This window comes from Psychrobacter sp. NC44 (assembly GCF_904846655.1).
Lineage (GTDB): Bacteria > Pseudomonadota > Gammaproteobacteria > Pseudomonadales > Moraxellaceae > Psychrobacter.
The window spans coordinates 1-106,808 of record NZ_CAJHBN010000011.1 but is presented as its reverse complement, the minus strand read 5'-3'; the positions used below and the strand labels follow the sequence as shown (position 1 = coordinate 106,808).

The following is a 106,808-nucleotide window of genomic DNA, read 5'->3' as shown; positions in this document are numbered from 1 at the left end:
GAGGCATCATGGGCTAAATGAGAGGCGTAAGTTACGGTTTATTAAAGACTTTCTACTATCAAAGTCACTCAAATAGCATGAATTTTGTCCATTACACCGACGAATATTAAAAGGCACTCTAAAATCTTTGCCAGAAGAGCACTTGATTGCCCCCATTACGCAAAATACTAAGTGCGAGAAGCCAAATAATACCAGTGCTAGCATTGGAATCATCGCTAAAGGCGCAAATATAAAGGCTAGAATAAAGCCAAGTATCATTGCCACAATCCATAAGCCAATATAGCCGATAACGAAAGTGATCGACCAGTTCAGCGCCTCTTTAGCTTGTGTTTGCACATAAGCATCATCTTTTTTGACTAGCATAATAATGAGTGGTGGAATAAATCCAAAGAACAAACAGCCTAACCAGTTTAGGAGAGCTATGTTTGTAGAGTCCTGCTTGGTACTAGCAGCTTGCATATCTGTTCTATGGCTACTTGCTTGAACATTATTAATATCGTTATTGCTAGCGTCTTTATTGATATTTACGTGGGATTGTTGGGTACTATTAGGCATATCTGGATATATTCCTTTATAAAATTATTTAAATATTAAGTTTTGGTTCTAATTACCTAATACCCATTCATCGTTCACTTGATAAACCTTGAAATTGGTCTTGTTAGTGCGGCTCTCCCCCGCGATTGTCTGAGTGATATCAGCGGTACACATATAAGTATTGTCACCCTCGACAGTATCACAGTTGATATTTTCGACGCGTTCAAGCTTTGGCATCATACCCTCCATCATGCCGCTCATCGCCTTTGCCATCTCATCATTGCCTGCGTTCGCCATCGCATCGTCCATCATACTATTGGCTTGCTCGTATTGTGCCTCGATTAACGCTTCAACTGTGCTTTCAGAAGGTGCATTAGAGCATGCGACAAATAGCGGTGTTAGTAATGCTATGACTGCCAATTTTTTCAGATTAGTCATCTCAATCTCAATGTATCTATAATGTTACTTCACTATACAGAATTACTTCTAGATACCCAACTTAATTTTAGAATACAAGTTTGGATTTATGATAAATACCTTTAATAATCTAATGAGATGAAGGAATTAACGTGCGGTGTATACTGACAGTGCATTCACGATACTGCTATGATGTGGTATTCAAAACCGTTGCGAGATAACTGTGTGGCAGGTGTACTTTTTTATATTACCGATTGGTCTGGGAATTATGACCTTGGCAGCAAGTTTGTTATTTTTGTTTGCCTATCTGATGTCTGATGACAATGCCACGCGCTTGCCAGCTTTTAACTGGTTCAAGCGCTTAATCATCGTGGCATTTATATTACTAAGTGTTGGGCTATTTATGACCTTTGGTCATTTTTGGGGTTAATAAAATCAGCCTTTAAACATTCAATATTCTTTAATGAACCATTTTTTCTAACTCCAATAATTCTAAATCTTCACGCTTTGGCTCACCATTATTGCCGTCATTTGGAAATGGCATTTTATTACCATTTAGCTCATAACCTCGGCGCTGATAGTAAGCCAACAGCTCAGGACGATGACTCAAAATAGACATGGTCAAACGTGCAGTTTTTCTATCTGCTGCTTGCTCATCTGATTGTAGATGATGAGTAGCAAAGGTTTCTGCTGCTTGCAATATCACGTTGCCAATGCCATACCCCTGCAACTCTGGATCTACCGCAAACATACCGATGTAGGCTTTGTTGTTTGAGTCAGCATCGGTTTTGATATCGACAGCGATACAACCGAGTATCTCACCCGTTTCCTCTCCATCACGGTCGCCCGTTGTCGTTTTTGGATAGACAAAGTAATAGTGATTAGGGTCATTAATCACAGCAGCGAGCTCGGCTGACGTGGTTCGAATACCACCAATCAAATCCGCCTCATTGGTCCAACCTGCGGTCTCGCGATAACAGCGATTTAACAATTGCTCAAGTGCATTAATATCATCGGCTTGCGCTTGTCGCAAAAACACGGACTCTCTATCCAAGTAATTTTTATCTATAGTGTTTTTATTCATATTATAATTTTTCCTTTCCTTGTTTGTATTAAAAAAACTGACCCAAATCGATAGGTCAGCCTTAATAGTAATATGTATCCATCTTGAGTACTAGGGCGATAACGCCAGTGCTTGGTCGATAATATTAAATCCTGCCTTAAGCTGTGCACGCGTTGGCGCATAACCACGTCGGAGCAGTTCAGAAAAGGCAACCAATTCTTTATCATGCCCTAAAGTGCTAGCCGCACTAGCACGTGTGTCTTCCCCATCATCATTAAAGTAGTATTCGATATAATCTAACGTATCTGGTGAACCAAACAAGATGTTATGATCGGGTGTCGCGGCATGTCCACTATAGCGTAGGCTTTTGCCATATTGCATCGTCCAAAAGAAAGGGATACGCGCGGCGAGCGAGCTGACACTATCATCATTTAATATCGCAGCCGCAGTCACTAAGCCATGTTGCAAGGCCACGCGCCAATGTTCGATGCGCATGCGCCCCATTTGTCCAGAAGCTTTTGCAATATCACCCAATGCATAAACCCCATCACGCAGCTGTAAATGCTCATCCACTTGCAAGCCATCTGGCGCGTTTACTTCTTCGAATAGATCTATACGTGGTGCTACGCCAGTCCCTAAAATCACGATGTCTGCATCAACTTGCTCACCGTTCACCAGCGTGACACCGCCCACTTGTGACAAGGTTTGGTTTTCTTCTTCATTCTCAGACTGATTAACAACCCTTTTGACCTCAGTGATTTCATTGACCGTGGCATCAAAGACAAACTGAATGCCATTTTCTTCATGCAGCTTGATCAGCGCATTACTGACGGTTTCGGAGACAATATTTCCCATGACGCGATGGTCTTGTCCGATGACGGTAATAGAAGCCGTCGTGCCTGCTTGTGCCAATGCGGAAGCAACCTCCATACCGATAAAGCCAGTACCGATAATAACCACACGCTGGTCATGACTGGCCGCTTTTATCAATTTGGCATCATCCATACTGCGCAGCGTATAAACGCCATCAAGCTCAGCGCCTTTAAAAGGCGGTATCTTTGGCTCAGCGCCTGTTGCAACCACTAAAAAATCAGCGGTTTGTCTGTCACTATGACCATTTTTATCTTTAATGATAATGGTACGTTCATTGGGCGATACTTCGCTGACAGTTTGATTCAAGCGCAAATTAATATCGTGCTTGCTCGCCCAATCTGCACCGCCTAGTAGAAGCTTTTCTTCAGGCATATTGCCCGCTAAAAATGCTTTGGACAATAATGGACGGTTATAAGGGGCTTTATCATCAGCACTAATTAAGGTAATTTTGCCACCATAGCCAGTGTTACGCAGCTGATGCGCTGTCATAAAACCTGCTGCGCCACCACCCACGATGAGCGTATGCGTATCAATAAGCTTATCATTTGCAATCTTTTTGTCTATCTTCGCTGAGGTATTCACCGTTAAGCTGTCGCCGTTATCGGTCACTTCATATTGAGTCAAGCCTGCTGTCGCGACTGGCTCTAACAGAGTACCATCGCGGCTATCAAAAGTCGCATGATGCCAAGGACAGACCACGCGATTGCCACAACGTAAGCCTGTGCCTAAATCTGCGCCTGCGTGCGGGCATTTGCCATCGAACGCCTGAAACTCATCGTCGTCGCGGGTAATCAAAATGATACTATCATCATCTTGCTTGTAAGATTTCATGCCGCCACTAGCAATATCGGCCTTATTAACAGTCACTGTGTCAATCGTTGCATTGGTCATAAGTCTTCCTTAACAGTTATAATGGTTCCCTGAATCAAACGTGTTGAAAATAACTCTATCGCATCAGCCAATTTCAACGAAAAACACCATTCTCGATACGTTTATTTAAATGCTTTTTTAAAACGATATCCATTGATAGTAACAAGACACTTTCGCACACGCTGTTTTTTTGTATGTTTCCTGCGTTGCAAAACGTAATCGTTAACTGTTAATCCCTATGCTTACCTATTCTTTTTAAATTTTATCCTCAACATAAAAGACGACTTTATGACTTCTCGTGATGACATGACCGATATTAATGCTAGCCCTCAATCCGCTCTTGAAAACAATCAAGTTGATAATGAGCAGTTTGATATGGCAAGTATCGATATTACCGCCGCGACGGATACTGCGCAGTTACCGCAGCCTCTTCAACCACCTGTGCAGCAAGCAACCTATAAAGCCCACGCAACAGACTTTATCGTTAATGAGCTATTGCCGCTCGAATTCACCGGTGAAGGTGAGCATTTATGGCTGCATATCCAAAAATCAGGGATGAATACCGCTTATCTTGCCAAACTGCTGTCAGAGTGGGCAGAGATTCCTCTGCGCGATGTTGGTTATTCAGGTCTTAAGGATCGCCATGCATTGACAACCCAGTGGTTTAGCTTGCGAATCCCAAAAAAACAACTGCCTGCTGCTGAGTTTGCACCAGTCGATATCGGAGCCGATGAATCGGTCACGATCATCGACCAGAAATGGCACAACAAAAAGCTCAATCGCGGCACGCATCGCGCCAATCAATTTATCATCACCTTGCGTGATATCCAATTTGCTGATTTTGATACAGCATTGCCAGCACCTGAGCAATTATTGTCGGCGAAGCAAGATGTCGAGCAGCATTTAGCAAGCATCGCTATAAATGGCGTGCCCAATTATTTCGGCCCTCAGCGTTTTGGACGTAATGGCAATAATATTAGAGAAGCATTATCGCTGTTTGCCCGCCCACTACAGCAAAGTCGACCACAACCCAAAAAGAGCAAACGCAAGCACGCGCCACGTGAGCAGAATACAATGGAGCTGTCTGCCGCACGTAGCTTAATTTTCAATGAGATATTGGCGTTACGTGTACGTGATGGCAGCTGGAATACTGGGCTGGCAGGCGAAGTGTTTAACTTAGAGGGTTCAGGGTCAATATTTACTAGCGAAGCCATAGACGACACGTTGCGTGAACGCCTTGAGACGGGTGATATCCATCCCACTGCTGCATTATGGGGCAAGGATAATGATAAAGTCAGCGGCATGGCGGCAAGTACTGAGAAAAATGTGATTCAGCAAAATCCGCTACTGGCTCGCTTAGCCAATGGCTTAGAGCAGCGCGATGTAAAAGCACAGCGACGCGCGCTGCGCCTACCTATTGAAGCGCTGTCTTGGGAATGGCAGGATAAAGATAATGAACAGACATTGGTGCTGAGCTTTACGTTAACGACAGGTAGCTTTGCCACCAGTGTCTTGGCAAGCTTAGTAAAACAATTAATACACTAAAACGTAGTTGACCCTTCGACTATGGCAGCCAGCTATGTGCCATAAAGCGCTTCAATATTATTATTTTTTGCTGCCAACATCTCGTTGGCACTCACCACTTGATCACGGCCACGGCCTTTGGCTTCATACAAAGCCTTATCTGCCATACAAATTAAGCGCTGGCAAATATCATGAGGTAGCTGCACTGCGGGAATTTTACGATTCACGCGTTTGCTACTATACGAGGGGATTCTCTGCGGTTTAGCAAGCGACTGCGAGGCATCCTTTTTATTCAGAGTTTCGCAGGCTTGTTTTATACAATTACGCTCACCATGGGTCAGTGTATATAGCCCCAAGCTGGCAGTCACACTAAAGGCTGTATCGTCATCGAGAATGATGACGTGTTTGGCGATAACGCGCCGTAATTGTTCAGCTATTATCATAGCTGTGTCGTGCTTCGTATCTGGCAATACAATCAAAAACTCCTCACCGCCATAGCGACTCACGATTGTTTCATCAGTTAAAGACTGCAAGAGCGTCTGCGCGACCTCCACCAATACTCGATCCCCGATCTCATGACCGTAACTGTCATTGACCTCTTTAAACCAATCCAAATCCAATAAAATAACGCTGATATCTTGATGGTCTTCTACTGACTTCAGCACCTGCTTCATTTGCATCATCCCGTAACGGCGACTTTTGAGTTGGGTTAGCTCATCTTGATTGGCATGCTGCAGAATTTCCTTTTTACTGTCATCTAATATTAGTAACAAAGTACGAAACATATAGATAATAAAAATAGCTTTTGGTAGCGCCATATAAATATGTGTAGAACGCCAAAAAAAAGCGGAAGATCGGCGCAATTGATCAACACTGTCCCAATTTAGCGTGCCATTTTGAAAAATAGAGGCAGAGATGGCGTTTTCGATTGTCGTAATTTCACTATAATTGATATAACTATAATAGGTATCAAGAGGAATGACCGTGAGCGTCATTTGACGCAGATTGGGTAAAGTAACGCCAAGATAAGGAATAAATGTGACTGCCAGAATGACGGCTGCGTGCCCTAAAAACGCTCTCCATACATAGCGCCGACGTATAAGCATCATCCCCAGTATCGCACCGCCGACTAAAGAGACGCCCGCGACCAAGCTACTATGTCCTAAAACTAAAATAACCATTGCAATATAGGCACTATAAACCGTAATTAGTATGCCTTGCCATTTATACAAATTGCTATTGGCTTTTTTGACAGGTGAAAAACGACTGGTCATCCATAATAAAAACAAAGCTACCAGTGTCACGCCGAACCATAGTGGATACAACAGGGCTATATCGACATAGGTGTCATAAACATCGCGGCGCCACCAAACAAACAAACACCATAGCCAGTGTAAAGATACCTCCATCACCATAAATAAAGCCAGTAATGACGTTTTATCAGCAGCTTGCCACTCAAAAATTGCTTGAGATAGCTTGGTGTAGCCTAGATGAGATATCGATACAGCCATAGTAGGGCTACCGCAAATATTGAAAGTTATTAAGTCGACATTAAAACCATTAAATAAAAATCAAAAGCCTGAATCAATAATAATAAATGATATGACTTTTTACCTTATACCATTCCCAAAAACTTAAGTAGATAAGAATGCGAGTGTCGGTACTACATTTTGTAAACTAAATGGGAGTTAACCCCGACAATTTCATTTTTAAAAATAAATCCCACTTATCTAGTGTGGCAATTTCTGTCGCAGTTATCAATCTATTTAGTGCCTTCATGCGTCAATATATGACGCATGGTTTTTGGATAACCTGTCAATTGATATTTCAGCTGAGTTAACATTCAAAACTGTATTCAGCAATAAATTTTCGGCTAAGAAAACATTGCAAAAGACTGCCAAACTCCCTGCTGATCAGGGTTCATTGTCGGTACATCACCCAAACGACGCCACGGCATATTGCTACCATGAAAGTCACTACCGATCGAGGCGACAAGATTGTGAGCAGCGATACTGCGATCGACCATTCTGCGAGTACTAACCGGTTCGCTATTCGACGGCAGCTCACAAGCATCGCCACCAAGACCAGCAAACTCTTCAATCAGTTTACGGACTCGTGTTGCTGAAAGCTGATAACGTGTGGGATGCGCCAACACCGCCTTGCCACCACAAGCCTGAATCAGCTCAATACCGTCAGCCATGCTCAGTGCATCAATCGCCACATAAGCAGGCTTATTGTCTGCTAAATACTTATCAAAGGCTTTTTGTACCGTCTTGACTTCACCGCGCTCAAACAATACTTGACCAATATGCGCGCGCCCGACCGCTTGTGGATTGCCGCCTGCTTTATCAAGTACGGCTTGCCACAGCTCGTCATAGTTAATATCTAATAGCACACTGAGCTTTTCAGTGATTCGTTGACCACGCGTGGCACGGCTATCCTGTAATTGTTGCAGCGTTGCATGCATTTTTTCGCGATCGGTAAAATCTAGCCCCAGCACATGGATGATTTTATTGGTTGATTTATTTTTGCCATAACCACCAATAAGTGTATGCTCACAGCTTATCTCGACCCCATTAATCAGCTGCATATCGCAGGCAATGGCAGCCGCACGCGCCTCATCAATTCCTGCCAGCGTATCGTGATCGGTCAATGCCAATACATTGACGCCGGCCGCATGGGCGCGCTGCACTACTTCCGTTGGTGCATAAGTACCATCAGAGCAAGTGCTGTGACAATGTAAATCGAATTTCATAAGAGAAGCCTTAGCATTAAAAATTAAAAGTGTAGAAAATAAAAAAATGAGCACATTGGCAATAAGCCGTTATATTTGGCAGTTGTCATGATTATGAGTCATAATCATCAGGTATTGCTACGCAGGCCCGTGATATAGCATGATTATCGTGTTGATTGCTTTTTTTTGGCGCAGTAGACGTGTAAACTACCCCATACGTTTTTGTCGGACATCCCCTTTGCTATGAAAGCTTTATTAGACTTTATTCCCTTAATTGCCTTTTTTATTGCTGCTCGCTACAGTGGTATCCTAGCGGGGGCAGGTGCATTACTCATCGCCACTATCATTGTTTATGCCATTCATTTTATTCGCCAAAAAGGCACTTTTGATAAACAGCAATGGGTTGTCTTACTATTAACCATTTTGTTTTGTGGTGGTACTTTATTATTGCGTGATGATATCTATCTGCGTTGGAAGTCACCCATTATCAACGGTATCTTTGCACTAACACTTTTAGTCAGTGCTGCGATTAATAAGCCACTGATGCAACTGGCAATGAAAGATGTTTTTTTGCTGACGATGAGTGGTTGGAAAAAACTCACTCTCGCTTGGGCACTATTCTTCGCCTTTATGGGCATACTGCATTATATCACAGCGTTTACGATGTCAGATGAGGCATGGATTAACTTTAAAACTTATGGCTGGATTCCGATTATGTTGGTATTCGTCATCGCCCAGTTTGCCATATTAAAAAAGCACCTCAACCCTGCGCTCACGGATAAAACCGTCAAATAATACTCAATTTATCATTTTATAATAAAGCCAATGCTATTTCTAAATGCCGATAGCGACAATCATTAATCGCAATTAGCTCGGGCGCATTAAGCAAAACGCTTTAAATTAATCATAATTTTTATTAATCAAGGAAGTCTCATGTCCTTATTTGCCATTATTGGTCATGACGTGGCCAATAGCAGTGCACAACGTCAGATTACCCGCGCTGAACATGTCGAACGCTTGCAAGCTTTAGATCATGACAATCGACTGATTATCGCTGGTCCAACACCTATCGAGCATGGCAAAGGCGAGATGTCAGGCAGCTTAATTATTGCTGACTTTGACTCTGCAGAAGCAGCGCAATCATGGGCGAATGATGAGCCTTACTTACGTGATGGCGTGTACAGTCACGTAGATATCAAACCCTTTATCCATACATTGCCAAAAGCGGATGACAGCGCATCAGTTAAAGTAGCAAAATCGTGATTCAGTGCCTATCTTTGTTAAAAAGTCGCTCTTATCAGCGTAGCATTGTTAGTATGATTTTTATGGCTACTGTTTCAGCACAGGCTGCGCCGACGGTGACAGCTATCGATGTGGCTGATCCAACACTCACGACACCCGTGCCAGCTCAACCAATATCGACCGCTCAACCAACGAAAAACTCAGTGATGAATATCAGCGATACATTGGCGGCGCAATTACAACCATCTGATAAGGCGTTATCCGATGCCAATCAGCAGCTATTAAGCCGTAATGCACAGTTGCAGCGCGAGTTGAATGACTTGCAAACTCAAGTGAATGTTTTGGTCTACGAGAGCAAAGGTCAGCTTTTTTTATACGGTGCATTTACTGTTTTAATTAGCTTACTGGTCGGTATTTTTATTTCTTGGTTGGTGTTTGTCCGCCGTGAACGCTGGTAACTAATACCACGCGCTTTTTATTGATTTATCTTATGTGACTGTCTATGTCTAAATCCATGTTCGAATCAAAAGATACTGATACATCGTCGACACCCTCCAAAAACACTCAGTCACTAAGCATTCACTCATCAAATATCACCCCTGCCAAGATTAATTGGCAGATGGATGATACGGGTAATAAAGTGCCTGTATCGGGTGAGTTTGGTGATGTTTACTTCTCAAATGCTGATGGTTTAGCGGAATCGCGTCATGTGTTTTTGACGCACAATCAATTGCCTGAACGACTGACCAATCTTGCACCAAAGCAATGCTTTACGATTGCTGAATTGGGCTTTGGTACTGGGTTGAACCTCTTAGCGACTTGGCAGCTATGGCGACAGCTGCGAGATATACACCCTCAATTAGCAACTGCAAAACTGCATTTTATTACCACTGAAAAGTTCCCGATACCCCTTACCGACCTTACCCAAATACTTGCCTTATGGGGACAGCGCGCGCCTGAATTGACAACACTGATTGAGCTATTATTAGCGGCCTATCCGCCTCCTATCGCGGGCTGTCATCGTTTGAGTTTCTTTGATGATAATTTGACCGTTGATATATGGTTGGGTGACGCAGCTGAGAGCTTAGCCAAACTGGCAAATAACTCTTCTAGCTCGCATGCACCTTATGTTGACGCTTGGTTTTTAGATGGTTTTGCGCCCTCTTGCAATAGTACCTTGTGGGCGGATAGTATTTTTGCACAAATACAGCGTTTATCACGACCCAATACAACTGCCGCCACCTATAGCTGTGCCGGTATCGTCAAACGTGCGCTGCAAGATTGTGGCTTTCAGATTAAAAAAGTGAAAGGCTTTGGTCGTAAGAACGAAATGCTAACGGCGGTCATGCTAGATACCATAAATTTAACTGACAATAATAATGGCAACAATAGTAAAGACATAAATAGTAAAGACATCACCTTTTACAATAATGCTAGCATCGCCGCGCCCGACAACGATAGCCAATCTGCCAAACCCACTGACAACCTGCCCGCCCATAGCATTGTCATTGGCGCTGGCGTTTCGGGGCTATTAACGGCTTGGTCATTGGCCAATCGTGGTATTCAAGTCACCTTGTTAGATAAATCAGCACCCTTGGCAGGCGCATCAGGCAACCCTCGTGCTCTGCTCGCTCCCAAGATGACGCCCATTCATCATGTCGATGAACATTTGCATACCATAGGCTATCTCTATAGCAGCAGGCTATATCGATGCTTAAATGTAGACGCTAAAAAATCAGGATTAGTGCCAATACTTGAACCAACGGGCGCTCTTGATCTGCTTATGAAAGCCAATATTGGCACAGAGCAAATCGCTGATTATCCCGATGAGATGGCCACCACACTATCACATGAGCAGGCGCAAACTGTCAGCGGGTTAAAAACACAAGATTTATCAGAGAATTTGTATTTACCGCAGTCTGGCTTGGTCAATCCGCAAGCATTAAAAGATACTATCCTAATGCATCCACTCATCCACTTTCAGCAAGTAGACGTTAAGAGTATTAGCGAAACAGAAGAAAGTGTTTGTATCGAAGGCAATAATCAGGATAAGCAGACGATATCCATTAGCGCTGATAATGTGGTCATTTGCGCAGCTTTTGAGAGTCATCAACTGGACAAGCGTATTTTTGATTGTCGTAAAATTCGTGGTCAGCTTTCTTGGTTTACGCCCACAACCGAGCAGCTCACCATATTGCCCAAAATACCGCTTAAATACAGCGGTTACTGTGCGTTATTTACCGCGCAAACAGGCGATGCACAATTGAACGATGTTGTAGAACAGCAATCTCAGTTTTTATTAGGCGCAAGCTTTATACGTAATGATACTGACATAGATATCCGCACAGAAGAGCATCAGATTAGCCGCGACAAACTAGTGACTGCCATTCCCGAGATGGACTCGATTATTCCAACAGATATTAGTTTGTGGCAAGGACGGGCGGGGATTCGCACGCAAACGCCTGATTATCATCCTATCGTTGGAGCGTTAGCAGACAGTAAACGAACTTGGGTCATGAGTGCCATGGGAGCTAAGGGGTATGCCATCGCACCAATATGTGCTGAAGCGCTAACAGATATGATGTTAGGAGCATTTCCCCCCTTATCAACAGCGATGCTTGCGCGCCTGTCGCCAAATCGTACGCGTTTACAAACACCGCTTACTTGAAATTTTTAGTCAAAGGTTTAATCACTGCCTTCCATTCTAGATTTAACCGCGCCAAAAAGTGATTTTCCAGTGTCAGAGTCGCGGGACTCTTGATGACCAATTTTAGTACTACTTTGAGTATCAGTCGTAATCATTGGTGCAGTTAAAGTCCGAATCTGTGCTTCGTCACGGGTGTTTTTTTGAATGGTCACTGCAGCAAATAAACTCATGGTAAATGCCATCATATAAAAGCCTTTTTCACTTAAGCTTAAACTTCCCGCATTCATCAAACCAATAGCGATTAGCGCAATGGATAATCCAAGAGCCGCCCAGCTGATTAGATAATACATATTGGTTGTTGGAATACCTTCACTACGATCACGAAGGGTTTTTTGCAAACTAATTGCTGAATAAAGACCTAGCGCCAGCACCGCTATATAATAGCCTTTTTCATTTAATAACATACTCTGTGCATTCCATAAGCCAAGTAAATACGCTAGGACACCCACCAACATCACCGCCCAAGAAGTCCCGACATAAGCAGTAGTTGGTTTATAAGCGGCTAGCTGACTCTTCGTAATCGTGTCATTATTCATCATCTTCCTTAATTAGAAATAGGCAAGCACTTAGTCGTAAAATATATAGTGGTAAGATACATAATAGCGAGATAAACAATAGCGAGATACAACTTTTATCGACCGCTATTTTGCCTTAACATAACACAAGCATGTTATATTGTAATCTAAAAACTTTTTTTTAATAAATAGCATTTTTTATGACAGAGTCCCGACATGTCTTTTTTTACCTTACTCATTTTGCTTAGCCTAATTGTTATTGTGCCCATATTTTTTGTGATGAAAGAAAAGTCTAAGCACACACAGATTGCTTCTATACAGCGGCATCAAGAATACTTAGCTTCTGCGAATCTTGTCGCTACCCAGTCTAAAGCAGATATGACTGTAAACAACGAGGTAAATCATGAGCGAGCTAATGGGCTCAGCATGATTAACTTTTCAGCTCGACATCCTTTTATCAAGCTACTTTATGACGAGCAAGTACCTAAGGCGTTTCGATCTGTGATGGATGATATTGGACAACAATATGAGTCCACCCATCATGAAGAAATCACTGAATCACAGCTATTTACTCTCAATAAACTCATCACCACACGTGTTCCAGAATTGATTGGCGACTACCTTAGCCTCGATCAACATTATGCCAAAACAGTCATTATCGATACCGACAAACAAAATACCAGCTATGACATGGTATTAGATCAATTAAACTCGATTTTAGACTTTTCTCAAAAGCTCAATATTCAAAGCCAAAGTGGCGTTGTAGACAAGCTACTTGCCAGCCGTCGATACTTAGATGACGTCTATAAAGAAAGCGGTATGGCGGCCGACAATCTAAAACTGAAATAAGTAATGCCTGTAGATAGTAAGCAAGAAATTGATAACAATAACAAATGACGGTCATACTTGACTGTGAGGGATAAATAAGTCTACGTCGTTCACTATATTTGAACAAAAACTCTGCCAATGGATAGCCGTATGATTATGAAAATCGATGCTCTTACAATTGCAAAATCAAAACCCTATTTTCAGGCGATTTCTGCTATTTTTTTAAGTCTTTCACTATTGAGTGCTTGCCAAAAAACACCAGAGCCTGAGACAGATAACGAAACAATCTCTGAAGCGGCAGTACAAACCACACCCGTGACTAGCAATATTAATGTTGATACGACCGCTGATAATGGTGATGATATCGCAAATTCTGAAGTAAGCTCAGAACAAGATGTAAGCTTAACTGAGCTAGAAAATGACCTTGGTGCAACAGACTCGGCAGCAAACAATACTGCCCCAGCACCAAATCCAGAACAAGCCATTAAAGGCGCGCAAATTACTGATGTCCGTTATAAAAATGCGGCTGGTGAATCACTCTCGGTCGTTTTTGAAACCTCAGCAGCAGGCGTACTCAACGCTATCGTTAGCCTACCGAACAAACCAAAAATGACACTAAGTGCACCAGAAGGCCAAGGCAATAACCCAACTTATCGAACAACCGATGGCAGTATCCAACTGGTCAGTCATGCGGGTGGCGGCAGTATTGATTTTATCAAAAATAATAAAGTCACTAGCTTTGATGCAGTCAGTGCCGAAGCAGAAGTCATCACTGAGTAATTGATTAAAAAATACAGCTTAGCACCTTTAAAAGGTTACATAAAAGAAATCTCTTGAGCATTAAAAAGGCGGCAAATATTTATGATATTTGCCGCCTTTTTAATGCTATTAACTTTTCTCTAGCCAAATCCAGTTACTTTGCCAAACAGACTGACCAGCCAACTTATTACTGCCCACAGTCCCCAACCAATCACTACAATAACGATTAGTCCCAACAGATCAGGAATGTGCAAATACAACCACGCAATGATAGGATTGCGCCAAAAAGCGCCAAAACGGCTACGCTGTTTGTCTTCTAGCGACTGATGCAAAAACGGCCGATCCATGTGCATGGTTTCAGTAATACCATATTCATTGTGCAGATGCTCATGCACGATGCCCAAAGTCTTACGACTGGGACGAATAAAAATATCGAGCAGCGTTCCAATACCCGGTACGATACCAACGACCATATCAATAAGTGCCAGTCTGACGGCAGGTGTCATTTTATGCGCTGGCACACCCAACTGACGCCCTAATACAAAAGCATAGCTGGTTAAAGCCAGTCCCGCTAAATCTCCTGCCAGCGGAATCGTCGAAAGCGCCGCATCTGCACCCATGCCTTGTTTGGTAAAAGGCACACGTACCAGCGAATCCATCGTATTAGCAAACTTAGCCAATTTACGCTCGGTGGCGATCACTTGTTCGCGTGTTAGCCCATGCTCAGCTAGCTTTGCTTGATAATCGATGACAGGTGCATTGGCATCAGAAGATTTTTTCGCTTTTGACTTTGAGAGCTTTTTGAAGTTATCCATTAAAAGTCGTCCATAGGCAAGCGATTGCGATAAGAGCAAAGACGTAACGTCCTACCCATATATTAGCTAAAAATGCCTGAAAACAAGCCATAGCTTGACGACTGGCACAAGCGCTATTTTGCTTAGCAAACATCATTGCGACTAGCGCTAAGCCAAATACTGGCGTCAGGCCTAAGCTTGTCGGTGCAAAGTAATGCCAAATGACCGCGCCCATAATAAGCAAAAACAATGTTTGTAGCAGCGAGATAATAATCACATCGTAGCGACCAAATAATATCGCCGTTGATTTGACCCCGATTTTTAAATCATCTTCACGGTCAGCCATAGCATATTGGGTATCATAAGCCATGGTCCAACACATATAAGCGACAAATAACAGCCAACACCAAGTATCAGGCGCGCCTTGTATCGCCACATACGCCATCGGTATCGCCCAACCAAAAGCCGCTGCTAAAAACACCTGCGGCAAATGGGTAAAACGCTTCATAAATGGATAAATGAATGCCAATAACACTGCGCCAAGCGACCAGTAAAATACGGCTATCGGCAAAAAGAACAGCAAACTGGCGCTGAGTAATACCAATACTAAAAAAGCAGCGATTGCTTCTTTAGCAGACAGACGCCCATCAGCTAATGGACGGCCTTTGGTGCGGGTCACATGACCATCGACCTTACGATCGGCAAAATCATTGATCGCGCAACCTGCCGCCCGCATAAAAATTGCGCCCAGCGCAAAAATCACCAACATCTTAAGACTTGGTAGACCTGCACTTGCACCTTGCTGTTGCGCTTGACCCATCGCCGCCAGCATTACGCCCCATAGCGTTGGCCATAATAATAGCTCAATACCTACTGGTTTATCAAAGCGCGTCAGCTGTAGGTAGGCTTGTAGTTTGTCGTTAAATGTCATGGCTTTTTATTATCATTAATAGAAGGTTTTTTTGTGCGTGTTTGCCTACTTTTTCGGCAGCTCTTATATGAAGTGCTATTACATTGAATTATTAATACATTGGCGAGCTACTGAATTTGCTGCCACAATTTGTTGGCTTCAATGAGCGACAGCTCAGGATATTGTTTACGTAAGGCTTTAATGGCAGGAATTTTGTCTTTTTGTGCGGCTTGTTGACGCAAAAATGCCACATAATCTTCAGGACGACTGAACTCTTTTAAACGGGCTTCCAGCCTTAATATTCGGGTGCGCAAAATGATATTTATTAATAATAATCCTGCACCCATGATCCAAATAATTAGCGTCGACATTCCCTGCTCCTAAATCCAATCACTCTAAATTTTACAAATATGAAGTTGCTAACTGCGCGCTCTAAGCTCAATAACTTAGTTAAATAACTTAGTTAAATAACTTAGTTAAATAACTTAGTTCAACAGATAAGTTCAATCGCTAGGCGCATTTATTATGATGAGAAACGGCTATTAAACAAAATAACCATCAAAGCGTACGGCTTCGTTATGCCAGCTCTCACTTGGTTGTTGATGCGCAAGTAACGGCGCAAATTGCGGACGCTTAACGACCACGCGCCCCTGTGTGTTTGTTTTTTGTCCCTTTTGACGGACGACTGCTTGCGCACTTTGTAGCAACTGTTCTTCTTGTTCTAGCGTTGGGGGGCTAGCCAATTGGTGTAAGGCTTGCATGTGCTTGCCCACTTTAGCGCCTTTACCCGTTTTGCTATCTTGGTAACTGTCTTCCGGAAACATAGGGTCCAGATACACCACATCGATTAATTTCTTATCGATTTCTTTAGTGTCATTTATCGCATCTGCTGCTAGAGTTGCAAAATAGCCAAGCGCATCGGTATTGATAATATGCAGACGGCTCATCAGCTTTTGCCAATTTGCTAGCCCACTCATACGCTGCTGCTCTACTAACAATAACAATGCCATTAAGGGCTGCTGCTCGAGCATAATGACCTGTGCACCCGTACTGGCTAATATCAAACTGTCATGACCAAAGCCTGCTGTGGCATCGATAACATGACTGTCAGATGTGATTTTGACTGCTTGTAATAATAACTCAGACTTACGCCCCGCACTCACCACACGGCGTTGCAGCTTATCCCATTCTGGTGCAACGCTTAACCCATCGCTCAGCCATGATAGCTTGTTTTTTTCATCCAACAACAAAATAAGTTGGGTAGCTGTCTGGCTTAACTGCTGACGCCGTTTTTGACTAAGCTTATCGGTAAACAGCTCAAGGTGTAAAATAATGGGCAGCTGATGTGCAATGATCAACGCTTGTATATCTGCAACCTGACTATGCTGCGACTCGCTGACATAGTATAGTTGGCAGTGCATAATGTTACTACTCTCTTTGAACCCTTGGCGTGAAGCGGTCATCTCTACTTTCCTATTCGCGGCTTATAGACTCATCCCACAATCGGCTCTAGCCTGCCATTTGATAACCAAAACCCCAAGCCGCTATTAATACAATGATGCCAGTAATAATGCGTAACCACGCAAAGATTTTAAAATCACGACGACTGACCCATTCTACTAGCAAACGGATACAGAGTAAGGCGACGATAAATGACACCACCGTACCTATACCTAATACCAGCCAATCCTCGCTATTGGTTAATACGTCATGATGCTTTAGCAAATCCAATAATGCCGCGCCCACGATGACTGGAATACCCAAAAAGAAAGAAAATTCAGCGGAAGCTTTACGTGAGACGCCGAGCCATAGCGCGCCGATAATTGTCGCGCCTGAGCGTGATGTTCCCGGTATCAATGCCAGACATTGCAGCAGACCAATCATCAACGCGGTTTTTAGACTGACGTCTTCTGCTTCTTGCGCAATAATCGTTTTAGGGCGATTTTCTACATAGAATATCAATAAACCACCGATAATCAGCATAATGGCCACGACGATGGGATTAAATAAATATGATTTAATCTCATCAGCGAAGGTGAAGCCAACGATCATCACTGGAATAGTCGCCACAATCAAGCTAAGTCCTAGCTGGCGTGGATTACTCATGCCTTCAGCTTTGCCTGTCAGCAGACCCATAAGCGCTTGCCATAGTCTGTCCCAGTAATCATAAATGACCGCTAAGATAGCGCCAAGCTGCACCACTACCACAAATAAATCGACTTTTTCTTTGGTCCAAAAGCCCATCAAATCCGCTGATAAAATCAAGTAGCCAGTGCTAGAGATGGGTAAAAATTCAGTGATACCTTCAACGATACCCATGATAACAGCTTGAATTAATAAAATGATATCCACGATGGCTTTCCTAAATATGGATCTATTGGCTAATAGCGTTTTAGAGTATTTTTATATTTTATATAGCGCTGATAATAGCTGGCATTAATATGATGGTTACGCCTTACCTTGCTCTTTGAGCGTTTTCCACGCTTGGTTGCGCAGATACTTTGGTAAAGCTTGCGAAGCTTCTGTGCCGCCTGTCGCCATAAATTGAGCAATACCAAGCTGCCCTATCACAGTAGCGTCAGGGTGAATATCTGCCTGAATGATCTGACCGTCATGTAATGTTAATAACGGCGCACCATTGCCAGCAATGGGAATATTAAGCACTGTCCGGCTGTCATAATCGAGCAACTGCTCGGTATCTTCGCCATTTTCCTGATTAGCCGCCTGCATAAGGTTATCTATTAGCACATATTGCCCAAAATAAACTTGCTGCATACGCGCATCAAGGGCGCTATACACTTCGGTCACACCATATTTTTGATACGCCGCTTGCGCAATCGCTTGTAGGCTTGAGACTCCTACACAAGGAATATCATGGGCGACAGACAATGCTTGTACTACTGCCGTATTAATCCGTATGCCACTAAAGGCACCAGGACCACGGTTAAATATCAAGGCTTGTAAATCAGCAAGGTTGAGCTTAGCCTCGGACAAAGCGGCGTCAATCATTGGCAGAATTTGCTGGGTTTGCTGGCGTTTACCCGTCTCCGTATGACTCGATAGCACTTGACCACTGGCATCTAAAATCGCGATCGAACACTGATCAAACACGGTATCCATTGCTAAAAACATCATAACCTCGGCCTATTCACTTAGCATTATAAAACAGCGCCTATCATAGCATTTAGGATAGGCAAATTTTATTAATTTCTAAATTTTCATACTTAATCCATCAATATTTATGGAAACATGACAGACATAAAAAACCCCAAAGCGACTTACACCTTGGGGTTTTCATTAAGAATTGAATACTATAGCAATCTAAGCATCTATCAATTAAAAACGGGTTTTAAACTTTTTTGGCGCTTGATTTTGCATCTCCGCCATTTGTTTTTGCATCTCTTCGGTGCTTGGCATGTTGTTTGGATCTAGACCCATCTGCTTAGCCATTTGTTGTGGATTCACATCCTTGACGCCGCCTTGCTGACCGCCGCCACCAAATAAAGGACCGCCACCGCCGCCACCAGCACCGCCACCACCCATCAACCCTTGCATCGATTTCATCATTTTACTGATGCCTTCAGGCTTAGAGATCATTTTCATCATTTTTGCCATTTGCTTATGTTGTTTGAGCAAACGATTGACGTCTTGAATCTCACGTCCAGAACCTGCGGCAATACGGCGCTTACGGCTTGGGTTAATTTTATCGGGATTTTTGCGCTCAAATGGCGTCATCGAATTAATCAACGCTTCCATCTCACGTACTTTTTCTTCTGGCTTAGCATCTTCGACTGCTTTTTGCATATCCGAGCCGCCCATACCTGGCATCTTATCTAAGAAGCCTGCCATGCCGCCCATGCTTTTCATTTGTTGAAACTGAGTCAATAGATCCTCAAGGTCGAAATCGCCGCCCTTTTGCATCTTTTTCGCCATTTTTTCGGCTTTATCACGGTCGATTTTTTGTTCAACTTCTTCGACCAAACTCAGTACGTCACCCATACCAAGTATACGTTGAGCGATACGTTCAGGATGGAACAGCTCTAACGCGTCTAATTTTTCACCGCGACCTAAAAACTTAATCGGTTTGCCAGTAATGGCACGTACAGAAAGTGCCGCACCGCCGCGCGCATCACCATCAGTTTTGGTTAAGATGACACCTGTTAATGGCAGCGCATCATTAAAGGCTTTAGCAGTGTTTGCCGCATCTTGACCCGTCATCGCATCGACGACGAACAAGGTTTCAGAAGGATTGACCGCTGCAGTTAATGCCTTAATCTCAGCCATCATAGTCTCATCGATAGCCAGACGACCAGCGGTATCAATAATCAAAATATCTTGGTACTGAATCTTTGCTTCTTCGATAGCACGTAAGGCAATATCAATCGGGTTTTCATCGCTACTTGAATTAACAAACTTGGCATTCACTTGACCTGCCACTTGCTCAAGCTGAGCAATCGCCGCTGGACGATAGACGTCAGCTGATACTAGCATCACCTTTTTCTTATGGCGCTCTTGTAAAAACTTCGCCAATTTACCAGCCGTCGTGGTTTTACCTGCCCCTTGCAAACCAGCCAGTAAATAAACAACTGGTGGCTTACCCGTCATCTCAAGCTGCTGATTGGCGCTGCCCATCATTTCGGTCAGCTCGTCATGGACGATTTTGACAAAGGCTTGCCCTGGCGCTAACTCTTTGAGTACTTCTGCACCAAGCGCTTGTTCTTTGACGCGCTTTACAAAGTCACGGGTGACGGGTAGCGCGACGTCGGCTTCTAGTAGCGCCATACGCACTTCACGCAGGGTATCTTTGATGTTGTCTTCGGTCAACTGCCCAGTACCGACAATATTGCGCAGGCTCGACGATAAGCGTTCTGTTAAGGTATCAAACATAAATAACTCTCAGTTAAAATAATTCTTGGTGAAAACAATATTTACTTAAAATAATGCTTACTTAAAACAATACTTAGCTGAAACTGGCTTCAGCTTAAATGGCGGATAAATATTATTAGGGAATACTGTAAAGTATTTAATCGTATCTTCATAAAAACAATGATAAAAAACAGTCTATTATCAACACTATAGCACCAAGACGACGCCAAAATTATAATGATTTTGCAAATACAGCATTACCAAAGCTTGGCGCGGCGCTTTATAACTTATAGACAATCGCTTTATAAGCTAGGCATATGAGCGCTCATTCAAACAAACTTGGCCAAGCATTTATAAGGAATAAGCAAGTTGGTGCTCAATTGGCACCCATTTTATGATAAATTGGACGATTATTCTAATCATTCCGATAATACCACTTTAGCATTAAATTGAGCGGCTATTTTACGCTCAGTATGAGATGAGGCATTATATCTGTGCACTTTGCATTCTTACTTGCTAGCCTAGCCTATATCTTAGTCAGCGCTTACCTTAGTTGGGCGCTGACTCGGGATAAGCCTATCCATAAAGGCATCAGTTTGGGATTATTGATGGTCGGCATGCTCGCGCATGCGGCGCTACTTTATCCTTATGTTGTGACGCTTTACGGGCTAAATTTCAATCTTTTTAATATCATTAGCCTAATCAGCTTGTTCTTTTTGTTCTTCTATTTTTTATTTTGTTTATATCGCCCCATTGTTAGTCTGGGCATACTGGCAGCGCCAACAGCATTGGTAGGGTTGACAATTGGCTATATTGGCCGTGCGCCTTATCAACCCATTACAAATATCAGTATTGGGCTTGAAGCTCATATATTACTGTCACTTGCCGCCTATTGTGTGCTGCTGATGGCAGCGGTGCAAGCGCTATTTTTACGCCTACAAATACGCGAACTCAAGCACCACTCTATTCATCGTTTTTGGGTGAATAAACTACCGTCACTACAAAGTATGGAGAGTCTATTATTCGATATGCTATTGGTTGGTTTTGTCCTACTAAGTATCGCATTGGGCATTGGCTTTATCTATGTAGAGGATTTGATGGCGCAGCATATTGTGCATAAGACCGTGTTTAGCCTGCTGTCTTGGTTATTGTTTGGGGCGCTACTGGTCGGTAACTGGCGTGCTGGATGGCGGGGCAAACGTGCCGCCAATATGACTATCTATGCTTTTATCCTATTAGCCATCGGCTTTGTGGGCAGCAAGTTTGTGTTAGAGATGCTGATATAAAATCAGCGCTGCAACCCCAATAGGTCCAGAAAAAAGCCGTGAGTATTAATAAATAATACCCACGGCTTTTTTTAACCTTCTGTTAACCAGCACTTCTCAATTTGAAATCGCTTTAATTAAAGGCTAATTAAAAACCACGGTTTTATTACCCGCTACAATCACGCGGTTTTGTACATGCCAGTTCACGGCGCGTGCCAAGACATTACGCTCGATATCACGACCAATAGCGCGCAGCTCCGTCACACCTTGACGGTGAGTGACTCGGTGTACATCTTGCTCAATGATAGGGCCTTGATCAAGCTCAGCGGTGACGTAATGCGCGGTCGCGCCAATGAGCTTGACGCCTTTATCATAAGCCTGACGATAAGGGTCAGCTCCCACAAATGCGGGCAAAAATGAATGGTGAATATTAATGACTTGCATCGGCCAACGTTTGACAAAGTCAGACGACAATATCTGCATATAACGCGCCAACACTAGCAAATCATTGCCTTCCATCAACTCATGAATTTGCTCTTCTGCCTCTGATTTATTGTCTTTGATTACTGGCACATGATGGAAAGTAATACCGAAGTTCTCTACCGATTGGCGCAAGTCTTCGTGATTACTAACAACAGAGGTAATCTCGCAGTCAAGTAAACCTCGCTGATGCCGCCATAACAAATCCAACAATGCATGATCAAACTTTGATACTAAAATACCAACTTTCGTCTTAATCGCATTATCATGTAAACGCCAAGCCATATTATGGCGCTTGGCTACCGTATGCGCAAAACTGGCTTCAAAATTCTCAATAATCTCGCTCAATCCTGCTAAAGCAAACTCTAAACGCATAAAATATTGACCACCCTCATGAGCAGTTGAATACTGATCGAGAGTGATGATATTAGCGCCATAACGATGGATAAACTCAGATACCGCTTGCACGATACCGGCTTGATCACGGCATTTAATCAATAGCGTGGCAGTATCGATTGTCGTCTTGTTAGACAGGTTATTAGATAGTTTATGAGATGAGTTTTTTGCTGAAGTAATCGTTACAGTGTCTGACATAGTGCGCCCAATCAAAAAATTAAACTTGCTACTGACTTTCAATACGGTCATTAGCATAGGAAACCGACTATTCTAATCGCTTTTACCTAACTTTGCTGATTGAGTTGGTTGTATTTCGTTATTGAGGTTATAAATACAAAAACCCCCAACGCGTGGTTAGGGGGTTTTTGCTTGATAGTAGTATGTGATTGAGCAGACTACCTACTAAAGTGTGGTTTATTCGATTGTAATATTTCTAGAAAATCCTGAACCGTTACTATTAACACCTATTGTAGAACCCAAATCAAATGCTTGATTGAAGTCTACAATAAAACTGTTATAGCCTTGTGCTGTTGTCGTTGGACTTACGCCGTTAATAGACACAGAGTAACTGGTTTGATAAGGAGATAACACCACTTTAGATGTGTTTTTCTCAGCATTAATATTGATACTCAAACTGTTTACACACACCACACCAGCATCACCAAACGGACTGGTATCACCAATCCAAGGAGAGAATAAGTTTGGATCCTCTACTCTCAAGTCACTTGCCAAATATGGTAGAGAATAGTTAATACTTTGAGTATTTTCACTGCCATTCAAGAAAGTAGAAGCCTCAAAACGCACTTTTACCCAGCTTGAATAACGAATTGGATAGCGAATCTCAAAGTCTGCACGACCTTCTTCATCAGTCACGAATGAATAACCGTCATCAGATAGTGTGCCACCAATAATTGCTACGGGATTGATAGCATCAAGACTATTGTTGCTATTCACATCTTCATCACTATCTAAAGTATAGTTATATTCAGGACTGTCTTCACTAATAATCCAATCCGTCTTCTGCAGTACAGGAACTAATTCTGCAAAAGTTATAGGTTCAGGTGTATTCACATTACCATCGGTGTCTGTAGTATTGGCCGCTTGATAAGTCACATTGCTATCAAGCAAACAAACTTTACCTTGAGCATATTCAATAGCATAAGACTTGATCGATACTTCTTTATTTGGTACCGCGCGCCCTGAGCCATCCATAACAGATATTGAACCGCGAACCGTGTAATAAATATTATCAGTAGATAAGACATTACTAAACGCTAAGGTTGTATAAACCGCTTCTTTCGATACCGTAATATTAGTTGTTTTGGTGCCAATGCTGGCATTGTCGTTTAATAAGCGAGCATTAATAATCACGCCACCGATAGGTGAGCTGGCATTGGCTTGATATACCACACGCGCCTCGCCTTTGCTGTTTGTCACTGCGGTAGCAGCAGATAAGCGGCCAGCTGATGAATCTGCAGCACGACTGAATACAACCGTTTGCCCTTCTACTGGCACATCATTTTTGTCTTTAACCGTGGCAACAACTTCTGTGCTACTGCCGGGTGTGATGACTGATTTCACTGCTTGAAACAGCATCTTCGCAGGTGTAGTGGCTCTAAAACGGGTATCAACTGTGGTTTGATATTTAAGCGCGCCGTTAGTCATTTCGCCTAGCACAGTTGCCTGTAATACCGTTGTACCAGCAAGCGTAGACGTTAGCACCACAGGGACAGTAATAATATTGCCTTGAATATTGCCTGCAGTGATTGCTTGAGTAACAATCACATTATTGTTAGCAAACGTACCAATCGTTGTTTGTACCTCTACAACCTTACCAATAAGCGCAGTCGCTTGGGCTGGAGAGTCAGTACGGATTTGTACATTAACATTTTGTGCCGCATTGACATCATAGACATCTTCAATATTAATAAAACTAATACCTGCTTGTGATACTTTAACCAAATCAAGACTGCTGGTACTACGCTGTGCAACTAGTGCACGCTCACCAGTGGCTCTGGCAAAAATACGTAAGTTACCGTTATTATCAAAATTCAAATCAGCTTCGTTAATATTAAATACTGCTTTACCATCTACATTACTAGTAGCAGTCGCACTAGAATGGATAATATCACCGTTCGCGTCGACTAACTCCATATCAGCATTGGCAATAGCACGTCCCGCACCATCTACTAATGTGGTCGTGATAGTAGTAGATGCGCCATCTTTTAGATTAGCGTCTGTAGCTGTAATAGTAATTTCTGTACCGATAGCTGATAGGCTTAATGATTTCTCTTCACGTACTTGCATGCTGACTTTGCCATCTGCATCATATTGTGGCGTGACGATTTTTGCATTGATTACTACGCTATGATTTAGACGTGAATTGATAGAATTGGCTGCTAAGATGACGCCAATATCGATCTGACCATTAGCATCAGTAGTTACCATGCTTGGTGTAGTTAAAGCCGCTCCACTTGCTTCTAAAGCTTCGATATTCAGCTGTACAGGCACCCCTGCTAAGATACCACCTTTACTGTCGGTCACACGGAAATTGGCATTAGTTTGATCGCCACCAGTGTTTAAGGTAGGTTTATCCGAAGATGCTATTAGCTGATAACTATCAATCGTAGCCGTATCGACTGCAACGATGTAGTTTTGCTCCAACTTGACATTTTCAGCAGTCGTTGTGGTCGCCGTTAAACGAATGCCATCTGCTAAAATTGCTTGATTAACATTAGCACCACTTTCAAGTGTCAGGTTGAATGTCGCCACACCATCACTGTTAGTATTCGCAGTCCCATTAGAGACACTAACGCCTGTTCTTAAAGGATCATCAACATTTAAACTTACTTCACGATTGGCAACAGCGCCATCTTCATTCTCTAAACGAACAAATACTTTGAAAGTATCACCTTTGGTATTAACGACTTTATTCGCACCTATTGTTAAATTCTCTTTAGTACCGTTTACATCTGGTGTCACAGTTGTGACATTGGCTGCTTGAGTAACAATATTACCGTTAACGTCAGCAGCAGATAAAGCAATACTAATGCTACTGCCGATAGCAGATTTTTGTGATTCAGTTAAGTTGTTTGCCACAGCGATAGTGAATACTGCTTTACCTGAGTTATCAGTGGTTTGACTACCAGATATTAAGGTAACTCCTTTGCTAGCGATAGAAGCTGGTAATGAAAGGAAGATGTTTTGTCCAGTGATAATATTACCTTTACTGTCTTTTGCTACTACTTCAATCTGTGTTTGACCACCATTTAGGTTTAAAGCATCTACTGGGTTAGCTAATAGAGAAATGGCCGATGTCATCGACTGGACTTTGATTTTAACTTGCTGTTGTTTTCCAGTCAGTGTTTCTGTCAAAGTAGCTGTTAATACTTGCTTTCCAAGCGTCTCTTTTTGCGCATCTGTCAAGTTGGCTGGTACCACCACATTAAAACTAACAAGGCCAGTAGCAGTTGTACTTGCAGTAATAGTTGATGATCCAATTTGACCATTCACGGTCAACAAACTGGCCAGTTGTTTATTAGAAAAGGTCAATTTAACAGGCTGACTTGCAATTTGCTCACCAGAAGACTGGTCATTCAACTGGGCTTGTATGCTAGCATTACTACCAACGTTATTGAGGATATAGCCTGCTTGGCTGTTAATATTATTGGTAGCATTCAGAATATTTAGAGTGACCACTGGAGTGATAATAGTGACTTTTGTGGCTGCAGAGCTATAGACAATACCGTTTTCAACATAAGACAATTGATAATTAATACCAGTATTTTTAAGGTCGGTACGTTCAGCGGCTGTTAGATCACTTGGTATATTAACCGCAAATAAGGCATCACCATTGAAGTCCGTCATCGCCGACTGTGTGACAGTGACTCCATAACTAAGTGCCTTTGCCCCCAATTGAATAGTAATTTCTTTATCTGAAACCGGCTTAACGTTGCTACCTTTAGTCGTCAGCTTAACACTGATATTACCGTTACCACCTAGCTCACTGATAGATGGTGTCGCAATAGAAGCAAACTGAATGCTGGTTACTGGCTGCTCAACTTTGATATTTCCTGGCAACCTAGACTGAGTGCCATCCTCGTCCGTTATTACCGCTGTATAACCAATTCCCGACTTTATCAAATTTTCACGTTGCGTTGGCGTTAAGCTTTTGCTGATGCCAATACTAAATTCTGCTATTCCACTACTATCAGTAATAAGCTCATTACCGATAATAGTAATTCCAGTACTTGTACTTTGATCTAACACTAATTTGACTGTACGACTCACTGCTGCACTACCGTTCTTACGTTTACCAGAAACTTGCAGTTTGAACTGTTCTGCTAGCGCGCTAACCGTCGTAGGTAAGCTTTGTGCTGATAATTGGATATCGCTCTGACCTATGTCTGAGCCAATACGAATCTTTTCGCTACTGACAGAGCTCGGTACTCCTGAAGATTCTATGATGCTTGCTGTTAAAGCAAATGCTGTCGCTTTTTCTAACTGTAGTTTCTGATCTTCTGTCAAATTGTTAGGCACTCTTACTGTGTAGCTAACTTCACCTTTACTATCTGTTATTTGCTCAGAGTTATTCTGTAGCGTTAATAGACCAGCATTAGCTAAGTCCTTGGGCAAGCTTGCTGTAACTTTCTGACCTGCAATGATACCGCCGCGACTATTATTAACACGGAAGCTAATAACAGCACTACCACCTAAGCTTGATAGTTCTTTCTTGTTGCTTTCATTAAAGTTGATTTTATATTCTGCAGTAGGTAGATAAACTATGCTAGAAGATGTTTTTGAGGTTGATGAACGATTAGGCTCAGTTAAGACAACCGTATAGCTAATACCGTCTTTGATAAGAGTTTTGCGGTCAGCCTCACTCACAGTCGCATCAACGTTCAAGGTCACATTGGCTTGCCCTTGAGCATTAAAAGTCACTTTGTTAGAGCTTAGGCTCACTCCAGTCAGTTCATTATTAATTTTGATGGTAGCTGTCGACCCACTGATAGCTGTCGGTACTTTAGAATTTTTAGCAGTAGCAGTAATAGCAATAGTTTGACTGTCGCCATAAGCACTAAGACGACTAGAGCTACCAGTCACTGTTAAAGCATAATCAGAGACAGGAAGCGCTGCTTTGAATTCACCTTTAGTTTCTTTAGTAGCGCCACTTTCTTCTGCAATATTTATAGCATAAGCAATGGCTTTACCCACTAGCGCTGTACGGTCAGCGACTGATAATTTATCATCAACTTGAATTGTAAATGTCGCTAGACCGTTATCATCAGTAACTTTAGTGCTACCGCCAACGATAGCAATTCCTTTGACGTTGGCAATACCTAAGCCAACCGCTACATCTTTGACGCGAGCACCTTTACTATTTTTGGCAATAACACTAAGGGTTGCCGTATCACCATATACGTTTAAAACGTTATTGGAGACCGAACTCGTAGTTAACGAAGTACTGATATCAAGCTCACTTTCGATAACTTGGGTACCGTCACCACTACCTTTTTTGCTGACTGAAACTTTTAGCTCTTGCGGTGCAACCGCAGTGCCATCTGCTTTCTTAGCAGTCGCTACTAACGTAAAACCATTTTTTATCAGGTCATCTTTATCAGCAACTGCTTGCGGATTGAGCTTTAATGCATATACTGCATTGCCATCATTGTCCGTGGTTTGGGTGCTTTGACCTTCGATAGTGATACCGTTATTTTCAGAATCCACTACTTTTAGAGTCACGGCTTTACCAACCATCGCTCCACCAGATACTTTCTCAACAGCTTTAACCGTAACGCTAAAGGCTGCTTGCTCATCAGACAACTCAATAATAGTAGGCGCTGTGCTCAGTTTTTGGATAAAGAAGTCTGGCTCGACGTCTGGCACTTGTTCGCCACCACCAGTATTACCATTACCACCAGTACCAGGTTGCGTGACACCCAAATCAGGCGCCGGTGCAACAGAATCTACGGTATCACCGTCACCGCCGCCACCGCAGCCTGCCAATGCTAAAGCACAAGTCAAAGAAGTGAGCTGAAACAGTTTAGAGGTAAAAGGCAATGAGCTATATGACATGTTTTGGACTCCGCGTCAGCAGTAATTTATTCGAGCAAATAAGCGAAAATCATTACACAGAATCATAATAGATTGGTAATGATACATAGATTTACATTAATACCCGTTGTATTAACAGATTGTATTAAATATATAACAGCAACTTTACTGACTTTTGTTATAACTTACAACTAAAAATTAATCTTTACTATTAAATAATCAACAACATAGCCAGCGAATTTCAGGGTATAATAGCCATCCTTTAGATCGACAATAATCATAAAAATATTTGAGTATTCATCTCTTTTATGGTATAAATGTCGGCTTTAAAATTTTCTGAATTGGTACGCTTGTTATTTGCCTTTAGATAACAGCAATATCAACTCAACATTCATATAGTTTTGTTTGGTGCAAAGCTGCCGCTTGCTGTGTCCATGCCGCAAAAACGTGCAACTTGCCCAGACTGGTATGAGAAAAACTCATACCTCATAGATTAGGAGTTCGCCATGTCTCGAGTTTGCCAAGTGACTGGAAAGCGCCCTATGGTGGGTAATAATGTTTCGCACGCAAACAACAAAACCCGTCGTCGCTTTCTACCAAACCTTCATAACCATCGTTTTTGGGTAGAGTCTGAAAATCGTTTTGTACGTCTACGTGTGTCTACCAAAGGTATGCGCACTATTGACAAACTTGGTATCGATAAAGTGTTAGCAGATATGCGCGCACAAGGTCAAAAAGTATAAGTTAAGACTGGCAGCTTAATATCTCGATAATTTTCGTCATTTAAGCTGCTTTTCTGCTACATCTTATGTAGCGACTTAATATTTTAGATCCGTACCTATCGTTTGAAGACCCCTCATTTACAGGAAAGCTATCATGAGAGATAAAATTAAATTAGTATCAACAGCTGGTACTGGGTATTACTACACCACTACTAAAAACAAACGCACTATGCCTGGCAAAATGGAAATGAAGAAATTCGATCCAAAAATTCGCCAGCACGTGATGTTTAAAGAAGCTAAAATCAAATAATTACTGTTATATATAGAATACATTTTCATAAATACGTTCTATATATAAGTTATTTGAAAAAAAGGGTATATCAATTGATATACCCTTTTTTATGCTTGCTACTTTTTATGATGATTATTTTAATTAACGACTACTAGCCAACTTAACAGCAACCCAGCTCATCACTAACTATAGTGCGTCGGCTCTTTGTCATAAACATGCGCATGCCATTGGCTCATCTGCTTTTGCATAATGACCTGAATCGCCGCATGAATCATATGCTGACCTATCGCTTGGGTATCACTACCGAGCAGCTCTTTAAGCTTTTCAGAAAAATCAATGGTCATCAGCGGCGCTTCGTCTTGTTCCGCGTCACGTAACAATAAGCGACCATCTTCTGCCTCTACCAACTCAAGGGTAGTCTCTTTGGCAAATCCTGCAAATTGATCCGTACTTTCGTTATCTACTTCTATATCATTATCGATATCGTATGGCATGAATTGGTTCCTCATTGTCCCGTCTAATACTTGCAAGAAAAATCGCGCACCGCGACATTATTGTTTTACAGTAATACGGGTAAAACTATCTTAGTCATACAATGGACGCTTTGGTCTTGAAATTCAAGGCTTGTCACATAAGTCTTCTACATAAATGCTCTTTGGGTGTGCTATCACTGATAGTATTAGCGCCAGTAGCGTAATTTTGCCACAGTAAATAAGAAGGCAACAAACATACCGAGATAGTACATAAGCTTTAACTCTAATGTCGGATCTCGATATTTAAACGGTAAGGCTACAGTGGCGGTGGCGGTCGGAAATATCAACAGCATAAGCAGCCAGTTTTCGATGACATTGAGCCAGCCTTGTAAATCAGTACCGTTACGCAATGATGCCAGCCCAAGTAGCAAACAGGCGATAATTAAGCTGGTGAATAAGCCATTGGGTAGGTCTTTTGGATAGATGATATTGGCAATCTTGGTCGGTATGATTCTCATGTAAAATTCCAGTCACGCTTGTAGCGCGTGACTTAATAATTAAAAATTGTGTAAAAACAGCCTATCATAAATATTGCAGTGCACTATTTACCAAACAGCTTTATCTCTGCTCATAAGACTCTAACTGTAAGTACCCATTAACCAAAGCATCGATATACAAGAGGTTAAATAGCCCAAGCTAATAGCATTCCAGCTCTCTATATGCATGCCTTTGACTTTGTTAAGTATCTTAGAACCTAGCCAAAAAAACAGGGGAATGCCCAGCATAAATGCAGGCACAATGACCGCAGCATGACGTAATACTTCACCAGTATCATCACCCACCATTAGCCGAAAGCCGTAACCTGCCAGACTTAGAACCAAGGCAAATACAGCCAAGCCAATAGTGATACCCTTTGGCACCAAGCTGCGTTGCTGTGTCTCATTCTGAATTGGCTGCTCAGTGCTTTGCCCTGACTCAGGTAATTCTGACGAATTGATTGAGTTTTTTGTGTCCATATTTCACCTTTACGTAACTTGCCGTTATGCATTGTTATCCGTTATACAGCACATTTTGCTACTATTCTGTTATGACGAAAATGACTGATGAACGCATTTACGATCACATAAGAGCGTGGTTATTCGTTACCATTAGCCAAAGCCAGCTCAGCACGCATAGCATCAATAGCCGCTTTATAGTCATCTTGGTTAAAGATCGCCGACCCTGCCACAAACATATCCGCACCCGCTTCGGCAATGGCTCGGATATTACTGGCTTTGATACCGCCATCTACTTCTAATCTGATATCACGACCACTGGTGATAATGCGCTGACGGACTTGGCGCACTTTTTCTAACGTGCCTTCAATAAATGACTGACCGCCAAAACCTGGGTTGACGCTCATCAATAAAATTTGATCTACCTTGTCCATCACATAGTCTAAATAATGTAATGGCGTTGCGGGATTCAATACTAAACCACATTCAGCACCGCCATCTTTGATCAGTTGTAAAGAGCGATCAATATGCCCACTGGCTTCTGGATGAAAAGTGATAACACTCGCACCTGCCTCCAAAAACTGCTCAATCATGCGGTCAACTGGTGATACCATCAAATGCACATCGATTGGTGCATCAATCCCATAATCACGCAGCGCCTTACAAATCATACTACCAAAGGTGAGATTGGGTACATAATGGTTATCCATTACATCAAAATGAATCACATCAGCACCTGATTCCAACACCCTTTCAACTTCTTCACCTAAACGTGCAAAATCAGCTGAGAGTATTGATGGAGCGATAAGATAAGGTTTAGAAGGAATAATCATAGTTGAGCTACCTGATTCTGTTAAAATAAAATACGAATAAAATACGAATAAAATGAAAAGAAACTAAGGACTGGCTTAAAAAAACTGTGCCTTTAAAGCAATAATATTAAGAACTCAAACTACTAGCGCTGCTTATACTGGGTTTTGCAATAAGCACGACCGACATCGAAGCCTCGCTTAGCTTGATGTTTGGTCGCGCGATTACTGACACGCTGACGCCATAAGCGAAAAGATGACGGCTTTAGCGTTTGGCGCATCAGCTTAATCACGCCTGCTTCATTGAGACCATAGCTATGCTCTATCGCCGCAAACGGTGTTCTGTCCTCCCACGCCATTTCTATTACTCGTGAGATTTGCGCGTCATCTAGCACTTTATCACCCGACTCATTGACTACAGTTGCGATAAGCTCATCTGAACGTGTCTGTCTGTCATTTGATTCAGTACTAATATCAGCATGCTGATTATTTTTTAGAGCCGCGGTCATATCGGCTTGCATGGTCGCAAGCGATGACTGAACGGTTTGCTGCTTACAAGCCAAACCATCGACTACTAATGCTGTCAGATTACTTGCCATAAAACATTACCTTTAAAGATGCTTAACAGATATTCAGCCAACTTTTATTTTATATTAATCTATTTTATATCAATAAGTACGCTTGACTAAATAATCAGCGTAACTGTCTGTCAATTTATCGATCAGATCATCATTCTAATACTGGGCTTAGCTCATTTGCGCCATACGCCAGTGATGTTCAATATGATCGTTAATCACCGTTTGGATAAAATAGTAGCTATGATCGTGACCCGCCTGATAACGCAAGGTCAAGGGCTGATTGGCTTTGTCACAAGCGCGTTGCAATTTGGTGGTTTGCAGTTGACCCTCTGCTAAAAAATTATCAGCCGCGCCTTGATCCACTAAGATACTTGCATACTGCTGTCCTGATTTTTCAATCATCTGCGCAGCATCTGCCTGCGCCCATCGTGATTTATCATCGCCGAAGTATTCTGTATAAGCGGCTTGCCCCCATGCCGACTCACTGGCCGCGCACACAGGCGATAAAGCTGAGACACTCACAAACTTGCCTGGAAACTTAAAGCCCAATAGTAATGCTCCGTGACCGCCCATCGAATGCCCTGTCACGCCGATACTGTCAATAGGAAATTCTGAGCGTAACAAGTCATATAACTCATCAACGATATAGCTTTGCATATTAAAATGCTCTGACCAAGGTGCTTGCGTCGCATCGACATAATAGCTGGCACCCTGACCGACAAAATAGCGGTCGTCGTTTGGCACATCGCTGTCATCACTACTTCGAGGTGATGTATCAGGGGCGATAAATATCATGCCAAGCTCGCTGCATTTTTGCTGAAAATGCGCTTTGTGGGTGACATTATCAGCATTGCAAGTGAGACCTGATAAATATAGAATCGCAGGACAACGGCGACCAGCAAGCGCTTCATCTGGCAGATAAATGCTAAAGGTCATCGGCGTTTTGGTCGATAATGATTGATGGCTATAGTAATGCTGCTCACCATCGAAACAGCGGTTGACGCTGATCTGCGTGATTTTTGAGTTAGTAGATAGACTGTGTTTATAAGAGTTGTTCATAAGCGACATCCTTTTTATCCAAAGTAAAGTACACGATGACTTATAAAAAGCATTGGTAAAGTAATACTAGTACTTCTCCAAACTCACTTAGTACTCAATCATTATACCATTCACAAGAATTAAAGTAGTAAGGAAAGCGAGTGTCAGTATTACAGATTCTAGACTGAACGAGCTTAATACGGCTCATCGTGATTTTTGGGTTGCGGGTTTGGGGTTTACTGTTAGTTGTTAATTGGCAGTGATCGCAGTATTAGCCACTGGCTGACCAGAAGCACTATCCTCTACGATATTAATGGCGATAGAATCACTGTCATTAATAATGCTGGCAACTGGTGGTCGGGTTTTATCAAACAATACTTGTTCGAACGCTGGCAAAGCAGTCTCCATCAGACTACCAATCACCATCTGCGGCTCTGATGGTTCAAAACCCATCGCACTTTCACGCTCATTCACACGCAAACGGGCAGCTTTAAAGGCAGATTCAAAACTGGTATTGCTACGCAGGCTTTCAGCAAAAAACGCTTGCCCAAAATAGGTCATCTCAGCAGTATTGGTACAGCCAAACGATGCCTTATCCACCGCTGATGCGGTAATCACCACCGTGGTTGGAGAGGCCAATTCATCGATAAATGAGCCTGAATAGCAAGCAGATACCACAATCACCCGCCAGCGAATACCTGAAGCGTCTAGCGCCTCCCGTAACCATGCGGCGTCTAGATTCTCCATTGCTAATGGTGGATTTGCTAATTGAATGATATTTTCGTTGCCGTGTGAAGACAAGGTTAGGAATAACACATCCTCATCGGCATTCATCTGCTGACCAATTTTCTTTAATCCACGCAGAATACTGGTTTTGGTAGCGATTGGCTCATCAAGCCAACTATAAGTATTGTTGATCAACGAGAGTGAATGTCCACTAGTGCCAAAACGCACATCGAACAGCTCACGCACTTTATTAATCTCAGAGCGAAAAACGTCTTGACCAGAGAATCCTGCCACACCCATAAAATACCAGTCGGTCTTGCCTGAAGTGCTGGGATCGATACTGTTTAATGCTTGCTGTAACAAACGAGGCTGCTCGTATAATGCCGCTTCTGCTAAAACAGGCTCTACAGGAATCTGCTTAAATATAGGCTGGTCCGCGACATTACGCTGCCAAATCGTCAACAGTGCGACTGCACCTACCAATACAATGACCCGCTCCCACCACGGTATACGTAGACGACGAGAAAAAATCCATAATAACGCGAGCGTCTGCCATAAAAACAGCACCAAAAACAGTATGGGTAAAAGTGAATAGCTCCAATCTGGCAACCAACCATAACTGCCTAAAAACTGCACCAAACTTTGTAATAGTGCAGATAAGGTATCAGCCACTAACCACAATACCACGGGCACAAACACCAACGTTTGATTGCCAGAACGCCGTGCCAAAATGATGCCGCCCAATAAAATTATCATCGGCCAAATCAAGTAGCTGACCAACCCTTGCTCATTAAAGATACTGCCATTTTCCGCGGCTAACCAAGAAAACAGTACATTACTACCGAGTGCCAATAGTGCAAATACGGCAAACTGGATAAAGGTAGGTTTTACCCAAGAAAACGCGCGCGTCGACCCTACTAGCATCCACAAGGTTGCAATAATATTGGCAGCGAAATTGAGCGAAAAACGCTGAAGCGATACGGTTTTTAACGACGCAAGTGACAAAGACTTAAACCTCTAGCCAGTCGAGAAAAGAAAGTGAGTTGATGATGATTTTTGGTGTGGCAGCTACCTACGAAATGTCATTAATTCACATTTTTTATATAGCATATGGACATCAAGATTACATGCAATTCACAATGAGATGATTTTAAGAGACGAATAGCAAAGACTAAAAATATGACTAAACAGTTTAGCTCGCTAATATAACGCGATTGTAACGGATTGTCGGTCAAGAGGATAAGGCTGATTTGTAAAATTCGCTTAAATTTGGCTAAGAACATATAAAAAAGGAGGTCTTGAATACAAGACCTCCTTTTTTCTCAAAAATGACTGTATCAAAGACTCACTACTATCTCATCAAAAGCTCATTCACACGTTTTAGATAAGCGGCTGGATCATCTAACTGACCGCCATCTGCTAACAATGCTTGGTCAAAAATTACTTGCGCCAATTTATCAAAATCGACGTCAGATTGCTCGCTAGTCTCTAACTTTTTAATCAATGGATGATCAGGGTTGACCTCTAATGTCGGCTTGCTTTCTGGCACATCTTGACCCATTTGTTTAAGCATCTGAATCATTTGTGGTGATAGCTCACCTTCACCAACGACCAAGCAGGCAGGACTATCAACCAAACGCGTCGATACTTTAACGTCTTTGGCACGTTCGCCTAACGCTGCTTTAAGTTTATCGACAACAGGCTTCATGGTTTCTTGCGCTTTTTCAGCTTCCGCTTTTTCAGCTTCGTCTTGCAAATCGCCCAAATCAACGGCACCTTTCGCGATATTTTGTAGCGGTGTCTCATCAAATGAGGTCAAGAAGTTCATCGCCCACTCATCAACACGGCTGGTCATCAAAATAACTTCGATGCCTTTCTTTTTAAACAGCTCTAACTGTGGGCTATTTTTAGCAGCCGCTAGATTGTCAGCCGTTAGATAATAGATGGCTTTTTGACCCTCTTTCATACGCGCTTTATAGTCTTCAAAGCTGGTGGTCACACTATCCTGCGTACTGGTCGCATAACGTAGCAATTTGGCAATACGTTCTTGATTGCCCATGTCTTCGCCAACGCCTTCTTTGATAACGTCACCAAATTCAGCGTAGAACTGCGCGAATTTTTCTTGCTTATCACTGTCTTCACTGTTGGCTAGACTGGCCAGCAACGTCAAAATACGACGCGCGTTACCATCACGGATTGATTTTACATCACGCGACTCTTGTAATAGCTCGCGGCTGACGTTCAATGGCAAGTCGGCTGAATCAATGACCCCTTTCACGAAACGCAGGTACATTGGCAATAATTGCTCAGCTTCATCCATAATAAAGACGCGCTTCACGTATAGCTTTAGTCCATGCTGCTGGTCACGAGTATATAAATCGACAGGGGCTTTTTTTGGAATATATAGCAGCTGAGTATACTGCACACGGCCTTCAACACGATTGTGCGTCCATGCTAGTGGCGCGTCCATGTCATAGGTAATATTTTTATAAAAATCGACATACTCATCATCTTCAATCTCAGAGGCTGAACGTGTCCATAGCGCGCTGGCTTTATTGATAGTTTCCCATTCGTCCGTTAAGACCATTTGACCATTGGCAGGCGTGTCGCTTCCTTCTTCAACCTCGTCTTCTTGCCAGATTTCTTTACGCATCTGAATCGGTAAGCTGATATGGTCTGAGTATTTATTAACCAACTGCTTAATTTTTCCACGGTCTAAATAGCTGTCTTCACCCTCAGAATATTGCTCTTTTAAATGCAAAGTAATGGCAGTGCCACGAGTTTCTTTAGTGATAGGCTCAACGGTAAAGCTACCCGTACCATCTGATACCCAGCGCACGCCCTTATCCGCAGGCTCGCCCGCTTTACGTGTTTCAACGCTAATCGTATCGGCAACGATAAAACCTGAATAGAAGCCAACCCCAAACTGTCCGATTAATTGACCATCTTGCTTTTGTGATTCAGACAGCTTGTCTAAAAATGCTTTAGTACCGGACTTGGCAATCGTACCCAAGTTTTCGATGGCATCAGCTTCGTTCATGCCGATACCATTATCGGTAAAGGTGATGGTTTTGGCATCTTCATCGACAGCAATGCGAATGCGCAGCTCGCCATCGTCTTCATAAAGACTGTCATCATTGGTCGCTTCAAAGCGCAATTTATCACAGGCATCAGAGGCGTTTGAAACCAGCTCACGCACAAAGATATCAGAATTAGAATAAAGCGAATGGGTCACTAGATGTAGCAGTTGCGCTACTTCCGCCTCAAAGGTATGTTTTTTTAATTCAGGGCTGCTTTTATTAACATTGATGCTATCAACTTTTTGGTTATCAACTGGGGTCTGTTCACTCATAAAAAACTCCTTTAATTTATGTCAAAAACGTATCATAAAATAGCAATCATTTGACTGTCTCTACTCAGCTACAAATTAAGCAGTTCAATTTTGAATATCGCTAAGCTGTTTATACTAATAGGGGCGCAGCAGAAAATTTCAAGCTAAAAAGCACAATTCAACAAAAACACCGCCCTAGTTTCCTAAGGCGGTGTCGTTATATCGATAATAGGTTTAGCAAATAGATTTAGTAATACGTTTTTAGATAAACCTATCAACTATAAGCAGCTTGGCAAATGCAGCGCTGGATCTGACTCACGAGCATTCATCGCATCTTCAACCGTTAAGCCTAGTGCTTTGGCAACGCCTGCGCCATAAGCAGCATCACACCAGTTACAGTTGCGAATGTGGCGATACTGAATAAAGTCCGGCACACCAGCCATATTATTCGCTGTGTTTTCAAATAGCACTTGTTGTTGCTCAGCACTCATCAAATTAAACAATGCGCGAGGTTGGCTAAAATAATCGCTATCATCTTCACGGAAATCATAATGCGCCGCATAGCCGTCAATTTTTAATGGTGGCTCAGCATAATCAGGCTGCTCTTGCCACTGGCTAAAGCTATTTGGTTCATAATGCGGGCGACTGCCATAGTTATCATCGACACGGCCTTGACCATCACGATGATTGCTCATCACAGGGCAGCGCGGCTTATTGACCGGAATCTGTTGGTGATTGACACCGACACGATAACGCTGAGCATCAGCATAGTTAACTAAGCGGTTTTGTAGCATTTTATCTGGTGAAACGCTGATACCCGGTACCAAATTACTTGGGGCAAATGCAGCTTGTTCCACATCGACAAAGTAGTTGTCAGAGTTTTTATTTAATTCAAACTCACCCACTTCAATCAGTGGATAATCACCTTTTGGCCATACTTTGGTCAAGTCAAACGGATGATAAGGAACGGTATCCGCCTCAGCTTCTGGCATGATTTGCACATACATTTTCCACTTTGGGAAATCGCCATTTTCGATGGCATCGTACAAGTCTTTTTGATGACTTTCACGATCAGAACCAACCACCTCTGCCGCTTCTGCATCGGTCAAGTTCTTAATGCCTTGTTGCGTGCGGAAATGGAATTTTACCCAAAAACGTTCTTTGGCTTCGTTCCAAAAACTATACGTGTGCGAGCCAAAACCATGCATATTTCTGTACGAGGCTGGCAGACCGCGATCACTCATCACGATAGTAACTTGATGCAAAGCTTCTGGTAATAAAGTCCAAAAGTCCCAGTTGTTGGTCGCCGAACGCATATTGGTACGTGGATCACGTTTGACGGCTTTATTCAAGTCTGGGAATTTGCGCGGATCACGTAAGAAGAACACAGGTGTATTATTTCCCACCATGTCCCAGTTACCTTCTTCGGTGTAAAATTTCAAAGCAAAACCGCGAATGTCGCGCTCGGCATCAGCCGCGCCGCGCTCACCTGCGACGGTACTAAAGCGCGCGAACATCTCCGTCTGTTTACCCACTTCGCTAAAAATATCCGCACGGGTATATTGTGTGATGTCATTGGTCACGGTAAAAGTACCAAATGCGCCAGAACCTTTGGCATGCATACGGCGCTCTGGAATCACTTCACGGACGAAATTTCCTAACTTTTCATTGAGCCAAACATCTTGCGCCAATAATGGGCCGCGTTTGCCTGCAGTCATGCTGTTTTGATTGTCTGCCACTGGTGCGCCATTGCCCATGGTCAATTGGGTCGGTGCATAAGGACATTTTTTATCGCTCATATCGTTGCTCATAGTCATACTCCTGTGAATAGCAAATGGATTAAAGTACAAAATCTATTCTGAATACGCTTCTATTAATAGTTCCAGAATAGTTGTCAGCTTGTTCGAAAAACGGTTTGTTTTTTTCATAGTAATGTCTAATGACAGTCATGTTCTGTGGTTAGTTACTATTACAACCCATTACCATTGATTTGTATAATTAATTAATTACATGCTTTCGTTTTGTTTTTCAGAACCACTTAACTTGTTTTTTACTCATCCAAATACTTTACTCCTTAGGATGGTTGTTATTAACAACGATAAATCTTAACAGTGCAAGCACTCTCTATCAGCCTTGCTATCACTTTTTTAAAGCGAATTGACCATATCAAATAGAGCTTAATTAAATACTACAGAGCAATTAACGCGGCATCGGACGAATGGTCAAAATTTGCTCACTGCGACCAAAGGGGCCATGAACGTCATGCAACACGGCGCTCGTTAAGCCAATGCCATCATCACCGTATTGCTGTACCGCTTCGATGCCAAGCCAACGACCTTGCGGTGCGCGATGCATATGAATCTGCAAATCCGTATTGGGGAACATCCATTCCAACTCAGACAACCCTAGACCAAGTCGTGGCACAACACCATTGGCCGTATCGACCATGCCCAATAGATGCACCAAGTCATCAGTTGGCTTGCCCTCGATCATCTCCACATCGTTAGTAATCCAGACCATACCGCGTCCTGGGCGACGCTGTGTATCATCAGCGACCAAGCGCACACTTTCAATAAACCCGCCCGGCCAGCCTTTCATGTCTTCCCAAATGGGCAACTCTTCGGGCTTATGTGCCGCTTTTTGGTCTTCAATGCCTGCAATCTCGCTGGTATCTTGGGTCATTAGACGCCATGCCCGCGCAATAATCGCATCACGACCGCGACTGCTCATGACTGATTCAATCAGCTCAATGGTCTTGCCCGGACGAATACAACGCGTGGTAATGGTAAAGTCATCCAGTGGAATCAATCCTAAAATATCTAGACTGATACGAGCGATACGCATGTTTTCTTGCGGCGCATAACCGTTGAGCTCAGCCGTGAGCAATCCTGTCGCTGGTGCCATATGCTGTTCATGCTCATTCCAAGCCCCTTGGGCATGTTTGGTTGGCTGATAATGTGCGACGTTGACGCCGTCTTCTCGCTGTTCGCGTTTGATAAAGTTATAATAAGCTGACATGAGTGTCCTATGATTTATTTGATAAGCTCTTGTTGTTTTAATTTAAGAACCTGTCGACTCTTAATGACAAAAAATAATGCAACGACCATCGCGGCAATTAATACGCCATAAAAAACATTCTTTTCTCGCATAAAATGCAGAATATTACTGCCCAACACGAATCCCACCACCACGATGACAAACAAATTCACTTTCAATTGTTTGTTAACCTCACCGAGAGTGGCTTCTGCCAATACAAATCCTTTTTTTTGCTTTTTCATTTTGCATTACCTACTATACGTTACCTATTAGATGTCTTGTACAAAGCCTTATCTATTTACCCACTTGGGTAACTGGGATACGCAAGGCTTTAGGCAGACTGAAAGTGACATTTTCTTCGATGCCTGATAGCTCACTCGGTAAATCACCACCCCAATCTTGCAGTTGCTGTAGCACTTCTTGAATCAGTACTTCGGGTGCTGATGCGCCAGCGGTGACGCCGATACTCTGCACACCATCCAACCAGCTTTTATCCATCTCACTGGCATTGTCGATTAAATACGCACGGCAATTCATCCGCTCAGCCAGCTCACGCAGACGATTAGAGTTTGATGAATTGGGCGAGCCGACCACCAAGACCACCTCACAGCGACTAGCTAAGTCTTTTACCGCATCTTGGCGATTTTGCGTGGCATAACAGATATCGTCTTTGCGCGGACCTTGAATACTAGGGAATTTTTCACGCAGTGCATCGATAACGCGTGCGGTGTCATCCATAGATAAGGTCGTTTGGGTAACAAATGCCAAACGTTCGGCATTTTGTACACTCAATGCTGCCACATCGGCTTCGTTTTCAACCAAATGAATGTGACCGCCGTGGCGACGGTTAAAGCGCCCCATCGTGCCTTCCACTTCGGGATGTCCAGCGTGCCCAATCAATACCGCATCCATACCCTCTTGCGCAAATTTAGCGACTTCGATATGTACCTTAGTGACCAGCGGACAAGTGGCATCAAATACGGTCAAATCGCGGCGTTCAGCCTCATCTTCGACAGCTTTTGATACACCATGAGCAGAAAAAATAACGATAGAGCCATCTGGCACTTCATGAAGTTCTTCCACAAAGACCGCACCGCGATTGGCCAAATCAGAGACGACAAATTTATTATGTACCACCTCGTGACGGACATAAATGGGCGGTTCAAAACGTGTCAATGCTTCGTTCACAATCGCAATCGCGCGATCCACACCAGCACAAAATCCACGTGGATTGGCAAGATAAATTTGCATAAGAGGGCCTATCATTAGATAATTTATTATTAAAGCTTAAATACACGACATTATTGTCAAAAGCTTTAACTCAAAAATTGGGATGAATTCATTACGCTACTTTAGCATAATTTACTTTTATTGCCTTTGAAAATAGCACGGTACTAGAGGCTGTTTTAACTAGAAGCACACACATATTCATACGTTCAAAGTATTTATCCATAGTGGCAGCGTTAACTGCACTTAATGCACTAAAAATGTGATTTATAATAAGTTGCCCTATGCCATCTTTAGATCGCTTCGATGATAACGACTGGTCAAAGGCGGCTTTAATTAAAATAAAAGCCACAAAAGCAGTTTATAATAGTGCATCGATGACAATGTCTATCGCCATACATGATGGCGATTTTTCTTTTTACCAGTTTTGAATTGTTTACTAAAACAGCTTTCGCTCTTTTACTCGCACAGATTTGACTAGCACACACTCCATTAGGACACATTGTATGACAGGTTCATTATTTATTATTACCGCCGCCTCAGGTACGGGCAAAACCTCACTGGTAAAGCAGCTACTTGCCACGACTAATGACTTAACCGTCAGCGTATCACACACCACGCGCACGCCGCGTCCCGGCGAGATTGATGGTCATCATTATCATTTTACCGACGTCGAAAAATTTGTGACTGCCATCGGTGAAAACAAGTTTTTAGAACATGCTGAGGTCTTTGGTAATTACTATGGCACCTCGGAGCAAAGTGTGCGAACGCAGTTAGAAGCAGGCGTCGATGTTATTTTAGAGATTGATTGGCAGGGCGCACTACAAGTCAAAAAAATCTTTACTGACGCCATTATGATTTTTATTTTACCGCCAAGTATTGCCACTTTACGTCAGCGTCTATCGACGCGTGGGCAAGATACTATGGAGGTAATAGAGCAACGTCTGGCTGGCGCAGTGACTGAGATGGCGCAATATGTCCATTTTGATTTCGTGATTATTAATGACAATTTTGAGGTCGCTTTAACTGAGCTAAAAGCCATTATCGTGGCGGACAGGCAGACGCTTAAGCGTCAACAGCAGCGGTATCATCGCACCATCAGCAATTTACTTAGTAATAAAGTAGAAGAGTAAAGCAAGAACGAAATACTACTGTCAACTCAGTCGATGAGCGCTTATTAATAGATACGTTAATAGACACGCAAAAAGCAACTACGCGGCTGGGCAAAAAATGCTATAATGTCTCGCTATCCCCCTTTATATTTTGATATTATTTTTATTGAGTAGCGGGCAAGCTCCGTGACTAATAAAAACAACCGAGGTAGCTACATATGGCACGAGTGACGATTGAAGATTGTTTGGATAATGTTGATAATCGCTTTGAACTGATTTTAGTGGCAAGCAAACGTGCACGTCAATTGGCCAAAGGTATCGCAGAACCATTGGTTGATGTGGATAATGACAAGCCTACGGTATTGGCATTGCGTGAAATCGCTGCTGGTAAAATCACTCGCGATATCCTAAATCAGCCAGAGCACAACTTTGCCACCAGTTCATTAGATTTGGCACTGTCAGGCGATCATGGTTTTTAAGACACTGTATTATTAAGATACAGCATTGAAGATTTGTCGTATGAAGCCTATAAAGCTAACCACTGCCTTATAAGACAAATCCACACAGTGATGACATATTGACGAGAGACCACAGCATAGGCTGTGGTTTTTTGGTTGTAATGGCTGATTGCCGTGATATTGCTTTGACTGTTTTAGTCACCATTTATACCTGAAAACCTACCATTGAGTTAGAATTTCTAAATTTTTATAGCACCTGTTCGCTTAGCAGTTGACATTGAATGCGATTTACGATTAATTAGAGGATGGTCTACCTATTTTTATCTTTTTTCTCGAGATTTTTTATATTTATAGTATTCCAGCATTTATTCAGTCACCATTTACCCGATAGACAGTCAGGCAAACAGGTAATGGAAAATAGGATCGTTACTTTATGAGTCAAACCTTACCCAAACTCAGCCATCATTTAGTCGATGAGGCTCAATATAATTTACTGCGCTCAGTAGGTTACCTAACTGCTGCTGAACGCCGTGATATTATTGATGCCTGTGAGTTCGGTGATATTGCGCACATCAAAGATAAGCGTAAATCAGGAGAGCCTTATATCACCCACCCGATTGCGGTGGCCGAGATACTGGCAGGTTTTCGTTTGGATCGAGATACGATTATTGCAGCGATTTTGCATGATACGGTCGAAGACACCGAGGTGAGTGATGAGCAGATTGAGCAGCGCTATGGCAAAATAGTGGCGAGACTGGTCGACGGTGTGACTAAGCTAAAATCATCCTCACACAATAAACAGCAAAACAAAGCAGCCACCTTTCATAAAATTTTAACAGCCACCCTTGCTGACCCACGCGTATTGATTATTAAACTTGCTGACCGCTTACATAATATGTCGACACTAGATGCGGTACGCCCCGAAAAACAACGCACTACAGCACAAGAAACGTTGGATTTTTATGTGCCGTTTGCGCGGCTAATGGGTCTTAATGATATTGCCGATTATATCGAGGTGCTCTGTTATCGTAATCTTGATTCTGATATGTACAACAAACTGTCTGACAAGCTACTACAGCACGGGCTTGGGCGTAACTTTCAAAGAGAGGCCATCCATCGCTATCTGAGTATTGTCCTCAATAATTTGGGGTTGAATGGTCTGGTCAAAGTTTTAGACAATCGCGTGGTCATCTACCGTCAGTTTTTCCGAAATCGCGGTGAAATCAACGCTCTACTCCGTCATTATGCCTTTGAGATTGTCCTCGATAATGTCGAAGCCTGTGACAAGCTGGCCTATTACTTAATTAAAAAATACCAGATTGATGACTCTCATATCGCTGATAATATTCGTCGTCCGCTACCGGGTGGCAATCAATCCCTCACGCTTATCTATGAGCGCGATAACGATGTCGTCAAAGTGACGATTTTGACCAAGCAAATGCAAAGCGCAGCGCGGCTTGGTGTCATCGGTGCAGAGCATGCCTCAGACGTTAGCCAATCGGTTATCCAAGCCTCATTACGCAATATGAAAGACTTGGTCGATGAAGACAGCTTAGATGAAAATAGCCCAGACTTTTCAGCGGCAGTCTCTACCATTAATGAGCTGATGGATTACCTACACTCCAGTAAAATCATCTGTTATAGTCCAAAGGGTCGCGCTTATGAGCTGCCACAAGGCGCAACCGCACTAGACTTTGCTTACGCTGTCGGACCGATGGTCGGCAATGTAGCCGTTGGCGCCAATATCGATGGCAAAAAAGCCAAACTTGGCACAGTCGTTAAGAATGGGCAGCTGGTTGAAATAGAAGTCAATAGCCACTCAGAACCAAAAGCAGAATGGCTAGGATTTGTCGTGACCAATAAAGCGCGTGAAGAGATTTTGCGTTGGTTTAAAGACTTGTCTCCTGCTGATAAGCAACACCATGGTCAACAAGCCTTAGATCGGGCGCTAAAAACCTATCAAAAAAGTCTCGATGACTTAACCGATAGTGACTGGAAAAACCTCACTGAATGGCGTGGCTTGACCGAAAAATCCGAACTGTTTGAGCAAATAAGCTCTGGTACGTTATTACCACAGCTGGTAGTAACTCGCTTGTTTAGCGATGAAGTCAATGATTTACAAGCACAAGAACACAGCGATGATATGACCCAACCACAGCAGCTGATCGTCAATGCGTCTGGGGTTGAGCTTGATTTTGCCAATTGTTGTCACCCTATTTATGGTGATCCTATCGTCGGTCACTTGTCCCGTCACGGTCTGGTTGTTCATCGACACAAGTGCTTTTCACTTGACGATATTCGTAAAGACAATCCTTATCAGGTTATACAGTTGCGCTGGCGTAATGACAAGGCAGTAAAACAAGGTGACGCTGGCGAACATGACATAAAAAATACCGGAAAGATTCGCTTTCCAGCCTATTTAAAACTATCTATTGCCCTCAGCGACGAACAAATTACTGAAGTAATCTATCATTTGCGCCAATTAAATATAGGGGTAGAAAAAGTAGATGTGCGTAGCAGTGATACCATTATTCATATCATCGTTCGTAGCCGCAATCATCTAGCACAAGGCATTCGCGAACTACGCTCCTTGCTAGGTTTCCCAAACATCATCAGGCTGTATCAGCTGTAGTGCTGGTAACAAGGTATAGTGCGCGTGGTGTAGTGCGCGTGATAAATTGCCACCAACACTCACTCAATAGAACATTGAATAATGGATTTAGAAAATTTTAGAAAGACCTGAAATAATGATAAACTGTGTTTTTTGATTTTTAGCAAATAAACGTAGAGCGTGTCATCATTTGTATGGTGAAAAACGAGATGTAAATGATGAATAATGCGCCCTTACCTACCAAACCAGAAAAAGATAAAAAGGATATAATATGACTCGTCAAACCATTCAAACTGATAAAGCACCTGCTGCCGTTGGTACTTATTCACAAGCCGTCAAAGTCGGTAACACCGTCTATATTTCAGGACAATTGGGTTTTGACCCTGATACCATGGAATTAAAAGAAGGTTTTAAAGCACAGGCTGAGCAAGTGTTCGAAAACATCAAAGCCATCTGTGAAGCGGCTGGTGGCAGCTTAAACGACGTGGTTAAATTTAACGTATCATTAACAGACTTGAATGATTTTGCTGTTTTAAACGAAGTATTCGTTGCCAATTTGAGCGAGCCATATCCTGCCCGTGCAGCCGTCCAAGTAGCGGCGTTACCTAAAGGCGGTGTGGTCGAGATTGAGTCAATTTTATATATTGAGTAACTTAAGCCATATCATCATGTAAATAGTAAGGCTTAATACATAGACGCACTTAATTCTCAAGTCATTACGCCAAAAAAGCCACTGCTAAAAAGTAAGGCCAAAGTAAGCCCAAATATCAATATTTGGGCTTATTGCTATTATTCTTATCAATATTACAATCTAGATATCTAAAAGCTGGTTATCTAAAGTCCATTTACCTAAAAACTGTTTATCCAAAAACCATTTACCTGAAACTGGGAACGCATTCTATGTTGGTACAAGTTGCTCTACCCGTGCCCCTTTATCGGGTATTTGACTATAGCGTACCAGCAGATATAAACACCTTATCAAGCCCTTCTTTACCCCCTATTGGCTGCCGTGTCGAAGTATCCTTTGGTCGTCAAACTTTAATCGGTATCGTCGTCGCTCATATTCCAGAAGCAAATAGCAGCGTGCCACTTAATAAGCTAAAACCTATCAATAAATGCTTGGATGCTGAGCCTATTTTAGAGACCAGTATGCTAAAGCTGGCACATTGGCTAGCGCGTTATTACCACTACCCGCTTGGTGACGTTTTAGCAGTCATGCTGCCAACTCTCGTTCGTCAAGGTAAGCCGCTGGATTTACTGATTACCCATTGGCGAATTTTGCCACAGGTAAGCGACGCTGACTTTCGTGCCAACGCCAAAAAACAAAAACAACAATTTGATATGCTTAAGCTGCATGGCGAGCGCGGCGCGAGTGAAGATGTTTTATTACTAGAGGGCATGGAAAGGAGTTTTTTAAAGGCGCTCGAAGACAAAGGGTTAATCGAGCGCTATATTCAGCCCAAACAATCACCTGCGCCTGTTAAATTAGCAAAAATGCCCCTTGATCTCAATGACGAGCAACAACTCGCCGTTACCGCCATTATTGCGGCTCATGAAGCCAATCGCTACACGGGATTTTTATTAAATGGCATCACTGGTAGTGGCAAGACAGAAGTCTATCTGCAAGCGATGCAAGCCGTATTGGAAGCTGGCAAGCAGGTATTGATTTTGGTACCAGAGATTGGATTGACACCGCAAACACGCGCGCGTTTCGCCAGTCGCTTTGCCGCTCACATTGTCCTGCTACATTCTGGCATGAATAATACTCATCGCTTACAAGGCTGGCAAGACTGCCGTACGGGTCATGCTCAAATCATTATTGGCACGCGCTCAGCGGTGCTATATCCTTTTGCAGATCTGGGCTTAATTGTCGTGGATGAAGCGCATGATGGTTCTTATAAGCAGCAAGATACCTTGCGCTATCATGCCGCTGACGTCGCGCTGTATCGTGGACTACAAGCCAATATCCCTGTCGTATTGGGTACGGCCACGCCATCTCTTGAGCATCTAAAACTGGTCGATGACGGTAAGCTGGTGGAGCGCCAACTGCAAACTCGTCCCGGTAATGCGAAGCTTGCGACCATGCAGCTGATTGATGCGCGCCTGCAAAGTACTCATCAACAAACAACGGACGACGGCGCGCGCTATGATACTGGGCTGACCGATGCGCTTATTGGGGCAATACGGCAAACGCTAGAAGCGGGTGATCAAGTATTGATATTTTTAAACCGCCGCGGCTATGCGCAAGTTTTGCTCTGCGAAGCTTGCGGCTGGCAGGCTGATTGCCCGCGCTGCGACGCCCATTTAACCGTTCATTACAATAGCCAGTCCCAACACAACGCTTATAGTAGCTCCTATTTAAAATGCCATCACTGTGATTGGCAAGCCTATATTCCAACAGTTTGCCCTGATTGTGGCAGTCAAAATTTGGATGCCAAAGGGATGGGCACGACGAGGCTTAGCGAAAACCTGCATGCGATTTTTGCCAATCCGCAAACCAGTAAAGAGCTTTACCCCATTATCCAAATCGATCGCGATACCACCAGACGTAAAGACAGCTGGGAGAATATCTATCAGCGTATCAATCAAGGCAATCCTGCCATCTTGGTTGGCACGCAGATGGTCGCCAAAGGTCATCATTTCCCCAATGTTACGCTTGTCTGCTTACCCAATGCTGATCGTGGCTTTTTATCAGCCGACTTTCGCTCGCCGGAACATACCGCGCAGCTCATGATTCAAGTCGCAGGGCGTGCCGGTCGTGGTGATAAGTCGGGGCGCGTACTCATTCAAACATTGCAACCTGACAATGAGCTGCTATTAAAACTGGTCAAAGATGGTTATTTGTCTTTTGCTCGCGAGCTATTGCAAGAGCGTAAAATGATGGGTTTACCGCCGCATAGTCATGCTGCCCTGATACGCTGTGAAGGCAAAACCCTTGCCGCCACGACGCAAGCCCTTAAAGATGCGATTGCCATTTTGCCAAATGGCCATAATCTCGCCGTACTAGGACCTATCGATGCACCAATGAGCAAAAAGAACAGTCGCTACCATGTGCAATTGCTGCTGTTAGGCAAAGACAGACAGCAATTACACCATGTATTAAACCAATGGTGGCAGCCCGTATTGACCTTGCCAAGTGCCAAGTACCTTAAACTCACTTTAGATATCGACCCTGTTGGTTGGTAGCCGCCAACGCCTAACCATCACTCTTTAAGCCCAATTACTCTTCTATAGCTCGCCGTTAATAAAGAACGTTATTCAAAATAGGAAATTCATCGTTTACTGCCTAGATACAGCAAGCGTTTATTAAATATGCTAAATTCTTTATATCTGGCTAGTTTGCGAATAGCAAGCCCAGCCTTATAAGCAATCAAATTTCCTCTTCTGTCATTCTGAGTGTTGTTATGAGTCAAAATAAATCAAACGCTGAGCAAGGCAACCATTCTCTTCAGAATGATACTGTTAATGTGGCTAACCATCTGCATAAAGAGGATGAGAGCAACTACACTCATGACAATCAAGCCACTCACGATCACGATGAACACTTAGAGCAAACAACAGCCCCGCGAGATACCAAGGGCTATCAGCGCACCTTGCTGTTTAGCTTTATCATTATCACAGGCTATATGTTTATTGAAGCCATCGGTGGCTGGCTGACTGGCAGTTTGGCGCTATTATCTGATGCAGGTCACATGCTCAGTGATGCAATCGCACTTGGCGCAACGTTAATGGCATTTAAAATTGGAGAAAAAGCAGCCACTCATCAAAAGACGTTTGGTTATAAACGCTTTGAGATTTTAGTCGCAACAGTCAATGGTGCGACGCTGGTCATTATTGCGCTAATGATTTTTTATGAGGCGATTAAGCGCTTTAATTCACCGCCTGAAATTGCTACCCAAGGGATGCTTATCGTTGCTACTATCGGTATGTTGGTCAATATTTTGGTTGCGTGGCTGATGCATCGAGGCAGTCGCGGCGAAGATGCACATGGTCACAGTCATGCTGGTAGTCACAAAGACAGCCACGAGGACAGTCAAGGAAAAAATGAGAGTAAAGCACCGGTCAATCTTAATATGCAAAGTGCTTACCTGCATGTATTGAGTGACTTAATGGGTTCGGTTGCCGCTATTGTTGCCGCGCTTTTGATGATGAGCTTCGGCTGGGTTTGGGCAGATGCAGCGGCCTCGGTGATTGTCGCAATACTGATATTATTTAGTGGTTATCGCGTCGTGCGTGATTCCGTACATATTTTGATGGAAGGCACGCCAGAAGGCATATCCTTAGTGGATGTAGAAAAAAAACTGCTTACCCATCCGCAAGTACAAGAAGTCCATGATTTGCATGTTTGGAGTATTACCAGTGGTTTAAATGCCTTGTCTTGTCACGTCGTTGTCGATGGTGAGATGAGTATTCATGAATCCAGCATATTGATTGCCAATTTAGAACAAAGCTTGCTTGAGCTCGGCATCCATCATGCGACCATTCAGGTAGAAAGCGCATCACGTCAGCAGACTGAGGCACATAGCGATGCGCTGGTCTGCGACATCTCAGAACAACAAACAGAGGGTAATAATCATATTGGTCACAATCATTAAGCATGAAACATTGAAAATCAGACTTTGAAAGTCAGACATTAAACATTGAAAAGACCATTCTTCATTCAAATATCAATTTAAACGTTGCCTATGATTGGCGACGTTTTATCAAATGGTGGCAATAATAACGCCGAATGCACCACATTAGCCAAAGCGCTGTGATTAACCAGATACCTAACCCCAACGATAAGAATATGATTCGAATCCAAAAATCTCATGCGTCAGTCCTGATGTGCATTAAATAATCAGATGCCAAATAATCAGATGCCATATATGACGCAACTAGCAACTAAAACTAAAACTAAAACTAAAACTAAAACTAAAACTAAAACTAAAACTAAAATAATAGCGCCAGTCCTGCCCCGAAAACCCTTAAAATTATTTTGCTAAAAATCTTCAATAATCCGCGCAATTTACTATCAGTTGGCTAATCATCGTGCATGAATTTAACTTCTTATGCGCCGACATAAACAGGCTTTATTTTAAATAAGCTTATATCACGCCGATTTTTAGCATTGTAATGGCATGTTAAAAATGATGGGAAATTTAGCCTCGCCGCCATATTTTTCATATAAATTCTGTATACTTAAAGCTGAAACACCCAATTTACCACTAATGGATTATTTTCTGCCATGTCGAGACGCTCAGCTCCTTTTGTTGCTCCAAGCTACATTGATGACCCTATCTCAGCAGAGGGTAAAAAGCATGCCAAAGCATTGTTATCAACATTGCAAGAGGACATTGCTAGCTTTCGAGATGAGCAGTTTCCACCTGATATTTTGCGTCAAATTCGTGATATGCCAATTTATGAAGGCAATATCGCCGAAGTCCACGCCTATCAGCAGCGTTGGCATAATCTGCTTGAGCGCGCCATGGCGTTTTATCCTGCGGCCACCCTACCGCCCGATCACCTGCCGCTACCAGCCAGCCTTGAGATACCGCAATTTATCTATCATGTTCAAAGGCTACATTTGACCAAGACCCGTGCAAAAGAATCCAAAAGCTTCGGTTCGGTCGGTGCGCTTACTGATAAGTGTGGTGACTATAGTGCTGATGAAATTGCGCGTATGAGTGCAGTATTTGATAATGATGATGAGGCGCGTTTGGTGGCGCATCGTGAATTTATTGATTTGCGCGCCTATGTATTTTGCCGTGATAGCAAGGGCGAGATGCTGGAGCCTGAACGCGTGCGTTTTTATCGAACGGGACTTATCGTCCATGCGCTGCCCGATTTCAAAATCGTAGACAGTCGCCAGACCCCGCGTAAGCGCCGTAACGATGCTTATAACAATCCACTTGCCGATAATGGTGTGTGGAAGATTTATCGTAAAAAATAACGTATGCTAAGATTTTTTATTTTTGCTATGCCCATATTGTAACGCTTATTTTATCATGATTGCTAAGGATTCCAGATGTTCGCTGCCGCCACCGGCTCACCAAATTTAATGTTACAAGCTACAATCTTCTTAGGAGCAGCCCTGCTCTTTGTACCCCTTGGTAAACGTTTTGGCATTGCGACGGTCTTAGGTTATCTCATTACAGGATTGATATTGGGGCCCAGTGGTCTGGACGTCGCAGGCGATGCTGAGAGCTTGTTGCACTTCTCTGAGTTTGGCGTGGTCATGCTGCTATTCATTATCGGGCTTGAACTGCAACCCTCACGATTATGGGCACTGCGGCGTTCGATATTTGTCCTCGGTGGTTTGCAAGTTGGTCTGACTGGCACATTATTAATGGGGCTGTTACATCAAATTTTTGGCTTACAGCTCGATACTGCTTTTATCGTCGGTTTTGGCCTTGCCTTGTCGTCCACAGCTTTTGTACTACAAATACTGACGGAAAAACAGCAGCTTTCTAGCACCCACGGTCGTGAAGCGTTCACGATTTTATTATTCCAAGATATTGCGGTTATCCCTTTGCTAGCCGTCATTCCTTTCCTATCAGGGGTGCGCGAACAAAGTTATGATTTGATTTATTTTGGCAAAGTTTTCGCGGTTTTTGCTGGACTGATTTTCGCGAGCCGTTATGTCGTTCGTCCCTTCTTTAAGTTTGTAGCATCTAGTGGTGCATCAGAACTGCTGACCGCCGTTGCGCTATTTATCGTGATGGGTGTGTCTATTTTGATGGGGCAAATTGGTTTATCGATGGCATTGGGTGCTTTTTTGACAGGAGTATTGCTGGCAGATTCTGAGTATCGCCATGAGTTAGAAGCCAGTATTGAACCGTTTAAAGGATTGCTACTCGGCTTGTTTTTTATGTCGGTCGGTATGCTGACTGATGTCAAACTTATCTTGGCAAAACCTATCTTTATCATCGGCTGTGCAATGGCATTGATGGCTATCAAATTTGGTGTCATTACCGCCATTGCAAAGATATCAGGCAATCGCTGGCCAACCAGTATCAGACTGGGTGTGACACTCGCTCAAGGTGGTGAATTTGCCTTTGTTTTATTCAGTGTCGCTACTGCTCAAAATGTCTTACGACCTGAGCTTGCCAACACCCTGAACCTTATCGTCACTATCTCCATGGCGCTCACACCGCTGGCATTTTTGTTACTTGAGAAAATCGGTGAGCCGTTATTTGCCAAAAGCAAACCCAGCCGCGAATACGATGCCATTCCCGATCATGAACATCAGGTCATTATTGCTGGCTTTGGGCGCGTCGGTCAGATTATCGGTCGTGTACTACGCATGCACAACATCGAATTTACCGCCATTGAACGCTCAGCGAATCGTGTCGATTTCGTTCGTAAATTTGGTAACCAAGTCTATTATGGCGACCCAAAAAACCCTGAGATATTGCGCGCGGCTGGTATTAAAAAAGCCCGTGTGTTTATTTTAGCCATCGATGATTTAGAGCGCTCTATCACCACGGCTCAATACTTACGTAAAAACTATCCAGACTTGATTGTCTTGGCACGGGCACGTGACCGTCAGCATTATTATCGGTTGCGTGAGGTCGGTGTGCGTCATATTTGGCGTGAGACTTACCTATCGTCCTTGGATATGTCGCGTGAATCGCTACAACTGCTTGGCATCTCACCAGAAAAAGCGCGCGAGACGGTGCAAACTTTCCGCGATTACGACGATGACTTAATTGAACGTCAGCAAGCGATCTATGATGATGAAGCCAGCATGATTGAATCCGCACAATCAGCGATGGCAGAGCTAGAAAGCTTGTTTGATGAAGACATTGATAAAGCCCGAAAAATGGACTTAACGGATTTTTATGACGCGCTAAAAAGTAAAGCAACACCCGCTGATAAAAAGGACGACGTTGCAACTGACTCTAACACCTAAGTATTTATATATTTTAAAGCATGTTTTATGATTCACAAATAGGCACTGTCAGTGTCATCGTTAAATCATCAAACATGCCCTAATCGGGCATACAGCTTGCTGGTGCCAGTTTCTTATTTAGCGAACTTGTACAGTTCCAACTATCGCTGTCTGGCACATGGTAAAAAACCAGTGTCTGCTGATTTAGATAGCGGATAGGGAACTGAACATTTTGGATGGTCGCAATGACTGCACAATCCGTTTCTACTACGCCAGCGGCCTCTTTATCGATATCAATTCGTATCTGCTGAGTGCCTGTATCAATAGGTAAATTCATTGGACATTGCCCTGTCTGTTGATAAATCAGTGCCACACGATTTTGTACCGTTTTGGCTGTATCATACGCATCGAACAGCACTTCATTGGCTTTTGGCTTGGCAATAATTGGCAGAAACTGTATCTTAATGACCATTAAAGCAAAAGCAAAAATACCAAACCCCAATCCTAACCCAAATAAACTGACCCCACCTTCTCGGCGCAGATGCACCTTTTGCGCTGCTTCATCACGCGGATAATCATCGATAGCATCTGCAATCTCACGTCGCGCCATGCGGTAATAATACGCATCCGTCCAACGCGCCACCATGAACGACCAAAATAACCAAATGATCGCGGCAATACCTATGCGTGTCGCCATCTGGTAAGCATCAGGGATGAAGGACATTGCTAAAAATTCAAACGCAACCAATACCAGTGCCACATTGAGCTGAATAAACGACCAGCCAGCCACGCTATAGACAATCGCATCCATATAGCGTTTGCGATAGAGGAGCCAAGGAAACGTCACAAAAAATGCTGCCCAATGCCATTTTGGCGAAAGATAACCTTGTGCATCGAACTGCTCAAAGCGTTTTAGATAATAATGCTGGCTACGGTGACCGATGAACCATTTATCAAGTTGTGTACGCTTAGCAGGAGTCAGCTGTTCTTGGTAAAAAGGGGGCGGCGAATCCGTCTCGATAAATAGCATAGATGACCCCTATTAACGATGAAGAAAAATTTAAATCCATTACTCACTTTATATGATAACGCCAAAACCGATGTGCAGAACAGTAAAACGACAGATAAATACCGCTAATTCAATGTAAAAGAGCGTCAAGGCAGCCGAATGGCAATCTATATGTGATACGTCAAACAAGGTCAACGCTTTCACTCTTTTATGCTGGATCAGCGATAACAATATTAAAAAAGGATTGTGCGTTCACAGCTGTATAGATTTAACTTATAATAAGCATACATCACCCATTTTATTAAGCCTTGTCAATCCTATGAGTCAACATTCTGATCTTAATGATAACATCGATAGTACGAATACTACTGATGAGCAAAAAGTCCTCAGCACTAACACCGAAAGCAATACTGATATTGACATTGAAGCCAGTATTAGTAATGAGAGTAAGCCTGAAGAAAGCAAACATCTACGTATCGTCAATACTTTTATGAAACGACGTACGCACATGAATAAAAATGCCGAACTGGCACTAACCGCGCCAGAATTTTCTGAGTACCTGGTCAATAACAGTTTCGGTGATGGCAATCTTGATGGTATTGACAATCTACGAACGCTATTCGCTGATAGCCCTAACGGTAGTGAAGCACCGCTTACTTTAGAGATCGGTTTTGGACTGGGTGATTCGTTCATTGAGATGGCGGCAGCAGAACCTAGCCGCAATTTCGTTGGTGTCGAAGTGCACGAGCCAGGCATCGGTAAATGCGCCTATATGGCAGGTACGCAAGCGCTAACCAATGTCAAAATCATCAACGGTGACGCCATCCAATTGCTCAAGCAACTACCAGAAAACCATATTGATCGTATCCAGCTTTACTTCCCTGACCCATGGCAAAAAAAGCGCCATCACAAGCGCCGCTTCGTCAGCCCTGAACGTATGGCGATTGTGACTCGTAGTCTAAAGCAAGGCGGCTGGTTCCATACCGCAACCGACTGGGAGCATTATGCCTTTTGGATGGTTGAAGTTTTAGACGGTTTTACTGGTTTAACCAATCAAGCAGGCGCAGGTAACTTCACCGACCGCCCTGACTTTCGTCCAATGACCAAATTTGAGCGCCGCGGTATAAATAGTGGACATGGCGTTTGGGATTTAATCTATATCAAAGATTAGATTCGGCTCACTTATCTTCGGTGACTTCTGTATAGCGGCTAAATTATTTAGCCGCTTTTTTGTGCTTGCAAATTATCTAATGACAATATTATTTGATTTTTTTCGGCTACAACCCTTAATGGACAAGCTGTAAGTATTTTTATTAAAAATAATAAAATTTTTTTAATACGTGAAACATCGTCTATTTTCATAGAATTTTTAAATTGATAATGCTACATATAGGGGTAAAAAATATATTCCAGCGCCACACTCACAGGTTACCTATCTACTCAAACATTGATAGTATAAGGGATTCATGAGTTCTCCCCATAAGCTGTGGATAACCCTGTGCATAAGTACGCACTTGACAACAATTTCCCTAGATAGCTCAAAGGATGAGGTAAAATCGTTCATTTTTTATACAATTTAAAAAACCTTTTAAATCAGTAAGTTAAACTGTATTTCATAATACTGTAATTTATTTTTAATATATTTTTAAATTAAATTAATCCTCACTGATGTTTCACAAAAGCTAAATTTAGACGCTTTATTTCTTGTGGACAACTTTTAATGCTATTGACAAAGGGCAGCATTATCCTATCCAAAATTAGGATGTATTCAGCAACTAGATTACACAAGTTATCACTTATATACAATGCGACAGTTAGTGTCGTTTAGCATCATTGAATCCTCTATATGCTCCTTGGTTTTTGTTATAATCACCTTACCTAATCAACCGCATTTTAGAAAACAGTTAAGGCTCAACGAGCATAATGTGGCCTACAAATCACACCTGTTGGCGCTGATTATGAACTTAATTTTACTTTTATCATAATTCGATTTTACTGTATAGTAGAGTGATATATCTAATATTACTGTCTACATCATCGATACCTTAACCCATTCATCTTAGATAGACATTGAACGAACGCTGCCTATTATTTAGATAGCCATCAGTACTATTGAGCCGTTAATCTTCGTAGCTACAAACATTTTATTTATCATATCAAATTTATAGTTTTAACCAATGATTGAAGACAAGGAATCCAGTATGGACGACAATAAAGCCAAAGCCCTTAAAGCAGCACTCGGTCAAATCGAAAAGCAGTTTGGTAAGAATACCATCATGCATTTAGGTGACGACTCAGCTATTATGGATGTCGATGTAGTATCAACAGGTTCGTTGGGTCTGGACATTGCACTTGGCATTGGTGGTCTACCAAAAGGCCGTATCGTAGAGATTTATGGTCCAGAAAGCTCAGGTAAAACGACCATGACGCTACAAGCTATTGCAGAGTGTCAGAAACAGGGCGGTACCTGCGCCTTTATCGATGCTGAGCATGCCCTTGACCCTGTTTATGCGCGTAAGCTTGGCGTGAATACTGACGAGCTATTGCTGTCTCAGCCTGATAATGGTGAGCAAGCACTTGAAATCACCGACATGTTGGTGCGCTCTGGTGCTATCGATATGATTGTCATTGACTCAGTCGCTGCCTTGACGCCGCGCGCAGAGATTGAAGGCGAGATGGGCGACTCACATATGGGTTTGCAAGCACGGCTCATGAGCCAAGCACTACGTAAAATCACTGGTAACGCCAAACGCTCTAACTGTATGGTGGTATTTATCAATCAAATTCGTATGAAAATTGGTGTGATGTTTGGTAGCCCTGAGACCACGACTGGTGGTAACGCGCTCAAATTCTACGCCTCAGTGCGTATGGACATTCGCCGTATCGGTGCGGTCAAAAATGGTGATGAAATCATCGGTAACCAAACCCGTGTCAAAGTCATCAAAAACAAAATGGCACCGCCTTTCCGCCAAGCAGAGTTTGAAATAACTTATGGTGAAGGTACCAACCACTTAGCCGAAGTGATTGACTTGGGTGTTGAAATTGGTGCAGTTGGCAAAGCAGGCTCTTGGTATAGCTATGGCGACGAAAAAATCGGTCAAGGTAAAGCCAATTCTGTGCTGTTCTTAAAAGAAAACCCTGCGATTGCGCAAGAAATCGAAGCTAAAATCCGTGAAGAAAAGCTTGGATCAAAGAAAGAGATTAAAGCCGAAGATAAAGCCAATGAAGCGTTGGTTTCTGATCCTGTACAATAACGGCGCAATGATTAACCGTTATCAATAATCATGACTTGTTATGAAAATTAAATTGTTATGAACATTAAAACCTTAGCTGAAATACTCGCTGAATCCGATGCCGATTCAGCGAGTAGTCCTACTATCAAATCAAAAAAACCTTCCAAATCTTCCAAACACTCTGAATCCTCCAAATTTTCTCAGCATTCCTATCAAGGCAATCCTAAAAAAACGGCTAAGACACGCAAGCATTTAACTTACTACCGTGAAAACCATTCATTATCTGACGATGCTGACTTTTCAGTAGAATCCGTTGAGGCTCAATCTTCTACCAATAAAAATCCTGCTAAAACCAAGAAACATAAAAAGCGTTTTCACCCAGCGGCTAACTTTAACCCTGAGCCTAGTGATGTGCCCGCTTATCAGCAACCAGAAGCACAAAGTATCAAAGAGATGCTGGCTGAAGTTAAAAAAAATATTCATGGTGAACCAAACGATAGCGCGGCTACTTATGATGAATTTAACAAAGAATCACAGTATACAACCGATGCTGCCATTACCAACACTTCTGCGCACAGCACAGTCGACAGTCAGATGGATAACCTACCTGCTGCTCTTAAGGCCTATTTGCGCACGCCTGAACAACGACAAGCAGAAATAGATGAGATCAAAGCCGAAAGCCGCTTGCGTTGGTTGGCGTTTTATTATTTATCACACCGTGAGTACGGCAAGGCTGAGCTTAAGCAAAAGCTTATTGATAAAGAGCAAGCCCCAGATAAAATTGATGCGCTACTCGATGAGTTTGAGGAAAAAGGCTACCAAAGTGATTATCGCACGACGCTCATGCTCATTCGTGAAAATATCCGTAAAGGTCGGGGACGTGGGCGTATCAAGCAGGAGTTTTATCGTAAAAAGATTGCCATGCCCAGTAATATCGATGAGTTAATCGATATGGCAAATGCAGAGTCAGAAGAGTTTAGGGAGTTTGTAGATGATAGTGCAGATAATCTAGTAGATGGTGTCGATTGGCTCAAACTGGCAGTCACAGCGCGCACTAAGAAGTACGGCGATGACATACCTATCGAACAAAAAGACAAAGCAAAGCAGCTACGGTTTTTGCAATATCGAGGCTTTCAGAGCGATATCTGTTTTGCCGCGCTCAATTATACATTAGACACATTAGATGAGCGCTTTTAAGCCACCCTCACTTTTTTTAAAAACGACCATCTGTACATAAGACAATATGACTTGAGCGATCTATTAATAATAGCCGAGCACTTTCCACCAAATCAAACCAGCACCGATCCAGATGACCAAATTGACCACACTCATTATTGCACCAATACTCCACCACTCTCTTAACGTCACATAGCCAGAGTTAAAAATGACTGGCGCAGTACCGGTTGCATAATGCGTAAGCGTCATCATGATGTTGCCCGCTGCGGCTAAGATCAGCGCATATAACATCGGCGGTGCGCCCAAGCTTAAACCCACCGCATAAAATGCTGCAAATAGTGCAGTAATATGAGCCGTGGTGCTAGCAAAGAAATAATGAATATATAAATACACTAGGGTCAAAATAGTCACAGCCCCTATCCAGCCAAGCCCAGTCGTGCCAATCATCGATTCGATATTGCCAGAGAACCAGCTTATCAGTCCAAGCTTATTAAGATAAGCGGCCATCATAATAAGGGCACCAAACCAAATAATGGTATCCCATGCTGACTTCTCTTTTAAAATATCGTCCCAAGTCAGCACGCCCGTTAATATTAAGGTCGTCAAACCAATAAATGCTGTGGTGGTAGCATCAACGCTATATTGCTCACCTAACATCAATGCGGGAATATTCGCCCACAATAACAGCATCAGAGCAAATACCCCGAGCATGATTTTTTCTTGGCTGCTTATTTTTCCCATTTCTGCCAAATTTTCCTTGGCAAAACCTTTTGCATCGGGCGTGATTTTAACATCAGGTGGATAAATTATATAAATGACTAACGGCATCACAAGCAAACATAGCATACCAGGTACAAACATCGCCACTGCCCAAGTGGTCCATGACAGTTGAATATCACCGCCTGTGGCTTTATTCACCAAATCTACAACCAAAGGATTGGGCGCAGTAGCCGTAATAAACATCCCAGAGGTAATAGGATTGGCATGATAGTTCACCATCGCCAAATAACGACCAATTTTATTTTGAGTGCCTTCTTCTGGCGTCGAATGAAAGCTTTGCGCGATAGACTTCATAATAGGATGAATAATACCGCCGCCACGCGCCGTATTAGAAGGCGTAATGGGTGCTATCATCAATTCAGCTGCAGTCAAAGAATAAGCCACGCCGATGGTTTTTTTACCAAAAATAGAAATAAAATAATAGGCAATACGTCGACCCAAACCCGTTTTTATCAAGCCACGCGATATCATGACTGCAATACCAATTAGCCAAATCAACGGACTTGAGTAGCTTGATAGTGCATCGCTAATAGCTTGTGCTGGGCTATCACTAGTCACACCTGTAAGTGCGACTAGGGTGACGGCAATGATAGCAATGGCACCAATGGGTAATACTTTGCCGATAATGGCGACAATAGTGGCGATGAATAACGCCAGCATGTGCCATGCTTCAGGGGTGACGCCAGTAGGCACAGGTATCACAAACCAAATGATCAAGCCGACCAAAATGGCAACCGCTGCTTGAATAGGCTTAAATGGCATGATTAACTATCCTTATAAATGCTTATACCATCACGCAGTCATATTATATAAAGGATCATCAAAGTAGCCACTGCGACAAAAGACTCAATGAATCATATGACCATCTTATAAGATTTATAGAATTATTTTTCTATTATTCACCATTTTTAACATATCTATTTAGAATAAAGAGTAAATATTCAGTAATTGAGTACCAATAGTAGGGTTAAACTAACAGCCATAAAAAAGAGCACGTTGGATAACGTACTCTTTTTTATAGTACTAACTTTGTGGCATTAACGATTACGACTTTCTTTAAAAAATAAATTTATTTTAACGCACCTAATCGACTAGATAGCTGATTGATGATTTGATCAATCTCTTCATCGGCTTCAGATTCATTATCCAAATTGCCACTTGGTGTCAGCTGATTCATTACTTCTGGCAGCAATTCAGCAAGACCTTGACGGACTTCTACGTCGTTAGCACCAGTATGTGCTGCAACCTGCTGAATCTCATTTTCATCGAATAACTGACTGATATCATTTGGATCAAGATTGTCATTGTCTTGCTGGTTACTCATCCAAGAACGCGCTTGGTTTTCATAACCCATACCTGTAATTTTAGATAATGCACCACTCAAGCCACCATTGCGTTTGATCCAGCTTAGTACCATTGGCATGAGTGCAGCGATTAGCATACCTTTACCACCGAATCCAGATTTTCTCGTTTGACTACCCATGGCTTGACCACCTAGCACACTGCCTAAAATATCGCCCAGACAACCAGCACCAGCATTGACGCCGCCACTTTGATTGCCACCAGTGAGTCCACCGCCTGTTAACCCACCGAGAATATCATCTAAGCCAAAACCGTTGTCTGGCTGACGATCATACTGGCGTGGATTGTAGCCACCAGTTTGACTACCACCGCCGAGCACGCTACCCAATATATCCCCAAGACCACCTGTACGACGTGGATCAATGCGTTGATTTACAGGATTACGCTGCGCATCTTCAGGATCCATCGCACGACGGGCCACCTGACTAACCAAATTCCCTAATAAGCTCATTCTCGATTCCTTTTTGTCATATTATTTATTATCTATAAACCGCTAAAAACTTCGCTGCTAATTTAATATATTAAGCAACAGCGTGATTTACTTGTGCGATTCACAATTCTCTTGCAATATAACAAATCTCTTTCGCTATCAAGATAGGTGTTTTGTTATGACATGTAGGCGTTCGTAAATTCATGGAAAAAACCGCTCATTGGGTGCTATAAAAAAATACTGCCTTAACTCGTATTTTCGGCGTTTATGTTAGGCATATTGAAGATTCAACTATGGCACTGATAAGCACTATTTATGAATATTCAATATAATCTAGCCAAAGCATTCAACTCTCGCCATTGTTCAGGGCTCACTTGATCTCGAAAGATGGTCACTGATAAAGAGCGCTGATAAGGCTCTACAACATTAAATTCAAAGCTTATCGCCCAGCTATATCCAGAGACAGCGATTAATTGTGCCTGCCATAGCTCATCACCGCGACCCGTACGGATCAGTAGCTGCCAATGTTGATCAACACGATGACTAAGTGGTGGTTGGCTCAGGTGCAGCAGTATGGGTCGTGATAATGTCAAATAAATAATCACCGCGGCGGTAACCATTAAAATAAGCACATATTGCCATAACAGTAAAGAAGCAAGCCACGCCAGTACAGCCATGACGGCGGTCAACCCACTATAAAGCAGCAAACGCACATAGCTGGCAGGCCGAATAGCCGTATCAATACGTAACGAATTTGCCAAGGTCATATTTTATCACCAAAAAAAACGGCAGACCATTATGTTGCTCAGGCCTATCTATGCCAGCTCTGGACAACCATTTTTTATATCTAAATCAGTCTTTAAGTCAAATCTTTGGTATGACGCCATGTCTTAATTTTATTGACTAACGCCCATATTTCTTCGTTTTCTGGACGATTTTGATTGGTGAAATAATCCAACAAATCAGGGTCTTCATGAGTCAGCATTTCTGCAAACGTCTCTTGTTCAGCAGGCTCTGCCGTTAAGTAAATTTCTTTAACATAAAGGTCAATATAAAAGTCTAACTCTTTTAATCCGCGGCGTGCTTGATAGATAATGCGGCGCTGTTCATTGGTTGGTTCTGGCTGAATCGGGGTGGTCATAAAAGTACTCTCATTATTTTAAATTGGGATTAAGGATAATTATGCGCAGATAATTGACGCCACAAGGCGACCGCTTGCTGCATCATCGCCACATTATGGGTGCGTATAATGCCAGCGCCTTGCTGTAGGGCAAAGATACCAGCTGCCGTACCTACCACATCACGATCTACCGCGTTAGTAGTAGCAACGACTTCGACGCCACTCTTGCTCAGTACTTCCGCTAAAAAACGTTTGCGCGAAATGCCAAACATCATCGGAAAACCAAGCGCTTGTAGCCTGCTAAGCTGGCTTAATAGTGCGCAATGATGCTCATAATCTTTCGCAAAACCAAAGCCTGGATCGATAATAATTTTCTCACGCTTAACACCGATTCTTGTTACTTCGTCAATACGCGATAATAGCTCAGCCCTTACGTCACTAATGACATCATCATAGTGTGCCAAATTATTCATCGTTGTTGGCTCGCCGCGCATGTGCATGAGCATGACTGGTATATCAAGCTCAGCCGCTAGTACTGCTGCACCCTCACATTTGAGTGCGCGTACATCATTCCAAATATCAGCACCAGCGTCAAAAGCCGCTTTCATAACCTCTGGATTACTGGTATCAATGGATAGCCAAATAGCCTCCCCGCATTGCTGCCTAATGGCTCGAACCACTGGCACAACACGCTGCATCTCTTCAACAGTGCCCACAGCATCCGCATTGGGGCGAGTAGACTCACCGCCAATGTCGATAATAGTCGCACCCTCTTCTATCATTTGCTGACAATGCGCAACAGCCTTATCTATCACATTGAACTGTCCACCGTCTGAAAACGAATCGGGTGTGACATTAAGAATACCCATAATATGAGGCTGCGATAGATCTAGTGTTTTATCACGACTTGATATCTTATAGCTGGGTAAGGGCTGAAATAAGGACATAACCAAATTATCTCTCATCAAAACATTCTAATTATTGCAGACTGCTTGTTATGCACTGTGCTTGTTATGCGTTGTGCTTATGATACCAGTAAACTCTATTCTGTACTAAACCCTTCACGAAATATGGACAACAAAAAAAGCCCTTTATGATAAAGGGCTTCTTCTATTGGATATGAATCAACTGACAACTACATCGCTGGTAACGGTGGCGGTGTTGAGTTGGTTGTTTTAATATCATTTTTCGATAAGTTGACTTCATTGTGCTGATAAACTCTAGGTGGACGTGGGTCTTCACCTGCTAGGATATCTTGCAACTGATCACGGTCAATCGTTTCCCACTTCATTAGAGCATCTACCATCGCATGCATTTTTTCTTGATTGCCTTCAATCAATTCACGCGCGATATCATATTGCTCCTCTAACATACGGCGAACTTCTTCATCAACCTTTTGCTGCGTGGCTTCTGAAATCGTACGACTGCTAGAGCCAAAATAGCCTTGCGAGCTGTCTTCATCTTCATAAACCATAATACCAAGCGCATCAGACATACCGTACTTCGTCACCATAGCGCGAGCCATCTTGGTTGCACGTTCGAAGTCGTTAGAAGCACCCGTCGACATTTGATTGATAAAGACCTCTTCAGCGATACGACCGCCGAATAAGATAGCAATATCGCTCAGCATTTTTGATTTATACATACTGGTTTGGTCATGCTCTGGCAACTGCCAAGTAACCCCAAGCGCAAAACCACGCGGCATGATCGTTACTTTATGCACAGGATCGGTACCTGGTAGTAGCTCAGCGACTAAGGCGTGACCTGCTTCATGATAAGCGGTCGCACGGCGCTCCTCCTCACGGATGACCATTGATTTACGCTCAGGACCCATATATAGCTTGTCTTTTGCATCTTCAAAGTCATTCATATCAACGCTGGTCTTGTTGCGACGTGCTGCAAACAATGCCGCTTCGTTGACAAGGTTGGCCAGCTGCGCACCACTGAAACCTGGTGTACCGCGAGCCAATGCATTGGCATCCACACCGATAGTATTCGGCAGCTTTCTCAAATGCACTTTAAGAATTTGCTCACGGCCTTTGATATCTGGCAAGCCCACTTGTACCTGACGGTCAAAACGACCTGGACGCAATAGCGCTTTATCAAGCACATCCGCACGGTTGGTCGCTGCAATGACGATCACGCCTTCATTGCCTTCAAAACCATCCATTTCAACCAATAATTGGTTCAGTGTCTGCTCACGCTCATCATTACCGCCGCCCATACCAGAGCCACGATGACGACCGACCGCATCAATTTCATCAATAAAGATGATGCAAGGCGCGCTCTTTTTAGCCTGTTCGAACATATCGCGTACACGTGAGGCACCGACACCGACAAACATTTCAACAAAATCAGAACCTGAGATTGAGAAGAACGGCACTTTAGCTTCACCCGCAATGGCTCTTGCTAACAAGGTTTTACCGGTACCTGGAGGACCTACCATTAAGATACCACGTGGAATAGTTGCACCAAGCTTGGTAAATTTATCAGGGTCGCGTAAAAATTCGACCACTTCAACCACTTCTTCTTTGGCCTCTTCACAACCAGCCACATCTTCAAAATTCACCTTGATTTGGTCTTCAGTCAACATTTTAGCTTTTGACTTACCAAAGCTCATAGGGCCGCCGCCTTTACCACCAGCGCCGCCTTGCATGTTACGCATGAAGAATAAAAACAGACCAATAATCAATAGAATTGGGAAACTGGCTATCAGTAATTGCATCAAGACGCTTTGGCGTTTTGGGGCAGTCCCTTGGACTTCGACTTGGTTCTCACGCAGCAATGGCATCAGCTCGTCATCTGACACAGCTGGTCTAATGGTCTCAAAAGATGAACCATTTTTCTTTTCGCCGGTGATTTGCTCGCCATCGATTTCAACGCTGGCTACTTGGTTTTCTGACACAGCGGTCACAAACTCAGAGTAGTTAAGGCTATCCGGCTCGGATGATTGATCAAAGCCGCTAAACACCAGCACCAAAACGCCGATTACCACCAGCCACAATAAGGTATTTTTTACCATGTCGCTCACTAGTTATTCCCATCCCTTACTTATTGGTGTGTTTATTAAACACGTGACGTCTATAAACGTATCGCTCATTTTTTAGTAGATATATTCATAGCCAAAATTTATGATTCAGACTTATACAACTCAAATGCTGCATAGGGACTGTTTTCACAAGTTATAAATATCAATGACCTATATATATCTATCGTAGATGAGCACATCAGGCGCTTATTGTCAGACGACTTTGCCTAAAACATATGCTTGAAACAAAGTTAATATACCATGATATGTGGTGCTAACCTGCATAATTCAAGCAGGTTTCGCTATTATTCAGTTAACGATTGTAGCGGGTTCAATGCGCTCATGAGACTATGTTATGGTGACACATTATCTCGCTTACAATGACTGTGACATAACGACGTTATGATTATTTAATCGCTATCCAAAACATCTCTTTTGACCGTGGTCGTGACGCACCTGGTTTGATACTACGGATTTTACTAAAATCCTGCTGCATCTGCTTGCGTAATTCTTGTGTGCCTTCACCCTGAAACACTTTCATAATAAGTGCGCCACCTTCTGGTAAGGTTGCAAGCGCGAAGTCCACTGCCAGCTCGCATAAATACATCATACGTGGCTGATCGATTGCGCTGTTTCCTGCCGTATTTGGTGCCATATCGGACAGCACTACATCGACCTGTCTATCACCAACCTCTGCCATGATCGCATCAAATACTTCTGCTTCGCGAAAGTCGCCTTGAATAAAGGTCACATCAGGCAATGTATCCATCGGCAGAATATCAGAGGCAATCAAAATACCTTTTTCGCCTACTAGCTGACCTGCCACTTGAGACCAACTGCCTGGAGCACTGCCCAAATCTACGACCGTCATGCCTTTTTTAATAATATTGGTCTTTTCATTAATTTCTAATAACTTATAGGCGGCACGGGCACGATAGCCATCTTTTTGCGCTTTTTGCACATAATGATCGTCAATATGCTCTTTCATCCAAGCGCTACTACTCTTTGACAGTTTTTTATTTTCGATACGCGTGGCCAAAATACCTGCTCCTATTGCTTTGCAAAACATTCATACATATTACTGAAGTAGCTAAAAGATTTATGAAGCATTTTCGATATGGTTTAAATTCATTCGAATATGCTATCAATCAAGATTTTTATACATTTGCAGTCTTAAACTGACTAAATTCTATTGGTTAAAACACTGATTTATCAGACAGTAGCGTTTATAATGTGCCCAAACATTCAGTTTAACATTTTCATCACGTAAAATCGTGCAAAATCCTGCTGATCTCATGCAAGATGACCACAGATTATCTATAATGGTCGTCAACTGCTCTTAATAGCACTGTCTTTTATTTTTACCAACACCTAGGAATTCTATGCAACTCGATAACGCTACCATCAAACGCCTAAGAGGCATTGGTCACGACCTCAAACCTATCGTCATGATTGGCAATAAAGGTATTACCCCAACCATTACTGAAGAGATTGATCGCGCGCTATCAGATCATGAGCTCATCAAAGTAAAGCTGCCTGCTGGCACAAAAGAAGAGCGCGATGTCATCGGTGCTGAACTTGCCAAAGCGGCTAACGCGTCTTTGGTTCATTCTATTGGCCGTATGGCATTGTTACTACGTAAAAATCCAAACGCCAACCCAAAATTGTCTAACTTAGCACGTCATGCATAATAATATGTGATGACCAGCTGGTTTGAGTGATGTGATGGTATAGCATGCCATATCAATTCAAATCATAGCCACATGGCGACGATAAATGTAAAAGCCGCGATGCATCTTGCTCGCGGCTTTTATGTTGTCTGCTCGTTTTAGATTTACTTAGCGTGTAATATTAGCTCGCTTAGTCGGTACAATTTTTCTTATCGTTACTTCTATATTTTCATTGTCGGGTCTTAAATTATGAATCAATCATTCAATCTCTATGTGGCCACCGAAACCATAGTAAATGATGCGCAGCAACTGGGTGTAACAGTGGATGAGTTGCAGCGCATCTGTATGAATGTGCGTGCTCAGATTATTCGACAGCCATCACTATACTTACAGCTAACCTATCAACTCACCCTGCCCAACCAAATGCTAGCAAAGCAGCTAAACTGGTCAATGTGGCAGCAAGCGCAAGTAAAATTCGATGATTACTTGTGGGAAGAGACTTGCCTTGAGTGTTTTATCGCTGGTCGTCTAATCGATGATAAAAATCTAACGAATGCTCAAAAGGCAACGCCCTATATCGAGATTAATGCCAATCCAGACGGTCGTTACGCGCTATATCAATTTGAGAGCTATCGTAATCCTGCCACCTTACCGCCAACACCCTTATATGCAGCTGATGGACAAGCGCGCGCGTCTATTAATTGGATAAACAATGTAAAGCCAACATTAAGGTACGTGGAGAATCCTTTATTTAATGATCCATCACTAGCAAATAAACCTCATCATTATGAGCGAAGCTTTAATGTACCAGTAATCCAACTACCCAATCAGCAGTACGCCATCGCTAATACTGTGATTGAGCAAATACATCCTTGTGTTATTTTATGGTTTGGTGAGATTGCTTTATATTTTGCCCCAAACCACGCCTCCCCGCCTGACTTTCACAATCGTAGCCACTGGTCGAAATTTGAGCTTTAACTCTACTTTTAACTTAAGCATCACAACTCAAAGCGCAAAAAAAACCAGCAACGCTATAAAGGCATTACTGGGTTTGGAGAAAACTTTTAACTTAGGCTACATCTAACTGGCTATTATTTGTCAGCCATCGCGAGGTAAATACCACGGTCTGATGCATCATCGACATATTGCGAATCACGCCATGTCGTATAGCTGTAAGTGCCACTGTATGGGCTAATGCTGTTTTGGCGGAAATCAGATACCCAATCGTTACCATCAAAGATCTGGATATGACCATGTGGACGGTTTGACGTACGATTATAGACAACGACGTCACCCACTTGTGGCTGCATATCATTACTGATCTTGGTAAAACCTGCTTGAGCAAGTGTGCCGCGAGAGGCATACTGATAAGCTGAAGGGTTAGGCGTAAATTCGTAACCTGCTGATTGTAGCGCTTTACGTACATAGCGAGCACAGTAGCCAGAGCTTCTAGATAACGCTACTCGCGATGCACTTGCCGCTGCAATCGCAGGAGCAGAATTGCGATCAGGAGCGCGGCTTGATTGCTGCTGACGCTGCTCATAAGACAAACGGCTGGTAAGCGAAGCAAGCTGGTATTCTTTTTGCTTGGCATGCGCACTTAAATTATCAATGGCTTGACTGATCTCATCATTGCTATATACATGAGCACCACTGTTAGTGCTATAGATATTGCGGCTAGAACCGTAGTTCGCAGAAGCAGAGATATTAGTGATGGTATGACTCAAGGTATTATTTGGTTGAAAGGTTGTTTCGACAGCACCACTTGTCTGTGCTATACCCATTCCCAATACTGACAAAATTAATAAAGCTTGTTTCATAAATTTACTACCTATTGTTAATACAAGACCGCTCGTCATCCGTGACAAAGCATCAATTAGTTTAGAGGAGATGATCATTACAAAACATGATAAAATCCTTATTAAAACAGCCCACTATTCTTTCTGTAGTGACTAATGCTGGTATTATCTGTTAATACCATATTCCGCTTAGTTCACTATCTCGCAAATCGTTCAATATCAATTGCTTTTAGCATGTCAATTATGAATATCGATTTTGTCACCTATTAGATGAGTCATCACGATGTCAAAAAAACAGCCAAATCGGCTTGCCCAACTTATCGACCATCAAGCTTTTGCTGGTAGCGCACTACCCCGAACGCTTGCTGACAATATGCGGCTATACATAGAAGCGACCAACGAGGTAAAAGAGCTATTGGTAGATTGTCTACCTGAAGAAATTCTTAATACCTGTTGGGTCGTAGGCCTCACCTCCGAGCAATTAATACTCAGTGTGGGCTCAATGACTGCTGCCAATCATATTCGCTATTTGCAGAGCGCTTATTTGCAAGTCTTAACAGAGCAGTCAATTACATTTAAACAACTCAAGCAAATTCGCGTCGTCGTAGCTAAAAATTCAGCTGATAATCATTCATCTAAACAACTATCAGCAACTTTGTCAAAATCTAGTAAAGCCAATGAAAATCAGGCTCTTAGCCAAAACACAAAGCGGACTATATCACAGGCCGCAGAGCATGTCACCACTGATGAAAATCTCAAAAAAGCACTTTTACGTCTGGCAAATCATTGAAATTATTAATGTTACTATGTAAAGTTGTGTAAACAAAACCGTAAAAATCAGCTGATAACGCTGCGATTTTGTAATGACGCAAACAAAAAAAATCACCTGCTAGCTCCGTTCACATTATGAACGTCACCAACAGATGATTGAAAAACTATCCACAGCTTTGATATTCTCTACTCTAGAGCAGAATTGTTAAAATAATCTAAACAATACATTCAAAAAAACGAATATTATTAGAATGTAATTACTGCCGGATTATGTAATATTGCGTAAATGTTTCGATACTTCGTGTATATTCCTGTATTCATCCTTCAACAGTCAAACCTTCGAGAGGCAAATACTGAATTGGGCACGTTACATTGTCATCAAAAGTTACAATTTCAAAATTATTATGGTCAGATAGTATCTCACGTACCAATAAATTGTTTAACGCGTGACCAGATTTATAAGCATTAAAGCGACCCAAAATCGGATAGCCAATCAAATACAAATCACCTAAAGCATCCAAAATTTTATGGCGAACGAACTCATCATTAAAACGCAAGCCTTCTTCGTTAAGAATATTTGCCTCATCAATAACAATAGCATTATCCATACTGCCTCCTAACGCCAAATTATTCTGACGTAAGGCTTCTATGTCTCGTAAAAACCCAAAAGTACGGGCTGAACTCAATTGCTCAATGAAGTTTTGCGTCGAAAACTGCAACTGGGCATGCTGAAAATCTTTGTCGATAGCAGGATGATCAAAATCAATCTCAAAATTTAGCTCAAACCCTTCATAAGGACGCAGTTCTGCCCATTTATCATCCACTTTTACTCTTACAGGTCTGACGATTTTTATAAACTTCTTTAAAGCGTCTTGCTCGCAGAATCCTGCGTCAAGCAGCAACGCTACAAAAGGAGCGGCACTACCATCCATAATCGGTATCTCTGAGGCCGATACACGAATTAAAAGGTTATCCACGCCAAGTCCTGCAATGGCACTAAGCAAATGCTCGACCGTCCCCACACGTGTGCCACCAAACACTAGGTTTGACGACATCATAGTGTCTTGTACTAAAAAAGCACTGGCTGGAATCGGCTGACTGCCTTCGATATCAGAACGCTCGAAAACAATACCTGTATCAATAGGTTGCGGATGAAACTCTAAGTCAACAGGCTGACCACTATGGAGACCAATACCTGTAACAGCAATAGCAGTTTTTATGGTTCTTTGGTTCATGGCTGTCTTCTCACATATTTTGTTACAATTGCCATAGTGTATCATTACCCGCCCCTAGTTCGCCATAGTTAAAACTCGCTAATTTCCTTATCTCCTTGATTGATAACACTTATCGTCAATAAATTTTGATGGTTCTCATGTCTTATTGATCACATTGCCTCTGTTAAAACAGGGAAATAACAGCCAAATGTTACAATCATAAATTGTTTTATACGCCTATTTATTAATGATTATTTTCGCATCGAGAGGCGACTCTTATAAATAGAGCGCACTCATAGCTGAATCAGTTTGCTAATATATGGACATTTTCTATAGGCACAAAAAAGCCAGCAACTTAGTACTGGCTTTTTTTGAATCTAAAAATCTGAAAATATTATTTATTTTGTTGACGTTTTAGATAGTCTTGAATGCTATTGGTTTTGGTTTTCGCCTGCTCTTGAGGCGCGCTTGAGCGAGTAGCACTAGCCGTTTCTTGATACATCTGAGCTTGCGATTGCTTCTGGCTGTTTAAAGCACTGGTATGCACGTTAGGGTCAACAGGCTGAGTACTATTGACAGAAGGAACTGGTGCCTCGACTACTTCTGGCTCTTGCCCAGCGTTTTCATCTAACGTCAAACCCGTTGCAATAACAGTGACATGTAAGTCATCACCCATTTTTTCATCAATCACTGAACCATAGAAAATATGAGCATCGTCAATATCTGTAATTTCTTCGACAATAACACTGATTTTGCTCATCTCATCTAATGAGAGTGATTCAGAAGAAATCACGTTAACTAATAGACCTTTTGCATTTTCTAAACGCAAGTCATCAAGTAATGGTGATCTGATGGCTTTCTCAGTTGCTTGACGCGCACGATCATCGCCGCTAGCACGACCAATACCCATCATCGCATGACCTTTGGCAGTCATAGCAGTGCGGATATCGTTAAAGTCGATATTGATCATACCTTCACTAGCGATAGTTTCAGCAATACCTTGAACCGCATGTAACAACACATCGTCCGCTTTTTTAAAGGCATCTTGCATAGAAATATTGCCATAGACACTCATCAACTTATCATTCGGAATCGTAATGATAGAATCAACAAAGTTAGTCAATTGCTCAATACCAGCTTTAGCAGCCTTGATACGTTTGCCACCTTCAAACTTAAATGGCGTAGTGACGACGGCAACTGTCAACACTTCCATTTCTTTAGCAATACGAGCAACCACAGGCGCTGCACCCGTACCCGTACCACCGCCCATACCAGCAGTAATGAACACCATGTCTGAATGTTCGAGTAATGCACGGATGGCTTCTTCTTCGCTCTCTGCTGCTTCACGCCCAACTTCTGGGTTCGCCCCTGCGCCCAAACCGCGATTCGTTTTTGCGCCAAGTTGCAATTTATGCGGTGCAGTTAAACGATCAAGCGCTTGTTTATCCGTATTAGCACAGACGAACGTTACACCTCTAATCCCTTGTTGTACCATATGTTCAACCGCATTACCGCCACCACCACCAACACCGAATACAGTGAAGCTTGCTTGGCCGTTATTTTGAGGCTGGTTATCATCTGGCATGGTGTATTTTGACATAAAAAGGTTTCTCCAGTTGCAGATAGCGTGATGGTCGATACTTGGTAACACACTTATATGGCGCGCTATCGACTTACTATATATAATTGTATTTAAATAAAACAGGGCAATGGCTTAGATAATTGTGCTAGCCAAAATATGCCAGTATAGTACAGGGTGTTACTTTTCGTATTCTTGCCTATTATATAGCTGCATACTCTTATGCTGCTTAATATAAGTATGTTTTGCTAACAGATTATAATATCTTTTTGAGTACACTAGCAAAACGCTGCCCTGCACTTTGAAAAACACCAGTGACTCGATTTTTTTGAATCGCTTCAGGCTCGCTTTTTTCACTACGGCGAAACTGCTCGCTTTGACTATATAATAGTGTACCAAATGCCGTTTGATAAGCACGATCATTTACTTGACTGTTTAGCTGCTTAAATGACTCATCATTATCAAAATGATTATGAGCACTAATAGCAGGATGAGTATTGGTTAATACTACGGGCATTTTGAGTAATTTTTTGGTAAAGGGTATCATACCTTTAATCGCCGTACCGCCACCTGTAAGCACGATACCTTTGTCGATATAACCGATGAGATCGGCCTCATGTAATTGACGAGCAACTTCCGTAAATATCTGCACATAGCGCGCTTCAATAATACGGGCTAGATTATAGATACCAATATTAATCTCGTCACCTGTTCCTTGTGGTTTAAAGATAAAGAATGAGCTAGGATCCACACTATTAACATCGACAGTACCATGGGTTTTTTTCAGCTTTTCAGCTTCAATCATGGAGATACCAAAATCAGCTGAGATATCCATCGTTACTTCGTGGCTGCCTGTCGCGATACAATGGGTAAATATGAGCTTGTTTTCTTTATAAACGCAAATACTGGTCGTACTAGCACCAATATCTACCAAACAGACCCCTTGCTGGCGCTCGTCACTCATCAAACTATATTCAGCACTCGTTACTGCATCAAATACAATGTGGTCAATACCAACATCACAGCTTTGCAGTAATTTTTGGATATTCTGACGACTAGCAACGGGCATCATCATCATGTGATACATCACAGTAATATTATGCGCCATCATTTCGATCGCATCATCCACCATGAAATCTTGATCATCAACATAGATACCCTGCTGACAGCAATGCATTAGATAGTAGTCTGATGATAGATCGCGTGATTTGGCATTAGACAACGCCTGCACCATATCTTTGGCACGTACCGCCTCATCTTCTACACGTACCTCGCCTGCACTATTTTTACTCGATAATTCCGGTGTCGCTAAGGTCAACCACACACTATGCACGCGGCAATTGGCAGTATCTTCTGCTTCTTGAATGGCTTGTTTAATAGCACCTTGTAGACGTTCACGGTGTTTTATTTGACCTTGGTAAAAATCGCTATTTTTGACTTGTCCCACGCCCAGAATACGGATGTCTTTTGCAGAGACAACGTTACCAATGACGACATAGACTGCCGTGGCACTTAGATGGACAACAACCAGATTTTCAGTATTTTTCATGGTACCAGACAAATTATCGCTAAACAGGAGACCAAATGACGTCTCCATTAGATCATTAAAAAAAGCGTTATCAACACGCTATGATGTTGTATATTCTGTGCTAAAAACTATCAAAATAGCTCAAACTAAAATGCTAACCAGTTTTTTTTATGCTATCTATCGTTATTTTGCTTCATCAATCTTTGGCTGTGCCATATCCCAAGCGATGGTAAAACCATTTTTATAGCGCAAATCTACAGACTGTATTTCGCCTCGACGCTCACTTAACTGATTGCCGAGCAGCTGACTTAAACTCAGCAGCTTTTGCGCAGTATTCTCGTTATCAACAATCACACGCAGTCCATTGTCAAAACGAATCAACCAAGTCATTCTTGGTGACAGAATAATATCTTCGACTTGCATACCAAGTGGCGCATACCAGTCGTTAACTTGCTGCATCTGCTGCATGATAACTGGGGCTTGCGTTATCTCACCTTGTAAGGTGGCGAAGCGTTCTTGCGTCAGATCTTTACTATCAGCAGGGACAAAAACCGCACCTTTTGCATCCACCAAACGCTCTGTACCAAAATTAGCAACCGCTTGCTTAGGTAATGCGGTAACGACTATGCCCCGTTGCCAATCGCGAGAAATACTGACCTGATCAACCCAAGCCATACCCGTCGTAATATCTCTTAACGCTTGCAAATCAGAGGTAAAAAAGCTACTTACCTTTTGTTGATTCATAACCTGTTGCAATGCGCGATATTGGGTAACGGTCAAACCCTGATTATTCACATGGATAGAAGCTGGCGGTGCATCACGCAACGCTTTTCCACCCATTATCAATATCAGTACGAGCAACCCTAGTACCAATACCATAAAAAAATATTTGAGCGAAGTCGGTACTTGGAACTTAGAGTTTGGGCGACGGGTTTTATCACTCATCAAGTCAGTTACCTCGTTGACAGTTTGAGCCATAACGACCTTTGTCCCTATATTTGCATAAAACTGATCATGCTATTTATAAATGTAAATCTGCATATTTTTGCAGAGGCCTATTAAGTTGACATATTATCAAAATATTTTACTAAAACGATTTATAGGATGACATTATGCTCATTTAAACGTAACATTTTTCTTAATTTATGAATAACTTATGGGCTAAATTCATAGAAAACAGAAATATCACTAAAACAGACCTATAATTACAATATTAACGTATTTTATGGTTAAACAATAGCTTAACCCCTACTAGTGACAACGAATTTACACAAGTTTACATGACGCTGTGGTATAGCAGCTCTAGTGATACATTAACCCGTTCTCGTCTACTAGTATTCTTAGGCTATAAGAAAAATTCAAATCTAATGATTCATAAGTTTTATCACTGGTTTATTAAGACAGCCTATCAATGACAACTGTATCAATAAATATCAATAGCATTATGAGCAATATTAAAGAATGAACAATATTAAAAAGTAGCATTGCTAAATCACTGTTTAAGCAATGACTGCTATACCAGTCACTCTAATGTCTGCGCTAAAATATGCCAGCACAATGCATCAAAGTCCATGCCTCGAGCCTTGGCTGCCATCGGAACCAAGCTATGGCTGGTCATGCCTGGTACCGTATTGATTTCAAGCAACCAGAAGTTGCCTGCTTCATCTTGCATAGCATCGATGCGTCCCCAGCCTTTGGCATCAACGGCACGGAACGCTGCAAGGCTCAAATCTTGTAAATGCTTTTCATCAGCAGCGCTCAGACCACAGGGAATGTAGTAACTGGTATCATTACGATTGTACTTGGCTTCAAAATCGTAGAAGTTGGTAATATCAGCAGGTTCAAGACGAATGACTGGATAAGCTTCATCGTCGATAATGACAATCGTGAACTCACGACCAGTGATCCAGCGCTCAGCCATGACCGCATCACCGCACTGTACCGCCGTTGCATAAGCCGCTGGCAACTCGTCCAGATTGTTGACCTTAGTCATACCAATACTCGATCCTTCATGAACGGGCTTGATAATAAGTGGTAGACCTAGCATGTTGACCACTTGCTGCCAGTCAGTCTCAGCTGTTAACAATGAAAATGGCGCGGTTGCTAACCCACAACCTTGCCACAATTGCTTGGTACGAACCTTATCCATACCCAGCGCTGATGCCAGAATGCCTGAACCTGTCTGTGGAATATCAAACCATTGCAGCACACCTTGTAACAAACCATCTTCGCCGCCGCGACCATGCAACACGTTAAACACGCGGTCATACTCACGTAGCTCTGTGATGTCTTGATGCTTAGGGTCGAAATGAGTGGCATCAACGCCTTGGTTTTGTAGCGCCTGCAATACGGCAGCGCCACTGTCTAACGACACGCTGCGTTCATTGCTACTGCCACCATAGACAACCGCCACTTTACCAAACTGTCTGGCATCTTTTGCATCACTGGTCGTCGTGTTTAGAGTGGCATCATTGCTATCTAAATTATCTGAATTTTGAGTGCTGGTATTTTCTTTAGTATCAGTCGTCATGAAGATCGTTCCTAGAATTTTTTAGCTTACTTAATGTAAAGGTTATTGGCAGCCAAGTCGACAGCGATCTGCCCTACATTACCTGCACCTTGAGTAATGAGCATGTCATTGGCTTTTAATAAACGCTGCATGACAGGAGCTAAATTGTCCTTGTCAATAATCGTCGGTTCAACTTCACCGCGCAACCGAATACTACGTGCCAATGACTTGGTATCAGCGCCAGTAATTGGGCTTTCACCTGCTGAATATACGTCTAATAATAATAATTCATCAACGCTGGAGAGTACTTCGACAAAATCATCGAAGCAATCGCGGGTACGACTATAACGGTGCGGCTGAAACATCATTACCAAACGACGTTCAGGGAAACTTTGACGCGCCGCTTTAATGGTGGCATCGACTTCTTTTGGGTGATGACCATAATCGTCAATCAATAAAACATTACCCTCATCAAGGCTGACAGAGGCATGCTGCTCAAAACGGCGACCAACGCCTTCAAATTTTTGTAGAGCGCGTTTGATCGCTTCGTCATCGACCCCTTCATCGGTCGCCATGGTGATAGCGGCAAGCGCATTGTAAACGTTGTGAGTACCAGGAATGTTGAGGGTCAAACGTAAAGGTTCACGGTCACGGCGCAGTACCGTGAAGTGAGTTTTCGTGCCTTCCGTTACCAAGTCGATGGCTTGAACGTCGTTAAAAGGCTCAAGTCCAAAAGTCAGTACGGGACGACCAATATCATCAATCATGGCATACAATTCTGGGTCGTCACCGCAGACCACCGCCAAACCGTAGAACGGCATGTTTTGTAAAAACTGAATATAAGCGGCTTTTAATTTATCAAAATTATTCTCATACGTTTCCATATGGTCTTGATCGATATTGGTGACAATCGCGGCCATCGGATGTAACGATAAAAACGACGCATCAGACTCATCGGCTTCTGCCACCAAGAAACGACTGCTACCCAGCGCAGCATTTTTACCAGATGCATTCAACTTACCGCCAATCACGTAGGTAGGATCGAGTTGACCTTCTGCCATCATGGTAGTCAACAAACTGGTCGTCGTGGTTTTGCCATGAGCACCAGCCACAGCGATACCATGACGATAACGCATCAACTCGCCCAGCATATCGGCACGGCGAACCACTGGCAAACGCGCTTCTAGTGCCGCTTTTACTTCAGGGTTGCTGCGATCAATCGCTGACGATACAACGATGACATCAGCATTGGCAATATTTTTGGAGTCATGACCGATCGCAATATCAATACCAATCTGTGCCAAACGTTTGGTCACTAAGCTCTCAGCAATATCAGAACCACTTACTTGATAACCTTGATTGTTCATCACCTCCGCGATACCGCACATCCCCGAGCCACCAATACCGACAAAATGCAAATGCTGAATACGACGCATTTCTGGTATTTCAATCAAACGCTTAGGTAGAGCTTTCGCAGGGTTAGACATAGGGCTTCTCTTTATCAAAGGCTAATAAAATTTAGTGTATCAAAATAATTGGTAATAAAAACAGTCAGCTATAAGAATATAGGCTACAGCGTTTGCCAGATAATATCAGCAACTTGCTTGCTCGCACTTCGATTGGCAAGGGCATGGCCTTTTTTGGACATCGCTAGGCACTTCTCTCGATTAAGGGCAGCAAGCTCATTGCTCAAACGCTGTGCTGTCAACTCAGACTGCGGTAACAAAATCGCCGCATCGTGTGAGGTTAAAGTGCGGGCATTAGCAGTCTGATGGTCATCTACCGCATGCGGCAGCGGTACAAAAATTGCGGCAATACCAACGTTCTGGATTTCCGTAACCGTCAATGCGCCTGCTCGGCAAACAATAACATCTGCCCAATTATAAGCGGCGGCCATATCGTCGATAAAAGGCTGTACCACAAACTTGTGCATACTCAAGTCTTGCTCATCGTAAGCCGCTTGTGTGGCAGCCTCATTGTTACGCCCGCATTGATGACGCACTTCAAAAGGCTGGTTGAGCAATGCCAGCGCTTTTGGCACAGTGTCGTTTAAGGCTTGTGCACCAAGTGAGCCACCCACCACCAACAATTTTAGCGGTGAGTTGTCATTAACATCATAACGCACCGTCGGTTCAGAAACACCAGTGATGGCATTGCGTACTGGGTTACCCACCGTTTCAAGCTTAGCATCCTGTGCACTATTGGCAAAGGTATCCTCAAATGCTTGCAGCACCTTTGTTGCAATCTTGGATAGATAGCGATTACTCATGCCTGCAATGGCATTTTGTTCATGGATAATCAGAGGCGTATTGGTCAGACGTGCGGCGATGCCGCCAGGCGCTGTCACATAACCACCGAAACCGACAACTATGTCAATTTGATTACTACGAATCACCTTTATAACTGCCATCATCGCTGACAATAAAGTCACTGGCAACTTCAATAAACGCCCGATTCCTTTACCGCGTAAACCCTGCATCTCAATCGCATGAAAAGGATAACCAGTCGGTGCAACCAAGCCATTTTCCATACCATTTGGCGTTCCTAGCCAATGAATAACCGCACCACGCTGAGTCAATTCCTCAGCCACTGCCAGCGCTGGGAACACGTGCCCGCCAGTACCGGCGGCCATCATTAATATATGCGGTGCTTTCATGAACGCCTGCCTATCTTTTCTTTATTTATATGAAGGACTTATTATCCTATGATCATCTTAGTCATCAGCCAATAATGACCCTATAAAATCTCGCATAGTATAGTGTAAATCGTTGGCTGATATATAGCACTTTATGCACTGTCAATAACAAAAATCCAAGCCGCGAGCAATCACGACTTGGCTTTTATAAATACTATCGAAAAATCATAAAAGCATCGTTTATAAATGACGTTTTATCGCCTTTTTATGCGCTATGAAAAGATGCTGTTTATCAATCTATCTTAGCACAGTGTTTTTTAAGTATTGTGCGCATAGCTTAGTGATAAATCACTCTATCCTTACAGCGTTGCGCAAACTGCTACTTTATTCTCAATGGCGATGATAAAATCGGTCGCAATATCTGTACCGCATTGATCATCAATCTCACGTACACACGTTGGGCTGGTGACATTAATCTCGGTAATACGACCGCCGATTAAATCGAGCCCGACGAACATGAGACCTTTTTCTTTAACAATCGGGGCGACGACTTGGGCCACTTGACGTTCGACATCGGTGAGCGGCATCGCAACACCGCTACCACCCGCCGCAAGATTACCACGGGTCTCGCCTTTGGTAGGAATACGCGCCAAGCTATAATCGACCACTTCACCATCAACGATCAACACGCGCTTATCACCTTCCTTAATCTCTGGCAAATAGCGCTGCGCCATAATCGGCAAGGTTTCAAGCTCAGTTAAAATCTCAAGCGTGACGCCGATATTTGGACTATCTGCGGTCAAACGGAAAATCCCCGTACCGCCCATACCATCTAATGGCTTAACAATGACGTCTTGCTGCTCAGCGATAAACTTGCGAATATGCGCCTGTTTACTGGTCACAATCGTTGGGCTCATATAATCGCTAAACCACGTGGCAAATAGCTTTTCATTACAATCACGTATCGCTTGTGGGTCATTGACCACTAGCACGCCTGCAGCTTTGGCATGATCAAGCATATAAGTGGCATAAATAAAACGCATGTCAAACGGCGGATCTTTACGCATCAACACCACGTCATAGTCGCTGATTGGCGCTGTCGCTTTATCCCCTAATGTATAAAAATCTTTAGGATCACGCTTGACGGTCACTGACTGCGTATCAACCATCAGTTGCCCACGATCCAACCACAAATCATGAATCTGACAATAGCCAAGGCTGTGCCCACGGTCTTGTGCCGACCACATCATCGCAAGGGTCGTGTCTTTTTTATAATTAACTTGCTCGATAGGATCCATAATAACGAGTATATTTAACGATTTTTTTTGATTTTCTTGGTTCATAATAAGGCTCACTTACGTTATATTATTAATGTAGAACAGCTTCGAACTCAGTGCCCAACTATACGCCGTACTGCGCGCGATAATGTTGCATCTTGGCAAGTTGGGTCGCGTCTTTATGCTGACCGCTTTGTACGCCATGGTCATCTGCCAAATAACTGATTAAATCATCGATATCGACGAGTGCACGCACTGGTACCTCTAATGTCGACGCCAACTCTTGAATAGCAGAATGCTCAGCCTGACCCTTTTCTTTACGGTCAAGGGCAACGATAATACCAGCAACGCTAGCGCCCGCTTGCTCTAAAATCTCAACCACTTCGCGCATCGCCGTACCAGCGGTAATGACATCATCGAGTACCCAGACTGCTTTACCACTAACGTCAGCGCCTACTAAGTTGCCACCTTCGCCATGAGTTTTGGCTTCTTTACGATTATAGCCCCACTTGGCATTGATACCATGATGAATCCATAAGGCTTGCGCGGTTGCTGCCACAAAAGGAATACCCTTATACGCTGCCCCAAATATCACCAGCTCCTGCTCATCTGTACCGTTATGACTAGCAGCCATTTGCTCAGCCAAGGCATCAGCATAACCACACGCGAGCAACGACAACATCTCACCCGATGCCAGCAAGCCTGCATTAAAAAAATACGGACTGATGCGACCAGACTTGAGGACAAACTCGCCAAATTTGAGAACTTGATTGTCTAAAGCCAGTTGGATAAATTGATGTGAGGAGAAAGAAGGGTGTTGCGCATTAGGCATTGAGGCATTAAGCATGGAAGCGTTCCTATTGACAAAAAGAAGAGCAAAAAATTGGCGTTATTGTACGCATTATTGATCAGCTTGACCAACCATTGATGTCGTAATCCTGCATGTTAGGATAACGAGTCAATAGGCCACTGCGCGATGAGAGATTAAAATAACACTGACCGTCATCACTCACTTGTATCTCCCAACCTAAATGATACGCGGCAACAATAACATGTCCTGTAAAAATGCGTATTTGACGGTAGGCATGGCGCTGCGATGGCTCACAAATGATTTGACTCAGCAGATAACTGCGTATGTGCTGACAGATTTGCGCGGCGCTGTAGCGGTGATTGATACTTTTGCGTGTCTCGCACTGCCTCAATGCATGAACAGCAACGCTACACGCCATAATATCAGTAGCCAAACTGCCCTCGCCTGTCTCAAATTGCTGCGGCTGCAACACCACCTGCCAATCTTCGGCGTAAACACTGTTGAGCAACTCATCTGGGTTATAACGTTTGGTCAATGCACGGAAAGAAGTCTGTTTGTTTTTAGCATTACTACTAACGCTCGTATCGGTACTTACAGAAGAGCCATTCAGTATAAAACCGTAACGATGCAGTTTTGGATAAGCACGAAGCGCCTGCTGAATATCAGCCATGTCGAGCAAAGTCATACCACTTAATGATGCTAATAATGGTTGCGCGCTGTGATTGTGATAAAAGCTGTCTGGAAACTCGACAAGCTCTGCTGCTCGCAGTAATGACAGATGCTCGCCCAATACTTCTGAAGCAATCAGCGACCATTTTGACAAGCTGTGTTCTTTAGGCTGATAAAAACGCGCAGAGCGACCATAGAGTCGTTGCAATTGACCATTTAAGCGCCTAGCAGGCTCTGGAATATCGCTCAAGGGTCTGGCAGGATCAAGTGCCAAGCGACTCGGGTCAAAATTAGGATGTACAATCGCAGGTTGGGTACTATCTGGCAAGATAGACGACTGCTCAGCATTGCCTTCTGAAATTGTACCGCCTACTGCTGTAATATCAGTACTGGGTAAATGAGTGTCAGAAGTAGAAGGCTGGGTCATGAAATCTCCATAAGCTATAAAATATAAAAATAATTCTAATTAAATCAAACTGGCATATTACTCTTAATGTTGTTATTGATGACGCAAAATATCACGGTAACCGACTTGCCAATCAGGATATGCCAACCAAGCTAATGGAATATTACTGTGCAAGCGTTTTCCCGTAACCGCTGCTTTTTCATTGTCAAGAGCAGGAGGCGTTTCATTGATCTGCTGACTTAACCAAACGCCCAACTCAAAAGTCGTAACTGGCGAATAATCAGTAGCAATATAAAGGGGTTTGGGCGCATCGATAGTCAGTACGTTAGCGATGATAGCGACCAAATCGCGATCCATAATCCGATTGCTCCAATGCGTCGCTGCCACTGCTTCCTTTTGTGGCTCGCGGGCTTTACGCAGACGCATGAGACGCGCGCGTCCATAAATACCGCTTGGACGAATAATAATGGCTTTATCATCAAAGCCTTGTTGCAGGACTTGTTCTGCTTGCAATATCACCTGCGATGCTTCACGCTCTGGCGTCACAGGTGCAGTATTGTCATCAATCCATTCGCCATTATCTTGCCCATAAACACCCGTTGATGAAATAAAAACAATGCGTGAAAGGTTGGTGAGTTTGTCCGCAAGCGTTGCCAAATGTTGGCTAATTGCTAAGTAGCTATTATGATAGCCACTGGTCGAATAATCATCGGGGGTAACGATAATTGCTATCGCCGTAAAATCTTGCAGCTGCTCAGCCGTCAGAGTCAATGCATCGGCTTGCATAAATTCAGCGTTATCATCCAAAGAGTAATGATGGCGCTCACCACGAGCCAAACCTGTGACATTTAAGCCGTCCTGTGCCAGCTGGTTGCTGACTGGCAAACCAATATCACCTTGACCAATAATCAATAAATTTTGCGTACTCATCATTTATCCTTTATTCGAACGACATTTCTAATGACTGCCCATACATCTTTTCAATAATCTATACATCTTTTCAATAATCTATACATCTTTTCAATAATCTATACATCTTTTCAGTAATAAATGTTAAAAATAGCGTCTGTACGACAGCTGTACGTCTTCATTGGCATCAACACGATCTTGCCATTCGTAGTTGGCATTAATGCGTAATGCTTGTTTTTTATCAATATCATACTGCAGCCCTAATGTCGATATCAGCTGCCAATAATGACCACGGGCATTAGACTCATCGCTGCTGCCATGATACCAATATGGCAGTTGCAATTCAGCCTGCGCGCGTAACTGATTGTTAATCTGATAACGACAACCTGCATTCACGCCTGCACCAACCCGAAAACCTTTATTGATACCACGCCCTGCTTGCGCTGTGCCGGACAAAAAGGTATAACATAGCTGCGGCGGCATCTCGCCTGTACCTGTGCGAGGCGTACCAAATGCCCATGACCAACCTGATTCATAGCCCAAGCTCCCAACTAAATGATCGCGACCGTCTTGCTGGGAGCCATCATTCACACGCGTCGCCTCGATGCTGGCGCCCCACGTTTTGCCTTTTTTGGCAGAATTGACCGGATTAAATGAGCGCCCACGAATCAATGTCACATTTTGCAAAACCACACTGTTTGGCTGATTGGCTTTGTCATTATCGGTGTCGTACAGGCGCAAAGTCGCAGATGCGCCTTCTAAGTCAAAAAATTGTGGAAATCCTGAGGGACGATCGAGGGTGTCATGGTAGCCCGCTCGTAAGCCCAAATCGATATAGTTATTATCACCGCGCTGCCCTAGCCCCATATGAGCCAGTTGCAGCGGATGTCTGTCTATTGGATTGTTATCTGATACTGCTATATTAGGCTGCAATAACGTCTGTCCATCAGCTGACATGCTCGAAACCCTATTGAGTTGGGCAGATTTAATCTCATTGATCGTCTGTTTTGCGCTGTTGTGATAGCCGAATTGCTCGCGCTGCTCTTTGACCTTATTCAACTGCGCTTGGCGTAAAGTGCTATCGGCAGGAGTATAGTTGGTGCTGGCAAGCAAGCCCTCATCATCAAGCAACTGCACGACATCTGAGGGAATAACCGCATAAGGCAGCTGACTCAATAAATGCTGCTGCGGGCGTACCACGTCAATTAAGCGTAAAATCTCAGACGCACAGTTATCTGTGGTGAAGTAATACGGCAATTTTAAATCTTTGGTTTCCCAAACGTGCAACATAATCTGCTGCACTTCCGCTGGAGTCAAATCCAATTGATACGTCCATGCATCACGCTCGTCTTCTTGCAGATATTTCGCCAGCTTCTCTGGATAAGGGTCAATTTCAATGAGATTGTCATAACCGCCAGTCATTGATTTGATGGCATACACCACAAAATTGTCTTTTGGATTACCACCAACCGTATAATTCAGCGCAACCGCGTGATGAATCTGGCTCGGATCAGCCACGCTCGCTTTTGAGTCGATACGTAATAAAGTATGAGCAAAGGCTGAAATAGGATTGTCCAAATACTCTTGGGCAAACATGATGGATAGCTGCTCAGGGGCAATCTTCTGCATCCATTCATTCAATTTGGGACAGTCAACTTGTAGCGCCGTTTTATCAATGTTTAATGTATCGGTCAACCATTGTGAACGCGCTGGAAAACGACATAATACCGAACTATTGGCAGTATTTTTTTTGACAATACGATTATTCGTTGTCGCTACCTCATTAGCGAGGGCGACGAGTAACACATCAAGCTCGGCAGCTGAATCATGCTGTCCATTCTCACTTAAAAAAAAGTCAGCCTCATCAACCATGCTGGTGTCTTTTTTCTTACCAATCAAATTCTTTTGATCATCAAAAAAATATAATAAACGTCGCCATGTCGTATCTTGGGCTAAATTTTGTGTTGCTGCTTGCTCACGCCACTTGGCTAATAATTGCTCAGCGTTGCTTTTTTCTAGCCCTTGGGTATTTTCTGGAGCGTCATTATCTGGCGTATTATTAGCAATTGCAGTAGCTTGCGGCGTAGACGCTAATACCCCTGTCGTTACTAATGATGCTGGTGTTGGCAAAAAAGCTTGCGTTTGTGCAGAGAGTAGCAATCCTGCAATAGCAAGTGGTAAACGCGCTCGTTGACTCATAGTAGTTAGGGTACAATCTACAGATAAAAAATTAGGCTTTAGAGACATAGGGTAAACCTCGCACGTTATTATTCATACGCCGATAGCGTGATTGATGGCTGGTTGATAATGCCGATTGGACCGTCCACTAAAATAACCTCAAAAGCCATATACGAGCTAGATCATTGAAATATCTTAGTCAAAGTGGCTGTTATCAAAGTTGTTACTATCAAAACTACTGTTATCAAGGTAGCTACTGTCAGAATGGCTATTAATTGATAGAAATGGCTAGCAACCAGCGGTCAATGCCCACTTATTAATATCATGATAAAAGAGAATATTATGTCCATAACACCAATAACGATTAACGATGGCAGATTATCTGCAGCCACATACCTTGCATCACCAAACTGCAATCTGCGACCAACAGATATGGGTATTGATACTATTGTTATTCATAATATCAGCCTACCGCCGAACGAGTTCGGAGCATCTGATGCTGACGGCATCCATTACGTTAAAGCATTATTTACCAATCAGCTAGACTGGGCGGCGCATCCCTATTTTCAAACGATTAAAGGCGCGGAGGTTTCGGCTCACTTATTCATCGAGCGTGATGGCACGATTACTCAGTTTGTCAATTTTAATGAGCGCGCGTGGCATGCTGGACGCTCTAGCTATTTGGGTCGCCCTGAATGTAATGATTATAGCATCGGTATTGAGCTTGAAGGGTCTGATTTTGTGTCCTTCACCGCCGCACAATATGAGGTACTTGCAAAAGTGGTCTGTGCCATTTATGCCGCCTATCCCAAAACTCGTCGTCATCTAACAGGTCATAGCGATATTGCCCCTGGTCGCAAAACGGATCCCGGTGATTATTTTGAATGGGCAAGATTGCGTGAGATGGTCGCCGCTCTATTAAAATAAAAAGACTCACTCAACTTTAATAATTATTGACCATTGACTGGAGATATTATGACTTGGATTGAAGTGGTCGATTCAGCAGTGAAAATAGGTTTGGGCGCATTGATAGCAGGCGTTATTGCTTTTCTATTATCTTCAACACAACATCGTAATGAGCTTAAAAAAGCTAAAATAGAACGCGAGTTTGAGATGTTAAAAGAAGTTGCAGAAAAAGTAGAGAATTTTAATAATATTGCTTTAAGGTATTGGTCACTTTCTTCTGATTGGCGTAGAAGATTACTACTAGATAGTACGATCTTACCATCTAGCAACCTATTAGATTCTCAAAATGATTTATACGATAGCTTTAGCGAACTGACCAAAGCAGAATCATTACTACTACTATTCGGTTATGACGAAGCTTCCGTCTCATTGAGATCATATGGTGAAACAGTTATATCCTTTAGAAAGAGAGTATCGTCTTTAGATATATTTTTTGATGAAAGTGATGCAGCTAGCTACAGAGAATCTATGATTGATAAGCGGGCTGAGCTATTTAAGATATTAAACAAAATTTATAAAATGATTTAATGTAAGAAACCTCAGTTTTCCAAATGTCATATTCCACATCCAATCCATTTATCTCGATTATGAAAATGCTATAATTCGTCAGCTTTTTGATAGCAGCAACTTAGTAGACAACCATCAGTAAACAACCTTCATTAAACAAATTAGCACAATAGGTTCTCATGGCAAAAAGTCGGTTATTTCGTTCAACCATGGTGGTCAGTAGTATGACCATGCTATCTCGTATCTTAGGTCTGGTACGCGATGTCGTATTGTTAGGCGTCTTTGGCGCTGGTGGTCTGATGGATGCCTTTTTGGTCGCCTTCAAAATTCCAAACTTTTTGCGGCGTTTGTTTGCAGAAGGTGCTTTTAGTCAAGCCTTCGTCCCTGTGCTATCTGAATACAAAGAAAAATATAGTTTGCAGCAGGTACAAATCTTAGTCAGTCGTACTTCAGGCGCTCTGTTGTTAATTTTGTCGATGCTTACTGTGGTTGTTATTTTAATGGCACCTTGGGTCGTGACTTTATTCGCGCCTGGTTTTGCTGATCAACCAGGTAAATTTGCTATTACCGCTGAATTACTGCGTCTGACCTTTCCTTATTTGCTATTTATTTCTATGACCGCCTTTGCCAGTGGCATTTTACAAAGCTACGGACGCTTTGCTGCGCCTGCCTTTGCACCCGTGTTATTGAACTTGTGTATGATTGGCGGCGCGCTAATTTTTGCTCCTATGTTCGATATTCCTATCATGGCACTAGGCTATGCAGTCGCTATCGCAGGATTGTTGCAATTCTTACTACAGCTGCCGCAGCTATGGCAACAAAAGCTACTGGTCGCACCCAAGATCGATTTTCAGCATGAAGGCGTTCGCCGTATTTTAAAACTCATGCTGCCTGCTATCTTTGGCGTCTCAGTCACTCAGATTAATCTGCTGCTCAATACCATTTTTGCCTCATTGATGATTGGCGGCTCGGTTTCTTGGCTTTATGCCGCAGAGCGTATGAGTGAGCTGCCGTTAGGCTTGATTGGCGTGGCAATCGGTACAGTCATTTTGCCAAGCTTGTCAAAAAGTGAGGCGCAAAAAGACGATGTTAGTTTTAAAAAGACCATCGATTGGGCGGCACGCTTAATCATTTTAGTCGGTGTTCCTGCATCAGCAGCGTTGTTTATACTTGCCGATGTACTGATGCAAGCACTATTTTTACGCGGTGAATTTACCTTACGCGATGCGCAGATGAGTTCGCTCGCATTACGTAGTATGGCTGGTGGTATTTTAGGCTTTATGCTTATTAAAATCTTTGCCCCTGCTTTTTTTGCCCGTCAAGATACCAGAACACCTGTAAAAATCGGTATCATTTCTGTCTTTGCCAACATGATTTTTAGTGTCATTTTCATCGGTATATTTTATTTCTTAGAGATTCCACTACATGGCGGCTTGGCCTTAGCAACCACGGGCGCGGCCTTTGTTAACGCCGGCTTATTATATTACTTCTTACATAAACGTGATATTTTCCGCTTTGGCAGTCATTGGAAAAAACTATTCACCCAGTTTGCGATTGCGACCAGCGCTATGATTGGCGTACTTTATGTCATGCTGCCTTACTTCCCTAGCGATGATGCGCAGTGGCGACGTATCGCCGCTTTGCTCATTATGTGTGCCGTGGGAGCACTGGTTTATGGCGTGGTATTACTAGCCACTGGTTTCCGTCCTCGCCAGCTAAAGCATGGTTAAGCAGCTTCACTTACGAAACCAAAACAAGCTTAGTAAGAGAATGGATAGTGAATGACGCGGATAGTTGCCATAATTAACCATTAACGAATAAATGAAATCTGAGGGCTAATAATGACAACCAAACGATCAACCTTACTACGCTTACCAACTATCTTAACCGCTGGCGTCCTTAGCACTGGACTGCTTTTAAGTGCTTGTAGCGATAACGATAAGACAACTAGCAGTGCCGAGGATACGGCAGCTGTCTCTGAAGGCAGTTCTGATAAAAGCATTGATGCTGAAAATAGCGCTGCTAATCAAACGTCAACAGTGGATGCGAATAGCACAGTTGACAGCAAGCAGATGGCTGACAGCGGTAAAGCTGAAACGGCGATTGATAGTGATAATATCAACCCAGTCACTTCTGCGACCAAGAAAAAGAGCCTCGTAACCAATCCCACCGAAGCTGGTACGCCGGAAGATACTGTAAAGCAAGCACTAGATAGCTTGTATTATGGCGAGGTAAAGGAAGCTGTTAAATATTATAAAGTAGATATGGCAAACTTCGAAGAAGAGCTGGCTAAAACCCAGTATGCCTTTCAGCAAACCGTTGATGGTGTGACTTTTACTGATACTAAATACAACGATGATAAAACCCGTGCCACCATCATAGGTGAGATTATGTTAAGAGGTCAAAGCGAGCCTGCGCCATTGACTTATGAGCTACAAAAAATCGATGGCAAATGGAAGATTTTAGGATAAGGCGTCTAGCTGCCATTCTCTAACTTTGCTTCATTTGGCGTTATTACTGGTCATTACTATTTTTATTAATCATCGCTATATTAATTGGTCATTACTATCAGCAATGACCGCTTTGCCAAGCATCACGACATCGGCGATAAAACCCTCCATATCACAAACCTTTGGCATATAGCCCCACTGCTCAAAGCCAAGTTTACGGAACAATCCTAAGCTTGGCTGATTATGGGCAAAGATAAGCGCAACCACGTTATGGATACCTAAGCTCGGCGCTTGCGTCAGCATCCAGCGGGTCAATAAGCTGCCCAATCCTTGACCATGATACTCTTGATGTAAGTAGATACTAATCTCCGTGCTGATATGATAAGCGGGCCGTGTATATAAATCGCTAAAGCTGCCCCAAGCGACGATTGGCGATACTGTTTCTTCGACACTTACCTCTGCATCTTCAACCACAGCTCTAACAATGTAAATCGGCCGCGTGGCACTATTTAGATGTTCATCAAACCAATCTTGCCGCTCTGCGCAAGTCACGGGTGTGAGATTGGCGGTTGCTTGCTTGCCGGCGATACTTTGGTTATAAATGGTTAAAATTGCGGGTAAGTCGTCTTGACTGGCGAGCTGTACTATAAAGCGCTCGTTAAGTTTATAGACAGCTGATGTATGCTGTATAGAGTCATAGCCATTATCATAATCAGTCGTAGAGACAGCAGCAGGCATAGCGTTTCCATCATAAATATTCATAGATAATAATAAAAATAGGGATAAGTGATTAATAGACGTTTAGCTGTTAGCATGGTTGTTTGATTAACAACAGACTATAGGATGTTAGTAGGGCTATTTTACTTTATAATGGCTGCTTTTAGACACATCTGTTTTAAAAGTTTGTTTTAATCGCGGTGTGTTTTTCATTTTTTATTGGTCTTATCTATCATAGCTGACATTTATGAACACCTATTTTCTTGAGCAACTGATGGCGTCGCCAAACGCTTTACCGGCCGGTAGCAGCCCAGTAGCGTTGCCCCCCTGTGTACTGACTATCGGTAACTTTGATGGCGTCCATTTAGGTCATCAAGCGATGCTGTCGCAAGTTCGTGAGCTTGCCAAAGCGCAAAACCTTGGCTCAGCTGTCATGATATTTGAGCCACAGCCGCGTGAGTTCTTTGCGCCAGCGACCGCGCCTGCTCGCCTCACCAACCTTGCCGAAAAGCAAGCTTTGCTGGCAGAATACGGCATCGAGACGCTAATTGTTGCCAGCTTCGATAGCGATTTTCGCTCACTATCAGCGCAGGCATTCGCCGATATTTTGGCACTGCGCTTAAACGTCCAAGCCTTGGTATTGGGTGATGATTTTAAATTTGGTCATGATCGTGCTGGCGACAGTCAGTTTTTGCGGAATTATGGCTTAGATGTGACCAATCTACATACCGTCATCGATGATAGCGGTAAAGCGGCACGTATCAGCTCTACTCGCATTCGTGACTTACTATTGGCTGGTAATATTCACGCAGCTAATGCGCTACTTGGTCGCGATTACGCGATTACAGGGTTGGTCGTTGGTGGCGATAAAATTGGTCGCACCATGGATTTCCCTACTGCGAATATTGACCTACAGCGTTTAAAACCTGCCCTGCATGGTATATTTGCTGTTGATGTCGTCAGCCTTGACGATGATGGGCAAGTGATTGTTGATGGCTTAACGGCACTTGCTATAGATGGCAAATCAGGTATCTCAGGATTACGTTCAAACAGCCTATTTGGGACAGCCAATATCGGCACTAGACCCTCTGTCAACAAACAACACGATTGGCGGCTGGAAGTGCACTTCCCAGAATTAAATGCTGATTTATATGGATTAACTTTACAGGTTCGTTTTTTGCATTATTTACATGGTGAACGACATTATGATGGCTTAGAAGCATTAAAAACAGGCATCCATAATGATGTGAAAGCATTGATTGAGTGGCGAGAGCAGCAGCCCAGTTAGGTTGCTATTAAGCTTAAATGCGACCCTCGATATCTATAATTTATAAAAAAACCCACAGCGTTTATAACGTTAGTGGGTTTTTAATTAATGGTGGTTTTTCTAAGCATCTGGATGCATACGTACGTTTAAGTCATCGATGACTTCTACCCATTCCGCATCTTTTTCCCATTCTTCTTGTAGAAAAGCACGTTGATTGTCTGTCCAAATGCTCGCTTCTATTAACTTCTCTTCTTTTCCCAACTGATTGTTTTCAATAAAATTATCAATCGCTGCATCTGAGCTATTAAGTCCCAACTGTGCAAATAATTCATTCATATTGTATTCTGGTTCACCCAACATGTTTTTCTCCTTAAATGATACGAGTGTCATTGTGTTTATTATCTAAATTGACATATTTATTGTAGCAAGCTTTATTTTAATAGCTGTTAATCAACGTGTATCTAACGTTATCAATTGTATTAATAGGCATGCAAGACACACAAAAAAGCCCTCTACATTAGAGGGCTTTTTTAGAACAATTTCTATATAACAGCTTTATGACATTATCACATTGGCTGCTTATGGTAGTAAATGAGCTACCGCATCACGTTCTTCGCTAAGCTCTTGCTCAGTCGCTGCCATTTTCTCTTTAGAGAAATCTGATGACACATCAACGCCGTCTACGATAGACCAGTCGCCGTTAGTGCATGTGCATGGGAATGAGTAGATCAAGCCTTTTGCAATACCGTATTCGCCGTTTGAATAAACACCCATTGATACCCAATCGTTCTCATCAGTACCCAATGCCCATGTACGTACGTGTGCAATGGCAGCGTTGGCAGCAGAAGCGGCAGATGATGCACCACGTGCTTTAATGATAGCTGCGCCACGTTGTTGTACTTCTGGGATATAAGTCGCTTCGTACCATTCGCGATCAACCAAATCTAACGCAGGCTTACCGTTGACAGTAGCAGCAGTCAGGTCTGGATACTGAGTTGATGAATGGTTACCCCAAATGATCATTTTTTTCACGTCATTTACTGTGCTGTCAGTTTTGCCAGCCAACTGCGCCATGGCACGGTTGTGGTCTAAACGAGTCATCGCAGTAAAGTTGCGTGGATCAAGATCTGGTGCATTACGCTGAGCGATTAGAGCGTTGGTGTTGGCAGGGTTACCAACAACCAATACTTTTACGTCACGGCTTGCAACGTCATTCAATGCTTTACCTTGCGCTGAGAAAATCGCAGCGTTGGCTTCTAGCAAATCTTTACGTTCCATACCTGGACCACGCGGACGTGAACCGACTAGCAGAGCATAGTCAACATCTTTGAATGCAACGGTCGCATCATCAGTCTGCACAACACCTGCTAATAAAGGAAATGCACAATCTTCTAATTCCATGACCACACCCTTTAGGGCGTCAAGTGCTGGAGCGATTTCAAGCAATTGCAAAATAACTGGCTGATCTTTACCTAGCATCTCGCCAGATGCAATACGAAATAACATAGCATAGCTGATATTACCAGCGGCACCAGTGACGGCAACACGTAAAGGCTGTTTCATTGACATTGAATACTCCCTAATTATAGATTAGATAATTCATGATTCTGATTGATGGTTCTAATGGATGACTATCGTTGTAAATAGCGACTTGCCTACTGAATATAGCAGTCATAAACCGAGAGCTAGTGTAGCACTTCGTTCAGCAAATCGTCTAGAGACAATAAGACGCCGACCACCGATTATATTGTTACATTTTATACGGGAGGATTTTTATACCTACTGTAAACCTATATGGATACAGCGCTAGAAAGTAATAAAAGGCAGCTGATAACAGCATTGAGAAGCTTTATATATAGTGATATAACACTTAAGATAAACGAATATTATTAGGGCGTGTCCTCAATTCAAGCAATAAGTATTTAAATGAGCTAAAAAACTATTTTCCACCCGAAATGACGAACTTACTGCCACAATTATTCACAACATTATGACATGTGCCAAATTCGCTCCCTTCATAACAAATATGGATATCCGTCAATGTTGATTGACGACGACTGCCCGCTTGGCAAATCAAATCAATACTGTTTGAGGACATGCCACTGTTAAGCTGGGTCATTTGACTGATAAATCGAGATTTAGAAACTGTATAGCTATTACCCGTATTAAGCTCATTAGGCAGCTTTAATGCGCCAGCGTAATTGGTAATCTGGCGAAAATAACTACTGGCACTAAGTGGACTACACGCCCCATAACGCTGCCAAGCTTGGCTACGTACTGTCGTATCAGGCATAATACGGTTGACGACTTTTAACTGTAACGGTGTCAGACGTGGCTCACTACCGCGTCCGCAGCGCTCACCATATCCCATATCCAGACCTGATACTGTCAACGAATAACCTTCCAAGCATTGACGCATGCGGGCACGTGTCGGCTGTATGCTACACAATGCTGGCGTCATCTCAATCATCAACACACGCTGTCCGCTCTTAACAGCGCTCGCGGCATGTACCGGCATCATCATAACGCCTTGCAATATCACTAATGCACCGATACTTAGCGTCTTATTTAGTTTATCCATAGATGTATTAGTTATCGAGCTTGATTGGTTTAAATCTGGCGTCAGAGTAGATAGCGAGCGCACCTGCATCTGCTGAATAGATGACTGATGCCTAACTTTTAATAACAGGGACAGATTGAAATATTTTTTGATCATAGGGGCTGAAGGCATCTAGCAATGATAAAAACATGGGCTATCGTTTAGCTAATAGTGTTCGACGTATAAACACTGATAAAACTAAGAATAGAGCTAACAAAAATGTGTGCGTTGATTGATAAGCACTTATTATAAGCACGTATAAAAGACACTAATTGATGCAATGGTAGCAAAACGTTTTTTTTAATCTATAGCAGAAACGTAAACATAAGCTAATGATAGCATCAATAGTACAAAAATATCGCAACGTTAGCATGTCATCATCAGCGAGGTTGGGCGTCGAATTAGGCATCGCGTCAAGACAAAACTAGTTTTGATTGCACGATCAAAAGTGACATAAAAAAACCATTAATGATTGCTCACGAATGGTTTTTTTGGTTTATACATTAGCATTTTAGAACGCGGCAGGTATCGTGCCCATGCGCTGGCTAATAGGCTGACTACGACCTAATAGACTGCTATAAATGGTGGCATTTTCCATCACGTGCTTGACGTAATTACGGGTTTCAGGAAAGGCAATCGACTCGACGTACTGGTCGGCTGCGAGCGAACCATATACTGGTTGCCAACGCTTGGCATTGTTCGGACCCGCATTATAACCAGCCGTTGCCAACACAGGTTGACGGTTTAGCTTACCGAAAATATCACCCATATACCACGTGCCATAACGAATATTGGTATCGCCACTATTGGCACGGCTGGCGCTATAGGTCTCACCTAAATTTCGAGCAATATATTTTGCTGTGTCAGGCATCACCTGCATCAAACCACTGGCACCAACGTTTGAGCGTGCTGATGCAACAAAGCGACTTTCTTGACGCATGATGCCATAAGCCCAAGCAGGATCGATACCAGCAGACTGACTATAACGTACGACTGCATCTTGATGCGGCATCGGATGTGATAACGCTAAGCTGTCTACTCTATCAGTATTATCGACGGCATAAATTGCTCGGTCGAGCCAGCCCATATCATAGGCTTGACGAGCAGCGGCAATAATCAAGTTATCATCACGCTTGTCGCGCGCCTGCTTTACCGCCCAGTTCCATTCACGATTGGCATAGGCACGGCTGGCGTCAGCATTATATAGAGCAAAAGCACGCGCAAAGTTGGCATCTTGCATAACCCGTGCGCGATCAGCAGTACTGACATTTGGTAAGTTATTACCACCCAAACGACTGGCATCAAAACGCTGACCCACTTTATCCTTTGCCATTAAGCCATAATAGTCATTATTTTTTGCCAAGTTTTGATACATTTTTTTAGCAGTATTACGCTTGTTAGCATCGCTTGATTGCTCGTAAGCGCGAGCCAGCCAATATTGCCACTGATCACTTTTTTGGGTTTCAGCCTCCATTTTTGAGATGGCTTCGACCACATCATCCCAGCGGCTAAAGCGAATCGCTGCCATGGCATAATCTTCGGCTTCTTCAAAATTAAAATCTTCGTCTAGGCTATTGCGGAACCAATCAACCGCCTCAGCATTAAAACCATCATCCGTATTATGATTCATACGTTGCACCCCAAGGATGCGATACGCATAGCGACGAGTCTCCGCATTCAACAATTTAACTGAACGCTGATTGTCTTGCTTAACATCAAAATCTAACTGTAATGCAGCTTCACGGTAAGACTTGTCAGCAACGCGTCCCATGGCATATAGATATAAGTATTGATTGTTTTGACTGGCAGGTTCTCGACTAAAACGGCTAAAAAAAGCAGACGGATTCAGTTGAATCTCACTCAATGCTGAATAAGCAATGGGCGTTCCTAAACGTGATGACAATGCCATAATGTCACCCGTTTTGCCTTTGCGTAACATACGCTTGAGACGCGCCGCGCGATCCTGATTGCTAATCAGCGCGTTATTATTCATCTCCATCGCGAGCTGGTCACACAAGGCGGGCTGCTTTTTGGTCGTCAACCAAACTTCAGATTTGGCTGCCATAGCCCGCATAGTATCGCCGCCATTATTGAACCCAAGCGCAACCGCACAGCGCTCACTGGCATCCGCATTGGTAATCAAATTCGCAACTTGGCGTACTGAGGCGTAATCATTGGAGCCTGCTTTAGTCTCAGCAAAATCCGCCACCAGCTTTTCTGCCATCACCGTATTTGGATATTGACGCACAAACTGTGACACTGCCGCCGAACTTTGCGAATTAAGATCCAAATTCATCCGCCAATAAGTGGGATACATAGCAAACAAACCGCCGCTCATTGCTTGCTCATAATTGTATAAAGCACTGACATCACCGCGTTCTGCCGCAATTGCCGCTGCTGTAAATGAGCTCGCACCATTGTCCGACTGATAGCCACTGTTTTGTTGATAGCTGCCTTCTTGCTGATAACTGTCCTCTTCGCCCCACGTCAGCTCAGCACAAGCCACCTGTGACAATCCTAGCGCACTCATTGCTGTCGCCAAACTTAACGCACTGACTCGTAGCGTCCTTGCTTTCATTCGTTTTGCATCTTCATTTTGCTTAATAGATTCTCTATCCTTGATGCTATGAGCAACCTGCGGCTTTGTCATACTGACTCTCTTTGTAATGTGTCCAAATGATTTGGCTAAATAATATATTTAGCATAACAATGCCAAAACGGCGTAAATCGCGATTTAATCAATCGCGCTAATATGGTCGCATTCATCATACTATACTCGTTGCACTTTCAACCATCACCTTTACCTTTTGTTAATAAATACGATAGCACGGTGTAACATAGAAGTGATAGCAAGCCATAATTTTTGCCAAACGCGTTACTAGTAGCAGTAAATAATTGATACTGTTATAAATAATTTATCATAACGACCAACAATTGACGCTGCTAATTTTTCACATTGTCATAGGGTTGTGATAAAATACGCCACCTGCTAATCACCTATCACGCTATATTTTTAGTCAATCATGGACTTATCCTTATGAGTGTTACTGTATTTAATCCCCGCATCGATGACACTGCTGTCGCTGAAACAACCGCTACTGCGCCTGCTGTCACTGCACTCAAAGAATCAAGTTCAGCCCAAGCACCTGTCAAATCAGCGACTAAGAAAGTCTTTGTCACCACACAGGGCTGTCAGATGAACGTCTATGATTCTGGCAAAATGCTGGATGTGCTCGGTGATTCCCACGGTATGGAAGTCACACACGATATCGATGAAGCTGATGTATTACTCATGAATACCTGCTCTATCCGCGAAAAAGCGCAAGAAAAGGTGTTTTCAGAATTGGGTCGCTGGCGCAAATTAAAAGAAAAGCGCCCTGATCTTGTGATCGGTGTTGGCGGCTGTGTTGCCTCACAAGAAGGCGATAACATTCAAAAGCGCGCGCCTTACGTCGATATGGTATTTGGCCCGCAAACATTGCATCGTCTGCCAGAGCTATATGATCAATCAAATGAACAACGTGAAATCGCGCCTAAAAACCGTATCGGTACGATTGATGTGTCATTCCCGAGTATCGAAAAGTTTGATTTTTTACCTGAGCCAAGAGTAGAAGGATTTAAAGCCTTTGTCTCTATCATGGAAGGTTGCTCAAAATATTGCTCATTTTGCGTGGTTCCTTATACCCGCGGTGAAGAATTGTCTCGCCCACTCGATGACGTATTGGCTGAGATTGATAGCTTAGCAGCGCAAGGTGTGCGTGAAATCAATCTATTGGGGCAAAACGTCAACGGCTATCGCGGTGAAAAAGACGACGGCAGCATTTGCCGTTTCGCTGAGCTGTTACATTATGTCTCGCATGTTGATGGTGTCGAGCGTATTCGCTATACGACCAGCCATCCGCTAGAGTTCACTGATGACATCATTGATGCCTATGCACAATTGCCAGAGCTGGTTTCTCACTTGCATCTGCCTGTTCAAAGTGGCTCAAACGCTATCTTGGCAGCGATGAAGCGCAATCACACAATTGATGTCTATATCAATCAGATTAATAAGCTTAAAGCCGTTCGTCCTGATATTCACTTATCTAGCGACTTTATCATTGGCTTCCCTGGCGAGACGGATCAAGATTTCCAAGATACTTTAAATCTAGCCAAAGAATTGAACTTCGATCACTCTTACAGCTTTATCTACTCTAAACGTCCAGGCACGCCAGCGGCTGAGTTACCAGATGATGTGAGTTTCAAAACTAAAAAAGAGCGCTTGGCTGAATTCCAAAAAGTCATCATTGACTCAACGCTAGCGAAAACGCATGAGATGGTCGGTACTACGACACGTGTGTTGGTGGAACAAGTTGCCAACCGTCATCCTGACTGCCTAATCGGAACGGCAGATAACACCCGTACGGTCATGTTCCCTCACGATGTCGAAAAAATGGATGAGATGTTGGGTAAACTCGTGAGCGTACGTATTACTGATTTCGTCAGTCCACATATGGTCAAGGGTGAGCTAATAGAAGTATTGGCGTAACCGTTATATTATAAGTTTGAGTAAAAACAAAAAAGCCGTTCGCTATGATAGTAAACGGCTTTTTTGTTGTTTAAATTTAAGATTAAGATGAACGATTGCTACTCCGACAACCAATCCGTCTGCCGTAGCTGCTGCTTGGTCTCACGGCGACGTTTTTTTCGGACGATATCGATATCCTCCTTTTCGTGAATACCACCTTTTCTTAACAGTGGATCTAGTGCCAAATAGTTGCGCGGCTTGACAGTGCCTATTGAGTGTTGGACACCTGTTTCAGCTTGCTTCTCTAACTGCCGCTCAATCTGTTTGGTCTTTTTTAAGGTTTGTTTTAAGCTCATATTGTTACCTATACTTTTAATATATATCAATCTTTTTTGTATGTTCGAGTGACGGCATAGTGAGGCCACGACTAGGAAATCGAGCGCAAATAGTACACTTAGTACATTTAGCTCGATTGACACCATCCTGGCCTCGCTATGGTGTAACTCGTTAGCCTTTAATACACATCACCTGCTTCAGCGTATGCACCACTTCTACTAAGTCAGATTGATTCGCCATTACTTCATCAATGTCTTTATAAGCACCGGGTATTTCATCGATGACGCCTTTGTCTTTGCGACATTCGACACCATCTGTCTGTGCTTTTAGCTCGTCGATAGTGAACGCGCGCATGGCTTTACCACGGCTCATCTGTCGTCCTGCCCCGTGCGAGCAAGAGCAAAACGATTCCTCTGCGCCTAGACCGCGCACAATAAAAGACTTTGCGCCCATAGAGCCTGGGATAATGCCGAGCTCACCTGCATAAGCACTGATCGCACCTTTACGAGTGACATAGACTTGCTCACCGAAATGCACCTCTTCATTGACATAATTATGATGGCAATTGATGGCTTCTTTGGTCAGCTGAAATCGTGGTAATCCTGCTTGTGGCGACTGCAATGACTTGATGACCAAGCGCATCATCTCACGGCGATTTTCTAGCGCGTAATCCTGCGCCCAGCCCACCGCTTCAACATAATCAGCAAAGCTATCAGACCCTTCGGCAAAGTAAGACAAATCATGATCTGGCACATGACCAAAGCGCGATTGACGCTCTTTTTTGGCAAGGTTAATAAAGTACTGGCCAATACAATTACCAATACCGCGACTTCCAGAGTGCAGCATTACCCAGACGTCTTTGTTTTCATCCAAGCAAAGCTCAATGAAATGATCGCCACCACCCAGTGTACCGAGCTGCTTTGCCCAAGTGCGCTCAAAACCTTTGAGCATTTTGAGCAAACCTGGATGCTTATCAGTAATCGGCTTTAAGCGCTTGCCTAGTGGATCAAGCGTTGAGTTCTTGGCTTGGATTTGTTTGTGCATGTTGAAGCCAACAGGTACTTGCTGCTCAATGATCGACCGCAATGACTTTAAACTGTCAGGCAGATGACTCGCTGTCAGTGACAAACGCACCGCATTCATACCGCAGCCGATATCCACACCAACGGCGGCAGGAATGATGGCTGATTTAGTCGGAATCACACTACCGACTGTAGCACCTTTGCCAACATGCACGTCAGGCATAACTGCAATGTGTGAGTGTACAAACTCCAACTGGGCTAAATTGCGTAGTTGCTGTATCGCTCCTTGCTCAACATCCGAGGTATAAATTTTGACTGGTACGCCGTGTTTACGATTTTCGTTTAATACTAATTGAATGCTCATAATTTATATTTTCTATTTTATTATTTTGGAACCATGTAACGTATTTTTCATTTATCTATTTTTACAATTTTTAGACATTACTTATCCATCTCAATTAAACAAAACGTTTAATAATAATGTTATTTAATAATCTATAAAATTTAGGCAATAAAATACCGTATTTCTATTAAATGAAAAATTAATAGACATGCATGGTTAGTTTATTATGGACGTTTTAAAGGAAGATTTTACCGTACCAAAATTGAAAGCATAAAAATTATGCATACAGAAGGGCATACGTTAAACGATGGCGTAAGTAACCTAATTGGTAATAGCGGTAAAGTAAAATGTTAGATAAACAGACAGCAGTAAGCGCAATATGGCTTAGCACGATCGCAGAGCGATTTTGGCACGGTAGACTTAGAAGAGGAATAGCGCAAGTAGATACAGAAGACTATGCGTTGATATCATTCAATAGGATATCACTCAGTAGCTTATATATAAATTCAGCCAAACCTGTTCGAAGTCGTCATTGCTGTCAGGTAGTTTACACATTCAATCTTTAAAAACGTCTTGATAGTTAAATAGGACACGATGATTCCTCCGTAGGTTGTGGCTAATTATTGTAGACAATAATAGCAGACTTATTGGGATGACTTATCGCTTACATAGAAGCTAATAAATAGATGTAGCAATAATAACGATTTAAAAAATAAAGTCAATAATTAATTTTAATTAAATAAAAAAATATATTTCATTAATCATGTTATTTAAAAAGTGTTACTTTGAGAGTGTTATTTTAAATATAGAACTAAAAAACCTTTAAACCATAAAGCTATTTATGACTTCAGCCAATAAAGCGGCTGCAATGATGATAAATATGACGCCGCAACCACGATTGAGCCACGCTAAACGATTGCCAACATCGAGCCAACTTGCCAGCTTTGTACCACCCAAGGTATAAACGATTTGCCAAATTGTTTCACTTAAGAACAACCCTATCGTTAATAAAAAATATTGCGGCCATAACGGCGCACTAAAATTGATAAATTTGGGGAAGAAAGCGGCAAAAAATAAGATGGCTTTGGGGTTGGATAGCGATACCCATACACCTGTACGAAACAAGGTCACATTGCTTGGCAAGATTCTCACCGCTTCGCTTGAGAGCGAACGTGGCTGCGGTGTACCAGCTGTATCTTCACTGTCAGAAATAGAATATTCAGCCGCGACTTCTTCGCTCATTTCACGAGCATCACTCATCAAGCTGCCATCGCCTACATCGCGCCAAGAGCTAATACCCAGATAGATTAAATAAGCCGCACCCACTGCTTTAATGATTGTCAACAACCAAGGCGACTGGCGACTAATCACATCGAGTCCAAGTAGGGTCGAAAGCAGTAATATAAATAGCCCAAGGCTCAGTCCTGCCAGCGTCCACAATGTGCGCTTTACGCCATAGTTCATGCCATACTGAAACGCGAGCAGCATATTGGGACCTGGGGTCGCTGAAATAAAAAACGTACTTGCAAAGAATACTGCAAACAGATGCCAAGACATCGACCAACCCCTACTTTGTTATTTATAAAAATTTATCGTAATAATGCCAAACTGCTAAAAAATAAACACCGCCATAACGACGGTGTATTTTATGCTAACTCGTCACTTGCTGATAACAGAAAGGAACACTTGCTGATTCAATCCATCAATTGATCGTACAGCTGTCTAATAACTTCTGTAAAAAACTATCACAGCGCTCAATTTCACTCAGCTCGACATATTCATCGGCTTTATGTGCTTGCTCAATACTACCGGGACCGCAGATAATCGTTGGGATACCAGCATTGGTAAATTGCCCGCCCTCAGTTGCATAAGCCACTTTATGACGCTCGTTATCTCCAGTCAGTGCGGCTATTAACGATTGCAATTCAGCACTGTCGTTATCAGTCATTGCCGGTACGCTTTCTTCTTGCATCAGCTCAATGCCAGTATCGGCAGCACGTGCCTGCATCTGGGCATTTAATTCTGCCACTTTCGCTTGAATCGGTGCAAGAATATCCTCTTGCGTCATATGCGGCAGATTACGATAGTCAAAGGTAAACTCGCACAGATTGGGGACAATATTGGTTGCCGTCCCACCTCGAATCGTGCCTACAGACAATGTCGAATAAGGCACATCGAACAGTGCATCATTATCACTGCGATGACTAATCTCTTCTGCTAACTCATCGACATAACCAATCAAACGACTGGCATAGCTGATAGCATTGACACCTTGGGTGGTCAATGACGAATGCGCAGACTTACCATGGACGCGGCAACGATAAACGGCAATGCCTTTATGTGCCACAACCATCGTCATATTGGTTGGCTCACCGACGATACAATAATCAGGGGTGATACCACGCGCTTTCAAATCTGCCAGTATCAATGGCGCACCCAAACAGCCCACTTCTTCATCGAATGATAATGCCAAATGCAGTGGACGACGTAACTGACCGCTATTTGATAATTGCACAGCGCGTGGTAATAACGTCAATGCACAAGCGATAAAGCCTTTCATATCACATGCACCGCGTCCATATAGCTTATCGCCACGTATCGTCGCAGTGAATGGATCTGACGTCCAATCTTGACCATCAACTGGTACTACGTCAGTATGACCAGACAGCACCAGACCGTGATTGACTTCGTCAGCGTTTACCCCTGCTGGCACAGTGACGAACAAATTGGCTTTGTTTTTGGCTTCATTAAAAGTCAAATCTATTATCAAACCTAATTGTTCACAGTATGCTTGCACATCTTCAATCAAGGCTAAATTTGAATGGCGACTGACCGTATCAAAAGCAATCAAGCGTGTGAGCCAATCGATACTATGCGCAGGGTAAGACGTATTTTTGAGCTGATTATTATTGTTCGAAGTCATGAAATATCCTTATCACGATATAATACCGATTTTAGAAATACGGTTGGCGATGTTAAATTTTCCAAGCCTACTAGATGTAGTACTCGCACTCGTTTTTCGCTACTGTAATTTCTGGAATGGTAAAAATAGAAAGCGTTAGCGTCTTTGAAATGCGCGCTGTTGCAGCGCCTTTACTTCTGCATCTAATCCAGCAATCGGACCTTGTACTGATACATTTGGTGCTACTTCTTGAATACTTAATGAATTGATCGGTGATGAGGATTTTACGCCCATCTCCTGCATCCATTCATCCAACTGTTTTGATGAGCTGACATAAACGATACGACCAAGCCCTGCCCACGCATGCGCAGCCGAACACATGGCACAATGCTCGCCCGAGGTATAAACCACAGCGTTAGCGCGCGCCTCCGCTGTCATATTTGCTGCTGCCCATTTGGCAACGGCAATCTCGGGATGATAAGTAGCATCGACCGTATTGGCTCGATTGCGATCTTCATGCAGCACATGACCATCGCCGTCGACCAATACGCTACCAAATGGCTCATCGCCCGCCTCTAACGCTTCAGTAGCCAGCTCTACGCAGCGGCGCAAATACATCATATCATTGTCGTTGATCATCATAATCTCCCTTCTATTATCTAAGCGCCATTAATGACTCTTAAAATCTCTCATATCTTTTTAGAAAATACTCGGGCGTGTCCTCATTTTGAAAATGGTGATAAAAATGAGATAAATGATAGCCAAATCAGAAAAATAGCGCAGATAATATCGGGACATTAACCAGCTGTTTAACGTAGTTTTGCAAGATTTAACTATTTTTATCCCATTTAGTGGCTTTCTCTTAGATTGAGGACACGCCCTAGCATGGATAATAAGTTGGCTTTTATAACAGATTGCTTCTTACGATAGCGTCTTTATTATGAAGGACGGTTTTGATTCATCGCATCGACGACTGGCGGCATTGGCTTTGGTAACTTGCCTTCTGCTTGTAGCTCTTTGGTGGTTTTTGCATCGATAGCCAGTCCGGCAATTAGGGCAATATCTTTAACAGGTTTACGCGTGCGGGTGGCAAAGCTCACTGGCACCATGCGCGCAAACTCATAAATATGCAGATAAGACTCTTCGCCACCTTCAAATTTTTCATCATCTTCTAAGCGAATACCACCGATTTTAGCCAAATCAGACAGCATCTCATTTTCGTCACCACTGAGACCACAGTCGGTAATCCCAAAACCCGTCATAAAACCATTTGCCCACTGTTTCAATGCCATCACGCGCTCGTACAAATCATGTTCATCATCTGGTACTAATGGCGTGTAAGAATAAGCATCGTCTTTGTCTTTAAGCTGAAAAACAGTGTCTTCCGCTTCTTCTGTTAACAGTGTCAATGCCTCATCAGGTAACGGCGCAAAACTGAGCTCCTCAAATACCTTAGCCCATACTTGCTCATCAGGCGCATTACAGGCAGTCATAAGCCCTGTCATCAAGCCATGCACCTCGCTGATAGACACGTCAGTCCAGTCATCAAAAGCAGTCAGCCATGTATTCCAGCCAGATATATTGTCATTCATAATAGAGGTCCTAGTGATTGATTATTGCTTAAAAAATATTGCTTAAAAAATAAAAATAGACGAATAAAATAGGTGTGAGACATCGCTTGATATTATCAATCAAACCATGGCTAATAAAAATAAACAAACAACGTCTAATATAGGTAATTACTTTGTTGATATAGATATTATGCGGTCACCTATGGCATTATTAAACGCAGAGAACAAAATTCATTCACGCTTACTTGTTAAGGATAAAAACTGACTATGTATGATCAACTTAGAATATTAGAAAAAATGATACTCGACATAAAAAAACAGTATCAGCTTGTCAGTGCTGAACTTAGCAGCCTCAAACAGCATCCTGTTAGCGACCCTCAAGAGCTTGCAGCATTAACGACCAAGCTCAACACTAGTCATAGCGAACGCGACGGTGCCAAAAAACAATTGAACGATCTCGACAAGCGCTACCAAAGCTTGGCTGAAGCGCATCATATGATAGGCGAAGAGCAAGATAAATTGCAAAAACAGGTCAGCCAATTGCAACAACAAAATAGCCAGTTACAGCAACAAAATAATGAATTAAAGCAGCAATATAGCGATATTAAACAGCAAAACAGTGAGCTGCAGAAAAAGAATCAATTGGCAGCGGAGCGTACACAAGTTGTATTAAAACGCTTAACCCACATTGATCAAGTAGAAGGCTGATCAGTGATGGCAATGAGCGATGACCGATAATCACTACTTGCTAATGAAACCGACAAAATCAAAACGGTAATATCTTATATTACTCATTTTACTGACCAAACATTGTAGGATTTATCATGACCGATGACCACAAAAACTCTGTAGAAAAACAGCCGCAAAATGGCCAACAGCAAAATATTTCTTCTAAACCACAACCAGTCGCTGCAACTGGTTCAAGTACGTCGAGTGCTACTGTGAAAACCACTATCCCTGAACCACAAATCAAGAAGGTCGATATTGCAATTGCGGGTGTCACTTATCCTATATATTGCCCAGTACACGAACAAGAAGAGCTGCTCTCAGCTGTCTCGTATATCAATAACCATGCGCTAGATCTCAAACGAGATGCGCCAAGCCTCAGTCAAGAAAGCATCTTGGTACTGTGCTGCTTGAATTTGTATGAAAAAATACACACCAATCAAAGAAGCGATGAAGATCGACTACAGCAAGACAAACAATCTGAAGCGCTATTAAATAAAATTATGAAAGACGCACAGTCTGTTTTATAAGCGCATATTACGCGACGAAACAATAAGCGCTTCGCTCTGATGAGCCAAGCGCTTTTTTATGCCTAAGTCATAATATAATTATTGGGGCTGTCCTAGATAACTAGTTCAGTTCCTGTTTAACCCATTGTTTTAGCTGGTGTAATTGACGTTTTGGATCACT

At 42.9% G+C, this 106,808-nt stretch carries 93 protein-coding genes; 33 read left to right on the top strand and 60 right to left on the bottom strand.

Annotation, left to right across the window (positions count from 1 at the left end):
• Positions 1–6 precede the first annotated feature (6 nt).
• Together JMX95_RS09590 and JMX95_RS09585 are read right to left on the bottom strand one after the other, a co-directional pair.
• The gene (locus tag JMX95_RS09590; protein WP_201560677.1) at positions 7–555 is read right to left on the bottom strand and encodes a DUF4870 domain-containing protein; all 549 of its coding nucleotides are present in this window, start codon (positions 553–555) and stop codon (positions 7–9) included.
• Between the two features lie 48 nt (positions 556–603).
• Complete coding sequence (locus JMX95_RS09585) at positions 604–972, bottom strand: hypothetical protein (protein WP_045454206.1); 369 nt, start codon at positions 970–972, stop codon at positions 604–606.
• A 247-nt stretch (positions 973–1,219) separates the two neighbouring features.
• Here JMX95_RS09585 and JMX95_RS09580 point away from each other — a divergent pair, with 247 nt between their 5' ends.
• Positions 1,220–1,381, top strand: a complete 162-nt coding sequence (locus JMX95_RS09580) for a hypothetical protein (RefSeq protein WP_227676031.1) — start codon at positions 1,220–1,222, stop codon at positions 1,379–1,381.
• Between the two features lie 30 nt (positions 1,382–1,411).
• Here JMX95_RS09580 and JMX95_RS09575 read toward each other — a convergent pair whose 3' ends face one another.
• Positions 1,412–2,035, bottom strand: coding sequence for a GNAT family N-acetyltransferase (locus tag JMX95_RS09575; protein WP_201560676.1), 624 nt, complete (start codon positions 2,033–2,035; stop codon positions 1,412–1,414).
• Between the two features lie 90 nt (positions 2,036–2,125).
• Complete coding sequence (locus tag JMX95_RS09570) at positions 2,126–3,778, bottom strand: FAD-dependent oxidoreductase (RefSeq protein ID WP_201560675.1); 1,653 nt, start codon at positions 3,776–3,778, stop codon at positions 2,126–2,128.
• A gap of 354 nt (positions 3,779–4,132) precedes the next feature.
• On the opposite strand from JMX95_RS09570, the gene truD reads away from it, so the two are divergent.
• Positions 4,133–5,302, top strand: a complete 1,170-nt coding sequence (gene truD, locus JMX95_RS09565) for a tRNA pseudouridine(13) synthase TruD (RefSeq protein ID WP_227676034.1) — start codon at positions 4,133–4,135, stop codon at positions 5,300–5,302.
• A 32-nt stretch (positions 5,303–5,334) separates the two neighbouring features.
• Here truD and JMX95_RS09560 read toward each other — a convergent pair whose 3' ends face one another.
• Both JMX95_RS09560 and JMX95_RS09555 read right to left on the bottom strand, forming a co-directional pair.
• Complete coding sequence (locus JMX95_RS09560; protein WP_193008597.1) at positions 5,335–6,792, bottom strand: sensor domain-containing diguanylate cyclase; 1,458 nt, start codon at positions 6,790–6,792, stop codon at positions 5,335–5,337.
• A gap of 362 nt (positions 6,793–7,154) precedes the next feature.
• Positions 7,155–8,036, bottom strand: a complete 882-nt coding sequence (locus tag JMX95_RS09555; protein WP_193008596.1) for a PHP domain-containing protein — start codon at positions 8,034–8,036, stop codon at positions 7,155–7,157.
• A 222-nt stretch (positions 8,037–8,258) separates the two neighbouring features.
• Between JMX95_RS09555 and ispZ the strand changes: the two genes are divergently transcribed.
• The 4 genes from ispZ to mnmC all read left to right on the top strand — a co-directional run bounded on the left by ispZ (position 8,259) and on the right by mnmC (position 11,925).
• Entirely contained in the window at positions 8,259–8,810 is a 552-nt protein-coding gene (ispZ, locus tag JMX95_RS09550; RefSeq protein WP_198329447.1) for a septation protein IspZ, read from the top strand.
• 138 nt (positions 8,811–8,948) lie between these two features.
• Positions 8,949–9,278, top strand: coding sequence for a YciI family protein (locus JMX95_RS09545; RefSeq protein ID WP_109589571.1), 330 nt, complete (start codon positions 8,949–8,951; stop codon positions 9,276–9,278).
• A gap of 62 nt (positions 9,279–9,340) precedes the next feature.
• On the top strand, positions 9,341–9,715 hold the full coding sequence (locus tag JMX95_RS09540) for a hypothetical protein (RefSeq protein ID WP_227676030.1): 375 nt from the start codon (positions 9,341–9,343) through the stop codon (positions 9,713–9,715).
• A 44-nt stretch (positions 9,716–9,759) separates the two neighbouring features.
• Entirely contained in the window at positions 9,760–11,925 is a 2,166-nt protein-coding gene (gene mnmC / locus JMX95_RS09535; RefSeq protein ID WP_201560673.1) for an FAD-dependent 5-carboxymethylaminomethyl-2-thiouridine(34) oxidoreductase MnmC, read from the top strand.
• A 17-nt stretch (positions 11,926–11,942) separates the two neighbouring features.
• On the opposite strand, the gene yiaA is transcribed toward mnmC, so the two are convergent.
• On the bottom strand, positions 11,943–12,500 hold the full coding sequence (yiaA, locus tag JMX95_RS09530) for an inner membrane protein YiaA (RefSeq protein WP_055124683.1): 558 nt from the start codon (positions 12,498–12,500) through the stop codon (positions 11,943–11,945).
• A gap of 195 nt (positions 12,501–12,695) precedes the next feature.
• On the opposite strand from yiaA, the gene JMX95_RS09525 reads away from it, so the two are divergent.
• Positions 12,696–13,328 carry a hypothetical protein gene (locus tag JMX95_RS09525; protein ID WP_193008592.1) on the top strand — a complete coding sequence of 211 codons (633 nt, stop codon included), beginning with the start codon at positions 12,696–12,698 and terminating at the stop codon, positions 13,326–13,328.
• 129 nt (positions 13,329–13,457) lie between these two features.
• Positions 13,458–14,087: a hypothetical protein gene (locus JMX95_RS09520; protein WP_227676029.1), complete on the top strand. Its 630-nt coding sequence runs from the start codon at positions 13,458–13,460 to the stop codon at positions 14,085–14,087.
• 119 nt (positions 14,088–14,206) lie between these two features.
• On the opposite strand, the gene JMX95_RS09515 is transcribed toward JMX95_RS09520, so the two are convergent.
• From JMX95_RS09515 to ffh, 7 genes are all read right to left on the bottom strand, one after another.
• Complete coding sequence (locus JMX95_RS09515; protein WP_227676028.1) at positions 14,207–14,881, bottom strand: DUF4112 domain-containing protein; 675 nt, start codon at positions 14,879–14,881, stop codon at positions 14,207–14,209.
• On the bottom strand, positions 14,874–15,791 hold the full coding sequence (gene ubiA / locus JMX95_RS09510) for a 4-hydroxybenzoate octaprenyltransferase (RefSeq protein ID WP_201560671.1): 918 nt from the start codon (positions 15,789–15,791) through the stop codon (positions 14,874–14,876). Before ubiA ends, JMX95_RS09515 begins: the two co-directional genes overlap by 8 nt.
• A gap of 107 nt (positions 15,792–15,898) precedes the next feature.
• The gene (locus JMX95_RS09505) at positions 15,899–16,141 is read right to left on the bottom strand and encodes a hypothetical protein (protein WP_045444258.1); all 243 of its coding nucleotides are present in this window, start codon (positions 16,139–16,141) and stop codon (positions 15,899–15,901) included.
• Positions 16,142–16,312: 171 nt separating this feature from the next.
• Positions 16,313–17,233: a class I SAM-dependent methyltransferase gene (locus JMX95_RS09500; protein ID WP_227676027.1), complete on the bottom strand. Its 921-nt coding sequence runs from the start codon at positions 17,231–17,233 to the stop codon at positions 16,313–16,315.
• Between the two features lie 46 nt (positions 17,234–17,279).
• On the bottom strand, positions 17,280–18,122 hold the full coding sequence (locus JMX95_RS09495) for an undecaprenyl-diphosphate phosphatase (protein WP_109589588.1): 843 nt from the start codon (positions 18,120–18,122) through the stop codon (positions 17,280–17,282).
• Positions 18,123–18,218: 96 nt separating this feature from the next.
• Entirely contained in the window at positions 18,219–18,902 is a 684-nt protein-coding gene (gene tsaB, locus JMX95_RS09490; protein ID WP_201560682.1) for a tRNA (adenosine(37)-N6)-threonylcarbamoyltransferase complex dimerization subunit type 1 TsaB, read from the bottom strand.
• 204 nt (positions 18,903–19,106) lie between these two features.
• Entirely contained in the window at positions 19,107–20,657 is a 1,551-nt protein-coding gene (gene ffh, locus JMX95_RS09485; RefSeq protein WP_201560670.1) for a signal recognition particle protein, read from the bottom strand.
• 473 nt (positions 20,658–21,130) lie between these two features.
• Here ffh and JMX95_RS09480 point away from each other — a divergent pair, with 473 nt between their 5' ends.
• Positions 21,131–21,922, top strand: a complete 792-nt coding sequence (locus JMX95_RS09480) for an inner membrane protein YpjD (protein ID WP_055124689.1) — start codon at positions 21,131–21,133, stop codon at positions 21,920–21,922.
• A gap of 123 nt (positions 21,923–22,045) precedes the next feature.
• Here the strand turns inward: JMX95_RS09480 and purU are convergent, their stop codons facing one another.
• Both purU and JMX95_RS09470 read right to left on the bottom strand, forming a co-directional pair.
• Positions 22,046–22,975: a formyltetrahydrofolate deformylase gene (gene purU, locus JMX95_RS09475; protein ID WP_227676026.1), complete on the bottom strand. Its 930-nt coding sequence runs from the start codon at positions 22,973–22,975 to the stop codon at positions 22,046–22,048.
• A gap of 216 nt (positions 22,976–23,191) precedes the next feature.
• Complete coding sequence (locus JMX95_RS09470) at positions 23,192–28,852, bottom strand: beta strand repeat-containing protein (protein WP_201560669.1); 5,661 nt, start codon at positions 28,850–28,852, stop codon at positions 23,192–23,194.
• A gap of 485 nt (positions 28,853–29,337) precedes the next feature.
• Between JMX95_RS09470 and rpmB the strand changes: the two genes are divergently transcribed.
• Together rpmB and rpmG are read left to right on the top strand one after the other, a co-directional pair.
• The gene (rpmB, locus tag JMX95_RS09465; RefSeq protein ID WP_010201401.1) at positions 29,338–29,574 is read left to right on the top strand and encodes a 50S ribosomal protein L28; all 237 of its coding nucleotides are present in this window, start codon (positions 29,338–29,340) and stop codon (positions 29,572–29,574) included.
• A gap of 133 nt (positions 29,575–29,707) precedes the next feature.
• Positions 29,708–29,863: a 50S ribosomal protein L33 gene (rpmG, locus tag JMX95_RS09460; protein ID WP_045444249.1), complete on the top strand. Its 156-nt coding sequence runs from the start codon at positions 29,708–29,710 to the stop codon at positions 29,861–29,863.
• 164 nt (positions 29,864–30,027) lie between these two features.
• On the opposite strand, the gene JMX95_RS09455 is transcribed toward rpmG, so the two are convergent.
• The 12 genes from JMX95_RS09455 to ispH all read right to left on the bottom strand — a co-directional run bounded on the left by JMX95_RS09455 (position 30,028) and on the right by ispH (position 42,082).
• Complete coding sequence (locus tag JMX95_RS09455) at positions 30,028–30,339, bottom strand: hypothetical protein (protein WP_045444246.1); 312 nt, start codon at positions 30,337–30,339, stop codon at positions 30,028–30,030.
• A 185-nt stretch (positions 30,340–30,524) separates the two neighbouring features.
• Positions 30,525–30,836 carry a hypothetical protein gene (locus JMX95_RS09450; protein WP_045444243.1) on the bottom strand — a complete coding sequence of 104 codons (312 nt, stop codon included), beginning with the start codon at positions 30,834–30,836 and terminating at the stop codon, positions 30,525–30,527.
• A 120-nt stretch (positions 30,837–30,956) separates the two neighbouring features.
• Positions 30,957–31,334 carry a hypothetical protein gene (locus tag JMX95_RS09445; protein ID WP_227676025.1) on the bottom strand — a complete coding sequence of 126 codons (378 nt, stop codon included), beginning with the start codon at positions 31,332–31,334 and terminating at the stop codon, positions 30,957–30,959.
• A gap of 119 nt (positions 31,335–31,453) precedes the next feature.
• Positions 31,454–32,146, bottom strand: a complete 693-nt coding sequence (gene rpe, locus JMX95_RS09440) for a ribulose-phosphate 3-epimerase (RefSeq protein ID WP_201560668.1) — start codon at positions 32,144–32,146, stop codon at positions 31,454–31,456.
• A 122-nt stretch (positions 32,147–32,268) separates the two neighbouring features.
• A complete protein-coding gene (locus JMX95_RS13800; RefSeq protein WP_372886402.1) occupies positions 32,269–32,550 on the bottom strand; it encodes a TIGR03643 family protein in 282 nt (93 codons plus the stop codon).
• 318 nt (positions 32,551–32,868) lie between these two features.
• On the bottom strand, positions 32,869–33,759 hold the full coding sequence (fghA, locus tag JMX95_RS09430) for an S-formylglutathione hydrolase (protein ID WP_201560666.1): 891 nt from the start codon (positions 33,757–33,759) through the stop codon (positions 32,869–32,871).
• Between the two features lie 228 nt (positions 33,760–33,987).
• A complete protein-coding gene (locus tag JMX95_RS09425) occupies positions 33,988–35,469 on the bottom strand; it encodes a C13 family peptidase (protein WP_201560665.1) in 1,482 nt (493 codons plus the stop codon).
• A gap of 346 nt (positions 35,470–35,815) precedes the next feature.
• Positions 35,816–37,816: a molecular chaperone HtpG gene (htpG, locus tag JMX95_RS09420; protein ID WP_227676024.1), complete on the bottom strand. Its 2,001-nt coding sequence runs from the start codon at positions 37,814–37,816 to the stop codon at positions 35,816–35,818.
• 257 nt (positions 37,817–38,073) lie between these two features.
• Positions 38,074–39,606 carry a catalase gene (locus JMX95_RS09415; protein WP_320157779.1) on the bottom strand — a complete coding sequence of 511 codons (1,533 nt, stop codon included), beginning with the start codon at positions 39,604–39,606 and terminating at the stop codon, positions 38,074–38,076.
• 388 nt (positions 39,607–39,994) lie between these two features.
• Positions 39,995–40,813, bottom strand: a complete 819-nt coding sequence (locus JMX95_RS09410) for a thioesterase family protein (protein ID WP_201560664.1) — start codon at positions 40,811–40,813, stop codon at positions 39,995–39,997.
• A gap of 14 nt (positions 40,814–40,827) precedes the next feature.
• The gene (locus JMX95_RS09405; RefSeq protein WP_055124696.1) at positions 40,828–41,073 is read right to left on the bottom strand and encodes a hypothetical protein; all 246 of its coding nucleotides are present in this window, start codon (positions 41,071–41,073) and stop codon (positions 40,828–40,830) included.
• A 52-nt stretch (positions 41,074–41,125) separates the two neighbouring features.
• The gene (gene ispH, locus JMX95_RS09400) at positions 41,126–42,082 is read right to left on the bottom strand and encodes a 4-hydroxy-3-methylbut-2-enyl diphosphate reductase (RefSeq protein ID WP_045444223.1); all 957 of its coding nucleotides are present in this window, start codon (positions 42,080–42,082) and stop codon (positions 41,126–41,128) included.
• Between the two features lie 482 nt (positions 42,083–42,564).
• Between ispH and gmk the strand changes: the two genes are divergently transcribed.
• The 8 genes from gmk (at position 42,565) to JMX95_RS09360 (ending at position 54,133) form a co-directional block, all read left to right on the top strand.
• Positions 42,565–43,191 (top strand): guanylate kinase, encoded by a 627-nt coding sequence (gene gmk, locus JMX95_RS09395; protein WP_055124697.1) that lies wholly within the window; start codon positions 42,565–42,567, stop codon positions 43,189–43,191.
• A 197-nt stretch (positions 43,192–43,388) separates the two neighbouring features.
• Entirely contained in the window at positions 43,389–43,649 is a 261-nt protein-coding gene (gene rpoZ / locus JMX95_RS09390; RefSeq protein ID WP_045444217.1) for a DNA-directed RNA polymerase subunit omega, read from the top strand.
• A 412-nt stretch (positions 43,650–44,061) separates the two neighbouring features.
• A complete protein-coding gene (locus JMX95_RS09385) occupies positions 44,062–46,260 on the top strand; it encodes a RelA/SpoT family protein (RefSeq protein ID WP_045444214.1) in 2,199 nt (732 codons plus the stop codon).
• A gap of 250 nt (positions 46,261–46,510) precedes the next feature.
• The gene (locus JMX95_RS09380; protein WP_087815098.1) at positions 46,511–46,891 is read left to right on the top strand and encodes a RidA family protein; all 381 of its coding nucleotides are present in this window, start codon (positions 46,511–46,513) and stop codon (positions 46,889–46,891) included.
• 248 nt (positions 46,892–47,139) lie between these two features.
• Positions 47,140–49,425: a primosomal protein N' gene (locus tag JMX95_RS09375; RefSeq protein ID WP_201560663.1), complete on the top strand. Its 2,286-nt coding sequence runs from the start codon at positions 47,140–47,142 to the stop codon at positions 49,423–49,425.
• A 218-nt stretch (positions 49,426–49,643) separates the two neighbouring features.
• Complete coding sequence (locus JMX95_RS09370) at positions 49,644–50,834, top strand: cation diffusion facilitator family transporter (RefSeq protein WP_201560662.1); 1,191 nt, start codon at positions 49,644–49,646, stop codon at positions 50,832–50,834.
• 632 nt (positions 50,835–51,466) lie between these two features.
• Positions 51,467–52,171 (top strand): hypothetical protein, encoded by a 705-nt coding sequence (locus JMX95_RS09365; RefSeq protein ID WP_201560661.1) that lies wholly within the window; start codon positions 51,467–51,469, stop codon positions 52,169–52,171.
• Positions 52,172–52,246: 75 nt separating this feature from the next.
• Positions 52,247–54,133, top strand: a complete 1,887-nt coding sequence (locus tag JMX95_RS09360) for a monovalent cation:proton antiporter-2 (CPA2) family protein (protein ID WP_201560660.1) — start codon at positions 52,247–52,249, stop codon at positions 54,131–54,133.
• 79 nt (positions 54,134–54,212) lie between these two features.
• On the opposite strand, the gene JMX95_RS09355 is transcribed toward JMX95_RS09360, so the two are convergent.
• Complete coding sequence (locus tag JMX95_RS09355; RefSeq protein WP_201560659.1) at positions 54,213–55,142, bottom strand: pilin; 930 nt, start codon at positions 55,140–55,142, stop codon at positions 54,213–54,215.
• Between the two features lie 298 nt (positions 55,143–55,440).
• Between JMX95_RS09355 and trmB the strand changes: the two genes are divergently transcribed.
• The 3 genes from trmB (at position 55,441) to JMX95_RS09340 (ending at position 59,551) form a co-directional block, all read left to right on the top strand.
• A complete protein-coding gene (gene trmB / locus JMX95_RS09350; protein ID WP_201560658.1) occupies positions 55,441–56,292 on the top strand; it encodes a tRNA (guanosine(46)-N7)-methyltransferase TrmB in 852 nt (283 codons plus the stop codon).
• Positions 56,293–57,322: 1,030 nt separating this feature from the next.
• Positions 57,323–58,375, top strand: a complete 1,053-nt coding sequence (gene recA / locus JMX95_RS09345; RefSeq protein WP_201560657.1) for a recombinase RecA — start codon at positions 57,323–57,325, stop codon at positions 58,373–58,375.
• Between the two features lie 57 nt (positions 58,376–58,432).
• The gene (locus JMX95_RS09340; RefSeq protein WP_201560656.1) at positions 58,433–59,551 is read left to right on the top strand and encodes a regulatory protein RecX; all 1,119 of its coding nucleotides are present in this window, start codon (positions 58,433–58,435) and stop codon (positions 59,549–59,551) included.
• Positions 59,552–59,614: 63 nt separating this feature from the next.
• On the opposite strand, the gene JMX95_RS09335 is transcribed toward JMX95_RS09340, so the two are convergent.
• The 7 genes from JMX95_RS09335 to JMX95_RS09305 all read right to left on the bottom strand — a co-directional run bounded on the left by JMX95_RS09335 (position 59,615) and on the right by JMX95_RS09305 (position 67,289).
• Positions 59,615–61,072, bottom strand: coding sequence for an anion permease (locus JMX95_RS09335; RefSeq protein WP_201502440.1), 1,458 nt, complete (start codon positions 61,070–61,072; stop codon positions 59,615–59,617).
• 307 nt (positions 61,073–61,379) lie between these two features.
• Complete coding sequence (locus JMX95_RS09330) at positions 61,380–62,123, bottom strand: YidB family protein (RefSeq protein ID WP_201560655.1); 744 nt, start codon at positions 62,121–62,123, stop codon at positions 61,380–61,382.
• A gap of 302 nt (positions 62,124–62,425) precedes the next feature.
• On the bottom strand, positions 62,426–62,869 hold the full coding sequence (locus JMX95_RS09325; protein WP_201560654.1) for a hypothetical protein: 444 nt from the start codon (positions 62,867–62,869) through the stop codon (positions 62,426–62,428).
• A gap of 92 nt (positions 62,870–62,961) precedes the next feature.
• Positions 62,962–63,243 (bottom strand): succinate dehydrogenase assembly factor 2, encoded by a 282-nt coding sequence (locus JMX95_RS09320; protein ID WP_045444191.1) that lies wholly within the window; start codon positions 63,241–63,243, stop codon positions 62,962–62,964.
• 29 nt (positions 63,244–63,272) lie between these two features.
• Positions 63,273–64,169 (bottom strand): dihydropteroate synthase, encoded by an 897-nt coding sequence (folP, locus tag JMX95_RS09315; protein WP_201560653.1) that lies wholly within the window; start codon positions 64,167–64,169, stop codon positions 63,273–63,275.
• 188 nt (positions 64,170–64,357) lie between these two features.
• The gene (ftsH, locus tag JMX95_RS09310; RefSeq protein WP_055124711.1) at positions 64,358–66,253 is read right to left on the bottom strand and encodes an ATP-dependent zinc metalloprotease FtsH; all 1,896 of its coding nucleotides are present in this window, start codon (positions 66,251–66,253) and stop codon (positions 64,358–64,360) included.
• Positions 66,254–66,656: 403 nt separating this feature from the next.
• A complete protein-coding gene (locus JMX95_RS09305; protein WP_045444188.1) occupies positions 66,657–67,289 on the bottom strand; it encodes an RlmE family RNA methyltransferase in 633 nt (210 codons plus the stop codon).
• A 343-nt stretch (positions 67,290–67,632) separates the two neighbouring features.
• Between JMX95_RS09305 and JMX95_RS09300 the strand changes: the two genes are divergently transcribed.
• Together JMX95_RS09300 and JMX95_RS09295 are read left to right on the top strand one after the other, a co-directional pair.
• Positions 67,633–67,941 (top strand): YhbY family RNA-binding protein, encoded by a 309-nt coding sequence (locus tag JMX95_RS09300; protein WP_045444184.1) that lies wholly within the window; start codon positions 67,633–67,635, stop codon positions 67,939–67,941.
• 228 nt (positions 67,942–68,169) lie between these two features.
• A complete protein-coding gene (locus tag JMX95_RS09295; protein WP_201560652.1) occupies positions 68,170–68,898 on the top strand; it encodes a hypothetical protein in 729 nt (242 codons plus the stop codon).
• A gap of 113 nt (positions 68,899–69,011) precedes the next feature.
• Here the strand turns inward: JMX95_RS09295 and JMX95_RS09290 are convergent, their stop codons facing one another.
• Positions 69,012–69,740, bottom strand: coding sequence for a CHAP domain-containing protein (locus tag JMX95_RS09290; protein ID WP_045444182.1), 729 nt, complete (start codon positions 69,738–69,740; stop codon positions 69,012–69,014).
• A 262-nt stretch (positions 69,741–70,002) separates the two neighbouring features.
• Between JMX95_RS09290 and JMX95_RS09285 the strand changes: the two genes are divergently transcribed.
• A complete protein-coding gene (locus JMX95_RS09285; protein WP_201560651.1) occupies positions 70,003–70,509 on the top strand; it encodes a hypothetical protein in 507 nt (168 codons plus the stop codon).
• 298 nt (positions 70,510–70,807) lie between these two features.
• Here the strand turns inward: JMX95_RS09285 and lpxC are convergent, their stop codons facing one another.
• The 12 genes from lpxC to JMX95_RS09225 all read right to left on the bottom strand — a co-directional run bounded on the left by lpxC (position 70,808) and on the right by JMX95_RS09225 (position 86,274).
• The gene (gene lpxC / locus JMX95_RS09280) at positions 70,808–71,725 is read right to left on the bottom strand and encodes a UDP-3-O-acyl-N-acetylglucosamine deacetylase (protein WP_055124715.1); all 918 of its coding nucleotides are present in this window, start codon (positions 71,723–71,725) and stop codon (positions 70,808–70,810) included.
• Between the two features lie 373 nt (positions 71,726–72,098).
• On the bottom strand, positions 72,099–73,304 hold the full coding sequence (ftsZ, locus tag JMX95_RS09275; RefSeq protein WP_045454113.1) for a cell division protein FtsZ: 1,206 nt from the start codon (positions 73,302–73,304) through the stop codon (positions 72,099–72,101).
• Positions 73,305–73,539: 235 nt separating this feature from the next.
• On the bottom strand, positions 73,540–74,832 hold the full coding sequence (gene ftsA, locus JMX95_RS09270) for a cell division protein FtsA (protein WP_198329470.1): 1,293 nt from the start codon (positions 74,830–74,832) through the stop codon (positions 73,540–73,542).
• A 162-nt stretch (positions 74,833–74,994) separates the two neighbouring features.
• On the bottom strand, positions 74,995–75,789 hold the full coding sequence (locus JMX95_RS09265; RefSeq protein ID WP_201560650.1) for a cell division protein FtsQ/DivIB: 795 nt from the start codon (positions 75,787–75,789) through the stop codon (positions 74,995–74,997).
• Between the two features lie 544 nt (positions 75,790–76,333).
• Complete coding sequence (locus tag JMX95_RS09260; protein ID WP_201560649.1) at positions 76,334–77,341, bottom strand: D-alanine--D-alanine ligase; 1,008 nt, start codon at positions 77,339–77,341, stop codon at positions 76,334–76,336.
• Between the two features lie 26 nt (positions 77,342–77,367).
• Positions 77,368–78,807 carry a UDP-N-acetylmuramate--L-alanine ligase gene (murC, locus tag JMX95_RS09255; protein WP_201560648.1) on the bottom strand — a complete coding sequence of 480 codons (1,440 nt, stop codon included), beginning with the start codon at positions 78,805–78,807 and terminating at the stop codon, positions 77,368–77,370.
• 83 nt (positions 78,808–78,890) lie between these two features.
• Positions 78,891–79,976, bottom strand: a complete 1,086-nt coding sequence (murG, locus tag JMX95_RS09250) for an undecaprenyldiphospho-muramoylpentapeptide beta-N-acetylglucosaminyltransferase (RefSeq protein WP_201560647.1) — start codon at positions 79,974–79,976, stop codon at positions 78,891–78,893.
• A gap of 338 nt (positions 79,977–80,314) precedes the next feature.
• Positions 80,315–81,298 carry a glutathione synthase gene (gshB, locus tag JMX95_RS09245; RefSeq protein ID WP_193012501.1) on the bottom strand — a complete coding sequence of 328 codons (984 nt, stop codon included), beginning with the start codon at positions 81,296–81,298 and terminating at the stop codon, positions 80,315–80,317.
• Positions 81,299–81,356: 58 nt separating this feature from the next.
• Positions 81,357–82,079 (bottom strand): orotate phosphoribosyltransferase, encoded by a 723-nt coding sequence (pyrE, locus tag JMX95_RS09240; protein ID WP_372886432.1) that lies wholly within the window; start codon positions 82,077–82,079, stop codon positions 81,357–81,359.
• 61 nt (positions 82,080–82,140) lie between these two features.
• Positions 82,141–83,139: a hypothetical protein gene (locus JMX95_RS09235; protein ID WP_201560646.1), complete on the bottom strand. Its 999-nt coding sequence runs from the start codon at positions 83,137–83,139 to the stop codon at positions 82,141–82,143.
• 72 nt (positions 83,140–83,211) lie between these two features.
• Positions 83,212–84,048 (bottom strand): SDR family oxidoreductase, encoded by an 837-nt coding sequence (locus JMX95_RS09230; protein ID WP_201560645.1) that lies wholly within the window; start codon positions 84,046–84,048, stop codon positions 83,212–83,214.
• A 123-nt stretch (positions 84,049–84,171) separates the two neighbouring features.
• Positions 84,172–86,274, bottom strand: a complete 2,103-nt coding sequence (locus JMX95_RS09225) for a DUF4105 domain-containing protein (RefSeq protein ID WP_201560644.1) — start codon at positions 86,272–86,274, stop codon at positions 84,172–84,174.
• A 273-nt stretch (positions 86,275–86,547) separates the two neighbouring features.
• Between JMX95_RS09225 and ampD the strand changes: the two genes are divergently transcribed.
• The 4 genes from ampD (at position 86,548) to JMX95_RS09205 (ending at position 90,149) form a co-directional block, all read left to right on the top strand.
• On the top strand, positions 86,548–87,132 hold the full coding sequence (ampD, locus tag JMX95_RS09220) for a 1,6-anhydro-N-acetylmuramyl-L-alanine amidase AmpD (RefSeq protein ID WP_201560643.1): 585 nt from the start codon (positions 86,548–86,550) through the stop codon (positions 87,130–87,132).
• 48 nt (positions 87,133–87,180) lie between these two features.
• Entirely contained in the window at positions 87,181–87,699 is a 519-nt protein-coding gene (locus JMX95_RS09215; protein ID WP_201560642.1) for a hypothetical protein, read from the top strand.
• Between the two features lie 158 nt (positions 87,700–87,857).
• The gene (murJ, locus tag JMX95_RS09210; protein ID WP_201560641.1) at positions 87,858–89,408 is read left to right on the top strand and encodes a murein biosynthesis integral membrane protein MurJ; all 1,551 of its coding nucleotides are present in this window, start codon (positions 87,858–87,860) and stop codon (positions 89,406–89,408) included.
• A 111-nt stretch (positions 89,409–89,519) separates the two neighbouring features.
• On the top strand, positions 89,520–90,149 hold the full coding sequence (locus JMX95_RS09205; protein WP_201560640.1) for a hypothetical protein: 630 nt from the start codon (positions 89,520–89,522) through the stop codon (positions 90,147–90,149).
• 75 nt (positions 90,150–90,224) lie between these two features.
• On the opposite strand, the gene JMX95_RS09200 is transcribed toward JMX95_RS09205, so the two are convergent.
• Positions 90,225–90,866 carry a GNAT family N-acetyltransferase gene (locus JMX95_RS09200; protein WP_201560639.1) on the bottom strand — a complete coding sequence of 214 codons (642 nt, stop codon included), beginning with the start codon at positions 90,864–90,866 and terminating at the stop codon, positions 90,225–90,227.
• 226 nt (positions 90,867–91,092) lie between these two features.
• Here JMX95_RS09200 and ribF point away from each other — a divergent pair, with 226 nt between their 5' ends.
• Positions 91,093–92,133 (top strand): riboflavin biosynthesis protein RibF, encoded by a 1,041-nt coding sequence (gene ribF, locus JMX95_RS09195; RefSeq protein ID WP_201560638.1) that lies wholly within the window; start codon positions 91,093–91,095, stop codon positions 92,131–92,133.
• A 99-nt stretch (positions 92,134–92,232) separates the two neighbouring features.
• Here the strand turns inward: ribF and JMX95_RS09190 are convergent, their stop codons facing one another.
• From JMX95_RS09190 to JMX95_RS09175, 4 genes are all read right to left on the bottom strand, one after another.
• Entirely contained in the window at positions 92,233–92,472 is a 240-nt protein-coding gene (locus tag JMX95_RS09190; RefSeq protein WP_201560637.1) for a DUF2789 domain-containing protein, read from the bottom strand.
• A gap of 219 nt (positions 92,473–92,691) precedes the next feature.
• Positions 92,692–93,675 carry a malate dehydrogenase gene (locus tag JMX95_RS09185; RefSeq protein WP_045454237.1) on the bottom strand — a complete coding sequence of 328 codons (984 nt, stop codon included), beginning with the start codon at positions 93,673–93,675 and terminating at the stop codon, positions 92,692–92,694.
• Between the two features lie 376 nt (positions 93,676–94,051).
• Positions 94,052–94,693 carry a hypothetical protein gene (locus tag JMX95_RS09180; protein WP_193008548.1) on the bottom strand — a complete coding sequence of 214 codons (642 nt, stop codon included), beginning with the start codon at positions 94,691–94,693 and terminating at the stop codon, positions 94,052–94,054.
• Positions 94,694–95,222: 529 nt separating this feature from the next.
• Positions 95,223–97,361 (bottom strand): lytic transglycosylase domain-containing protein, encoded by a 2,139-nt coding sequence (locus JMX95_RS09175; protein WP_201560636.1) that lies wholly within the window; start codon positions 97,359–97,361, stop codon positions 95,223–95,225.
• Positions 97,362–97,748: 387 nt separating this feature from the next.
• Here JMX95_RS09175 and miaB point away from each other — a divergent pair, with 387 nt between their 5' ends.
• Positions 97,749–99,239 carry a tRNA (N6-isopentenyl adenosine(37)-C2)-methylthiotransferase MiaB gene (miaB, locus tag JMX95_RS09170; RefSeq protein ID WP_201560635.1) on the top strand — a complete coding sequence of 497 codons (1,491 nt, stop codon included), beginning with the start codon at positions 97,749–97,751 and terminating at the stop codon, positions 99,237–99,239.
• 98 nt (positions 99,240–99,337) lie between these two features.
• Here the strand turns inward: miaB and JMX95_RS09165 are convergent, their stop codons facing one another.
• From JMX95_RS09165 to JMX95_RS09140, 6 genes are all read right to left on the bottom strand, one after another.
• Positions 99,338–99,574 carry a hypothetical protein gene (locus JMX95_RS09165; protein WP_201560685.1) on the bottom strand — a complete coding sequence of 79 codons (237 nt, stop codon included), beginning with the start codon at positions 99,572–99,574 and terminating at the stop codon, positions 99,338–99,340.
• Between the two features lie 151 nt (positions 99,575–99,725).
• The gene (locus JMX95_RS09160; RefSeq protein ID WP_201560634.1) at positions 99,726–100,940 is read right to left on the bottom strand and encodes an RtcB family protein; all 1,215 of its coding nucleotides are present in this window, start codon (positions 100,938–100,940) and stop codon (positions 99,726–99,728) included.
• An 801-nt stretch (positions 100,941–101,741) separates the two neighbouring features.
• Positions 101,742–102,476, bottom strand: coding sequence for a LysE family translocator (locus JMX95_RS09155; protein ID WP_198329490.1), 735 nt, complete (start codon positions 102,474–102,476; stop codon positions 101,742–101,744).
• A gap of 145 nt (positions 102,477–102,621) precedes the next feature.
• The gene (argE, locus tag JMX95_RS09150; protein ID WP_201560633.1) at positions 102,622–103,842 is read right to left on the bottom strand and encodes an acetylornithine deacetylase; all 1,221 of its coding nucleotides are present in this window, start codon (positions 103,840–103,842) and stop codon (positions 102,622–102,624) included.
• A 135-nt stretch (positions 103,843–103,977) separates the two neighbouring features.
• Positions 103,978–104,463 carry a nucleoside deaminase gene (locus JMX95_RS09145; RefSeq protein WP_265089723.1) on the bottom strand — a complete coding sequence of 162 codons (486 nt, stop codon included), beginning with the start codon at positions 104,461–104,463 and terminating at the stop codon, positions 103,978–103,980.
• Between the two features lie 296 nt (positions 104,464–104,759).
• Positions 104,760–105,413, bottom strand: coding sequence for a UPF0149 family protein (locus tag JMX95_RS09140; protein ID WP_201560632.1), 654 nt, complete (start codon positions 105,411–105,413; stop codon positions 104,760–104,762).
• A gap of 246 nt (positions 105,414–105,659) precedes the next feature.
• Here JMX95_RS09140 and JMX95_RS09135 point away from each other — a divergent pair, with 246 nt between their 5' ends.
• Entirely contained in the window at positions 105,660–106,100 is a 441-nt protein-coding gene (locus tag JMX95_RS09135; protein WP_055124734.1) for a hypothetical protein, read from the top strand.
• Between the two features lie 116 nt (positions 106,101–106,216).
• Positions 106,217–106,648, top strand: a complete 432-nt coding sequence (locus JMX95_RS09130) for a cell division protein ZapA (protein WP_201560631.1) — start codon at positions 106,217–106,219, stop codon at positions 106,646–106,648.
• The last annotated feature ends 160 nt before the right edge of the window (positions 106,649–106,808 follow it).

Bases quoted from the DNA above. Each gene is read 5' to 3' on its own strand.
- JMX95_RS09130 (WP_201560631.1), top strand. From the start codon at position 106,217: ATGACCGATGACCACAAAAACTCTGTAGAAAAACAGCCGCAAAATGGC.
- JMX95_RS09175 (WP_201560636.1), bottom strand. From the start codon at position 97,361: ATGACAAAGCCGCAGGTTGCTCATAGCATCAAGGATAGAGAATCTATT.
- JMX95_RS09365 (WP_201560661.1), top strand. From the start codon at position 51,467: ATGTCGAGACGCTCAGCTCCTTTTGTTGCTCCAAGCTACATTGATGAC.
- ampD (WP_201560643.1), top strand. From the start codon at position 86,548: ATGTCCATAACACCAATAACGATTAACGATGGCAGATTATCTGCAGCC.
- ubiA (WP_201560671.1), bottom strand. From the start codon at position 15,791: ATGACATTTAACGACAAACTACAAGCCTACCTACAGCTGACGCGCTTT.
- recA (WP_201560657.1), top strand. From the start codon at position 57,323: ATGGACGACAATAAAGCCAAAGCCCTTAAAGCAGCACTCGGTCAAATC.
- murG (WP_201560647.1), bottom strand. From the start codon at position 79,976: ATGAAAGCACCGCATATATTAATGATGGCCGCCGGTACTGGCGGGCAC.
- folP (WP_201560653.1), bottom strand. From the start codon at position 64,169: ATGTCCTTATTTCAGCCCTTACCCAGCTATAAGATATCAAGTCGTGAT.
- JMX95_RS09185 (WP_045454237.1), bottom strand. From the start codon at position 93,675: ATGAAACAGCCTTTACGTGTTGCCGTCACTGGTGCCGCTGGTAATATC.
- murJ (WP_201560641.1), top strand. From the start codon at position 87,858: ATGGCAAAAAGTCGGTTATTTCGTTCAACCATGGTGGTCAGTAGTATG.
- trmB (WP_201560658.1), top strand. From the start codon at position 55,441: ATGAGTCAACATTCTGATCTTAATGATAACATCGATAGTACGAATACT.
- JMX95_RS09325 (WP_201560654.1), bottom strand. From the start codon at position 62,869: ATGACCTTGGCAAATTCGTTACGTATTGATACGGCTATTCGGCCTGCC.
- gshB (WP_193012501.1), bottom strand. From the start codon at position 81,298: ATGAACCAAGAAAATCAAAAAAAATCGTTAAATATACTCGTTATTATG.
- JMX95_RS09555 (WP_193008596.1), bottom strand. From the start codon at position 8,036: ATGAAATTCGATTTACATTGTCACAGCACTTGCTCTGATGGTACTTAT.
- JMX95_RS09135 (WP_055124734.1), top strand. From the start codon at position 105,660: ATGTATGATCAACTTAGAATATTAGAAAAAATGATACTCGACATAAAA.
- JMX95_RS09380 (WP_087815098.1), top strand. From the start codon at position 46,511: ATGACTCGTCAAACCATTCAAACTGATAAAGCACCTGCTGCCGTTGGT.
- JMX95_RS09355 (WP_201560659.1), bottom strand. From the start codon at position 55,142: ATGCTATTTATCGAGACGGATTCGCCGCCCCCTTTTTACCAAGAACAG.
- purU (WP_227676026.1), bottom strand. From the start codon at position 22,975: ATGTCAGACACTGTAACGATTACTTCAGCAAAAAACTCATCTCATAAA.
- JMX95_RS09580 (WP_227676031.1), top strand. From the start codon at position 1,220: ATGACCTTGGCAGCAAGTTTGTTATTTTTGTTTGCCTATCTGATGTCT.
- murC (WP_201560648.1), bottom strand. From the start codon at position 78,807: ATGTCTAACCCTGCGAAAGCTCTACCTAAGCGTTTGATTGAAATACCA.
- JMX95_RS09265 (WP_201560650.1), bottom strand. From the start codon at position 75,789: ATGGCTCAAACTGTCAACGAGGTAACTGACTTGATGAGTGATAAAACC.
- JMX95_RS09330 (WP_201560655.1), bottom strand. From the start codon at position 62,123: ATGAGCTTATTAGGGAATTTGGTTAGTCAGGTGGCCCGTCGTGCGATG.
- yiaA (WP_055124683.1), bottom strand. From the start codon at position 12,500: ATGAATAATGACACGATTACGAAGAGTCAGCTAGCCGCTTATAAACCA.
- JMX95_RS09405 (WP_055124696.1), bottom strand. From the start codon at position 41,073: ATGAAAAAGCAAAAAAAAGGATTTGTATTGGCAGAAGCCACTCTCGGT.
- ftsZ (WP_045454113.1), bottom strand. From the start codon at position 73,304: ATGTCAAAATACACCATGCCAGATGATAACCAGCCTCAAAATAACGGC.
- miaB (WP_201560635.1), top strand. From the start codon at position 97,749: ATGAGTGTTACTGTATTTAATCCCCGCATCGATGACACTGCTGTCGCT.
- rpoZ (WP_045444217.1), top strand. From the start codon at position 43,389: ATGGCACGAGTGACGATTGAAGATTGTTTGGATAATGTTGATAATCGC.
- JMX95_RS09525 (WP_193008592.1), top strand. From the start codon at position 12,696: ATGTCTTTTTTTACCTTACTCATTTTGCTTAGCCTAATTGTTATTGTG.
- JMX95_RS09370 (WP_201560662.1), top strand. From the start codon at position 49,644: ATGAGTCAAAATAAATCAAACGCTGAGCAAGGCAACCATTCTCTTCAG.
- ftsA (WP_198329470.1), bottom strand. From the start codon at position 74,832: ATGAAAAATACTGAAAATCTGGTTGTTGTCCATCTAAGTGCCACGGCA.
- JMX95_RS09180 (WP_193008548.1), bottom strand. From the start codon at position 94,693: ATGGATAAACTAAATAAGACGCTAAGTATCGGTGCATTAGTGATATTG.
- JMX95_RS09260 (WP_201560649.1), bottom strand. From the start codon at position 77,341: ATGACGACTGATACTAAAGAAAATACCAGCACTCAAAATTCAGATAAT.
- JMX95_RS09215 (WP_201560642.1), top strand. From the start codon at position 87,181: ATGACTTGGATTGAAGTGGTCGATTCAGCAGTGAAAATAGGTTTGGGC.
- JMX95_RS09585 (WP_045454206.1), bottom strand. From the start codon at position 972: ATGACTAATCTGAAAAAATTGGCAGTCATAGCATTACTAACACCGCTA.
- JMX95_RS09225 (WP_201560644.1), bottom strand. From the start codon at position 86,274: ATGTCTCTAAAGCCTAATTTTTTATCTGTAGATTGTACCCTAACTACT.
- ribF (WP_201560638.1), top strand. From the start codon at position 91,093: ATGAACACCTATTTTCTTGAGCAACTGATGGCGTCGCCAAACGCTTTA.
- JMX95_RS09165 (WP_201560685.1), bottom strand. From the start codon at position 99,574: ATGAGCTTAAAACAAACCTTAAAAAAGACCAAACAGATTGAGCGGCAG.
- JMX95_RS09205 (WP_201560640.1), top strand. From the start codon at position 89,520: ATGACAACCAAACGATCAACCTTACTACGCTTACCAACTATCTTAACC.
- JMX95_RS09235 (WP_201560646.1), bottom strand. From the start codon at position 83,139: ATGACCCAGCCTTCTACTTCTGACACTCATTTACCCAGTACTGATATT.
- JMX95_RS09320 (WP_045444191.1), bottom strand. From the start codon at position 63,243: ATGACCACCCCGATTCAGCCAGAACCAACCAATGAACAGCGCCGCATT.
- JMX95_RS09450 (WP_045444243.1), bottom strand. From the start codon at position 30,836: ATGAGAATCATACCGACCAAGATTGCCAATATCATCTATCCAAAAGAC.
- JMX95_RS09410 (WP_201560664.1), bottom strand. From the start codon at position 40,813: ATGTCAGCTTATTATAACTTTATCAAACGCGAACAGCGAGAAGACGGC.
- fghA (WP_201560666.1), bottom strand. From the start codon at position 33,759: ATGAACAACTCTTATAAACACAGTCTATCTACTAACTCAAAAATCACG.
- truD (WP_227676034.1), top strand. From the start codon at position 4,133: ATGGCAAGTATCGATATTACCGCCGCGACGGATACTGCGCAGTTACCG.
- JMX95_RS09500 (WP_227676027.1), bottom strand. From the start codon at position 17,233: ATGACCGCTTCACGCCAAGGGTTCAAAGAGAGTAGTAACATTATGCAC.
- lpxC (WP_055124715.1), bottom strand. From the start codon at position 71,725: ATGAACCAAAGAACCATAAAAACTGCTATTGCTGTTACAGGTATTGGT.
- JMX95_RS09335 (WP_201502440.1), bottom strand. From the start codon at position 61,072: ATGCCATTTAAGCCTATTCAAGCAGCGGTTGCCATTTTGGTCGGCTTG.
- JMX95_RS09155 (WP_198329490.1), bottom strand. From the start codon at position 102,476: ATGTCTTGGCATCTGTTTGCAGTATTCTTTGCAAGTACGTTTTTTATT.
- JMX95_RS09230 (WP_201560645.1), bottom strand. From the start codon at position 84,048: ATGAGTACGCAAAATTTATTGATTATTGGTCAAGGTGATATTGGTTTG.
- JMX95_RS09385 (WP_045444214.1), top strand. From the start codon at position 44,062: ATGAGTCAAACCTTACCCAAACTCAGCCATCATTTAGTCGATGAGGCT.
- JMX95_RS09590 (WP_201560677.1), bottom strand. From the start codon at position 555: ATGCCTAATAGTACCCAACAATCCCACGTAAATATCAATAAAGACGCT.
- JMX95_RS09445 (WP_227676025.1), bottom strand. From the start codon at position 31,334: ATGGACACAAAAAACTCAATCAATTCGTCAGAATTACCTGAGTCAGGG.
- JMX95_RS09360 (WP_201560660.1), top strand. From the start codon at position 52,247: ATGTTCGCTGCCGCCACCGGCTCACCAAATTTAATGTTACAAGCTACA.
- rpmG (WP_045444249.1), top strand. From the start codon at position 29,708: ATGAGAGATAAAATTAAATTAGTATCAACAGCTGGTACTGGGTATTAC.
- JMX95_RS09295 (WP_201560652.1), top strand. From the start codon at position 68,170: ATGAATCAATCATTCAATCTCTATGTGGCCACCGAAACCATAGTAAAT.
- JMX95_RS09520 (WP_227676029.1), top strand. From the start codon at position 13,458: ATGATTATGAAAATCGATGCTCTTACAATTGCAAAATCAAAACCCTAT.
- JMX95_RS09285 (WP_201560651.1), top strand. From the start codon at position 70,003: ATGTCAAAAAAACAGCCAAATCGGCTTGCCCAACTTATCGACCATCAA.
- tsaB (WP_201560682.1), bottom strand. From the start codon at position 18,902: ATGTTTTTAGCAATGGATACCGTGTTTGATCAGTGTTCGATCGCGATT.
- JMX95_RS09455 (WP_045444246.1), bottom strand. From the start codon at position 30,339: ATGCCATACGATATCGATAATGATATAGAAGTAGATAACGAAAGTACG.
- JMX95_RS09515 (WP_227676028.1), bottom strand. From the start codon at position 14,881: ATGGATAACTTCAAAAAGCTCTCAAAGTCAAAAGCGAAAAAATCTTCT.
- htpG (WP_227676024.1), bottom strand. From the start codon at position 37,816: ATGAGTGAACAGACCCCAGTTGATAACCAAAAAGTTGATAGCATCAAT.
- mnmC (WP_201560673.1), top strand. From the start codon at position 9,760: ATGTCTAAATCCATGTTCGAATCAAAAGATACTGATACATCGTCGACA.
- JMX95_RS09140 (WP_201560632.1), bottom strand. From the start codon at position 105,413: ATGAATGACAATATATCTGGCTGGAATACATGGCTGACTGCTTTTGAT.
- JMX95_RS09575 (WP_201560676.1), bottom strand. From the start codon at position 2,035: ATGAATAAAAACACTATAGATAAAAATTACTTGGATAGAGAGTCCGTG.
- JMX95_RS09545 (WP_109589571.1), top strand. From the start codon at position 8,949: ATGTCCTTATTTGCCATTATTGGTCATGACGTGGCCAATAGCAGTGCA.
- JMX95_RS09560 (WP_193008597.1), bottom strand. From the start codon at position 6,792: ATGGCTGTATCGATATCTCATCTAGGCTACACCAAGCTATCTCAAGCA.
- JMX95_RS09570 (WP_201560675.1), bottom strand. From the start codon at position 3,778: ATGACCAATGCAACGATTGACACAGTGACTGTTAATAAGGCCGATATT.
- JMX95_RS09160 (WP_201560634.1), bottom strand. From the start codon at position 100,940: ATGAGCATTCAATTAGTATTAAACGAAAATCGTAAACACGGCGTACCA.
- JMX95_RS09300 (WP_045444184.1), top strand. From the start codon at position 67,633: ATGCAACTCGATAACGCTACCATCAAACGCCTAAGAGGCATTGGTCAC.
- JMX95_RS09190 (WP_201560637.1), bottom strand. From the start codon at position 92,472: ATGTTGGGTGAACCAGAATACAATATGAATGAATTATTTGCACAGTTG.
- ffh (WP_201560670.1), bottom strand. From the start codon at position 20,657: ATGTTTGATACCTTAACAGAACGCTTATCGTCGAGCCTGCGCAATATT.
- rpmB (WP_010201401.1), top strand. From the start codon at position 29,338: ATGTCTCGAGTTTGCCAAGTGACTGGAAAGCGCCCTATGGTGGGTAAT.
- gmk (WP_055124697.1), top strand. From the start codon at position 42,565: ATGACAGGTTCATTATTTATTATTACCGCCGCCTCAGGTACGGGCAAA.
- JMX95_RS09470 (WP_201560669.1), bottom strand. From the start codon at position 28,852: ATGTCATATAGCTCATTGCCTTTTACCTCTAAACTGTTTCAGCTCACT.
- JMX95_RS09415 (WP_320157779.1), bottom strand. From the start codon at position 39,606: ATGAGCAACGATATGAGCGATAAAAAATGTCCTTATGCACCGACCCAA.
- rpe (WP_201560668.1), bottom strand. From the start codon at position 32,146: ATGATTATTCCTTCTAAACCTTATCTTATCGCTCCATCAATACTCTCA.
- ispH (WP_045444223.1), bottom strand. From the start codon at position 42,082: ATGCAAATTTATCTTGCCAATCCACGTGGATTTTGTGCTGGTGTGGAT.
- JMX95_RS09200 (WP_201560639.1), bottom strand. From the start codon at position 90,866: ATGCCTGCTGCTGTCTCTACGACTGATTATGATAATGGCTATGACTCT.
- JMX95_RS09340 (WP_201560656.1), top strand. From the start codon at position 58,433: ATGAACATTAAAACCTTAGCTGAAATACTCGCTGAATCCGATGCCGAT.
- JMX95_RS09290 (WP_045444182.1), bottom strand. From the start codon at position 69,740: ATGAAACAAGCTTTATTAATTTTGTCAGTATTGGGAATGGGTATAGCA.
- JMX95_RS09375 (WP_201560663.1), top strand. From the start codon at position 47,140: ATGTTGGTACAAGTTGCTCTACCCGTGCCCCTTTATCGGGTATTTGAC.
- JMX95_RS09145 (WP_265089723.1), bottom strand. From the start codon at position 104,463: ATGATGATCAACGACAATGATATGATGTATTTGCGCCGCTGCGTAGAG.
- JMX95_RS09540 (WP_227676030.1), top strand. From the start codon at position 9,341: ATGGCTACTGTTTCAGCACAGGCTGCGCCGACGGTGACAGCTATCGAT.
- pyrE (WP_372886432.1), bottom strand. From the start codon at position 82,079: ATGCTTAATGCCTCAATGCCTAATGCGCAACACCCTTCTTTCTCCTCA.
- ispZ (WP_198329447.1), top strand. From the start codon at position 8,259: ATGAAAGCTTTATTAGACTTTATTCCCTTAATTGCCTTTTTTATTGCT.
- JMX95_RS09505 (WP_045444258.1), bottom strand. From the start codon at position 16,141: ATGTCGACGCTAATTATTTGGATCATGGGTGCAGGATTATTATTAATA.
- argE (WP_201560633.1), bottom strand. From the start codon at position 103,842: ATGACTTCGAACAATAATAATCAGCTCAAAAATACGTCTTACCCTGCG.